General features: G+C 66.5%; 110 protein-coding genes and 1 tRNA gene (2 of these 111 running past the window's edge). 66 read left to right on the top strand and 45 right to left on the bottom strand.

From position 1 onward, the window contains the following. The 3 genes in view from HNE04_RS13035 to HNE04_RS13025 are tightly spaced (at most 7 nt apart) and all read left to right on the top strand, a layout consistent with a single transcriptional unit that may run on beyond the window. Positions 1–908 carry the 3' portion of an ExeA family protein gene (locus HNE04_RS13035; RefSeq protein ID WP_172219537.1) on the top strand. Its footprint begins 712 nt before the window's first position, so 908 of the gene's 1620 nt are visible here — the last part of the coding sequence; the start codon falls outside the window, past its left edge; its stop codon occupies positions 906–908. Positions 909–914: 6 nt separating this feature from the next. Continuing rightward, a complete protein-coding gene (locus HNE04_RS13030) occupies positions 915–1760 on the top strand; it encodes a general secretion pathway protein GspB (RefSeq protein WP_172219535.1) in 846 nt (281 codons plus the stop codon). Between the two features lie 7 nt (positions 1761–1767). Next, positions 1768–2337, top strand: coding sequence for a histidine phosphatase family protein (locus HNE04_RS13025; protein ID WP_172219533.1), 570 nt, complete (start codon positions 1768–1770; stop codon positions 2335–2337). 7 nt (positions 2338–2344) lie between these two features. Here HNE04_RS13025 and HNE04_RS13020 read toward each other — a convergent pair whose 3' ends face one another. Further along, positions 2345–3046, bottom strand: coding sequence for a hypothetical protein (locus HNE04_RS13020; RefSeq protein ID WP_172219531.1), 702 nt, complete (start codon positions 3044–3046; stop codon positions 2345–2347). 216 nt (positions 3047–3262) lie between these two features. Here HNE04_RS13020 and HNE04_RS13015 point away from each other — a divergent pair, with 216 nt between their 5' ends. After that, positions 3263–3784 (top strand): bactofilin family protein, encoded by a 522-nt coding sequence (locus tag HNE04_RS13015; protein ID WP_172219529.1) that lies wholly within the window; start codon positions 3263–3265, stop codon positions 3782–3784. Between the two features lie 7 nt (positions 3785–3791). On the opposite strand, the gene HNE04_RS13010 is transcribed toward HNE04_RS13015, so the two are convergent. The 5 genes from HNE04_RS13010 to HNE04_RS12990 form a co-directional block, all read right to left on the bottom strand. After that, the gene (locus tag HNE04_RS13010; protein WP_172219526.1) at positions 3792–4670 is read right to left on the bottom strand and encodes a sugar phosphate isomerase/epimerase family protein; all 879 of its coding nucleotides are present in this window, start codon (positions 4668–4670) and stop codon (positions 3792–3794) included. 1 nt (position 4671) lies between these two features. Continuing rightward, positions 4672–5859 (bottom strand): dihydrodipicolinate synthase family protein, encoded by a 1188-nt coding sequence (locus HNE04_RS13005; protein ID WP_172219524.1) that lies wholly within the window; start codon positions 5857–5859, stop codon positions 4672–4674. 8 nt (positions 5860–5867) lie between these two features. Further along, complete coding sequence (locus tag HNE04_RS13000; protein WP_172219522.1) at positions 5868–7031, bottom strand: Gfo/Idh/MocA family protein; 1164 nt, start codon at positions 7029–7031, stop codon at positions 5868–5870. A 9-nt stretch (positions 7032–7040) separates the two neighbouring features. Next, positions 7041–8024, bottom strand: coding sequence for a tripartite tricarboxylate transporter substrate binding protein (locus tag HNE04_RS12995; protein WP_172219520.1), 984 nt, complete (start codon positions 8022–8024; stop codon positions 7041–7043). Between the two features lie 94 nt (positions 8025–8118). After that, on the bottom strand, positions 8119–8769 hold the full coding sequence (locus HNE04_RS12990) for a TetR/AcrR family transcriptional regulator (protein WP_172219518.1): 651 nt from the start codon (positions 8767–8769) through the stop codon (positions 8119–8121). A gap of 40 nt (positions 8770–8809) precedes the next feature. Between HNE04_RS12990 and HNE04_RS12985 the strand changes: the two genes are divergently transcribed. Then, the gene (locus HNE04_RS12985; protein WP_172219516.1) at positions 8810–10510 is read left to right on the top strand and encodes a thiamine pyrophosphate-binding protein; all 1701 of its coding nucleotides are present in this window, start codon (positions 8810–8812) and stop codon (positions 10508–10510) included. 631 nt (positions 10511–11141) lie between these two features. Here the strand turns inward: HNE04_RS12985 and HNE04_RS12980 are convergent. Together HNE04_RS12980 and yedA are read right to left on the bottom strand one after the other, a co-directional pair. Continuing rightward, positions 11142–11585, bottom strand: coding sequence for an SWIB/MDM2 domain-containing protein (locus HNE04_RS12980; RefSeq protein ID WP_172219514.1), 444 nt, complete (start codon positions 11583–11585; stop codon positions 11142–11144). Positions 11586–11718: 133 nt separating this feature from the next. Next, complete coding sequence (yedA, locus tag HNE04_RS12975) at positions 11719–12645, bottom strand: drug/metabolite exporter YedA (RefSeq protein ID WP_172219512.1); 927 nt, start codon at positions 12643–12645, stop codon at positions 11719–11721. Between the two features lie 89 nt (positions 12646–12734). On the opposite strand from yedA, the gene HNE04_RS12970 reads away from it, so the two are divergent. Beyond that, positions 12735–13229, top strand: a complete 495-nt coding sequence (locus tag HNE04_RS12970; RefSeq protein ID WP_172219510.1) for an Lrp/AsnC family transcriptional regulator — start codon at positions 12735–12737, stop codon at positions 13227–13229. Here the strand turns inward: HNE04_RS12970 and HNE04_RS12965 are convergent, their stop codons facing one another. Continuing rightward, positions 13230–14141 (bottom strand): DMT family transporter, encoded by a 912-nt coding sequence (locus tag HNE04_RS12965; protein WP_172219509.1) that lies wholly within the window; start codon positions 14139–14141, stop codon positions 13230–13232. Positions 14142–14457: 316 nt separating this feature from the next. Between HNE04_RS12965 and aceA the strand changes: the two genes are divergently transcribed. The 13 genes from aceA to HNE04_RS12900 all read left to right on the top strand — a co-directional run bounded on the left by aceA (position 14458) and on the right by HNE04_RS12900 (position 27146). Then, complete coding sequence (gene aceA, locus HNE04_RS12960; protein WP_172219709.1) at positions 14458–15765, top strand: isocitrate lyase; 1308 nt, start codon at positions 14458–14460, stop codon at positions 15763–15765. A 106-nt stretch (positions 15766–15871) separates the two neighbouring features. Beyond that, a complete protein-coding gene (locus HNE04_RS12955; protein ID WP_172219508.1) occupies positions 15872–16066 on the top strand; it encodes a hypothetical protein in 195 nt (64 codons plus the stop codon). Between the two features lie 175 nt (positions 16067–16241). Continuing rightward, complete coding sequence (gene thrS, locus HNE04_RS12950) at positions 16242–18149, top strand: threonine--tRNA ligase (protein WP_172219507.1); 1908 nt, start codon at positions 16242–16244, stop codon at positions 18147–18149. 78 nt (positions 18150–18227) lie between these two features. After that, on the top strand, positions 18228–18830 hold the full coding sequence (gene infC / locus HNE04_RS12945; RefSeq protein ID WP_172219707.1) for a translation initiation factor IF-3: 603 nt from the start codon (positions 18228–18230) through the stop codon (positions 18828–18830). A 154-nt stretch (positions 18831–18984) separates the two neighbouring features. Next, positions 18985–19188 (top strand): 50S ribosomal protein L35, encoded by a 204-nt coding sequence (rpmI, locus tag HNE04_RS12940; protein WP_172219506.1) that lies wholly within the window; start codon positions 18985–18987, stop codon positions 19186–19188. A gap of 24 nt (positions 19189–19212) precedes the next feature. Continuing rightward, positions 19213–19572, top strand: a complete 360-nt coding sequence (gene rplT, locus HNE04_RS12935) for a 50S ribosomal protein L20 (protein ID WP_172219505.1) — start codon at positions 19213–19215, stop codon at positions 19570–19572. Between the two features lie 92 nt (positions 19573–19664). Further along, the gene (gene pheS / locus HNE04_RS12930; protein WP_172219504.1) at positions 19665–20708 is read left to right on the top strand and encodes a phenylalanine--tRNA ligase subunit alpha; all 1044 of its coding nucleotides are present in this window, start codon (positions 19665–19667) and stop codon (positions 20706–20708) included. A gap of 22 nt (positions 20709–20730) precedes the next feature. Further along, a complete protein-coding gene (pheT, locus tag HNE04_RS12925; RefSeq protein ID WP_172219503.1) occupies positions 20731–23148 on the top strand; it encodes a phenylalanine--tRNA ligase subunit beta in 2418 nt (805 codons plus the stop codon). Between the two features lie 43 nt (positions 23149–23191). Further along, entirely contained in the window at positions 23192–23521 is a 330-nt protein-coding gene (locus tag HNE04_RS12920) for an integration host factor subunit alpha (RefSeq protein ID WP_172219502.1), read from the top strand. 97 nt (positions 23522–23618) lie between these two features. After that, positions 23619–24068 (top strand): MerR family transcriptional regulator, encoded by a 450-nt coding sequence (locus HNE04_RS12915; RefSeq protein ID WP_172219501.1) that lies wholly within the window; start codon positions 23619–23621, stop codon positions 24066–24068. A gap of 50 nt (positions 24069–24118) precedes the next feature. Next, positions 24119–24195 (top strand) — tRNA-Pro (locus tag HNE04_RS12910). Between the two features lie 147 nt (positions 24196–24342). Then, entirely contained in the window at positions 24343–25233 is an 891-nt protein-coding gene (locus HNE04_RS28400; RefSeq protein ID WP_172219500.1) for an adenylate/guanylate cyclase domain-containing protein, read from the top strand. 59 nt (positions 25234–25292) lie between these two features. Continuing rightward, on the top strand, positions 25293–27146 hold the full coding sequence (locus HNE04_RS12900; protein ID WP_172219498.1) for a serine/threonine-protein kinase: 1854 nt from the start codon (positions 25293–25295) through the stop codon (positions 27144–27146). Here HNE04_RS12900 and HNE04_RS12895 read toward each other — a convergent pair. From HNE04_RS12895 to HNE04_RS12860, 8 genes are all read right to left on the bottom strand, one after another. After that, complete coding sequence (locus HNE04_RS12895) at positions 27143–27688, bottom strand: NUDIX hydrolase (protein ID WP_172219496.1); 546 nt, start codon at positions 27686–27688, stop codon at positions 27143–27145. The two genes, HNE04_RS12900 and HNE04_RS12895, sit on opposite strands and share 4 nt — an antisense overlap. Before the next feature lie 24 nt (positions 27689–27712). Further along, positions 27713–28777: a TRAP transporter substrate-binding protein gene (locus HNE04_RS12890; RefSeq protein ID WP_172219494.1), complete on the bottom strand. Its 1065-nt coding sequence runs from the start codon at positions 28775–28777 to the stop codon at positions 27713–27715. A gap of 65 nt (positions 28778–28842) precedes the next feature. After that, positions 28843–30162, bottom strand: a complete 1320-nt coding sequence (locus HNE04_RS12885; protein WP_172219492.1) for a TRAP transporter large permease — start codon at positions 30160–30162, stop codon at positions 28843–28845. Further along, complete coding sequence (locus tag HNE04_RS12880) at positions 30159–30635, bottom strand: TRAP transporter small permease (RefSeq protein WP_172219490.1); 477 nt, start codon at positions 30633–30635, stop codon at positions 30159–30161. Before HNE04_RS12880 ends, HNE04_RS12885 begins: the two co-directional genes overlap by 4 nt. 121 nt (positions 30636–30756) lie before the next feature. Then, a complete protein-coding gene (locus HNE04_RS12875; protein WP_172219488.1) occupies positions 30757–31452 on the bottom strand; it encodes a fumarylacetoacetate hydrolase family protein in 696 nt (231 codons plus the stop codon). Then, positions 31449–32504, bottom strand: a complete 1056-nt coding sequence (gtdA, locus tag HNE04_RS12870; RefSeq protein WP_172219486.1) for a gentisate 1,2-dioxygenase — start codon at positions 32502–32504, stop codon at positions 31449–31451. Before gtdA ends, HNE04_RS12875 begins: the two co-directional genes overlap by 4 nt. A 25-nt stretch (positions 32505–32529) precedes the next feature. Continuing rightward, positions 32530–33864 carry an FAD-dependent oxidoreductase gene (locus HNE04_RS12865; RefSeq protein WP_328700325.1) on the bottom strand — a complete coding sequence of 445 codons (1335 nt, stop codon included), beginning with the start codon at positions 33862–33864 and terminating at the stop codon, positions 32530–32532. Positions 33865–33875: 11 nt separating this feature from the next. After that, on the bottom strand, positions 33876–35069 hold the full coding sequence (locus HNE04_RS12860; RefSeq protein ID WP_172219482.1) for a 3-hydroxybenzoate 6-monooxygenase: 1194 nt from the start codon (positions 35067–35069) through the stop codon (positions 33876–33878). 96 nt (positions 35070–35165) lie between these two features. Here HNE04_RS12860 and HNE04_RS12855 point away from each other — a divergent pair, with 96 nt between their 5' ends. Together HNE04_RS12855 and HNE04_RS12850 are read left to right on the top strand one after the other, a co-directional pair. Then, entirely contained in the window at positions 35166–35603 is a 438-nt protein-coding gene (locus HNE04_RS12855) for a MarR family winged helix-turn-helix transcriptional regulator (protein ID WP_172219480.1), read from the top strand. 110 nt (positions 35604–35713) lie between these two features. Beyond that, a complete protein-coding gene (locus HNE04_RS12850) occupies positions 35714–36388 on the top strand; it encodes an OmpA family protein (RefSeq protein WP_172219478.1) in 675 nt (224 codons plus the stop codon). Positions 36389–36429: 41 nt separating this feature from the next. Here HNE04_RS12850 and HNE04_RS12845 read toward each other — a convergent pair whose 3' ends face one another. The 4 genes from HNE04_RS12845 to HNE04_RS12830 are packed head-to-tail and all read right to left on the bottom strand — an operon-like array spanning position 36430 to position 39930. Beyond that, positions 36430–36735: an antibiotic biosynthesis monooxygenase family protein gene (locus HNE04_RS12845; protein ID WP_172219476.1), complete on the bottom strand. Its 306-nt coding sequence runs from the start codon at positions 36733–36735 to the stop codon at positions 36430–36432. Positions 36736–36746: 11 nt separating this feature from the next. Further along, a complete protein-coding gene (locus tag HNE04_RS12840; RefSeq protein WP_172219474.1) occupies positions 36747–37070 on the bottom strand; it encodes a 2Fe-2S iron-sulfur cluster-binding protein in 324 nt (107 codons plus the stop codon). After that, the gene (locus tag HNE04_RS12835; protein ID WP_172219472.1) at positions 37070–38545 is read right to left on the bottom strand and encodes a glutamine synthetase family protein; all 1476 of its coding nucleotides are present in this window, start codon (positions 38543–38545) and stop codon (positions 37070–37072) included. Before HNE04_RS12835 ends, HNE04_RS12840 begins: the two co-directional genes overlap by 1 nt. Then, positions 38542–39930: a Rieske 2Fe-2S domain-containing protein gene (locus tag HNE04_RS12830; RefSeq protein ID WP_172219470.1), complete on the bottom strand. Its 1389-nt coding sequence runs from the start codon at positions 39928–39930 to the stop codon at positions 38542–38544. The genes HNE04_RS12835 and HNE04_RS12830 overlap by 4 nt, the downstream gene beginning before the upstream one ends. A 51-nt stretch (positions 39931–39981) precedes the next feature. On the opposite strand from HNE04_RS12830, the gene HNE04_RS12825 reads away from it, so the two are divergent. From HNE04_RS12825 to pgeF, 5 genes are read left to right on the top strand one after another with little or no spacing between them, the layout of a single operon-like run. Next, positions 39982–40704, top strand: coding sequence for a GntR family transcriptional regulator (locus tag HNE04_RS12825; protein ID WP_172219468.1), 723 nt, complete (start codon positions 39982–39984; stop codon positions 40702–40704). After that, positions 40701–41399, top strand: a complete 699-nt coding sequence (locus HNE04_RS12820) for an AzlC family ABC transporter permease (RefSeq protein WP_235964968.1) — start codon at positions 40701–40703, stop codon at positions 41397–41399. The genes HNE04_RS12825 and HNE04_RS12820 overlap by 4 nt, the downstream gene beginning before the upstream one ends. Further along, complete coding sequence (locus HNE04_RS12815; RefSeq protein ID WP_172219466.1) at positions 41389–41697, top strand: AzlD family protein; 309 nt, start codon at positions 41389–41391, stop codon at positions 41695–41697. Before HNE04_RS12820 ends, HNE04_RS12815 begins: the two co-directional genes overlap by 11 nt. A 13-nt stretch (positions 41698–41710) precedes the next feature. After that, positions 41711–42352 (top strand): maleylacetoacetate isomerase, encoded by a 642-nt coding sequence (gene maiA, locus HNE04_RS12810; RefSeq protein ID WP_172219464.1) that lies wholly within the window; start codon positions 41711–41713, stop codon positions 42350–42352. Beyond that, complete coding sequence (gene pgeF, locus HNE04_RS12805; RefSeq protein ID WP_172219462.1) at positions 42353–43123, top strand: peptidoglycan editing factor PgeF; 771 nt, start codon at positions 42353–42355, stop codon at positions 43121–43123. Here pgeF and HNE04_RS28050 read toward each other — a convergent pair. Beyond that, entirely contained in the window at positions 43055–43342 is a 288-nt protein-coding gene (locus HNE04_RS28050) for a hypothetical protein (RefSeq protein ID WP_235964967.1), read from the bottom strand. The genes pgeF and HNE04_RS28050 overlap by 69 nt on opposite strands. An 88-nt stretch (positions 43343–43430) precedes the next feature. Between HNE04_RS28050 and HNE04_RS12800 the strand changes: the two genes are divergently transcribed. From HNE04_RS12800 to phbB, 3 genes are read left to right on the top strand one after another with little or no spacing between them, the layout of a single operon-like run. Continuing rightward, positions 43431–45125 carry a PHA/PHB synthase family protein gene (locus HNE04_RS12800; RefSeq protein ID WP_172219460.1) on the top strand — a complete coding sequence of 565 codons (1695 nt, stop codon included), beginning with the start codon at positions 43431–43433 and terminating at the stop codon, positions 45123–45125. A gap of 36 nt (positions 45126–45161) precedes the next feature. Further along, positions 45162–46343 (top strand): acetyl-CoA C-acetyltransferase, encoded by a 1182-nt coding sequence (locus HNE04_RS12795; protein ID WP_172219458.1) that lies wholly within the window; start codon positions 45162–45164, stop codon positions 46341–46343. 36 nt (positions 46344–46379) lie between these two features. Beyond that, positions 46380–47117, top strand: a complete 738-nt coding sequence (phbB, locus tag HNE04_RS12790; protein WP_172219456.1) for an acetoacetyl-CoA reductase — start codon at positions 46380–46382, stop codon at positions 47115–47117. A gap of 69 nt (positions 47118–47186) precedes the next feature. Here phbB and HNE04_RS12785 read toward each other — a convergent pair whose 3' ends face one another. Next, a complete protein-coding gene (locus HNE04_RS12785) occupies positions 47187–47594 on the bottom strand; it encodes an RNA-binding protein (protein ID WP_172219454.1) in 408 nt (135 codons plus the stop codon). A 258-nt stretch (positions 47595–47852) separates the two neighbouring features. Here HNE04_RS12785 and HNE04_RS12780 point away from each other — a divergent pair, with 258 nt between their 5' ends. The 5 genes from HNE04_RS12780 (at position 47853) to HNE04_RS12760 (ending at position 53262) form a co-directional block, all read left to right on the top strand. Then, a complete protein-coding gene (locus HNE04_RS12780) occupies positions 47853–48809 on the top strand; it encodes a FecR domain-containing protein (RefSeq protein WP_172219452.1) in 957 nt (318 codons plus the stop codon). Positions 48810–48872: 63 nt separating this feature from the next. Then, entirely contained in the window at positions 48873–49745 is an 873-nt protein-coding gene (locus HNE04_RS12775; protein WP_172219450.1) for a Tll0287-like domain-containing protein, read from the top strand. Positions 49746–49755: 10 nt separating this feature from the next. Further along, a complete protein-coding gene (locus HNE04_RS12770) occupies positions 49756–51231 on the top strand; it encodes a serine/threonine-protein kinase (protein WP_172219448.1) in 1476 nt (491 codons plus the stop codon). After that, positions 51224–52540, top strand: a complete 1317-nt coding sequence (tagH, locus tag HNE04_RS12765; RefSeq protein ID WP_172219446.1) for a type VI secretion system-associated FHA domain protein TagH — start codon at positions 51224–51226, stop codon at positions 52538–52540. Before HNE04_RS12770 ends, tagH begins: the two co-directional genes overlap by 8 nt. Further along, the gene (locus tag HNE04_RS12760; RefSeq protein WP_172219444.1) at positions 52522–53262 is read left to right on the top strand and encodes a PP2C family protein-serine/threonine phosphatase; all 741 of its coding nucleotides are present in this window, start codon (positions 52522–52524) and stop codon (positions 53260–53262) included. The genes tagH and HNE04_RS12760 overlap by 19 nt, the downstream gene beginning before the upstream one ends. Here the strand turns inward: HNE04_RS12760 and tagF are convergent. The 11 genes from tagF to HNE04_RS12705 all read right to left on the bottom strand — a co-directional run bounded on the left by tagF (position 53226) and on the right by HNE04_RS12705 (position 65045). Then, positions 53226–53804 (bottom strand): type VI secretion system-associated protein TagF, encoded by a 579-nt coding sequence (gene tagF, locus HNE04_RS12755; protein WP_172219442.1) that lies wholly within the window; start codon positions 53802–53804, stop codon positions 53226–53228. The genes HNE04_RS12760 and tagF overlap by 37 nt on opposite strands. 2 nt (positions 53805–53806) lie before the next feature. Then, positions 53807–57130 carry a type VI secretion system membrane subunit TssM gene (tssM, locus tag HNE04_RS12750; protein WP_172219440.1) on the bottom strand — a complete coding sequence of 1108 codons (3324 nt, stop codon included), beginning with the start codon at positions 57128–57130 and terminating at the stop codon, positions 53807–53809. After that, positions 57127–58257 carry a type IVB secretion system protein IcmH/DotU gene (gene icmH / locus HNE04_RS12745; protein ID WP_172219437.1) on the bottom strand — a complete coding sequence of 377 codons (1131 nt, stop codon included), beginning with the start codon at positions 58255–58257 and terminating at the stop codon, positions 57127–57129. Before icmH ends, tssM begins: the two co-directional genes overlap by 4 nt. After that, positions 58245–59438, bottom strand: coding sequence for a type VI secretion system lipoprotein TssJ (gene tssJ, locus HNE04_RS12740; RefSeq protein WP_172219435.1), 1194 nt, complete (start codon positions 59436–59438; stop codon positions 58245–58247). The genes icmH and tssJ overlap by 13 nt, the downstream gene beginning before the upstream one ends. Positions 59439–59628: 190 nt before the next feature. Further along, positions 59629–60168 carry an OmpA family protein gene (locus HNE04_RS12735; protein WP_172219433.1) on the bottom strand — a complete coding sequence of 180 codons (540 nt, stop codon included), beginning with the start codon at positions 60166–60168 and terminating at the stop codon, positions 59629–59631. A 79-nt stretch (positions 60169–60247) separates the two neighbouring features. Continuing rightward, positions 60248–61210, bottom strand: a complete 963-nt coding sequence (locus tag HNE04_RS12730; protein WP_172219431.1) for an alkaline phosphatase D family protein — start codon at positions 61208–61210, stop codon at positions 60248–60250. A gap of 7 nt (positions 61211–61217) precedes the next feature. Then, entirely contained in the window at positions 61218–63557 is a 2340-nt protein-coding gene (locus HNE04_RS12725) for a GMC family oxidoreductase (protein ID WP_172219429.1), read from the bottom strand. A 98-nt stretch (positions 63558–63655) separates the two neighbouring features. Then, on the bottom strand, positions 63656–63952 hold the full coding sequence (locus HNE04_RS12720; RefSeq protein ID WP_172219427.1) for a hypothetical protein: 297 nt from the start codon (positions 63950–63952) through the stop codon (positions 63656–63658). An 85-nt stretch (positions 63953–64037) separates the two neighbouring features. After that, complete coding sequence (locus HNE04_RS12715; protein WP_172219425.1) at positions 64038–64322, bottom strand: hypothetical protein; 285 nt, start codon at positions 64320–64322, stop codon at positions 64038–64040. Positions 64323–64373: 51 nt separating this feature from the next. Next, positions 64374–64655: a hypothetical protein gene (locus HNE04_RS12710; RefSeq protein WP_172219423.1), complete on the bottom strand. Its 282-nt coding sequence runs from the start codon at positions 64653–64655 to the stop codon at positions 64374–64376. Between the two features lie 111 nt (positions 64656–64766). Continuing rightward, a complete protein-coding gene (locus HNE04_RS12705) occupies positions 64767–65045 on the bottom strand; it encodes a hypothetical protein (protein ID WP_172219144.1) in 279 nt (92 codons plus the stop codon). 289 nt (positions 65046–65334) lie between these two features. Between HNE04_RS12705 and HNE04_RS12700 the strand changes: the two genes are divergently transcribed. Continuing rightward, positions 65335–65529, top strand: a complete 195-nt coding sequence (locus HNE04_RS12700; RefSeq protein ID WP_172219421.1) for a hypothetical protein — start codon at positions 65335–65337, stop codon at positions 65527–65529. Here HNE04_RS12700 and HNE04_RS12695 read toward each other — a convergent pair. Next, positions 65522–67225 (bottom strand): serine/threonine-protein kinase, encoded by a 1704-nt coding sequence (locus HNE04_RS12695; protein ID WP_172219419.1) that lies wholly within the window; start codon positions 67223–67225, stop codon positions 65522–65524. The genes HNE04_RS12700 and HNE04_RS12695 overlap by 8 nt on opposite strands. A 360-nt stretch (positions 67226–67585) precedes the next feature. On the opposite strand from HNE04_RS12695, the gene HNE04_RS12690 reads away from it, so the two are divergent. From HNE04_RS12690 to HNE04_RS12665, 6 genes are read left to right on the top strand one after another with little or no spacing between them, the layout of a single operon-like run. Beyond that, on the top strand, positions 67586–68983 hold the full coding sequence (locus HNE04_RS12690) for an efflux transporter outer membrane subunit (RefSeq protein ID WP_172219417.1): 1398 nt from the start codon (positions 67586–67588) through the stop codon (positions 68981–68983). Next, a complete protein-coding gene (locus HNE04_RS12685) occupies positions 68970–71486 on the top strand; it encodes an FHA domain-containing protein (protein WP_172219415.1) in 2517 nt (838 codons plus the stop codon). Before HNE04_RS12690 ends, HNE04_RS12685 begins: the two co-directional genes overlap by 14 nt. Next, positions 71464–72837 (top strand): HlyD family efflux transporter periplasmic adaptor subunit, encoded by a 1374-nt coding sequence (locus HNE04_RS12680; RefSeq protein WP_172219413.1) that lies wholly within the window; start codon positions 71464–71466, stop codon positions 72835–72837. The genes HNE04_RS12685 and HNE04_RS12680 overlap by 23 nt, the downstream gene beginning before the upstream one ends. A gap of 28 nt (positions 72838–72865) precedes the next feature. Continuing rightward, the gene (locus tag HNE04_RS12675; protein ID WP_172219411.1) at positions 72866–73618 is read left to right on the top strand and encodes a peptidylprolyl isomerase; all 753 of its coding nucleotides are present in this window, start codon (positions 72866–72868) and stop codon (positions 73616–73618) included. Positions 73619–73637: 19 nt separating this feature from the next. After that, positions 73638–76700 (top strand): peptidase domain-containing ABC transporter, encoded by a 3063-nt coding sequence (locus tag HNE04_RS12670; protein WP_172219409.1) that lies wholly within the window; start codon positions 73638–73640, stop codon positions 76698–76700. After that, positions 76697–77983, top strand: coding sequence for a sigma-54 interaction domain-containing protein (locus HNE04_RS12665; protein WP_172219406.1), 1287 nt, complete (start codon positions 76697–76699; stop codon positions 77981–77983). The genes HNE04_RS12670 and HNE04_RS12665 overlap by 4 nt, the downstream gene beginning before the upstream one ends. A 32-nt stretch (positions 77984–78015) precedes the next feature. Here the strand turns inward: HNE04_RS12665 and HNE04_RS12660 are convergent, their stop codons facing one another. From HNE04_RS12660 to HNE04_RS12640, 5 genes are all read right to left on the bottom strand, one after another. Then, positions 78016–78783: a PP2C family protein-serine/threonine phosphatase gene (locus HNE04_RS12660; RefSeq protein ID WP_172219403.1), complete on the bottom strand. Its 768-nt coding sequence runs from the start codon at positions 78781–78783 to the stop codon at positions 78016–78018. 51 nt (positions 78784–78834) lie between these two features. Next, positions 78835–79116: a hypothetical protein gene (locus HNE04_RS12655; protein ID WP_172219400.1), complete on the bottom strand. Its 282-nt coding sequence runs from the start codon at positions 79114–79116 to the stop codon at positions 78835–78837. 56 nt (positions 79117–79172) lie between these two features. Continuing rightward, positions 79173–79448 (bottom strand): hypothetical protein, encoded by a 276-nt coding sequence (locus HNE04_RS12650; RefSeq protein ID WP_172219398.1) that lies wholly within the window; start codon positions 79446–79448, stop codon positions 79173–79175. 51 nt (positions 79449–79499) lie between these two features. Then, on the bottom strand, positions 79500–79781 hold the full coding sequence (locus HNE04_RS12645) for a hypothetical protein (protein ID WP_172219396.1): 282 nt from the start codon (positions 79779–79781) through the stop codon (positions 79500–79502). A 132-nt stretch (positions 79782–79913) separates the two neighbouring features. Further along, positions 79914–80201 (bottom strand): hypothetical protein, encoded by a 288-nt coding sequence (locus HNE04_RS12640; protein ID WP_172219142.1) that lies wholly within the window; start codon positions 80199–80201, stop codon positions 79914–79916. A 298-nt stretch (positions 80202–80499) separates the two neighbouring features. Between HNE04_RS12640 and HNE04_RS12635 the strand changes: the two genes are divergently transcribed. Continuing rightward, positions 80500–81459 carry an alpha/beta fold hydrolase gene (locus HNE04_RS12635; protein ID WP_172219394.1) on the top strand — a complete coding sequence of 320 codons (960 nt, stop codon included), beginning with the start codon at positions 80500–80502 and terminating at the stop codon, positions 81457–81459. Positions 81460–81467: 8 nt separating this feature from the next. Here the strand turns inward: HNE04_RS12635 and HNE04_RS12630 are convergent, their stop codons facing one another. The 4 genes from HNE04_RS12630 to HNE04_RS12615 all read right to left on the bottom strand — a co-directional run bounded on the left by HNE04_RS12630 (position 81468) and on the right by HNE04_RS12615 (position 83842). Beyond that, positions 81468–82307 (bottom strand): caspase family protein, encoded by an 840-nt coding sequence (locus tag HNE04_RS12630; RefSeq protein WP_172219392.1) that lies wholly within the window; start codon positions 82305–82307, stop codon positions 81468–81470. Between the two features lie 5 nt (positions 82308–82312). After that, positions 82313–82930, bottom strand: coding sequence for an anti-sigma factor family protein (locus tag HNE04_RS12625; RefSeq protein ID WP_172219390.1), 618 nt, complete (start codon positions 82928–82930; stop codon positions 82313–82315). Beyond that, positions 82927–83151, bottom strand: coding sequence for a hypothetical protein (locus HNE04_RS12620; protein WP_172219388.1), 225 nt, complete (start codon positions 83149–83151; stop codon positions 82927–82929). Before HNE04_RS12620 ends, HNE04_RS12625 begins: the two co-directional genes overlap by 4 nt. Before the next feature lie 94 nt (positions 83152–83245). Continuing rightward, a complete protein-coding gene (locus HNE04_RS12615) occupies positions 83246–83842 on the bottom strand; it encodes an RNA polymerase sigma factor (RefSeq protein ID WP_172219386.1) in 597 nt (198 codons plus the stop codon). Between the two features lie 116 nt (positions 83843–83958). On the opposite strand from HNE04_RS12615, the gene dusA reads away from it, so the two are divergent. The 4 genes from dusA to HNE04_RS12595 all read left to right on the top strand — a co-directional run bounded on the left by dusA (position 83959) and on the right by HNE04_RS12595 (position 88454). Next, positions 83959–84978 (top strand): tRNA dihydrouridine(20/20a) synthase DusA, encoded by a 1020-nt coding sequence (gene dusA, locus HNE04_RS12610; protein ID WP_172219385.1) that lies wholly within the window; start codon positions 83959–83961, stop codon positions 84976–84978. 65 nt (positions 84979–85043) lie between these two features. Beyond that, positions 85044–86117 (top strand): NAD/NADP-dependent octopine/nopaline dehydrogenase family protein, encoded by a 1074-nt coding sequence (locus tag HNE04_RS12605; RefSeq protein WP_172219703.1) that lies wholly within the window; start codon positions 85044–85046, stop codon positions 86115–86117. A gap of 4 nt (positions 86118–86121) precedes the next feature. After that, complete coding sequence (locus tag HNE04_RS12600; protein WP_172219384.1) at positions 86122–87123, top strand: 3-hydroxybutyryl-CoA dehydrogenase; 1002 nt, start codon at positions 86122–86124, stop codon at positions 87121–87123. Beyond that, positions 87120–88454: a M20/M25/M40 family metallo-hydrolase gene (locus HNE04_RS12595; protein ID WP_172219383.1), complete on the top strand. Its 1335-nt coding sequence runs from the start codon at positions 87120–87122 to the stop codon at positions 88452–88454. Before HNE04_RS12600 ends, HNE04_RS12595 begins: the two co-directional genes overlap by 4 nt. 56 nt (positions 88455–88510) lie before the next feature. Here the strand turns inward: HNE04_RS12595 and HNE04_RS12590 are convergent, their stop codons facing one another. Further along, a complete protein-coding gene (locus HNE04_RS12590; RefSeq protein WP_235964965.1) occupies positions 88511–88990 on the bottom strand; it encodes a MarR family winged helix-turn-helix transcriptional regulator in 480 nt (159 codons plus the stop codon). Positions 88991–89130: 140 nt separating this feature from the next. On the opposite strand from HNE04_RS12590, the gene HNE04_RS12585 reads away from it, so the two are divergent. From HNE04_RS12585 to HNE04_RS12490, 20 genes are all read left to right on the top strand, one after another. After that, positions 89131–91359 carry a thiamine pyrophosphate-dependent enzyme gene (locus tag HNE04_RS12585; RefSeq protein WP_172219382.1) on the top strand — a complete coding sequence of 743 codons (2229 nt, stop codon included), beginning with the start codon at positions 89131–89133 and terminating at the stop codon, positions 91357–91359. A gap of 13 nt (positions 91360–91372) precedes the next feature. Further along, positions 91373–92881 carry an indolepyruvate oxidoreductase subunit beta family protein gene (locus HNE04_RS12580; protein WP_172219381.1) on the top strand — a complete coding sequence of 503 codons (1509 nt, stop codon included), beginning with the start codon at positions 91373–91375 and terminating at the stop codon, positions 92879–92881. Beyond that, the gene (locus HNE04_RS12575) at positions 92881–93873 is read left to right on the top strand and encodes a PDR/VanB family oxidoreductase (RefSeq protein ID WP_172219380.1); all 993 of its coding nucleotides are present in this window, start codon (positions 92881–92883) and stop codon (positions 93871–93873) included. The genes HNE04_RS12580 and HNE04_RS12575 overlap by 1 nt, the downstream gene beginning before the upstream one ends. Positions 93874–93886: 13 nt before the next feature. Continuing rightward, a complete protein-coding gene (locus tag HNE04_RS12570; protein ID WP_172219379.1) occupies positions 93887–95203 on the top strand; it encodes an aromatic ring-hydroxylating dioxygenase subunit alpha in 1317 nt (438 codons plus the stop codon). Between the two features lie 7 nt (positions 95204–95210). Further along, positions 95211–95687 carry an aromatic-ring-hydroxylating dioxygenase subunit beta gene (locus HNE04_RS12565; RefSeq protein ID WP_172219378.1) on the top strand — a complete coding sequence of 159 codons (477 nt, stop codon included), beginning with the start codon at positions 95211–95213 and terminating at the stop codon, positions 95685–95687. Positions 95688–95692: 5 nt separating this feature from the next. Next, positions 95693–97321 carry an AMP-binding protein gene (locus HNE04_RS12560; protein ID WP_172219376.1) on the top strand — a complete coding sequence of 543 codons (1629 nt, stop codon included), beginning with the start codon at positions 95693–95695 and terminating at the stop codon, positions 97319–97321. Next, the gene (locus HNE04_RS12555) at positions 97318–98487 is read left to right on the top strand and encodes a thiolase family protein (protein ID WP_172219374.1); all 1170 of its coding nucleotides are present in this window, start codon (positions 97318–97320) and stop codon (positions 98485–98487) included. The genes HNE04_RS12560 and HNE04_RS12555 overlap by 4 nt, the downstream gene beginning before the upstream one ends. After that, entirely contained in the window at positions 98484–99734 is a 1251-nt protein-coding gene (locus HNE04_RS12550) for an SDR family NAD(P)-dependent oxidoreductase (RefSeq protein WP_172219372.1), read from the top strand. The genes HNE04_RS12555 and HNE04_RS12550 overlap by 4 nt, the downstream gene beginning before the upstream one ends. 1 nt (position 99735) lies before the next feature. Beyond that, positions 99736–100527 (top strand): cyclase family protein, encoded by a 792-nt coding sequence (locus HNE04_RS12545; RefSeq protein ID WP_172219370.1) that lies wholly within the window; start codon positions 99736–99738, stop codon positions 100525–100527. Further along, positions 100524–101246, top strand: coding sequence for an SDR family oxidoreductase (locus tag HNE04_RS12540; protein WP_172219368.1), 723 nt, complete (start codon positions 100524–100526; stop codon positions 101244–101246). Before HNE04_RS12545 ends, HNE04_RS12540 begins: the two co-directional genes overlap by 4 nt. A gap of 10 nt (positions 101247–101256) precedes the next feature. Next, a complete protein-coding gene (locus HNE04_RS12535; protein ID WP_172219366.1) occupies positions 101257–102411 on the top strand; it encodes an ABC transporter substrate-binding protein in 1155 nt (384 codons plus the stop codon). A gap of 27 nt (positions 102412–102438) precedes the next feature. Beyond that, positions 102439–103743, top strand: a complete 1305-nt coding sequence (locus tag HNE04_RS12530) for an aromatic ring-hydroxylating dioxygenase subunit alpha (protein ID WP_172219364.1) — start codon at positions 102439–102441, stop codon at positions 103741–103743. 14 nt (positions 103744–103757) lie between these two features. After that, positions 103758–104909: an ABC transporter substrate-binding protein gene (locus tag HNE04_RS12525; protein WP_172219362.1), complete on the top strand. Its 1152-nt coding sequence runs from the start codon at positions 103758–103760 to the stop codon at positions 104907–104909. Between the two features lie 13 nt (positions 104910–104922). After that, the gene (locus tag HNE04_RS12520) at positions 104923–105978 is read left to right on the top strand and encodes a branched-chain amino acid ABC transporter permease (RefSeq protein ID WP_172219360.1); all 1056 of its coding nucleotides are present in this window, start codon (positions 104923–104925) and stop codon (positions 105976–105978) included. Further along, positions 105975–107822 carry a branched-chain amino acid ABC transporter ATP-binding protein/permease gene (locus HNE04_RS12515; protein ID WP_172219358.1) on the top strand — a complete coding sequence of 616 codons (1848 nt, stop codon included), beginning with the start codon at positions 105975–105977 and terminating at the stop codon, positions 107820–107822. Before HNE04_RS12520 ends, HNE04_RS12515 begins: the two co-directional genes overlap by 4 nt. Further along, complete coding sequence (locus HNE04_RS12510; protein WP_235964964.1) at positions 107819–108550, top strand: ABC transporter ATP-binding protein; 732 nt, start codon at positions 107819–107821, stop codon at positions 108548–108550. The genes HNE04_RS12515 and HNE04_RS12510 overlap by 4 nt, the downstream gene beginning before the upstream one ends. Then, entirely contained in the window at positions 108540–110105 is a 1566-nt protein-coding gene (locus HNE04_RS12505; protein ID WP_172219356.1) for an ATP-dependent acyl-CoA ligase, read from the top strand. Before HNE04_RS12510 ends, HNE04_RS12505 begins: the two co-directional genes overlap by 11 nt. Positions 110106–110107: 2 nt before the next feature. Next, complete coding sequence (locus HNE04_RS12500) at positions 110108–110857, top strand: SDR family NAD(P)-dependent oxidoreductase (RefSeq protein WP_172219354.1); 750 nt, start codon at positions 110108–110110, stop codon at positions 110855–110857. 95 nt (positions 110858–110952) lie between these two features. Next, the gene (locus tag HNE04_RS12495) at positions 110953–113319 is read left to right on the top strand and encodes a bifunctional salicylyl-CoA 5-hydroxylase/oxidoreductase (RefSeq protein ID WP_172219352.1); all 2367 of its coding nucleotides are present in this window, start codon (positions 110953–110955) and stop codon (positions 113317–113319) included. Continuing rightward, a protein-coding gene (locus HNE04_RS12490) for an SDR family NAD(P)-dependent oxidoreductase (RefSeq protein WP_172219350.1) crosses the window boundary here: on the top strand, positions 113319–113472 show its start. It continues 617 nt past the right edge of the window; the window shows 154 of its 771 coding nt (coding positions 1–154); its start codon is at positions 113319–113321; its stop codon lies off the right edge, out of view. The genes HNE04_RS12495 and HNE04_RS12490 overlap by 1 nt, the downstream gene beginning before the upstream one ends.

Below are 113472 nucleotides of genomic sequence, written 5' to 3'. Positions count from 1 at the left end.
GCATCAACCTGCTGTGCGACCGCGCGCTGTTGGGCGCTTTCGCCAATTCACAGGCCTCGGTCAATCGTGGCACGGTGGAAAAGGCTGCGGTGGAGGTGTTCGGCTCGCCGGTGGCCGTTCCGCCGGCGCGGCGCCGAACCGCCGCGGTGCTGGGTTTGGGCCTGGCGGCAGGGGCGGGCCTGTTTGCTGCGGTCAATCACGTGGTGCAACTGGACGCTGTGCCTGCGCTCGGCGCCAAGCCGGCAACGGTGGCCGTGGACAGGCGAGAAGCGCCGCCCCCGGTGGCAGCCCCGCCCGCGCCCGCGCAGAGCGTTACTGCTGCGCCAACCCTGCTGCGCGACCCCGAAAAAGCGTGGCGCGAATTGGCACAAAGCTGGCAGGCCGAGCCTGGCGAAGGCGAGGCGGCTTGCAAGGCCTTGCCGAAACAGCAGTTGCACTGCTTCAGCAAGAATCTCAGCCTGGCCTTGATCCGGGAACTGGGCCGCCCCGGGATCGTCACGCTCGACGCCGATACCGGGTCCCCGAGTTACGCAATTTTGACGGGGCTGACGCGCGACAGCGCCACCCTGCGTGCTGCCGGCACCGAGCAGACCGTGACGCTGGCGGCACTGGCGGCGCGCTGGCAGGGCGATTTCGCAACGCTCTGGCGGGCGCCGCCGGGCTATTCCGGCCGCATTGCCGATGGGCGCAATGAAACCGTGGGCTGGATCGCAACCCGCCTGGCCGCGGCGAATGGCTCGGTGGCCGCCGAAGGCCCGAGGGCCCTGGATGCGCCGTTGCGCTCGCAGCTGCGGACTTTCCAGCTGTCGCAGGGCCTGCCCGCCGACGGCATGCCGGGGCCCTTGACCTTCATGCAACTCAATCGTGCAGCCGGCGTCGATGAGCCGCGGCTGCGCACCGAACCTTGAACCCCCATGTCCTATATCCTCGACGCCCTCAGAAAAGCCGACGCGCAGCGCGAACGTGACCCTGCGCGCGGCATCCACGCACAGCCTTTGCACATGGCCGGCGAGCGCCACCGGCCCGGTGGATATGCCCCCTGGGTCTGGGGCGCCAGCGTGTTGGGTGCCGCCGCCGTGGCCGTGGCCGGGTGGCTCGTCTTCCAGGACAAGCCAGCGGTCGCCGTAGCGCCGGCTCGAGTCGAAGTGGCCGTGCAGAACCGCCCCGTGACATTGGCCGCCGCCCCAACGCCCGCTCCCGTGGTGGGGACAACGGTGCAGCCACCTCCGCCGGCGCCTGCAGCGGTGCCGGTGCCGCCGCGAGATCTGCGGATGACATCCCAGCCGACCATGCGGGGCACTCCCCAGTCGGGTCCCCCAGGTCCGCCGGCTGCTCCAGCGCCGGCCTTTCCGTCCGCGCTCGGGCCGCCACCGCCAGCCCCGCCCGCTTCGGCCGCCGTGCCCGCCCCGGGCGCGGAGCCGACCGCAGCAGCCTCGGCTGCGCAGCCCGCAACCCCAATGGGACCGATGGGGTCGATATCGCCAACCGCGCGCCCCCCCGCGCCGCCTGGGATAAGCGCATCGGCCGCCGCGGCGGCGCTGCCGCCCGCTCCTCCGGTCGCCGGGTTGCCGCCGGACGCGCCCAAGTTGTCGATCAGCGGCGGCGTTTACTCCACCAATCCGGCGCAGCGCATGCTCATCGTCAACGGGCAGGTGTTCAATGAGGGCAGCGAGATCGGCCCGGGCGTGGTGCTGGAGCAGATCAAGCCCAAGGGCGCGGTGCTCAAATTCCGCAATTCTCGCTATACGGTTTCCTATTGAACCAGCCATGCGACTCCGTTCGCTACTGCCCTTGTTGCTGCTGCTGGCAGCTCCGATCCAGGTGCGCGCCGACGAGGCTCTGTGGCGCGTACTCAAGGAGGGCGGCCAGGTCGTCCTGATGCGCCATGCGGTAACGACGCCAGGCGTGGGCGATCCGGAAGGCATGACGCTGGACGATTGCCGCACCCAGCGCAACCTCAGTGACGAAGGGCGCGCCCATGCCAGGCAGGTTGGCGAAGCGTTTCGGGCGCGCGGCGTGCCCGTCGCGCAAGTTCTTTCCAGCCCGTGGTGCCGCTGCCTGGAGACGGCGCGGCTGGCTTTCGGCGTGGATGGGGAAGTCTCGACGGCCTTGAACAATCTCTTCGGCCGCAGCGACCCGCAGGGCCAGCAAGTGGGCCGCCTGAGAGTGCTGGTGTCGCGCAAGCCGGGCGCAGGCAATGCGGTGATGGTCTCCCACGGCTCCACCATCATGGCGCTGACGGGCGTGTCGCCGGCGCCGACGGAAATGGTGATCGTCACGCCCCAGGGCGGTGGCAAATTCTCCGTCGCGGGCCGAATGGAAGTCCCGGCGCGCTAGAACGCCATCAAAAGGCCTGAGGTGGCTGGAATACCGACCATTGCCCATCCTTGAAGAGGTAGAGCGCAGACGACAGGGGCGCGCCGGGGCCGCCCGCATACAGCGCCGCAGCGCTGAAACGCAAGCTGCTGACCGCCGCCTCGTCCGAGATGGGTGCGTAGACCAGCCCACCGCGCCGCGGCACCGCCACGACCAAGCCCTCCGGATGGCGGCCTTGCAAGCCCTGCCAGAAGTCGCGGTCCAGGAAGTAACTGCTGGTGAGGTCGGCGGAGGCGGCCTGCACCTGCATCAGCCCGCCACTCCAGGGAACGACGGCAGGCTGTCCGTAAACGCGCCTCAGGTTGCGGATCGCCAGGTTCAGCGCCTCTTCCGGGCTCAGCCGCAGCCGCGTCAGGTCTTCAGGCGCCGCGCTTTGCATGCTTTGCGGCCCGTCGAAGACCAGGCGGATATGCATGTCGCCCAGGTAGCGGTACCAGCTGGTGTCGAACTCGATGTTGCTGCCGTCGGGCATCCGGGCACGCACCTTTCCGAAAGGCTCCAGCGACTCGTCCTGCTTGTTCTCGCCGCGCGATTCGCGCAGGACCACCAGCAGATTGCGCGCACTGATGTCGAATGACTCCGCCTCTTGCGCCGCGGCAGGCAGTGCGCCGAGCAGCCCACAGGTGAGCGCCAGGCAAAGTTTCAGAACGTGGATGCGGCTGCTGGCCATGATTTCCCCTCGTTATGGGTTCCATGGTGGCGGCCGGAACGGAGCATGGCAACGGCTCTTTACGCCCAAGCGAGAAATAAGTCGCACTCGCAGAAAGTTCCCGTCGGTAAGCGGCAACGTATTTGGTTACCGAACTTGCTCAACAGGATGAACTTGTAATGCATGTCATCCGTAGCATCGGCAGCTCTTTCAACGCCAACTCAGAGGAAGCAAATCATGGCCCTGCAATCCCCTTTCTTCAACAAGCGCGAACCCGACGCTTACAACCAGCGCACTACCAGCCCGAACGCTGCCGCTGCTTCCGGCGCACCCGTTGCTACCACCACCGCTGCTGCGCCCACGACGCCGGCCGCCAATGCGCCGGCCAAGGAAGGCGAGAGCAAGCTGACCGTTGGACCGAATATCAAGCTGAAGGGCGTTGAGATCACCGATTGCGATACGCTGGTGGTCGAGGGCTCCGTGGAAGCCACGATGGATTCCCGCGTGATCCAGATCTCCGAGCGCGGCTCTTTCAAGGGCTCGGCCGAGATCGACATCGCGGAAATCCGCGGCCAGTTCGAAGGCAACCTCACGGTGCGCCAGAAGCTGGTGATCTACGCAACCGGCAAAGTGACCGGCAAAGTGCGTTACGGCAAGGTGGTGATCGAGGAGGGTGGCCAGCTGTCCGGTGAAGTCGAGTCCGGCACCTCTGCCACCAGCCGCCCGGCCGTTGCCGCCGTGCGCTCCGTCGCCGGCTGATAGGCGTTCAGACCGCGCTGCGGTGCCGCTGGATGCAGATATCCAGCACCTCGGCGCAGTCCCGCTGCCACCAGTTGCCGGTCGAGAAGATCTCGACCTCGCTGTAGCCCGCGAAGCCGCATACCTCCATCCAACCGCGGATCTGGGGTATGTCGATCACGCCGTCGCCCATCATTCCTCTGTCGTTGAGCATGTCGACGGTGGGCGTGAGCCAGTCGCAGACATGGAGCGCCAGCAGGCGCTTCCTGCCTGCGCGCTCGATCTGGGCTTTCAGCTTCGGGTCCCACCACACGTGATACACGTCGACCGCTACCCCGAGCGCGCCTGAGCGCGCGGGATCGAGTTCGTCACAAATATCCAGCGCCTGCTCCATCGTGTTGATGCAGGCGCGGTCGGCTGCGTACATCGGGTGCAGCGGTTCGATCGCCAGCGGCATGTTGGCCGACCGCGCGTACTCGAGCAATTCCCCGATACCATCCCGCACCTGGCCGCGCGCCAGGGCGATGTCCTTGTGCGCCGGCTTGCCCGCCAGAGCGCCCGGCAGTCCCCCTACCACCAGCACCAGGCAGGCGGCGTTGAGTTCGCGGGCCTCGTCGACGGCACGTCGGTTGTCGTTGCGCGCGGCGCGCAGGCCCTGTGTGTCGGCGGCCGGAAACATGCCGCCTCTGCAGTAACCCGAGAGTTCCAGGCCGTGTGCCTTCACCAGCCTGGAAATTGTTTCTAATCCTGCGGCCGCGACTTGGTCGCGCCAAGGGGAAATAGCGCGGATATCCCGGCGTGCACAGGCTTCGATGATCTCGGGCAACGGCAATTCCGCACCACGCGACTTGCGAACGGTTGCAGTGTTGATGGAGAGCCAGCGATGGTCGGCGGAGAAATCGCGCATTTCAGTTCTCGACGCCGTACATCGCCAGCAGGCTCTTCATGCGGCGCACCGCCAGGTCGGGCTCCTCCAGCAGGTTGGCCGCGTCGGCCAGGCGGAAGAGTTCTGACAGGTGCGGCAGCGAGCGCGTGCTCTGCTGGCCGCCCACCATGGTGAAGTGGCTCTGGTGGCCGTTGAGCCAGGCCATGAACACGACCCCGGTCTTGTAGAAACGGGTGGGCGCGGCAAAGATATGGCGCGACAGCGGCACCGTGGGGCCCAGGATCGCGTGGAACCGCTCCGGGTTGCCCTGCGCCAGCTCGCCCAGGGCCGCGCTGGCGGCGGGCGCGATCGCGTCGAAGATGCCCAGCAGCGCATCGCTCTTGCCGTGTGTCGGCTCGCTACCGTAGCCGTCGCCGGCGATCAGCTCCGCATAGTTGAAATCATCGCCCGTGTACATGCGCACGCCCGGCGGCAGGCGGCGGCGCATGGCGATCTCCTTGTCCTTGTCCAGCAACGAGATCTTGATGCCGTCCACCTTGCTTGCGTGGGCGGCGATGATGCCCAGCGCCGTGTCCATCGCGGCGTCCACGTCCTGGCTTCCCCAATAGCCTGCCAGCGCCGGATCGAACATCTCGCCGAGCCAGTGAAGAACGACCGGCTGCTTCGCCTGGCGCAGGATGCGGTCGTAGACACGTTCATAGTCGGCCGGGCTCGTCGCCACGCGGGCGAGGGCCCGGCTGGCCATGACGATCAGCTTGCCCCCCAGCTTCTCGATGGCGGCCATCTGCTCTTCGTAGCCGGCGATGACCTGGTCGACCGTCTTGACGCTCTCGAGCACCAGATGGTCGGTGCCGCAGCCGGAGGCCACCAGCGCACCCGGCGCGTCCTTGGCCGCGTCCAGCGAGCGCCTTATCAGCTCCAGCGAGGTCGGCCAGTCCAGTCCCATGCCGCGTTGCGCCGTGTCCATGGCCTCGGCCACGCCCAGGCCGAGCGACCAGAGGTGGCGGCGGTAAGCGATAGTTGCGTCCCAGTCGACCGCGCACTGCAGCCAGGGATCGATGGCCGCAAGCGGATCCGCCACCACGTGTGCGGCGGAATAGGCGATGCGGTTGAACCTGACGCCCTTGGCCGGCTTCACCGGCATCGTGCCGCGCAATTTGTAAGTACTGAGCTTGCCGTCCATCGACGGCAGTTGCAATGACAGGGCCATGGTCCGCCTCAGATTTGCAGTGCCGGCACGTCGATCCAGCGCCGCTCTTTCCAGCTTTGCAGCGCGGCTTCGACGAGCTGCACGCCCTTGGCGCCCTCGGGCAGCGTCCAGCGATAGGGCTCGTTCTCCACCACGTGGCGAATGAAATGCTCCCACTGGATCTTGAAGCCGTTGTCGTACACCTGCGTGTCCGGCACTTCCTGCCACTGGTCGAAGAAATTCATCATCTGCTTCTCGTCCGGGTTCCACACCGGGCGCGGCGTGGTGACGCGGCTCTGTGCCCGGCACGAGGAGAGCCCCGCCACGGCGGAGCCATGGGTGCCGTCGACGTGGAAGGTGACCAGGTCGTCGCGCCGCACCCGGGTAGCCCACGACATGTTCATCTGAGCGACCACCGGCTCGCCGTTGTGGCCGACCAGTTCGGCCGTTGCGTAGGCCGCGTCGTCCGCCGTCGCGGTGTAGGGCTTGCCGGCTTCGTCCCAGCGCTGGGGGATGTGGGTGGCGCCTATGCAGGACACGGATTTGACTTCGCCGAACAGGTTGTCCAGCACATAGCGCCAGTGGCACATCATGTCCAGGATCATTCCGCCGCCGTCTTCCTTGCGGTAGTTCCAGCTGGGACGCTGGATCGGCTGCAGGTCGCCTTCGAACACCCAGTAGCCGAACTCCAGCCGCACGGACAGCATGCGCCCGAAGAAGTCGGCGCGCCGCAGCATGTCGAGCTTGCGCAGGCCGGGCAGGAACAGCTTGTCCTGCACGGCGCCGTGCTTCAGGCCCGATTTCTCCGCCAGGCGGGCAATCTCCACTGCCTCGTTGAGGTTGGTGGCGATCGGCTTTTCGCAATACACATGCTTGCCGGCGCGAATCGCCTTGGCCAGCAGGGTGGGGCGCATCTGCGTGGTGCCCGCATCGAAGAAGATCGTGTCGTCCTTGTTGGCCAGTGCCTTGTCCAGGTCGGTGCCCCAGCGCTCGATCTTCCAGGTCTTGGCCAGCGCTTCCATCTTCTCGGCGTTGCGGCCGATGAGGATGGGGTCGGGCATGACCTTGTCGCCATTGCTGAGGGTGACGCCGCCCTGGTTGCGGATCGCAACGATGGAGCGGATCAGGTGCTGGTTCATGCCCATGCGTCCGGTGACGCCGTGCATGATGATTCCGAGTCTTTGGGTTGGCATGGCCTGGCCTTACTGCTTTTGAACTTCGAGGCCGGCGGCTTTCACCAGCACGGCGTTGGATTTGATTTCGTCCTTGATGTAGGCGTCGAACTGATCGGGCGGGAGCGTCCATGCGTCGGCCCCCAGCGCGGCGAAACGTTCCTTCACCTCGGGCGTGTTGAGCGCCTTCACAACTTCATCGTGCAGGCGATTGACGATCTCGCGCGGTGTCTTGGCCGGCACCATCATGCCGATCCAGAAGTTGAATTCCGAACCCGGCACGCCGGCTTCCGCCGTGGTGGGCACCTGCGGCAAGGCGCTGGCCCGCTTGGGGGACCCGACGGCAAGCGGCACGAGCTGGCCATTCTTGATCTGCCCGATCACGGGAGCGATGGGCGAGAAGTAATAGTCGACACGGCCGGCCATCACTTCGGTCACTGCTTCGGCCGAGCCCTTGAACGGGATGTTGGTGGCTTCTATCTTCGCGGCGAGCTTGAATTTCTCGGCGTTGAGGTGGGTGGCGCTGCCCTGGCCCGCGGACGCGAAGTTCATGCTGCCGGGTTTGGCGCGCGCCGATGCCAGCAACTCCTGCAAGGTCTTGATGTTCTTGGCCGGCGAGATCACCAGCACATTGGGCGTGCTCGAGATCGGCGTCACGCCCGCGAAATCAGCGACGGTGTCGAAGGGCAGCTTGGCGAAAGTCGAAGGGCTGACCGTGTGGGACGACGAGTGGATCATGATCGTGTAGCCATCCGGCGCGGACTGCGCCACGGCCGCCTGGCCGATGGTGCCGCTGGCGCCGCCGCGGTTGTCGATCACCAGCTGCTGGCCCATGCTTTGGCTCATCTTGTCGGCGATGGCGCGGGCAATGATGTCCGTCGTGCTTCCGGCGGCGAAGGGCACGATCACCCGGATCGGCTTGTTCGGATAGCCAGCCTGGGCGAGGCTGGGCAAGGGGGAAAGGAAGGCAAGGCTGGCAATCGAGGCGGCAAGGACGCGGCGGTTGAGTTTCATGTTGTCTCCAGAAAAATCCGACGATTTAATTAACTAAACGGTGAATTATAGAAAAGAGCTGGGGAAGTGCAAGCCCCGGAGGCGGAAAGGGATTTCAGTTCCTCAGCACATAGCCGAGGATCACGTCGCACATGTGGGTCAGGCGCTCGTTCTTGGCCTTGGCGGACAGCAGGTCGCGGCCAAAGATCGCCGAAAGCGTGTGGCTGTTGGACAGGTAGAAGTACGACAGGCCGGCAATGGACACATACAGCTGCAGCGGATCCACGCCACCCCGGAAGCTGCCGTCCTTGCGGCCGCGCTCCAGAATCTCGGCAAGCATCTCGATGAGCGGCGAATTCATTTCGCGCGCCCGCTTCGACTCCTGCAGATGGCGGGCCCGGTGCAGATTGGCGCTGTTGAGCAGGGTGAGGAACTCGGGGTGGGCGAGGTAGTAGTTCCAGGTGAATTCGACCAATCGCCGCAGGGCGTCGGCGGGCTTGAGATCCAGCAGGCGCAGCTTGTGTTCCTCTTCGCGGATGTCCCGGTAGGCTTGCTCCAGGACGGCCTGGAACAGCTTCTCCTTGTCCTCGAAGTAGTAGTAGATCAGCCGCTTGTTCAGGCCGGCCCGCTCGGCGATGCGGTCCATGCGCGCGCCGCCCAGGCCATGCTCGGCAAATTCGTCGCGTGCCGCCGCTAAGATGGTGCCTTGGGAGCGGTCAGCGTCCCGCTGGCGCTCTTCCGTGGCAGGGGCCGTGTCTCTTGTCATGCCGCAATAATTCACCGATTGGTTAATAAAGTCAAGCCCTATGCCGAATGCCAACTCCCAGATCGCGGGTCACCTGCTGGTCGAATGCCTGCTCGCCCAGGGCGTCACCCACGCCTTCGGGGTGCCGGGCGAAAGCTACTTGGCCGTGCTCGACGGGTTTCATGCCCATGAAGGCAAGATCCGTTTCATCATCAACCGGCAGGAGGGCGGGGCGGCCTACATGGCTGAGGCGCATGGAAAGCTCACGGGGCGGCCCGGCGTGTGCTTCGTCACTCGCGGACCGGGAGCCACCAATGCCTCCATTGGAGTGCACACGGCGTTCCAGGATTCCGCGCCTATGGTGCTCTTCGTCGGCGACGTGGCCAGCGACCAGCGCGACCGCGAAGCCTTCCAGGAAGTCGAGTACACCAGCTTCTTCGGCCCCAGCACCAAGGGCATGGCCAAGCGTGTCGAGCGTATCGACGAGCCCGACCGCATCCCCGAATACGTGGCGCGTGCCTTTGCTACCGCGATGAACGGCCGGCCCGGGCCGGTCGTGCTGGTCTTGCCGGAGGACATGCTGACGCGCTTGACCGGCGCCCGGCCCTTGCCGCGGGTGGAACCGGTGCAGGCCTGGAGCGACCCCGGGTCGCTGCGTGAGCTGCGCGAACTGCTGCTGCAATCGAAAAAGCCTTTCGTCATCGCCGGCGGCGGCGGCTGGACGCAGCAAGCGGCGCAGGCGCTGCAGCGCTTTGCCGAGAACTGGAAGCTGCCGGTGGGCAACGCCTTCCGCTTCCAGGACACTTTCGACAACCACCATCCGCTCTATGCGGGCGACGTGGGCATTGGCCTGAACCCCAAGCTGGCCGCGCGCATCAAGGACAGCGACCTGATCATCGCCATCGGCCCGCGTCTGGGCGAGATGACCACCGGGGGTTACACCTTGCTGCAGGCGCCCAAGCCCAAGCAGAAGCTGGTGCATATCCATTCGAGCGCCGAAGAGCTGAACCGGGTTTACCAGGCCGACCTGGCGATCAACGCGACGATGAACGCGGCCGCCCGTTCGCTGGAAGTGCTCACCGCGCCGCCCGAGGTGCCGTGGAGCGAGTGGACGGAAGCGGCCCACGCGGACTACGAGGCGAACCTGGTGCCGCAAGCCTTGCCCGGAGACATCGACATGCCGGCCATCGTCGGCCTGCTGAAGAAGCACCTGCCCGACGACGCCGTGCTCACCAACGGCGCCGGCAACTTCGCGAGCTGGGTGCATCGCTTCTTCAAGCACCATGGCCTCGTGAAGGGCCACAAGACGCAGCTGGCGCCCACGGTGGGCTCCATGGGCTACGGGGTGCCCGCCGGCATCGCGGCCAACATCGTGACCGGCCGGACGGTGCTGACGATGGCGGGCGACGGCGACTTTCTGATGAACGGCCAGGAGCTGGCGACGGCTGCGCAATACGGCGCCAAGACCATCATCGTGCTGCTGAACAACGGCATGTTCGGAACCATCCGCATGCACCAGGAGCGCGACTATCCGCGGCACGTGAGCGGCACGCAACTGGTCAACCCGGATTTCGTGGCACTCGCGAAGGCTTACGGCTATGCGGGGGCGCGCATCACACGCACGTCTGAGTTCGAGCCGGAGTTGCTGGCTGCGCTGGAGCGCAAGCAGGGCACCCTCATCGAAGTCATGCTCGACCCTGAGGTGATCACCACCCGCGGCACGCTCAGCGCGATCACCGAGAGCGCACTGAAGAAGAAGTGACTGTCATCCCGGACTCGATCCGGGATCCATGACTGCCGGGCTCCTGGATGCGACCCGCAATCCACCTGTTGCGCGCCAACACCTCGCGGCAAGGCTGTGCGCCGGTCGGCTGCGGCGCGCGGACCAGCCGTTCGGCGCTGGGAGCGTCGAAACGATGCGGAGGTCGAGTTTGCGGCCTTCGGACTAATCGTGGTCTGTCCCCGCGCTCCGGAGACGTCCTGCGCACAGCCTTGCACAAGCGTGGTTGGAGTGCGGAAGCCCTCGGCGCGCCAACCAAGTCCGAGCGAGGCCGTGTGTGGGCGGGCTGGGGCGCGCAGTCAGGGCTGCCCGAGGCGTCGGGGAATGGACTTGCGGGCGTTGCTCGCGATCAGCGCGCGGGCCTCTCCGGGGTGCGAGGACAGTCCACGATGAGTCCGAAGCCCGCAAGTCCGTTCCCCGGCGCCGCTTGCGCGCCTTGAAAAGGCGCGGAACGGGCTGACCGCGCGTCACAGCCCGCCCGCACGCGGCTTCGCCGCCCACACCCAGGCCTGCAACAACAGCGAACGGCTCGCGACCATGGATCATGCCCGCAATGACGGGCCCAATAAGAAAGGGCCGCACGAGGCGGCCCTTGCAGATCAGGCGAAGCCGATTACTTGACGTGCTTGCCGATCAGGCCGGCCATCTCGAACATGGAGACCTGGGCCTTGCCGAAGATGTCCTTCAGCTTGGCATCGGCGTTGACCATGCGCTTGTTGACGGCGTCTTGCAGCTTGTTCTTCTTGATGTAAGCCCACAGCTTGCTGACCACCTCGGTGCGGGGCAGCGGAGCCGAACCGACCACGGCCGCGAGTTGCGGGCTGGGGGTCAGGGCCTTCATGAACGCGGCGTTGGGCGTGCGCTTCTTGGCCGGAGCCTTTTTCGCAGCTGCCTTCTTCGCCGGTGCTGCCTTCTTCGCAGCAACAGCCTTCTTGGCCGGAGCGGCCTTCTTCGCGGGGGCCTTCTTTGCTACGGCCTTCTTCGCGGGTGCTGCCTTCTTTGCAGCAGCTTTCTTTGCGGGTGCTTTTTTCGCCGCAGCTTTTTTCGCAGTTGCCATGATTATTTCCTTCTAGAAGTTGATTAATCACCACTGGGAAATCTGCATTCCCCTCTGGCACTGCGGATGCTACTGGAGAAAAAACGCGTTTCCAAGCGAAAAATGGGATTTTTCACTCTGGCGTGTCATTTTTTCACTCGTGTTTTGGCTGTGTTTTCCCTCTGAAGATCAGAAAAACGCCCGCAAGGACGACGCCGCAGGCGATCCATTCGCCGCTGGTGACCGCCTCTCCGGCGAACGCAACGCCCAAAAACAGCGCGATCAAGGGGTTCACGAAGGCGTAGCTGGTGGCCGTTGCGGGGGACGCATTGGCCAGCAGATAGAGGTAGGCGCTGAAGGCGATCAGCGAGCCGAACACCACCAGGTAGAGCCAGGCGGCGAGGGCCAGCGGCTGCGCCGGCCAGGCGGGCTGCTCACCCAGTGCAAGAGAAACCAGCATCAACACCGCGCCGCCACACAACATTTCACTGGCGAATCCCATCGGTCCCTGGGCCAGCGGCAGCCTGGTGGTGGAGAGGACGGAGCCGAGCGACCAGGCCAGCGTCGCAGCGGCGATGCAGGCTATGCCCACGGGCGAGGCCGAGAAACTGGCGCCGCGCACCAGCAGGAACACGCCCGCGACGCCGACGGCCATCCCCACGAACTCGAGCCGGCTGGGACGCTGGCCGAACAGGAAACCCCAACCGCAGACCAGCATCGGCACCACCGCGATGAAGGCGGCGATCAGCCCCGAGCCGATGTGTTGCTCGGCGCTGGCGGTCAGGCCCATGCCGCCGCCCAGCATCAGGGTGCCGACGACGAGGGCGTTGCGCCACTGCTCCCGATTGGGCACCGGCCAGCGTCCCGGAGCGTTCGCGCCGCGCCACAGCAGCCAGCCCATGAGCAGCACGCCCGCCGCCAGAAATCGGGTTCCCATCTGGAAGAACGGAGGAAAGCTGACCAATGCGAAGCGGATCGCCAGGTAGGTCGAGCCCCAGATCAGGTAGCAGGCCAGCAGGGCGGGAATGAGGAGCGCGGCCTTCCTCGCGAGGCCTTTTGAAGAGAGTACGGCGGTGTTCATTGGCTGATCGTAGATTGGCGCGGACGTGTTTTCCATGGATGATTAACGGTCTTCAGCGTGCTGCACCTTGATTTTGAAAGTGAAAAGCGATGGCCACCGAAGTTTCCGATCTCGATGTCTACGACGGCCGAATCCTGGCCGAACTGCAGCGCGACGCGCGCATCACCATGGCCGAACTCGGCCGCCGCGTGCACCTGAGCCAGCCGGCCGTGACGGAGCGGGTGCGCAAGCTGGAACTCAATGGGGTGATCAAGGGCTACCGCGCCGTGGTGGACTACCAGCGCCTGGGTTACGGCATCCGCGCCGTCGTCCGCGTCGGCCGGGCGGAATACGCGCGTGTGGTCAAGCTGATCGAGCAGACCCCCGAGGTGGTCAATGCCTGGAACGTCACCGGCGAGGACAGCTGGATCCTGGAGATCGCGGTGATCGACGTGGAACACCTGGACGCCGTGGTCACCAAGTTTTGTATCCTTACCGAAACGTCCACCTCGATCGTGCTCAACGTCGCGCGCGAACATGCAGAGGTGCTGCCCGCGCGGCGGGAGAACATCAAGCCCGCCATCAAGAAAGTCACCGGAAGATGATCAGCGCAATGCCCTGGTCTTGACGGGAAGGGTGGCCAGCACCACGCCGGCCAGGGCCAGCACGAAGGCCAGCAGCTGCACCGTAGCTAGATGCTCGCCCAGTGCAAACACGCCGACAAGGGCGGCGGAGACGGGAAGCATGACCGTGAAGACACCGCCTTGCGCCGCCGGAACTCCCTTCAGGCCCGTCATCCAGAGCCACACGGTCCAGACGCTGGCGGCGAGCGAGTAGAAAACCAGCAGCACCCAGATGCCTGGCTGCACGCTGCCGAAGTCGAAATCCCGGGCCATGTAGAGGCCGAAAGGGGAGACCAGGGCAAAGCCCCAGAGGTTGATCAGCGACGTGATGCGCTTGGGGCCGAGGGCCCCCGTGAGCTTCTTGCCGATCACCGCATAAGAAGCTTCGCACAGCACGGCGCCGAACACCAGCAGGTTGCCCAGCCAGCTGGAGGCGGCGTTGGAGGCTTCGCCTTCGGGCTTGGCCAGGCCCAAGAGCGCGATACCCAATGCGGCGCAGGCGACGGCGCCCCAGATGCGCAAACCGATGCGCTCACGCAGGAAGGCCCAGCTCATGAGGGCCACCACGGCCGGGATCGAGGCCATGATCACCCCCGCGGACACCGCGCTGGTCATGCTCACGCCGAACAGCATGCAAACCGAGAACAGGAAGTTGCCAAGGAAGGACTCGAGGAACAGCAGCTTCTTGGTCTGCGGCGTCATGGGGAGCTCGCCGTGGGGCTTGCGCAGCCAATGCACCATGGCCAGCCCGCCGATGCCAAAGCGCAACCAGGCAAGCAGAAATACGGGAATGGCGGCAGCCAGCGGTTTGGACAGCGCGACGTAGCTGCCGACGAGCGACATGCTCAAGGCCAGGCAGGCATAGGCGAACAGGCGATGCGTGCCCGGGCTCATTCGTTATGGATTTTTTTCAAACGGGGGATCATGCATCAACCCGGCTGCGGCCTGGCAACCGAGCTCGTTTCATCCAACGTGGGTCTGTTACCGCATTGTGAAATGACGTCATGTTGCGGCGCGCAAAAATTTCTCAATACAAGAAATTATTTTCCACATTGAGAAATTTAAATGGCAAGTCGTTGATTTTGAACGATATAAAAATATGTCTTGTATAAGACATAAGAGCTTCACAAAGTCTTCTACAAGACTTAAAGTTCAGCCATCGACCTTTCTCTTTTCAACTCGGAGCGACGACATGACATCCTGGACCCACCTGACCCGCGAGCAGCAGATTGCACAACTCGAAAAAGACTGGGCTGAAAATCCCCGCTGGAAGGGTATCAAGCGCGGCTACAGCGCCGCCGACGTGGTCAAGCTGCGCGGTTCGCTCCAGGTCGAGCACACGCTGGCCAAGCGCGGCGCCGAAAAGCTTTGGAACCTGATCAACACCGAGCCCTTCGTCAACTCGCTGGGCGCGCTGACGGGCAACCAGGCCATGCAGCAGGTCAAGGCCGGCCTCAAGGCCATCTACCTGTCCGGCTGGCAAGTAGCCGGCGACGCCAACAGCAACGGCGAGATGTACCCCGACCAGTCGTTGTACTCGGTGGACTCGGTGCCGAAGGTCGTCAAGCGGATCAACGCCACCTTCACCCGCGCCGACCAGATCCAGTGGAGCGAAGGCAAGGGCCCCGGCGACGCCGGCTATGTCGACTACTTCGCTCCCATCGTTGCCGATGCGGAAGCCGGCTTCGGCGGCGTGCTGAACGCGTTCGAACTGATGAAGTCCATGATCGAAGCGGGCGCCGCCGGCGTGCACTTCGAAGACCAGCTGGCCGCCGCCAAGAAGTGCGGCCACATGGGCGGCAAGGTCCTGGTGCCTACCCGTGAAGCCGTTTCCAAGCTCATCGCCGCCCGCCTGGCTGCCGACGTGATGGGCACGCCCACCATCCTCCTGGCTCGCACCGACGCCGAGGCCGCCGATCTGGTGACCACTGACGTGGACGAGAACGACAAGCCGTTCTTCACGGGCGAGCGCACCGTGGAAGGCTTCTACCGCAGCAAGAACGGCGTCGAGCAAGCCATCAGCCGCGGCCTGGCCTATGCCGAATACGCCGACCTGATCTGGTGCGAAACCGGCACGCCCGACCTGGCCTTCGCCAAGCAATTCGCCGACGCGATCCATGCCAAGTTCCCGGGCAAGCTGCTGGCCTACAACTGCTCGCCGTCCTTCAACTGGAAGAAGAACCTGGACGATGCCACCATCGCCAAGTTCCAGAAGGAACTGGGCGCGATGGGCTACAAGTTCCAGTTCATCACGCTGGCCGGCTTCCACAGCCTGAACTACTCCATGTTCGAGCTCGCCTACGGCTACGCCCGCAGCAACATGAGCGCGTTCGTCGAACTGCAGCAGAAGGAGTTCGCCGCCGCCGACCGTGGCTTCACGGCTGTCAAGCACCAGCGCGAAGTGGGCACGGGTTACTTCGACTCCGTCACCACGACGATCGAAGCCAATGCCTCCACGGCCGCGCTCAAGGGCTCGACCGAAGACGAACAGTTCTTCGACGAGAAGAAAGCCGCCTGACGGGCTGGTCCCTGGACCCCGTTCCGGTTTCTATCGGGGCGGGGTTTGTCGTTTCAGCCTTTCGTCGTAGAGTACGGGCCTGTAACGACAAGACAGGACGGGGGCCATGGGTACATCCGAAGAAAAGACCGGCGTCTTCGACGCCAGCCAGCTCAACCAGGCCAAGTGCCCGGACTGCAGCGGCACCGGTGAGCTACGTATCGACAGCGAAAACATCAACGAGCACTTCGAGGTCGAGAAGCAGACCGTCATCACGCCTTGCCCGCGCTGCAGCGGAGCGGGGTTTGTTCCCGCCGGTTAGAATCGAGGCTACATTGGCAAAAAAGAGCGAGAAAGGCACCCTGGTTATGACACCGCGAACTACACCGGAAGGGTTTACGGCCTCCTGAGGCCGAGTAGTCGCGTGCGTTGAGTCCTTTCAGCATCCACAAAAGCGCGGCTACCGGTCGCGCTTTTTTGTTTTTCAGACGCTCCAAATGATCCAGATCACGCTTCCCGACGGTTCCAAACGCGAATATCCCGGCCCGGTGACGGTGGCCGACGTGGCCGCTTCGATCGGCCCCGGCCTGGCCAAGGCGGCGCTCGCCGGCAAGGTGGACGGCAAGGTCGTCGACACCAGCTACACGATCGACAAGGACAGCCCGCTTTCCATCATCACCGCCAAGGACCCGGACGGCCTGGAGGTCATCCGCCATTCGACGGCGCATTTGCTGGCGTACGCGGTCAAAGAGCTGTTCCCCGAGGCACAGGTAACGATCGGCCCGGTGATCGAGAACGGCTTTTATTACGACTTCGCCTACAAGCGCCCGTTCACGCCAGAGGATCTGGTGGCCATCGAAAAGCGCATGTCGGAGCTGGCGGCCAAGGACGAGCCGGTGACCCGACGGGTGCTCCCCCGCGACGAGGCCGTCGCGCATTTCAACGGCATCGGCGAGCATTACAAGGCGGAGATCATCGCCAGCATCCCCGCCAACGAGGACGTGTCGCTCTATCGCGAAGGCAAGTTCGAGGACCTGTGCCGCGGCCCGCACGTGCCGAGCACCGGCAAGCTGAAGTTCTTCAAGCTCATGAAGGTGGCAGGCGCCTACTGGCGCGGCGACCACCGCAACGAGATGCTGCAACGCATCTACGGCACGGCTTGGGCGACCAAGGACGAACTGCAGCAGTACCTGACGATGCTCGAGGAGGCCGAAAAGCGCGATCACCGCAAGCTGGGCCGCGAACTCGACCTGTTCCACATCGACGAGCACGCGCCCGGCGTCGTGTTCTGGCATCCCAAGGGCTGGACGATCTGGCAGGGCGTGGAGCAGTACATGCGGCAGGTCTACCGCGACAACGGCTACCTGGAGGTCAAGGGGCCGCAGCTGCTGGACAAGACGCTCTGGGAGAAGACCGGCCACTGGGACAAGTACCGCGAAAACATGTTCACGACGGAATCGGAGAAGCGCGACTACGCGCTCAAGCCGATGAACTGCCCCGGCCACATCCTGATCTACAAGCAGGGCGTGAAAAGTTATCGCGACCTGCCGCTGCGTTACGGCGAGTTCGGCCAGTGCCACCGCAACGAGCCCACGGGTGGCCTGCACGGCATCATGCGGGTGCGCGGCTTCACCCAGGACGACGGACATATCTTCTGCACCGAGGACCATATCCTGGGCGAATGCACGGCCTATACGACGCTGCTGCAGAAGGTCTACAAGGATTTCGGCTTCGACCACATCATCTACAAGATCGCGACGCGGCCTGACAAGCGCATCGGCTCCGAGGAAAGCTGGGACAAGGCCGAGCATGCGCTGATGGCAAGCCTGCGTGCATCGGGCTGCGAGTTCGAGGTCGCCCCCGGCGAGGGCGCCTTCTACGGCCCCAAGATCGAGTACACGCTGAAGGATGCGATCGGCCGCCAGTGGCAGTGCGGCACCATGCAGGTCGATTTTTCGATGCCCGAGCGGCTGGACGCCGAGTACGTCGGCGAGGATGGGGCGCGCCACCGCCCGGTGATGCTGCACCGGGCGATCGTCGGCAGCCTGGAGCGTTTCATCGGAATCCTGATCGAACAGCACGCCGGAGCCCTGCCGGCCTGGCTGGCTCCGGTGCAAGCGGTTGTGCTCAATATCACGGATTCGCAGGGTGATTACGCTCGTCGAGTAGCCAAAACGCTGCAAAATCAAGGGCTTAGGGTAGAGCTCGATCTGCGCAACGAGAAAATAACGTATAAAATACGCGAGCATTCGATGCAGAAGCTGCCGTACATCCTTGTCGTGGGCGACAAGGAGATGGCTGCTGGTGCTGCCTCCGTGCGCGCCCGGGGCAACCAGGACCTCGGCGCGATGACCCTCGAAGCGTTCTCTCAAAGGATCGCCCAGGACATCGCCAACAAGCTCTGATCCTCAAAGGAAAACAGTCGCTTGACCGCGCGGATGGAGGCAGTTTCGCTATCATATTGGTAGCAACGTTTTAGAAGGATTTGGACCATCGCTACTGAATTTCGCGACCGCCGCCAACGCGAGGAACGCAAGCACCGCCTGAACCGGGAAATCATGGCCCCGGAAGTACGCCTCTCGGGGCCCGAAAACGAGCCGTTGGGGATTGTCAGTCTCAGCGAAGCACTGCGGATGGCGGGCGAGCTGGATGTCGATCTGGTCGAAATCGCCGCCACGGCGAACCCGCCGGTGTGCCGCTTGATGGACTACGGCAAATTCAAGTACCAGGAACAGAAGAAGGCGGCGGAAGCGAAAGCCAAGCAGACGGTCATCGAGATCAAGGAAGTCAAATTCCGGCCGGGCACCGACGACGGTGACTACAACATCAAGATGCGCAATATCAGGCGCTTCCTGGCTGAAGGCGACAAGTGCAAGATCACGCTGCGCTTCAGGGGCCGCGAGATCACGCACCAGGAAATTGGCATGGCGCTGTTGAACCGGATTCGCGACGAGCTGGCGGACATCATCATCGTCGAGCAGTTTCCCAAGCTGGAAGGCCGCCAGATGATCATGATGATCGCGCCCGGCAAGAAGAAAGTGGCTGTAAAGCCCGCAGCTGAAGCCCCGCAAGCGGCTTCGGCGTAAAGATCAGAGCCTCCTTGGAGGCGATGACCGGCGAGTTCTTTTGAAACTCGCCAACAAGTGGTGAGTTCGAAACTCGCCAACAAGTGGCTCGGGGCCTACAAGACGCGGAAAGTTTCCGCGGCGCCTCACGAGCACAAGTAATAGGAGCATTCACATGCCCAAGATGAAGACCAAGAGCGGCGCGAAAAAGCGTTTCCGCGTTCGTCCCGGTGGTACCGTCAAGCGCGGCCAAGCCTTCAAGCGTCACATCCTGACCAAGAAGACCACCAAGAACAAGCGCCACCTTCGCGGTGCGGTGACGGTTCACGAAACCAACATGGTTTCGATGGCCGCCATGCTGCCCGGCCGTGGCATCTAACACCGACGAACAAGGAGTAATCACATGCCTCGCGTCAAACGTGGTGTAACGGCTCGCGCCCGCCACAAGAAAGTTCTCGCCCTCGCCAAGGGTTTCCGCGGCCGCCGCGGCAATGTATTCCGCGTCGCCAAAGAAGCGGTGATGAAGGCGGGGCAATACGCCTACCGCGATCGCCGTGCCAAGAAGCGCGTGTTCCGCCAACTCTGGATTGCCCGTATCAACGCGGCCGCCCGTGAACTGGGCATGACCTACAGCCAGTTCGCCAACGGCATCCGCAAGGCCGGCATCGAGATCGACCGCAAGGTCCTGGCGGACATCGCCGTGCACGACAAGGCCGCTTTTGCAGGTATCGTGGAGCAAGTCAAGGCCAAGCTGGCTGCTTGAGTTCACGGTTGGCACCGCGTGAGCGGTGCCTGGTGCAACCTACAAGGACAGGGCTAGGGCCGAAGGCTCTAGCCCTGTTTTCATCTGTGACTATGACGATTGAACTTGAATCCATTGTCGACTCGGCGCGCACCGCTTTCGCGGACGCGGCAACGCCCGCCGACCTGGAAAATGCCAAGGCGCAATTCATCGGCAAGGCCGGCCGCATCACCGAGCTGATGAAGGGCATGGCCGCGCTGAGCGTCGAAGAGAAGAAGACCCGTGGCGCCGCGATCAACACGGCCAAGCAGGCCATCGAGGCTGCACTCAATGCCCGCCGGCAGGCGCTGGCGGACGCGGAACTCGATATCCAGCTCAAGGCCGAGGCGCTGGACGTTTCGCTGCCCGGACGCCTGCGCGAGCCTGGCAGCCTGCACCCGGTGAGCCTGACGATGGAGCGCATCGAGCAGATTTTCGCCAGCATGGGCTTCGACGTGGCCGACGGGCCCGAGATCGAGAGCGACTGGCACAGCTTCACCTCGCTGAACAATCCGCCCAACCACCCGGCGCGCTCGATGCAGGACACGTTCTACGTCGACATCAACGGCGACGATGGCATCCCCTACAACCTGCGTCCGCACACCAGCCCGATGCAGGTGCGCTATGCGCACGCCCACATCAAGAAGTACGCGGGCCGCGAGATGCCCGAGATCCGCGTCATCGCCCCCGGCCGCACCTACCGAGTGGACAGCGACGCCACCCATTCGCCGATGTTTCACCAGTGCGAAGGCTTGTGGCTGGGCGAGAACGTGAGCTTCAAGGACCTGAAGGTCGTGTTCACGGATTTCTGCCGCACCTTCTTCGAGAGCGAAGACCTGGCGCTGCGCTTTCGCCCCAGCTTCTTCCCGTTCACCGAGCCCAGCGCCGAGATCGACATCCAGTTCCAGAGCGGCCCGCTGGCCGGCCGCTGGCTCGAAGTCGCCGGGTCCGGCCAGGTGCACCCGGCCGTGGTCCGCAACATGGGCCTGGATCCCGAGAAGTACATCGGCTTCGCCTTCGGCATGGGGCCGGACCGCCTGACGATGCTGCGCTACGGCGTCAACGACCTGCGCCTGTTCTTCGACGGCGACATCAGGTTCCTCCGCCAATTCCGCTAACCGCCTTCGCGACTAGAACAACATGCAATTCCCCGAGTCCTGGCTGCGCGAATTCTGCAATCCGCCGTTGACCACCCAACAGGTCGCCGACACGCTCACCATGGGTGGGCTGGAGGTGGAAGAACTGCGCCCCGCCGCGCCGCCATTCACCAAGATCGTGGTTGGTGAAATCAAGGAAGCCGTCCAGCACCCCGACGCCGACCGCCTGCGCGTGTGCCAGGTCGACGTGGGGCAGGGCAGCCTGCTCAACATCGTTTGCGGCGCACCGAACGCACGCGTCGGCATCAAGGTGCCTTGCGCCCTGGTCGGCGCGGAGTTGCCTCCCGGCGAGGACGGCAAGCCGTTCCTGATCAAGCTGGGCAAGCTGCGCGGCGTCGAGAGCCAGGGCATGCTCTGCTCGGCGCGCGAGCTCAAGCTCAGCGAAGACCACGGCGGCCTGCTCGAACTGGCGGCCGACGCGCCGGTGGGCGCGGATGTGCGCGAAGTGCTGAAGCTGGACGACACGCTTTTCACGCTCAAGCTCACGCCCAATCTCGCCCACGCCTTGAGCGTCTTCGGCGTGGCGCGCGAGTTGTCGGCGCTCACCGGCGCTCCGCTCAAGCAGCCCGAATTTGCACCCGTGCAGCCGGCCCACGATGCCAGGCTGAAGGTCAAGGTTCTGGCGCCGGATCTGTGCGGGCGTTTCTCCGGGCGCATCGTGCGCAACGTCAATACCAAGGCCAAGACGCCGCAGTGGATGGTCGATCGCCTCGAGCGCTGCGGCCAGCGCAGCGTCACGGCGCTGGTCGATATCTCGAACTACGTGATGTTCGAGTTCGGCCGGCCTTCGCACATCTTCGACTACGACAAGATCCACGGTGCGCTCGAAGTTCGCTGGGGCAAGCCCGGCGAGCAGCTCAAGCTGCTGAACGGCAATACCGTGACTGTCGATGAGGCCGTGGGCGTCATCGCCGGCGACCGTGAGGTCGAGTCGCTGGCCGGCATCATGGGTGGCGACGCGACCGCGGTGTCCGACGACACCCGCAATGTGTACGTCGAGGCCGCTTTCTGGTGGCCGCTCGCCATCCAGGGGCGCTCGCGCCGATTCAACTTCTCGACCGATGCCGGCCACCGCTTCGAGCGCGGCGTGGACCCGAGCCAGACGGTTCAGCACATCGAGCACATCACTCGCCTGATCCAGGAGATCTGCGGCGGCGAAGCCGGTCCCATGGACGACCAGATCATCAAGCTGCCGGAGCAAAAGCCCGTCAGCCTGCGCGTGGCGCGCGCCGCCAAAGTCATCGGCATGCCGGTGACCGAGGAGCAGTGCACCAACGCCTTGTCGCGCCTGGGCCTGGTGGCGAGCGCAGCGAACGGCGTGCTGACCGTGAAGCCGCCCGCCTGGCGATTCGACCTCACGATCGAAGAGGACCTGATCGAGGAAGTCGTCCGCATCATTGGCTACAACCAGTTGCCGACCACGCCGCCGCTCGCGCCGATCATCGCCAAACTGCCGCCGGAGGCCAGGCGCAGCCGGTTCGCCATACGCAGGCTGCTCGCCGCCCTGGGCTACCAGGAAACCATCAACATGAGCTTCGTTGAGGAAAGCTGGGAGCGCGACCTGGCCGGCAATGCCGACCCGATCCGCCTGCTCAACCCGATCGCCAGCCAGATGAGTGTCATGCGCTCGTCGCTGCTGGGGTCCTTGCTGCACGCGCTCAAGTTCAATCTGGATCGCAAGGCGGAGCGGGTGCGGGTGTTCGAGCTGGGCCGCGTGTTCCTGCGCGATGCCGCTGTGACCACCACCGACACCACCGTGCGAGGCATCCACCAGCCTATGCGGGTGGCCGGCCTGGCCTACGGCGACGCCGATGGCCTGCAGTGGGCACGCAAGAGCACCGGCGCCGATTTCTATGACGTCAAAGGCGACGTCGAAGCCTTGCTGTCGCCGCTGAAGGCCCAGTTCAAGCCCGCCGATCATCCTGCGCTGCATCCTGGGCGCTGCGCCGGCATCTGGCTGGACGGCCGTCAGGTTGGCGTGGTCGGCGAACTGCACCCGCGTTGGCGCCAGGCCTGGGAACTGGCCCATGCGCCGCTGTTGTTCGAACTCGACCTGGACGCGGTCGTGAACCGCCAGGTCGCCGTCTTCGAGCCGGTGCCCAAGTTCCAGCCCGCCCAGCGCGACATCGCCGTGATCGTGGCCGATAACGTCACCCATGACGCAGTCCTTGCTGCGGTGCACGCGGCCGCCACGGGGGGCCTTCTGCGCGAGGCCTCGCTGTTCGATGTCTACAAGCCCAAGCAGTCCGTCCCCGGCCTGGCGGCCCACGAAAAAAGCCTGGCCGTGCGCTTGACGCTGGCCAGCGGCGAAGCCACACTGACCGACGAACAGATCGACGCGGCCGTGAGAGCCATCGTGGACAGCATTGCCGGCCAGCTCGGCGGGCGCCTGAGGGGATAGCCATTTGGACGCGCTCACAACAACAATGAAGCAAGAAGACATCATGGATTTCGCGGTTGAAAGCCTTGAAACGCCCGCACTGACCAAGGCCCAACTCGCAGAATTGCTGTTCGAGCAGATCGGCTTGAACAAGCGCGAGTCCAAGGACATGATCGACGCGTTCTTCGACCTGATCGCAGGCAGCCTGGTCGAAGGCAAGGACGTGAAGATCTCCGGCTTCGGCAATTTCCAGATCCGCACCAAGGCGCCCCGGCCCGGGCGCAATCCGCGCACCGGCGAGGCCATCCCGATCCAGGCGCGCCGGGTGGTGACGTTCCACGCCAGCCACAAGCTGAAAGAGCAGATTCAAGGCGAGGGCGCGCTGGAGGAGTGAGCCGAAACAACAATTCGCGGACCGCCCGCGAACGGGCTTTGCAAGCGCGCTGTCTTAGAGTAACCTAGCAGCTTTCTCGCGTACCACATTGATTTCAATGGAGAAAGCTCTCCCATCCATACCGGCCAAGCGCTACTTCACCATCGGTGAGGTCAGCGACCTATGCGGCGTCAAGCCTCACGTGCTACGGTATTGGGAGCAGGAATTCACGCAGCTGCGGCCCATGAAGCGGCGCGGCAACCGCCGCTACTACCAGCACCACGAGGTGCTCATGATCCGCCGCATCCGCGATCTGCTGTATGACCAGGGCTTCACGATCAGCGGTGCGCGCAACAAGCTGCAGGAACTGGTCCAGGTGGAGCGCGATAAGCGCCGGGCCGGCGAGGTCATGCTCGATGGGGTCGAGGTCATCGAAGTCGAGGATTCGACCTTCGCCGATTTCGAAGACAGCGCGCCGCCCGAGGAGCGCGATCTGTTCTCACAGAAGATGTCGCAGGTGCGCCGCGAACTGTTCGAGATCCGCGACCTGCTTTCATCCACACATTGATGTGCTCATGAGCCGAACCGGCGCGCGCGGCGGGTTATAATCCGTGGCTTCGGCGTGTAGCGCAGCCTGGTAGCGCACTTGCATGGGGTGCAAGGGGTCGCGAGTTCGAATCCCGCCACGCCGACCAATTGTCAAAATAAACGGGTTACTGCTCCAAGGCAGTAACCCGTTTTTCTTTCCGGGTCGCCCACCGTTGTGCTGGACACCCCGGCGCATAGAATCGCCGGGAATGGTCTTTATTCCCATAACAACCAACCCGGGACACTGACTCATCGTGGCTACAGTTGTCTTTGCGGATTTGGTCGGAAGCACCGGCATCTTCGAGCGACTGGGCGACGAGACCGCCGGCCGCTTCGTGACCCAACTCACGGCTGCGCTCAGCAAGACCTTCGAGGAACACAGCGGCCGGGTGGTCAAGCTGCTGGGTGACGGCCTCTTCGTGGTGTTTCCCCGCGAGAGCGAGGCCCTGGCCGCCTGCGTCGCGATCCAGAAGCGGTTGCAGGACAAGCCGGTGGTCGCGGGCGGAGTAGGCGCACCGATCCAGATGCAGATGGGCGTGGAGGCCGGCGAGGTGGTGGAGATCGACGGCGATTGCTACGGCGACGCGGTCAACAGCGCCGCCCGACTGGCCGACCTCGCGGGCGCCGAGCAGATCCTCACGACACAGCGGGTGCGCGATGCGCTCGGGCCGCTGCAGCAGGCGCAGCTGCGCAGCCTGGGCCCCATGTACTTGCGCGGCAAGTCCGAGGTGACAGAAATCTTCCGCGTCGACTGGCAGGTCGATCGCGACGCGGACGCCACCGTGATGGGCGTCTCCCTGTTCAGGGCGGCGAAGGATGGCCTGCTGGAAATCTCCGCCCTGGGCCGCACGCTGCGGCTGGGGCCCCGCGACGACAAGCTGACCCTGGGGCGCGCGACCACGGCGACGCTCTCCATCAACGACTCGCGGGTATCCCGGGTGCACGCCACCGTGGAGTGGCGTGGCGGCCACTTCATCCTGAGCGACGCGTCGAGCTTCGGCACCTGGGTCTACGTGGGCAACCAGAGTGAGCCCGTGGTGTTGCGACGCACCGAGTGCTACCTGGTGGGGCAGGGCGAGATCACCCTGGGTTGCGAGCGGGAGGCCGAAGGCGCCCCGGTGTTGCAGTTTTCGGTGACGGCCTGATTCGCCGCTATGGGGCGCAGGCTAGAATCGGCTCCTCCCCGCTACAAGACGCAGTTGTTGTGAGTCTAAAAAAGCTTGGCCGCTATGACCTGGTCCGCGTCCTCGGCAAGGGGGCGATGGGGATCGTGTATGAGGGCCGCGACCCCAACCTGGAGCGGCGGGTCGCGATCAAGACCGTCAAGGTGGAGAACCTCTCGGAAGAAGCCGCGGCCGAATACGAGTCTCGCTTCCGTACCGAGGCCAGGTCGGCGGCACGGCTGCAGCACCCCAACATCGTCAGCGTCTACGACTCCGACCGCGACGGCGACATGGCCTACCTGGTGATGGAGTACATCCAGGGCGACGACCTCAAGCACCATCTCGACAAAGGCCACCGCTACTCCCTCGAGCAGTCGCTCAAGATGATCCGCGACTTGCTGTCGGCCCTGGACTATGCGCACAAGCAGGGCGTTGTGCACCGCGACATCAAGCCCGCCAACCTGCTGATCGAGCCGGGTGGCCGCGTCAAGCTCACCGATTTCGGCGTGGCCCGCATGCAGGACTCCGGCGAGGCCACGCGCACGCAGGGCAGCATGGTCGGCACCCTCAAGTACATGTCGCCCGAGCAGGTGCAGGGCCAGAAGATCGACTCGCGGGCCGATCTCTTCTCCGTGGGCGTCGTGCTCTACCAGCTGCTCACGGACAAGCGGCCGTTCGACGGCGACAACGACTTTTCCATCATCCACCAGATCATCGGCCACACGCCGCCGCCGCCAAGCTCCTTCAATACGCGGCTGCCCTCGGCCATCGATGCAGTCGTGGCCCGCGCCCTGGCCAAGGACCGCGAGCAGCGGTTTGCGACGGCGCGCGATTTCGCTTCCGCCCTGCAATCGGCGATCCGGCGGGCGGAGGACGCCACCATTGTTCCGCCTGCCAATCCCTCCAGGAAGCCCGACTCGCCGGCCGCCGGAGAAAACTCCATGACGGGTGGCTCCACGGTGACACAGGAGCTGGAGCTGGTTTACTGGAAGGACATCAAGGATTCGACGGATCCCGAGGAACTGCTTGGCTTCCTGGACAAGTTTCCGGCGGGCATCTACGCCGACCTGGCTCGCCGGCGCATACGCAAGCTCGCCGGCGCCGGCAGCTCGCCGGACCAGACCGTCCTCAGCGGCCGCAGCATCCCCGCCGTTCCCGGCGGCCAGGACCTCGAGACCACCCGTGCCTACACCGCCACGACGCCGCTGGTGGCTGCGCAGCCGGCGCAGTCCGGCGAAGATTCGGCTCCCACGGTCACGGAGCCGACGGGGACGCCTACTCCGCCCGAGAATTCGGTGGCCTCAGCCGCGCCGACCGAGCCACCGCCATCGCCGCCCTCAGTGGAGCCAGCTGCGCCGACGCGCAGGAAGACGTCTCCCGCCGTGTTTGCGGCGCTGGGCGCGGTGGCGTTGGGCGGCATCGCGGCCCTGTTCCTGATGGGGAAACCCGGTCCTGGGCAAACCGCAGCCGGGCCCGCCAGTTCCGCTTCGTCCCCACGCAATGCAGCGGTGGTGGCGCCGGTCGTCGTGGCTGCGGCTCCTGGTGTTATGGACGCAGCCCAGACACCCACCGCCATTCCGGCGCCCGCCGGCGCCGCCCGCCGGCCGGCCAGCGCGGCCAAGGCCAAGGGAGTCGCGTCCGCGCCTGCGCCGGAAACCTCACGCCCCGTCGTCCTGTCAGAGCCTGCGCCCCAGCGGAACGAGCCGCGGCCTGTGTCCACACACCTCGCAGCCGCTGCGCACAGCGCAGTGGAGGCCTGCAAGGACAAGCTCTTCCTGTCCAAGGAATTCTGCCTGTCCGAGCAGTGCGAGAAAGCGGGCACGCGAAATCACCCGCTGTGCGCCAAGCGGCGCGAGGAAGCCAGGCTGCGCGAAGACAGCAGACTCCGTAACTAGGCGATGTCGATGTTGTGCACTTCGTACCGGCCGCGCCGCCGGTCCTCGAAGTAGCAAAGCAGCGTTTCCTTCACCGTCTTGAACGCGATCTCCTCCCAGGGGATTTCCTGCTCCGAGAACAGGCGCGCTTCGAGCGTTTCATGGCCCGGGTCGAAGCGATCGCTCAGCAGGCGGGCGCGGTAGAACATGTGGACCTGGTTGACGCGCGGCACGCTGAGCACGCTGAACAAGCCTTCCATCTCGATCTGCGCACCGGCCTCCTCGTCGGTCTCGCGCGCCGCGCCCTGCGCCGTGGTTTCTCCCAGCTCCATGAAGCCGGCAGGCAGGGTCCACTTGCCCCAGCGAGGCTCGATGTTGCGCTTGCATAAAAGCACCTGCTCGCCCCAGTAGGGCACGGTGCCGACCACGTTCAGGGGGTTCTCGTAGTGGATGGTGTCGCAGGAAGGGCAGACGGCGCGCTGGCGGGTGTCCCCGTCGTCGGGCACCCGGTACACCACTGCCGTGCCGCAGTTCCTGCAATGTTTGATGGGGGTGCGAAGCATCCCCCAAGTGTAGTGGTGGCGCGGTCAGGCCTTCTTGGCCGGCGCCGCACCCTTTCCGTGCTTGTCGATCAAGGCGCGGGCGGTTTCCAGCAGCTTCTTGCCGTCGAAGCCGCGCTTGTTCATGTCTTCCACCCATTCCACCTCGACCAGGCGCGCCTTGCGCTTGAATTCCTGCGCGTCGGCAGGGGTGATCCTGTAGATCGTGTTCTTGCGATCTTCGGCCGCCTTGCGCCCGATCGGGTCGTTGCCCTGTTGCACCTGGCCCAGCCAGCCGGAGGTGGCCATGCCCGAGTTGTTGTCGATGACCTTTTTCAGGTCGGGCGCGAGCGAGTTGTATTTGGCCTTGTTCATTCCCATCACGAAGGTGGTGGTGTAGAGCGCGCCGCCGGAGTTGTCGAACTCGCTGTGGAACTTGGTGAGCTCGTGGACCTTGACCGAGGGCACGACCTCCCAGGGGATCACGCAGCCGTCGATCGTGCCCTTCGACAGCGCATCCGGAATGGCCGGCAGCGGCATGCCTACGGGCGTGGCGCCGACAAAGCCCAGCATCTTGGTGATCTGGCGGGTGGGTCCGCGGACCTTCATGCCTTTCAGGTCGTCAACCGTCTTGATGAGTTTGTCCTTGGTGTGGAACATGCCCGGGCCGTGCACATGCAAGGCCAGCACCTGCACGTCCTTGAATTCGTCGGGTGCGACGGTCTGCACGTATTCCCAATAAGCCTTGGAGGTGGCCTCGGCGTTGTTCATCATGAACGGGAGCTCGAACACCTCGATGCGCGGGAAACGGCCCGCCGTGTTGCCGGGGAGGGTCCAGACGATGTCGACCACTCCGTCCTTGGCCTGGTCATAGAGCTGCACCGGCGTGCCGCCCAGCTGCATGGCGGGGTAGCCCTCGAACTTGATCCGGCCGCCCGACTCCTTCTCGACCTTTTCCATCCAGGGCTTGTGCATGGTCAGCCAGACGTTGGACTGCGGCGCCATGAAGGTATGGAACTTGAGGGTGACGGCTTGTTGCGCCAGCCCGCTCAGGCCCGGCGTCCCCAGCGCGACGGCGGCCGTGGACTTCAGCAGTGTGCGACGTTGGATCATGTAGTTCTCCAGTGGTGGACGGTAAGTTAACGCACGGCCGGGCCGGCCGACTCGGGGGCTTTCCCTCAGCTGATGTACTTCACCAGCCAGAGCGAGATCGCGGGAAAGAACAGCAGCAGCAGGGTGCGCAGCGTGTCGCTGATGAGGAAGGGCATGACTCCGCGGTAACTCTCGCTGATGGGGACATCCCTGGCCATGCCGTTGACGATGTAGACATTCAGGCCTACAGGCGGCGCCAGCAATCCGAAGCCCACGGTCATCAGCACCATGATGCCGAACCAGATCGCCACGGACTCTTTCGGCATGCCGAAGTCCAGGCCCATGACCATCGGAAAGAAGATCGGGATGGTGAGCAGGATCATCGACAGCTCGTCCATGACCGCACCCAGCACCACGTAGAACAGCAGTATGGCGCCGACCACGGCGACCGGCGAGAGGCCCCAGCTGCCGACCACGGCGGCCAACTGGTTGGGCACCTGTGTCAGGGCCAGCGCGGAGTTCATCAGGTCCGCGCCGATGAAGATCAGGAAGATCATGGCCGAACTTTCGGCCGTGGCGTAGAAGCAATGCTTGAACTTCCGCCAGGTCATCTCGCGCCGCAGCAAGGCCGCGCCAAAGGTCGCGGCGGCCCCGACGGCGGCGCCCTCGGTGGGGGTGAACAGGCCGCCGTAGATCCCGCCGAACACGATCAGGAAGATGATCGCGATCGGCAGCACCCCCGCTAACGCGGCCAGGGTCAGCTTGGGCGCATCGTCCTCATGCTCCGGCGCATGTCCCGGGACGACCCGCACGTAAACGGCGATTGCGATCATGTAGCCCACCATGGCGATCAGGCCCGGGATCATCGCCGCGGCGAACAGCTTGGCGATGTTCTGCTCCGCCAGGATCGCATAGACGACGAGCGGAACGGAAGGAGGGATCAGGATGCCCAAAGTGCCGCCGGCGGCAAGCGCCCCGGTCGACAGGCGCCCCGAATAGCCGTGCCGTTTCATCTCCGGCAGGGCGACGGACGTGATCGTGGCGGCCGTGGCCACCGAGGAGCCGCAGATCGCGCCGAAGGCGGCGCAGGCCATCACCGCCGCCATGGCCAACCCGCCCTTGAAGCGGGACATGATGGAACTGGCCACCTCGAACAGCGCCTTGGAGATGCCGCCCTGGGTGGCGAAGTTTCCCATCAGGATGAACAGGGGTATGACCGACAGGTCGTAGCTGGCAAAGCGGGCGAATGCCTGGGTGTTAAGGAAGCTCGCCAGCGGCGCCCAGCCTGCCTGCAGCACATAGCCCACGCAGCCCGCCACGAACATCGAAATGGCGATGGGGACCCGTACGGCCATCAGCAGCAGCATGATGGCGAAGATCAGCAATGTGAGGGCAAGCGGGCTCATTCGGTCACCTCGACGTCGAAGCCACGCAGGGCCTGGGCCAGGCCGATCAGGGCCGTCAGCGCCAGCGGCGGCACCATGGCCGCGTAGACGATCCATTCCGGAAAACCGATCATCATGGTGCCGGAGTGCGTGTTGTAGGCGTTAAGGCCCCCCAAGGCGGCGCGCCAAGCGAGCAGGGCCATCGAGCCGCCCAGCAAGAGCGCGCCGAAACGGTCCAGCGCCGCGTTGGTCGCGTCGCTCGCCTTGGCGGTGAAGAAGTCGACGATGATGTTGCCCCGCCGTAGTTGGCACCAGGGCATGAAAAGCGCGACCGCGGCGCCGGCGGCGACGCCGGTCAGCTCGAAGTCTCCGACCAGCGTGATGCCGACTGTGTTGCGCCCGATCAGGCTGACGCAAGTCATCAGCGTGATCGTCGTCAGCAGGACGCCGGCAAGGATGGCGCAGAGTTTCGCCAGGTTTTCCAATAGGCGCAATCCGTTCTCCTCGTTATTCTTGGGATTGTCGAACCCGCGCCTTCCGGCGGACCGGCGGCGCGCGGGCGCTGCGCGATTATCGAACAACCCGTTCGATCAGCGCGCAAGCCCGCGCCCGGCCTCAGGCGATCTTGACCGACAAGGTACCGAGGCCGGCGACGCTGCCCACCAGGGTGTCGCCCGAAACCACCGCAGCCACGCCCTCGGGCGTCCCTGTGAAAATCAGGTCGCCCGGCTGCAATTCCCAGGCGGCCGACAGATGTTCGATGGTTTCACCGATGTTCCAGATCAGCTTGGACACATTGCTGCGCTGGCGGTCTTTGCCGTTCACCTGCACGTAGATCACGGCCTTGGTGACGTCGCCGGCCTTGTCGGCGGGCGTGATCGGGCCGATCGGTGCGGACTGGTCGAAGGCCTTGCCGATGCACCACGGCCGGCCTTGCTTCTTCATCTCGCCCTGCAGGTCGCGCCGCGTCATGTCCAGCCCGACCGCGTAACCGTAGATGTGCTTTTTCGCGTCGGCGGCCTTGATGTTCTTGCCGCCGGTGCCGATGGCCACCACCAGCTCGATCTCATGGTGGAGGTCCTTGGTGAGGCTGGGATAAGGGATAGTGCCGGTTTCGCCGGCGTTCACCGGAACCACGGCATCGGCGGGCTTGAGGAAGAAGAACGGCGGCTCGCGGCCGGTGAAGCCCATTTCCTTGGCGTGCTCTTCGTAGTTGCGGCCGACGCAGTAGATGCGGTGCACCGGGAAGCGCTCGGTGCGGCCCTGAACGGGTACCGAAGCTGGGGGCGCGGGAGTGAAAACGTAGCTCATGACAACCTTTCTTCCTGGTGAATTCCCAGTGCCTGGTGCACCGGGCGATCGGAGTAGCTGAACAGCACACAACCACGCTCCGACGAGAAGCGCGCAGTGTGCCATGACGGAACGACAAAATGATCGCGTGGCGAAAATGCGAAGCGCCAGCTCTGGCCGCCGCTTTCGATGACCGCTTCGCCGTTGCCTTCGACGACGCTGTACACCGCCCCGTCGGTCTGGCGCCAGGGCTTGCCGCTGAAACCAGCCGGCAGTTTCTGCATGAAGGTCGCCATGGTCGGCATCGGCGAGCCGCCGGTAAGCGGGTTGATGTAGCGCAGCTTGACCCCGTCCCAGGCATCGACCGGCGCGTCGCGCTCCAGCCGGTCCAGGGCCTCGCGGCTTCGCTCGTAGGGGTAGCTGAAGATCGGCGAGGCGAGGCCGAACGGTGCGTCGTGCCGGACCGGCGCCATGTTGTGGCCGTAGCGGGCGAAGCTGCTGCCTTCGGCGCGGGCAACGGCCTGCGACTTGCTGGAGGCGCTCTCGGCAAAACCGGCGTCGAAGAAACGGATCATGGGGATGTCCAGGCCATCCAGCCAGACGACGGGCCCGGTTTCGTCGTGCCCGTGGTCATGCCAGGTCCAGCTGGGCGTGATGATGAAGTCGCCCGGCCGCATGGTGGTGCGCTCGCCATCGACGGCCGTGTAGGCGCCCGATCCCTCGACGATGAAGCGCAGGGCGCTCTGCGTGTGCCGGTGGCTGGGCGCCACTTCACCGGGCAGGATCAGCTGCAAGCCCGCATAGAGGGACTGCGTGATCGCCGATTGCCCGCGCAAGGCCGGGTTCTCCAGGATCAGCACCCGGCGCACCGCTTCTTCCGCGGTGATGGCTTCGCCGGCCCGCATCAGGAAGGGCCGCACCTCTTCGTATTTCCACAGTGCGGGCACGCAGGGGGACGCAGGCTGCGGCGGGACCAGCGCATGCAGCACCTCCCACAGCGGGGTCAGGTTGAGCGGGTCCATGTCGCGATACAGCTGCTCGCGCAGCGGGGCGGTCGGATGGGGGGCGTTCATGAGGGAATTTCCTTCGGTGGGCCTACTAGCTTCGGCCCAGGTAGGCGCCATCGCGTTCAAGGCGGGCTTGCAGGGCGGCGATATCCACATCGGCAGCATGCGAGCCGGCGCCCAGTGCGAGATGTGCGGCAGTGCCGGCGGCCTGGCCCATCACGAAGCAGGCGCCGGTGACCCGGGCTGCCGATTGCGCCTCGTGGCTCATGGAAGCGCAGCGGCCGGCGACCCACAGGTTGTCCGTTTCCACGGGCACGGTCATGCGGTAGGGAAGGTGATTGAATCCGCGGCTCTCCGGGATCTTCGGCCAGCGGAATTCGACGTCGCCCTTCAGGTGCAGTTCCAGGGGCCAGCCGTTGACGCCCACGGTGTCCTCGAAGCTCGCGCATTCGAGCACGTCCGCTTCGGTCAAGAGGTAGCGCCCCTGCACGCGCCGCGTCTCGCGGATGCCGACCTGCGGCGCGATGTCGACGATGTACGAATTCTCGAACCCCGGCACTTCCTTCAGGAAGTTGGCGACGCTGGCGATCTGCCGCCGGCCCAGCATCTCGGCTTCGCTCAGTTCGTCCGCATCGGTGCCGTCCATCGCATTGCCCTCGGCATTGGCCAGCTGGGTGAGGTTGACGCGCCACTCGATGCCGCTTTTCTGCGGCCGCACGATGGGCGTCTTTCGCGGAAACTTGTAGCGGCCCGCCGCTTCCGCTTCCAGCATCAGCTGCGGAATGACCTCCCAGGCCTTGCCCGCACGATCAGGATCGATGCCGTTGAGGCGGAACATGGTCGAGGGGTAGAGGAAGTTGCCCGCGCCATCGCCGTTCTCGTACGGCACACCGGCCCAGGCGGCAAGGTCGCCGTCACCCGAGCAGTCGATGAAACAGCGGCCGAGCACGGCGCCGCGGCCGGACTTGGTCTCGATCAACAGCGCCTTGATGCGGCCGGCCGATTCCATGAGCACGCCCGCGGCCAGCGCATGAAACAGCACCTTCACCCGGGCGGAAAGCATCAGGTCGTCGGCGGCGATCTTGTAGGCGGCAGTGTCGTACGCCTGCGCCACCGTCTTGCCGAACAGGTTGTGCGGCGTGTTCAGCCCGCCAAGCCGATCGATGCGCGAGAGCAGGTCGTCGGCGACGCCGTGCACGACCTGGCGAATCTCGCCGTGCACATTCGCATGCAGCCCGCAGAAGTTCGTCACGCCCGCCGCCGTGCCCATGCCGCCGAGAAAGCCGTAGCGCTCGATGAGCAGCGTCGAGCGGCCGGCGCGGGCTGCGGCCACTGAAGCGGCTATCCCGGCGGGGCCGCCGCCGAGGACGACTACGTCGTATTCCCCCAGCACCGGTGTCTGGCGGCTGGGTTCTGTCAGTGTTATCTGCATGGGCCTCAACTGAAAAGGTTCTTGGGATCGATCCCGTCGTACATCCACTTCAGGCCGGCGAAGCCCGCGGACTCCTTGCCGCTCTGGAACATCTGGTTGCGCAGTTCTCGCTGGACGCCTGCCGCATGGTAGATGTCGCCGTAAAAGCGCGCTGTGAGCTGCACCCGCCCGGTGCGCAGGTAACGCGCCTGCTGGTACTTCTGGAACGCCTGCGCCACGTCGCCCCGGGTCAAGCGCAAGGCCTCGCCCAGCACGACCGCATCCTCGATGGCCTGCCCCGCGCCCTGTGCCAGGTACTGCAGCATAGGGTGGGCCGCGTCGCCCAGCAAGGTGACGCGGCGGTCGGTCCAGTTCTTCACCGGCTCGCGGTCGCACAACACCCACATCTTCCAGGTTTCTATCTTGTCCAGCAGTTCACGCACCTGCGGCACGGCATGGGCGAAGCGCTCGTTCAATTCCGCGGTGTCGCCGAAAGTGTTCCAGCCTTCGTCGTACTTGTTGCTGTGAAAGACGGCCACCAGGTTGAACAGCTCGCCCCGGCGCAGCGGGTAGTGCACGAGGTGGGTTTTTTCGCCGCCCCAGAGCAGCACGTCGTCGCTCCACAGGTGAGCCGGCACGTCTTCGCGCTTGAGTACGGCGCGATAGGCGATATGGCCGGAAACGCGGGGCTTGCCGTCGCCGACGACGGCTTCGCGGATGCGGCTCCACAAGCCGTCGGCGCCAAGGAGGGCATCTCCCGGCACGACTTCACCACCAGCTAGCTTCACGCGCACGCCCGAGGCGTCCTGCCCGAACGATTCGACCTTGCTGCCGGTGCGAAGCATGATATTGGGCAGGGCCTTGCAGGCTTCCAGGAAGACCTGGTGGAGGTCGGCTCGATAGATGACGCCGTACGGAAACCCGTAAGCGGCGCGGGCAGTGTCGCCCAATGGGACGCGCACGACCCTCTCGCCGGTGCGCACGTCGTTCATGCCCAGGCCCGGGGGGAAGAAAGCCACATGGTTGACGGCATCGGTCAGGCCCAGGTACTCGAACATCTTGAAGATGTTGGGGCCGAGCTGGATGCCCGCTCCGATTTCGCCGAACGCGGCGGACTGTTCCAGCACGGTGACCGCATGCCCGTCCCTGGCGAGCACGAACGCCGCAGCCAACCCGCCGATACCCCCGCCGGCAACGATCAATTGAAGAGGCCGCGTCATGAATGATCCCGATACGCTGGACAAATGATAAGCATACATATTAATAATCGACCTGGCAAGTGCAGGAGCCGCCCCGGCCGTGGCTACACTCGCCGCATGTCCAAGAGCTTCGATTTCCAGCACGCACCCGGGCACCTGATCCGCCGGGCGCACCAGCTCGCAGTGGCGATCTTCATGGAAGAGACGGGCGATTTCGACATCACGCCGGTGCAATTCGCCATCCTCAATGCCCTCATCGACGACCCGGGCGAAGACCAGGTGACGCTGGCCGCCAAGGTCGCGTTCGACGCCGCCACGTCCGGCTCGGTGATAGGCCGGCTGGAAGCCAAGGGTTGGGTGCGCAGGAAAGCCGACGCGCAGGATCGCCGGCGCAAGCTGTTGTGGGTGACGCCTGAAGGCCAGGAGGCGGCGCAGGCCATGAAGCGGGCCGTGGCCAAAGTGCAGACCCGGCTGCTGGAGCCGCTCGACACGGCGGAGCGCCGGCAGCTGACAACACTGCTGGGCAAACTCGTGAGCGGCCACGAAGAGGCTTGAACTCAACAGTCAGGTCCTTGTCCTACAGCGATGTGAGGCCATGGATGTGCACAATCCGGCCGGCGCCGCAGTCCAATGCGTGAGTGCTTTACTGTCGAAAGGAAACACATATGATTAACAAACAATTCAAGGGGCGGACCCTGTTCGTGGCCGTCAGTGCGGCCGCCATGCTCATGGCCGGCTGTGCCGACATGAACCTGGGCAACATGTCCCAGACCCAGAAGGGCACGGCCGTAGGCGCCGGTGTCGGCGCACTGGCCGGTGCCGCGATCGGGCGTGATGCCAAGGGTGCCGTGATCGGCGCCGGCGTGGGCGCGCTGGGCGGCTATGTCTGGTCCAAGCACATGCAGGACAAGAAGCTGGCCATGGAACGCGCCACCCAGGGCTCGGGCGTGCAGGTCACCCAGACGCCGGACAATCAGCTCAAGCTGAACATTCCCAGCGACATCTCCTTCGATTCCGGCCGCGCCGACATCAAGCCCAACCTGCGACCCATCCTGGATCAGTTCGCGAGCGGCCTGTCCTCGCAGCCCAACACCGAAGTGCGCATCATTGGCCACACCGACAGCCAGGGCTCGGATGCCGTGAACGACCCGTTGTCGCTGAACCGCGCCCAAGCGGCCAAGCAGTACCTGGCGGCACGCGGCGTGGACCCAAATCGCGTGGTGGTCGCCGGTCGTGGCGAACACGAGCCGGTCGCCGACAACTCCACCGATGCCGGCCGCGCGCGCAATCGCCGGGTCGAGATCTTCCTGGGCGAGCGTTCGAACGTCGCGACGCGATAAGCATCGCCGGCTAGGAGAAAAGGGCCCTTGCGGGCCCTTTTTCATTCCGGCGATTTCACCAGGAGATCGAAATGCTCCACCAGCGGCGGGGCGGCGAAGAAGGGCCCGACGATGGCGCGCCATTGCGCGAACAGCGGGCCTTCACGGAAGCCCACCGTATGGTCTTCCAGCGTGTCCCAGAAGATCTGCAGCACGTAGCGCTCGGGTGACTCGATGCATTTGTTGACCTTGTAGCCGCGCATGCCCTTGGCCTGCGCAATCACGGTGGCCAGGCCGCGCTGGATAGCCTCGTCGAACGCGGCCTGCCGGCCGGGGGCGATGCGGATGTCGGCGAGCTCGAGGATCATGGTGTGGCTTTCTAGTGTTGGCTTTCTGGCAAGTCTACCGTGAGGCCGTCCAGCACCTCGGTCAGCTCGATCTGGCATGACAGGCGGCTGTTGGGGTTCCTGGGCGATGCGGTGAACTCGAGCATGCCGAGTTCTTCGTCGCCGGGTGGCGGCAATTGGCTGGCATATGGCTCGCGCACGTAAACGTGGCAGGTGGCGCAGGTCATCAGCCCGCCGCAGTCGGCCTCGATGCCGTCCACGTTGGCCGCGACGGCTGCCTGCATCAGGCTTTGCCCGGTTTTGCATTGAACCTCAAGAGCGGCGTCGCCTGCCTCCACAAAATGGATGGTGATCATCAGAACCGGCTGAAATATTCGCGCCGCTGGAACTCGTCCCTGTCCTCGGCCTGCTCGAAGCGCAGCAGTTCCGCCTGCTTGATGCGCACGAAGTAATTGACGAAGGCCTGGCCGAAACCAGCGGTGAGCGCCGTGTCCATGCGCAGGGCGTGCAGTGCCTCGCCCAGGCTCGTCGGCAGTTTGGCGGCTGTCGATGCATAGGGCGCGTCGGTTGCGGCGGGAGCCTTCAGCTTGCGCGCGATGCCGTCGAGCCCCGCGTGGATCTGCGATGCCAGATAGAGATAGGGGTTGGCCGCCGGCTCGCCGATGCGGTTTTCGATGCGCGTCGCGCCGTCGCCGCACTCGCCGATCACACGCAGCATGGCGCCGCGGTTGTCACGCCCCCACAGCACCGATTGCGGCGCCAGTGCATTGGGCCGGAAGCGGCCGAAGCCGTTCGCCGTGGGCGTGCAGAACACGGCCATGGCGCGCGCGTGTTCCAGCAGCCCGGCCAGGTAATGCTCGCCCAGCTCAGACAGCGTGTACTGCGCGTCCGCGGGGGTCGACGCCGGTATCGGCGTCTCGCGGCGAAATGCGTTGCCTCCCTGCGCGTCCACCAGCGACTGGTGCAAATGCCAGCCACTGGACATGATGTTGGGGAAGGGCGGGCGGCACATGAAACTGGCGTGATAGCCGGCGCGCCGCAAGGCCTGCTTGACCGCGTTGCGGAACAACACCATGTTGTCGGCGGCCGTCAGGGCATCGGTGGCTTCGAACACGGCTTCCACCTGGCTGGGGCCCAGTTCGATTTCCAGCGACAGCAGCGGCAACCCCAAGGCCTGGGCTGTGTGCTGGACGATGCGCAGCGGCTCCTCGGCCATGTCGAACCAGGACTCCGTGAGCAGGTTATAGCCCGGATGGATCATGCTCACGGCGGGCGGCGGGCCGGGCCAAGCCGCCTGCTCGGGATCGAGCTGGGCGTGCGTGTCCTCGATGCGGTAGATGTGGAACTCGATCTCCAGCCCGCACTTCATGGCCAGCCCCACCTCGGCGAGGCGCGCCAGCGCGCGTTGCAGCACCCGGCGCGTGTCCAGCTCCACTGGCTGGCCGTTCTGGAACCAGGGCTGGCCGCGCACCCAGCCCGTGCCGGTGGTCCAGGGCAATTGCTTGAAGCTCGCCGGGTCGGCCAGCAGCAGCAGGTTGCTGGCGAATTCGAAGCCCGGGAGTTCGGCGGCGCCGCCGGGCTCGAACACCTTGAAGGCGGTGCGGTCAGAGCTGTCCTTGAGCATCAGCGTGCTGACCATTCCCACGCCTTCCTGCATGGCGTGGGCCGCAGCCGACGCGACCAGCGTCTTGCCCCGCGTCACGCCATGAAGGTCGCACCAAACAAAGCGTACCAGTTCCAGGCCTGCTGCGTCTATCAGCCGGGCGGTTTGCCGCAGCGCCAGTTCGCGCTGCGCGTCGTGGATACCGCAGCGCTGGGCGAAACTGCTCATTCGATGAGCTCAGGCCGGACGGCGCTGCCAGCGATCCACGGCGCGCCATCGCGCTTGGCTTGCACCTGTTGCTTCCACCAGGTCGGCCAGGTGCCCGCCGGGGCGATGCCGTCGACGGTGTCCGGACCTGCCATCGCCGGAGCCTGCGACGCATCGGCCACCCCGGGCGCGACGCCTCCAGCCTGCACGGTTTCGATCGCCTTGAGCAGCGTCCGGCGGTTGGCCATGATCACCTTGTCGCTGGTTCCCAGGTGCTCGCGGGTGCGGTCCTGGATGGGGCCCATGCTTTCGACGGCCCACTGGTCATGCACGTTGATATCGTCCTCGCCCATGCCCAGGTAGGTCTTCGTCAATTGCTCTTCGGGGTTGAAGCCCCAGCGGTTGTGGCGCCCGGACTTGGGGATGTAGTCGGGCAGGGAGATGTACTGCAGCCGCTGGTTGCGCATCGCCTCCTTGTCGACCGGCCCCGCGAAGCTGGTGAAGACCGAATACCAGTACGTGTGGGTGTCGTCCACGGGCAGATGCATCTGCGTGATGGTGAGCGTTTCCGATAGCGGGATGACAAACGTATGGGGGAAGATGGCATGTGTGATCCGCACATGGGTGAGTTCGTCCGTCATTGGCCGCAGGGCAGTCAGTTGCATACCCCAGGGCGTGGGCTCGAAGCTGATCTCGGGCTGGTGGAACTCGCGCATGATGCGCGTCATCGGCCAGCGCTCGCCGCCGAACTCTCCCGCGCTGGCGCTGCGAAACTGTTTACCTGCCGCGTTGTCGCCGACCCCTTCCAGCGCCTCGTCGTTCAGGAACCGGTGCAGGAACGAGGGATGGGCCGGATCGATGCCCACCTCGAACGCCTGCAGCCAGTTGGCGTTCCACAAACCCTTGAACGCGAAGGTATGGGAGGAGGGCGCGGCGAAGCAGTCGAAGTTGGGGAAGGGCGGCGGCGCGGCGCCTTCCTCGCCCAGCCACGCGAACAGGATGCCGCTCCTTTCCAGCACCGGGTAGCTGCGCTGGCGCACCCGTTCGCATAGCTTGCTGCCCGTGGGTTCGGCGGGCGTTTGCAGGCACTTGCCGTTGACATCGAACTTCCAGCCATGGAAGGGGCAGCGCAAACCGTCGCCTTCATTGCGGCCGAAGGACAAGTCGGCTCCGCGGTGCGGGCAATCGCGATCCAGCAATCCCCAGGCTCCCTGGGCATTCCTGAACAGCACGAGATCCTGTCCCAGCGCGCGCACCGCCTTGACCGGGCGCGAGGCCATGCGCGGGTCGAGCACCGGGTCGAATTCATCCACTAGCGCCACGGGCTGCCAGTACCTGCGCAGCAGCGCCCCGCAAGGCGTTCCTGGCCCCACGCGCGTGAGCAACTCGTTCTGGTCGGCTTTCATGGGGCTCCTAGACGGTATACCGAAATTGCAATTCAGTGTACAGTTGCCTTCATGAACTTGCAAGAAACCGTGCTGATACAGCTGCGCGATTTGATCCTGCGCGGCGAGTTCGAGCCCGGGCAGCGATTGGCCGAGCAGCAGCTGGCGGAGCGGCTGGGTGCATCGCGCACGCCGGTGCGCGCAGCGCTGGTCACGCTGGAACAGGAGGGCCTGGTCGAGGCCAACGACACCGGTAAGTACCTGGTGCGTCGGTTCACGCCGCGCGAGGTGGCCGACGCCATCGCCGTGCGGGGCCACCTGGAAGGCATGGCCGCCCGGCTGGTCGCGGAGCACGGCGTTTCGCGGCAATTGCAGCTGGACCTGCAGGCTTGCCTGGATGAAGGCGATCGGCTGCTGGCCGCAGATCCCCTCACCTATGAAAGCTATGCGACCTACGCCGTGATGAACGATCGTTTCCACGCCCTGGTCCTCGAGGCCAGCGGCAACCGCGCCTTGCAGCGCGCCGTAGCGCTGAACGACAAGCTGCCTTTCGCGCCGGCTTCGGCCATGTTGCCCATGCAATCCACGCTGCAGCAGGACCGCGAGTGGATGCAATACGCGCATCGCCAGCATCACATGCTGTTCGACGCGATGAAACGCGGCGAAGGCGCGCGCGCCCAGGCGCTGGCGGTCGAGCACACCGAAGTGGCGCAGATGAACATGCGGCTGGCGCTGGAGCGCCGGGCCGAGACCGAGCGCCTGATACCGGCCATGCGGCTGGTCGTGGGCCTTTGAGCTCGACAGCGCCGGCCGCCTTCAGCGCCGCCGGCGTGCGCCATGGCTTCATAGTCGGCCAGCCGCTGGCTCCCGGTGCTTTCGTCTACGGCATGGTGTTCGGCGTCCTGGCCAGCGAACGCGGCCTCGCCTGGTTCGAAGCACTGCTGATGAGCGTGTTCGTCTATTCCGGCAGCGCCCAGCTCGCGGTGCTGCAGGGCTGGAGCAACCCGCCAGTGATCGCATCCCTGGTCGCGACCGTCCTCGTGATCAATGCACGCTACCTGCTCTTCGGCGCCTCGATCCAGCCATGGCTTTCGGGCGCCACGCGGCCGCAGGCGCTGGGCACGTTGTTCGTGCTGGGCGACGGCAACTGGGCGCTGTCCATGCGTGAATATCACGCCGGGTATCGGGACGCCGGGTTCATCCTGGGCTCGGGCCTGGCGATGTTCACACCCTGGGTGGTCGGCACGCTCACGGGCCACTTGCTGGGCCGCAGCGTTCCCAATCCGGCGATCTTCGGGCTGGACTTCATGCTGGTCGCCTTCGCCGCGGCCATCGGCATCGGCGTGTGGCGCGGCAGGGCCGATCTGTGGCCGGGCATCGCAGCCGCCGCGGTGGCCTTGGCCCTGCATCGTTGGTTGCCCGGCGGCTGGTACATCGTCGGGGCGGGGCTTGCGGCAGGTTGCGTGGGGGCGGCTCGCCATGGGCGTTGAAACCAGCTTCCTGATGGCGCTCGCCGCGATGGCCTGCACCGCATATGCCTCTCGCGTGGCGGGCTTCCTGCTGATGGGCTATGTCCCCATCACGCCGCGCGTCGAAGCGGCCTTGAAGGCCATGCCGCTGGGCGTGATGATCGGCCTGGTGATGCCGGCGGTGTCGGCCGGCAAGCTGCCCGAACTCATCGCGCTGGCCGTGGTGGGCATCGTGATGAAGCTGGTGCGCAACGACCTCGTGGCGGCCCTCGCCGGCGCCGCCACCGTCGCACTGTGCCGATGGCTTCTGCCGGCGTGATAACGTTTATCCCATGAAGCTGTACAACTACTTCCGCTCTTCCTCGTCGTTTCGCGTCCGCATCGCGCTGCAACTCAAGGGCCTCGGCTACGACTATCTTCCCGTGCACTTGGTCAAAGGAGAGCACAGGAAGGATGCTTACGCTGCGGTATCGCCTTCGCTGCTGGTGCCCACCCTGGAACTTGACACCGGCGAGCGCCTGGGCCAATCGATGGCCATCATCGAATACCTGGACGAGACCCATCCCGAACCGCCACTGCTGCCGCGCGACGCCTTGGGCCGCGCACGCGTGCGCGCACTCGCCCAGTTGATCTCCTGCGAGATCCACCCCCTGAACAACCTGCGCGTCCTCAAGTACCTGGTGCACGAACTCAAGGTCGAAGACGAGGCCAAGAACAATTGGTACCGGCATTGGGTGCGCGAAGGCCTGGAGGCGTTCGAGCGCGAACTTGCGCAGCTGCCTCCCTCCACCTACTGCTACGGCGAGACGCCGACCCTCGCCGACTGTTGCCTGGTGCCGCAGATATTCAACGCCAAGCGCTTCAACACGAGCTTCGACGGCTTGTCCCGCACCATGGCGGCGTTCGATGCCTGCATGGCGCATCCGGCCTTCCAGAAGGCGCAGCCTTCGAGCTGCCCGGACAACGAGGCCTGAATGGACACCCCCGCCGGTTGGATCACGCCCGACTGGCCGGCGCCGACCAACGTGCGCGCGGTCTGCACCACGCGTGCGGGCGGCTCGTCTGCCGCGCCCTATGACACGCTGAACCTGGGCGACCACGTCGGCGACATGCCGCAAGCGGTGGCCACGAACCGGAAGATTCTCCATGAGGCGATCGCGGCGCGGCCGCTCTTCCTCAAGCAGGTGCACGGCCGCTACACGGTGACCTTGGACGCGGACACACCCGACGGCACCGAAGCCGACGGCTGTGTCACGACTGCGTCACACGTGGCCTGCACGATGATGGTGGCGGACTGCCTGCCGGTGTTGTTCGCCGCCGAAGACGGACTCGCCGTAGGCGCTGCCCATGCAGGCTGGCGCGGGCTCGCGGGCGAAGGGGGGCAGGGCATTCTCGAATCCACCGCCGAATGCCTGCGGCGCGAAGGTGCGCGCGAGACCGGGCTTCTTGCCTGGCTCGGGCCGTGCATCGGGCGCGAGGCCTTCGAGGTGGGCCCCGAAGTCAAGGCGGCCTTCCTGGCACATGACTCCGGTGCGCGGGATCTCTTCGAGCCGCATGGCAACGGCAAATGGCTGGCCGATCTTCAGGGATTGGCGCGCCGCCGGCTGCAAGCTCTCGGCATCACGCGGATCTACGGCAACGATGGCAGCCGGGAATGGTGCACCGTGAGCAACCCGTCAAGATTCTTTTCGCACCGGCGGGACCGCGTCAGCGGACGCTTCGCCGCCAGTGTCTGGCGCGTTTGACGCAGACGCGGCGCGCGCTGCCAGCTCAGCCGCTTCGCGCGCCTTGATCGCTCTTTTCCTGCCCGGCGTTCCCATCAGGTAAAGCACTAACGACACAGGCGCCGCGCCATAGAGTACAAAGGTGAAGAATGCACCCAGCACCGTTCCGGTGGTGCTGGTGGCTTCGGCGACGGCCATCATGAGTGCGACGTAGAGCCAACCGATAGCGACGAGATGCATCTGTAGCGTTGCGTTATTTGTTGCAGTGCAACATGATTAATGGGATACTTCGGGTTAACCCGATAAACAGGGTATCAGGAGACAAGAGATGAATTCTGAACCAGACTGGGCTGCGCAAGCCCAGCAGTTCCAGCAAAGCCTCAGCCAGAACTGGGCCAGCGCGTTGAGCTCTTTCCAGGGACTGGACGCAACTCCCGGCATGCCGGCATTGCCCCAGCTGAGCTTCTCGCCCGAGAAGCTGCAGGCCCTGCAGCAGGCGTACCTCACGGAAGCCGCCGAGCTGTGGAACCAGGGCCTGAAGGCCAATCCGGCCGCGGCGGACAAGCGCTTCGCCTCGGATGCCTGGACGGCCAACCCGTTCGCTGCCTACTCCGCCGCCCTTTATCTGCTCAACGCCCGCACGCTGCTGGGCCTGGCCGAAGCCGCCGACACCGATGCCAAGACCAAGGCCAGGCTGCGTTTTGCCGTCGAGCAGTTCATGGCGGCTTCGGCGCCCAGCAACTTCATGTGCCTCAACGCCGAGGCGCAGAAGAAAGCCATCGAAACCAACGGCGAAAGCATCGCCCGGGGCATGCAGAACCTGCTCAAGGACATCCAGCAGGGTCATGTGTCGATGACCGACGAGAGCGTGTTCGAAGTCGGCAAGAACGTCGCCACGACCGAAGGCGCCGTGGTGTTCGAGAACGAGCTGTTCCAGCTGATCGAATACAAGCCGCTCACGGCCAAGGTATACGAGCGGCCGTACCTCGTGGTGCCGCCTTGCATCAACAAGTTTTACATCCTCGACCTGCAGCCCGAGAACTCGCTGGTGCGCTATCTGTCGGAGCAAGGGCATCGCACCTTCGTCGTGAGCTGGCGCAATCCGGACGAGGAGCTCAAGGACAAGGGCTGGGACGACTACATCGGCGACGGCTGCATCAAGGCCATCGAAGTGGTGCAGGAGATCGCGGCAGCTAAACAGATCAATGCGCTGGGCTTCTGCGTCGGCGGAACGATCCTCGGCACGTCGCTTGCGGTCCTCGCCGCGCGCGGCGAAAAGCCGGTCGCCTCGGCCACGTTGTTGACCACGTTCCTGGATTTCTCCGATACCGGAGTGCTCGATCTCTTCATCGACGACGCCTTCGTCAAGTTCCGCGAGATGCAGCTGGGCCGCGGCGGCCTCCTCAAGGGCCAGGAACTCGCTTCCACATTCAGCTTCCTGCGCCCGAACGACCTGGTGTGGAACTACGTGGTGGGCAACTACCTCAAGGGCGAAACCCCGCCGCCGTTCGACCTGCTGTACTGGAACAGCGACTCCACCAACCTGCCGGGCCCCATGTACGCCTGGTACCTGCGCAACACCTACTTCGAGAACAACCTGGTCAAGCCGGGCAAGTGCACGGTCTGCGGCGAAAAGGTGGACCTGCGCAAGCTCGACATACCGGTCTACCTTTACGGCTCGCGCGAGGATCACATCGTCCCCATCGCGGGCGCCTATGCCTCCACGCAGCATCTGCCGGGCAAGAAGCGCTTCGTCATGGGCGCCTCCGGCCATATCGCCGGCGTGATCAACCCGCCGTCCAAGAACAAGCGGTCCTACTGGACCAACGACAAACTGCCCAAGACCCACGAAGAATGGTTGAAGGGATCCAAGGAGCATCCTGGCAGCTGGTGGACCGACTGGGCCGCCTGGCTGAAGCCTCACGCGGGCAAGCAGATCGCTGCGCCCAAGAGCTACGGCAAAGGCAAGTACAAGGTCATCGAGCCCGCGCCCGGCCGCTATGTCAAGGCCAAGGCGGCCTGATCCCGTTTTCATCCCGACGCATCATTGGAGACCCTCATGGAAGACATCGTCATCGTTTCGGCCGTCCGCACCGCTGTGGGCAAGTTCGGCGGCTCGCTCGCCAAGATTCCGGCGCCCGAACTCGGCGCCATCGTGATCAAGGAAGCGCTAGCCCGCGCGAAGGTCGATCCCTCGCAGGTCAGCGAAGTCATCATGGGCCAGGTGCTGACCGCCGGCTCCGGGCAGAACCCGGCGCGCCAGGCGCTGCTCAAGGCCGGCCTGCCCAAGGAAGTGCCGGGCCTGACCATCAACGCCGTGTGCGGCTCGGGCTTGAAGGCCGTGATGCTGGCGGCGCAGGCCATCGCCTGGGGCGATGCCGAAATCGTGGTGGCCGGCGGCCAGGAGAACATGAGCGCCGCGCCGCACGTGCTGCCCAATTCGCGCGATGGCCAGCGCATGGGCGAGTGGAAGCTGCAGGACACGATGATCGTGGACGGCCTGTGGGACGTCTACAACCAGTACCACATGGGCGTGACGGCGGAGAACGTCGCCAAGCAGCACGGCATCGACCGCGCCGCCCAGGATGCGCTGGCGCTGGGCAGCCAGCAAAAGGCCTCGGCCGCGCAGGAAGCCGGCAAATTCAAGGATGAAATCGTTGCGGTGACGATTCCCCAGAAAAAGGGTGACCCGGTGGTGTTCGCCACCGATGAATTCATCAACAAGAAAACCAATGCCGAAGCGCTGGCCGGCTTGCGCCCCGCCTTCGACAAGGCCGGTTCCGTTACGGCCGGGAACGCCTCCGGCCTCAACGACGGCGCCGCCGCCGTGGTGGTGATGAGCGCCAAGAAGGCCGCGCAGCTCGGTTTGAAGCCGCTGGCTCGCATCGTCGCCTTCGGCACAAGCGGGCTGGATCCTGCAACGATGGGCATGGGCCCGGTGCCGGCCACGCGCAAGGCCCTGGAGCGCGCCGGCTGGAAGGCCAGCGACGTCAATCTGTTCGAGCTCAATGAAGCTTTTGCCGCGCAGGCTTGCGCGGTCAACAAGGAACTGGGCATCGACGCGTCCAAGGTCAACGTCAACGGAGGTGCCATCGCCATCGGGCACCCTATCGGTGCATCCGGCTGCCGCATCCTGGTGACGCTGCTGCATGAAATGCAGCGCCGCGAAGCCAAGAAGGGCGTCGCCGCACTGTGCATCGGGGGCGGCATGGGGGTTTCCCTCGCCGTCGAACGCGCTTAAACGGTTAAAACGACAGCACTTCAAGGAGAGACAACCATGAGCCAGAAAATCGCTTACGTGACCGGTGGCATGGGCGGCATAGGTACCGCCATTTGCCAGCGCATGCACAAGGAGGGATTCAAGGTCATTGCCGGCTGCGGGCCGACACGCGACCACGCCAAATGGCTGGGTGAGCAAAAGGCGCTGGGCTACGACTTCTACGCCTCCGTCGGCAATGTCGGCGCCTGGGATTCCACCGTCGAGGCCTTCACCAAGGCCAAGTCCGAACACGGCACCATCGATGTGCTGGTGAACAACGCCGGCATCACGCGCGACCGCATGTTCCTGAAGATGACGCGCGAAGACTGGGACGCGGTGATCGAGACCAACCTCAACTCCATGTTCAACGTCACCAAACAGGTGGTGGGCGACATGGTCGAAAAGGGTTGGGGCCGCATCATCAACATCAGCTCGGTCAACGGCGAGAAGGGCCAGGCCGGGCAGACCAACTATTCGGCGGCAAAAGCCGGCATGCACGGCTTCACGATGGCGCTGGCCCAGGAACTCGCCAACAAGGGTGTGACCGTCAACACCGTGAGCCCTGGCTACATCGGCACCGACATGGTCAAGTCCATCCGCCCCGACGTGCTGGACAAGATCGTGGCGACCATCCCGGTCAAGCGCCTCGGCAAGCCCGAGGAGATCGCCTCCATCATTGCCTGGCTGGCTTCCGAAGAAGGCGGCTATTCCACCGGCGCGGACTTCTCCGTGAACGGTGGTCTGCATATGGGCTGACCGTCTGCTAGCCCGAAAAAAGCCCGCTCTGCGGGCTTTTTCTTTGGCTGCGTTCTTTGGTGCGCCACCTCATTCCACCAGGTCTTCGATGATCAGGTGCCGGTATTTCTGGCCGTAGGAAATAGGGGCATCCTTGAGCACATCCATGACGTGCTCGGTCTGCTTGCCTGAGGGCGCGTGGATCATCAGGGCGTGGTGCCCCTGGCTCGCGAGATCGACATAGCGGCGGACCGTGTCGGCCTCGGTGCCTGCGGAGGGCATTGGGATGTCCGCGCCGCCCACTGTCCGGGCGACCTTCTCATGGATGTCCCGAGGGGTGAGCAACGAGATGCATTCGCCGGGATAGCCGTCATCCTCGAGTGCAAGCTCTGCGTCCCGGGCTTCCTTTTCCGACGGAAACATGATGAACATGTACCCGGTGGGGTAGAACACGCCGCTCATTGTCAGCATATTGGATTTAAGTTCAAAAGGCTTCATGCGAAGGTTCCTTCCATTTGTGTTCTGGTTGTAATAATGCGCGAAATTTCTCGCTCCTCTGTCATCTGTCGTTTGCAGCCCGTGTAGGACACGCTGCCACGCCGAGAAAAGCGGCTCGGAAAGGCGCAACGGATGGGCTGATTGCGGCGCTCATCAGCTCAGAAAAAGACAAACGCACCGGAGGGACTTGAGTACCATTGAGGCTGCCATCCGGCTGACAACCAGTTCAATGATGCCCTCTGTAGCGGAGGTAAGTCCGTGCGGCTCGCAAGGATATCGTTCAGGTCGCTCGTGCTGTGCGTCGCCAGCCTGCTTTCGTCGTCGCTGGCCTGCGCGCAAGCTACCAGTGTGGTCGGCATCGTTGAAGGCGGCGCCACGCTGATCCGACAGACCACGCGGTACGCGCTCGCCGAGGGCGTGGCGTTGAACGATCAGGACATCATCGAGACAGCACCCGGTGCTTTCGCCCAGATCGAACTTCCCGGAGGCGTCCTTGTCGGTGTCGGTGAATCGACGAGGCTGATGTTGCGGCCTCGCGTCGGCAAGGGGCTGACGCCGCCGCCGCTGTATCTGCTCCAGGGCTGGCTCAAGACCAGCACCAGCGGGGCCTTCGGCTATGCAAGCCCCACCTTTGAGATCGCGACGCAAGCCGGCACCATCGTCGTCTACACCACAGGCGCGCAGTACGAGGTGTTTCTCGAAAGCGGCGCCGCCAGGCTGAAGCTGCGCGATGGCGCGCAGACCACCGCGCAACTGGCCAGCGGTGACTTCGCACAAAAGCGTGAAGGCGCCACGCTGACGGTCGCGCGGCGCGCCACGCCCGAGTTCCTGGCCAAGGTGCCGCGCCAGTTCCGCGACCGGCTGCCCGCGCGCGGCGAGCAGTTCGCCAAGCGCAACGTCGCACCTAAGGCGCTCGGCGAGGTTGCCTACACCGATGTGGCTGCCTGGCTGCGCACCGAGCCGGCGCTGCGTCTGCCGCTGCTGCCGTTATGGCGGTCGCGCGCAGCCGACCTGACCTTCCGCGCGGCGGCCAAGGCCGAGCTGGCGCAGCACCCCGAATGGGAACCCTACGCAGACCCGGAGGGTTATGCGCGCCGCATGGCCGAAGAGGCTGAGCGTCGGCGCGCGCGGGAGGCCGCACGCCAGGCCGCCCGCCAAGCCGCCCGCGCCGCCGCCCCGGCGTCGGGCACAGGCGCCGGCTGGGGTAAACCATAGTGAACCGCCGCGCGTCTTGCCGCAACTAAGCGACTGCTAACAGCCAAGACTGGAGAGCCTCTCATGCGACTTCTACTTAAGTTCAATCTGATCTTTCTGATTGTCTTCGTCGCCGGTGTGCTCGGCGCCGGCAAGGTTTCTTATGACCTGCTGCAGAGCAACGCCAAGCAGGAGGTGCTCGACCATGCGCGCCTGACAATGGAAAAGGCGGTGGCGATACGCAGCTACACCAACGAGCAGATCCGCCCGCTGCTTGAAACGCAGATGAAGTACACCTTCCTGCCCCAGACGGTACCGGCCTATTCCGCCACCGAAGTGCTGGCGACGCTGGCCAAGAGCTTCCCCGACTACACGTACAAGGAAGCGACCCTGAATCCGACCAACCCGCGCGATCGGGCGGTCGACTGGGAAGCCGACATCGTGAATCGTTTCCGCACCCAGACCGACCAGAAGGAGTTCGTCGGCGAGCGCGACTCGGGTACGGGGCGGGCGCTCTATATCGCGCGCCCGTTGCGCATCACCAGCGCAGCCTGCCTGCAATGCCACAGCACGGTCGCGGCGGCGCCGCGTACGTTGATCGACAAGTACGGTGAGGCCAACGGTTTCGGCTGGAAGATGAATGAAGTGATAGGCGCGCAGGTGGTGTCGGTCCCGATGTCGGTGCCGCTGGCGCGCGCCGGGCAGGCTTTCAAGGTCTTCATGGTTTCGCTCGTCGGCATTTTCGTGGCCATCGGCATCGCGCTGAACCTGATGCTCTACCTGCTCGTGATCCGGCCGGTGACGGCGCTGTCGGAGCTGGCCAACCGCGTCAGCCTGGGTGAGCTCGATGCACCGGAATTTGCGACGCATGGGCGTGACGAAATCGGGACGCTGGCGCAATCGTTTGCGCGCATGCGTCACAGCCTCGATCAGGCCATGAAGATGCTCGACACCTGAGCATCCGCATATGGGCGCAGCCACCCCGTCCAGCATTGGTCCTTACCAGGTCCGCGGCGTGATCGGCTCGGGCGCCATGGGCGTGGTGTACCTGGCGTACGACCCGGCCATCGACCGCCCGGTGGCGATCAAGACGATCCACCGGCGCCTGCTCGAATCGAGCGAGGACGAACCGAACTTGGCGGCGCGCTTTCGTGTGGAAGCCAAGGCGGCAGGGCGCCTCACGCACCGCAACATCGTCCCGGTCTACCAGTTCGGCGAAGAAAAGGACTGCGCCTACATCGTCATGGAGTACGTCGCGGGGCGAAACCTGCGCGACTACATCCAGGCGCCGCGCAAGCTCGAGGTGCCGCACGTGCTGTGCCTGATGCTGCAACTGCTCGACGGCTTGCATTACGCCCACGAGCGCGGCATCGTGCACCGCGATATCAAGCCGGCGAATCTGCTGATCGCCGATGACGGGCGCCTGAAGATCACCGATTTCGGCATCGCGCGAACCGAATCGTCGAACCTGACCCGCGGCAGTTCCGTCATCGGGTCGCCCGGCTACATCGCCCCGGAGCAGTACACCGACCGGGAGGTCGACCGGCGCGTCGACGTGTTCTCGTCGGGCGTGCTGCTCTATCAGATGCTGAGCGGGACGACGCCATTTGCCGGCACGGACGAGGCGATCATGTACAAGATCGTCTACGAGCCGCACAAGCCGCTTAGTAAAGTGATGAACGACAGCGCGCTCGAGCCCTTTGATGCGGTGCTCGACCGGGCGCTGGCCAAGGATCCGGCGCAGCGCTATCCGAGCGCCATGGCGATGCGCACGGCACTGGCGGCGCTTGCCACGCAGCCGCTGCCGGACCTGCTTCCGGCCGACATCGTGCTCGCTCCGCGGCACGAAGGCCTTGAAGCGAAACCGGCCGTCGCCAAGGAGCCTGACTCGCACGCTTCCACCCAAGCGGAATCGCCCCCCCCGACGCCTTCGAAGCCACGCCCCGTCACCGGCCCGCCTTCGGTCCCCGTGCCCACCGGATGGGACACCGCAGCGCTGGCGGAGGTCGAACGCGACCTGGCCCAGCACATAGGGCCGGTGGCGCGCGTGCTGGTCCGCCGCGCCGCCCGCGGCTTGACTTCGCTGGCGGCAGTACGCCAGGCCGTGGCCGCATCGATCACCGATTTCGAGGCGCGCGAGCGCTTCCTGGCCAAGGCCGGCGTGCCGCGCACCAATGGCGCTGTACCGCCCGCTGCCAGCCTTTTCGAAGTCACGCGGGCCGATGGCGAAGTGCCGAGCGGCGCGCCGATGCGCGAGGGTGACGTCGACAAGGCGGCCGCCGCCCTCCTGTCCTCGCTCGGGCCGATTGCCCGGGTCGTCGCGAAGCGCTGCGCCGCGACCTCGGATACGCGCGAACAGTTCGTCGCCCGCGTGCTTGACCAGCTCACGCCGGGCATCGATGCCCGCCGTGTGCAGGCCGACCTGTGGCGTGCGCTTGGCTGAAAGCGGACGCGTCGTGATCGCGCTGCGTGTCACACGCCGTCCCGGTGCCACCGAACCCGATGCCACCGCGTTGGTGTTGCCGGCCGAGGGCCTCATCATCGGCCGCTCCGACGATTGCGGCCTGGTGCTGGCGGACCCGCTGCGCCTGGTGTCGCGCCAGCATGCGCAAGTGCTGGTGAACGGGCAGAGCGCGCGCGTGCGCTGCGTGAGCAGCAAGCCTTTGTGGGTGAACGACGTGCAGCTCGACCCGGGTGGCGAACAGGCCCTGGTCGCGGGCGACCGCCTGCGCATCGGAAGGTTCGAGCTCGCCGTGGAGCCCGCCGAGGAACCCGCGGCGGCCACTGCCGCGCAGCGCCCGCGTCTGGATCGCTGGTTCGATCTGGACGGAGCGCCCGACCCGCTCGCGGCCGAATCGCCGCTGCCGGCCCTGGCTGCTTCGCCCGAGGCGCCGGCGACCAGCGCGGTGGTGTCCTGGCAGACGAGCGGCCATCTCGTGCGTGGCGGCGCGCCGATAGCCTCGAGCGCGGCCGCGATGCCGCCGGCGCCGCCGCCCCCGCAGGCGGCGCCGGTTCCGGCAGAGACTCCCCGGCCATCGCCCGCGTCGCGGCCAGCCCCCGCAGAGAACCCTCCGGCTCAGAGAGCCACGCGGCGATCGACAAAGGCGTCGCCGGAACTGACCGAGCTTGCGGCCGCTTTCGCTCGCGGCGCCGGCCTTGGCGCCGAGGCGGCGCCGCTCACGCCGGAGTGGATGGAACACCTCGGCGCCCTGCTGCGGGCGACGGCGGAAGGCACGCTGGCCCTGCTGCAAAGCCGCGCGGTCGCGAAACGCCACATGCGGGCCGAGGGCACGCACATCACGCCGCGCGAGAACAATCCACTGAAGTTCTCGCCGGACGCGAACGAGGCCCTGACTCGAATGCTGCAGCGTGACGCGAGCCCGGGCTTCCTCGACCCCGTGGCGGCGTTGCGCGACGCGCATCACGACCTGCTGGTGCACCAGGTGGCGATGGTGGCCGGCATGCGCGCGGCGGTGTTCGAGCTCTTCTCCCGGTTGGGCCCCGAGGCTGCCGAGAACGCGCAAGGCCCGGCGCAGGGCATGGCACGCCTGCCCCTGCTGCGCGCTGCGGCGCTCTGGAAGCGTCACTGCATGCAGCACGCCCAGTTGCTTGAGCACCTGGATGACGACTTCGAAACCATCTTCGGACGCGAATTCCTGCGCGCGTATGAAGCGCAGTCGCGCGCCGACGCCAAGGCGGACGCCGCCGCGGACCCCACACCGCCGGAGGCCCCATGGCCGGGCGCGCATTGACCGTTTCGCTCGCCTCGCTCTCGCAGACGGGGCGGCGCGAGTGCAACGAAGATGCCTTCGGGTATTGGGAGGGCGCGGGTTCCCTCGTCGCCGTTCTGTGCGACGGCGCCGGCGGGCATGGCGGCGGCCAGGCGGCATCGCGCGCCGCCGTGACGCACGTGCTCGAAGCCTTCGCGCAGCGTCCCGAGATCAGCACCGATGCGCTGCAGTGGCTGGTCCGGGGGGCCAACGACGCGGTCGTCGCAGCGCAGGTTGCCGGCACCCTGACCGCCGACATGCGCACCACCATCGTGGTGCTGCTGCTCGACCTTTTTAGCGGCGCGGCGCTCTGGGCCCATGCCGGGGACTCGCGCCTGTACCGCTGGCACGACGCCCGATTGCTCGGCCGCACGCGCGATCAAAGCCTCGAACAGCGTTTGCGCGACGCCGGCCTGGATGCGCGGGCCGCCACCGCCGGGCAGCTGACCTCGGCGCTTGGGTCACCCGAAGGCTTCGAACTCGAGGTGCTGGACACGCCGCAAATGCTCGCCTCCGGCGATGCGCTGCTGCTGTGCAGCGACGGCCTGTGGTCGGCCTTCGACGAAGTGGCGCTGGCGCGCAGCGTGGCCGGATGCGGCAGCGTGCAGACCTGGCTCGATCGCCTGGAAGCCGGTGTGCAGCGGGCCCGCCGCAGCGACCAGGACAACTATTCCGCGCTCGCGATTTGGTGCACGGCGGGTTGAATGTCGAGCAGTTCCAGCAGCAGCGCCGGCTCCGGTGGCCAGCTCGCGACAAGGGGCATGGCATCGTGCGCATCCGCGAGCGGCCACCAGAGGCTGGCCGGCTGCGGCGGCCAGGCCTGCGCCGGCTGCAAGTCCTGCTCGGCAGGCGGCGGCAAAGCGGCGATGGCCGCCTCGAGCGCTTCGGGTCCTTCTGCCGCCGCGCCCCGCAGCGACGCGAGCCGTGCAGCGATGTCATGCGGTGAGGCCGGTGCGGCAAGGCGTTCGGCCAGCGTCAGCGGAAAAGCGCGACCGACACGATCGTGCGAAGGCGCGATGATGCCGCACCAGGCCTCGCCGGGCCCAGGCAGCGCCAGATAGCGCCACGGCGCGAAGCTGCCCAGGCGTTCGCGCAGCGCGGCGCCGTCCAGCCTCGTGGCGGCAAGGGCCAGGCCACCCTGCAGCCACGCGTCCCAGTCGCGGCGCCAGCGGGGCGGCAGGCCGCGGCCAACGAAGTCGCCGCGCGCGGGCAGCTTGCCCCACCAGGACACGCGGCGGGAAGGCAACTTCACCATCGTGCCGGCGGGCAACGAAAACGTGCCAGCTCCCGGAGAGTCCAGATATCGGCGTCGGGGGCGCCGGATGCGCTCGCCTCGACCTCGAGGGTGCGTGTGTCCACGGCGAAGGCCAGCCGCGCTGTCGCGCCCCGCTCGCCCTGCCAGTCGCCGCGCAGCAGCACCCGAAGCCAGGCGAAGGGGCCTTCATGGACTTCGGCGCCGACCCCGGCGGGGCCGGGCGGCAGGATGCGCATCAGCACTTTCTGCGTCGCGGCCGGTCCGGGCCAGACCAGCTCCTTCGCACGCGGTGGGCCGTTTTCGAAGCGCAGCAGCTGGCCATCGACATCGATGCTGAACTGCAGCAACTGGGCATCCATGCGCTGGGGCTTGAGGCGCAGCCTGAGCTCGGGCATCGGTGCGCCGCCGGGGAAGAACAAGGCGCCGATCGCCGCCGCCTGCTCGAATGCCCCCGGCACGCCTGCATCCGCGGGCGCACTGCGCGCTTTCCAGGGATGGCTCGAGGTGTCCACGCGCTCGCTCAACTGGTTGCGCCGGAATTCGTCGAACATGCCGCCGGGTCCGAACAGGCGCGCGAAATCGGAGGGCGCCATGTCGCGCGACGTGGTGGTGCCGAACGGGAAGCGATCGCGCGTCAAGGCGCTGCAGGCCTGCGCGAGTTCGGTCAGCGCGGCATCGAAGCTCGGCTTGGCGCCGCCGCGCGAGCGAATCAATGTGCCGAGGTCGATGTAGACCTTGCGCAGCGCGGCCGGCGCGCGCGCGGCCTCGGCGCGCAAGCTCGCGTCGAGCTCGTTGTTGGCGGCCTCGCCGCGCTTGCCGGCGGCCAGGGCGTGAAGGCGGTCCAGCGCTTGCGGGCCGGGGCCGGCCGCGTAGTCGCCGAGGGTGCCGAACCGTGCGCGCAGCAGCCCATCGAAGGCGGCCTCGGCCGCGCTGCCGCCCTGGGAGGTCGCGCTGAACTCATCGGCCAGGCGCGTCAGCAGGCGGCGCAGCGGCGAATCCGGCGCCGTGAGTTCGCTTGCCAGACGGGCGGCGCTATTCGGATCGGCGCCGGGCGCCAACGCCAGCGCGTCGAGCTGGCGCGACCAGGCGGCGATCACGCGCTGGGCCTGGCGCTTGCCGACTTGAGCGCCGATCTCGTCGCGCCAGGCGCGGTCCTTCTGCAGACGCCGCACGTCGCCGGCCGTGTCGCCCAGCACCCAATCCGCCTCGTTCGCGAGCTCATCGAACGTCGCTTCGAGCGCGGGCACGAGTCTGCGCCGCCAGTCGCCGGCGCTTGAATGCGCCGGCATGGTCCCGGCGCCCGACGCCGCGAACAGAAGGGAGCCGGCCGGGCCCAGGCGCGTCGGCAGATCCCGGGGCGGCTCGGGGTCGTCCACACGCCGCAGCAGCCGCTCGTGCACGCGCTGGGCCAGGGGCAGCGCCGCAAGCGCGCTGCGCGCCGCGCGCACCCCTTCGTCGTCGGCGCGCATCGCTTCGGGCAGTCCGCTGCGCTCGAGCAGGGCCTCGACATGGCGCGCCCATTCGGCGCGTTCGCCGGCGCCGCTGGCCTGTCCCAGCGCCTGCTCGGCCCAGCGCCGCAGCTCGCCGCGCGCCAGCCGCGACGGGTTGGAAAGCATCAATGAAGCGCGCAGCGCCTCGTAACGCGTCGCGCTGTCGTCGGCCTCGCGCAGGTCGCGGCGCAGTCGCTTGATGAGCAGCGGCGCCAGACTGCGGTCGAGCATCTCACGCCAGGCCTGCTCCGCCGAGCGCGCCAGGCGCGGCCCCTGGAACAGCCCGAAGCCGAAGCCGGCCGGCGCCACGTTGGGATCGATGCCGTCGTTCGCGGCCAGGCGCTCGAGCAGTGAGTAAAGGGGCAACACCTGCTCCAGCCCTGCCGACTCCAGCGAGCCTATGCGGCCGGTCAATTGCTCGACGCGTGTGCGCACGGTGTCCACATAGTCGAGGTTGCGCCGCAAGCTCTGCCACCACAGGGCCGAGGCGGCGAGCAGCGCGGCGCCGGCAAGGCCGGCGCCGACCATGGCGGCCCGCCGGCGCAAACGCAGCCGGTGCAGCCGCTGGCCTGCCAGCGGTGCTTCGGCGATTACCAGGCTCTGCAGCAGCGATCTCAGGAAGAACGATTTGCCGCCGGCATCGGGTCGCGCCAGCGGCTTCAGCGCCAACCCGTGGCTGCGTGCGAGTTCGCCGATTACCCGGTCGATCGGATTGCCCTCCTGGGTCCCGCTCGTCAGCGCGATCGAACGCAGGCGTTGCGGCGGTTCGGCGGCAATGGCGTCGAAGGCGGCGCGCACGAACTCTTCGAGGGGCGCCAGCAGGGCTTTGAACTGTGCCGCGAAGGCGTAGATCGCAAGGCGGCGCTGCGGCGTGCGCTCGCGCTGCAGCGCATCGGGGCTGCGCCGCGCCAGGCGCTGCGCGAGGTCGGCCAGGCGCGGCCCCAGATCGGCCGGGATGCCGCCTGCATCGGCATCGAACACCAGGCCCCAGAGCTGCTCGCGTTGCGCGGTGTCGAGGTCGCCGAAGGTTTCGATGAAGCCGGCGAGCAGGTCGGCCTTGGTCACCAGCAGATAGATCGGAAACGCGAGATCGAGCTCGCGGCGAAGTTCGTCCAGACGTGCCGCGATCGCAGCCGATTGGCGCGCGAGTTCTGCGCCGCCGTGCAGCAGGTCGGGCACGCTGACGCTGACGATCACGCCATTGATCGGCTGCAATGGCCGGTGCCGGCGCAGCAGCGCGAGGAACTGCTGCCATTCCTGGGCGTCGGCCGCGGCGTCGCTGTCCTGTGTCGTATAGCGTCCCGCCGTGTCGATGAACACCGCGTCCTGGCTGAACCACCAGTCGCACTGGCGCGTGCCGCCGCACCCCGCGAGCGGGTCGCGCCCGAGACGTTCGGCGAGCGGAAAGCGCAGGCCCGAATGCAGCAGCGCCGTGGTCTTGCCGCCCCCGGGCGCGCCGATGATCAGGTACCAGGGCAACTGCTGCACCTGTTGCCGGCGCTGCCACCAGGAGCGGGCGCCCTGCGTCTCGATGCCCTGGCGCAGTATCGCGAGCGCCTGGCGGAAACGCTGGCTCAGTTCAGGGCCGCCATCGTCGGCTTCCAGGCTGTTCAGCAGGCGCTCGTTGCGCCGCCGGGCCAGCAGCAACTGCAGCCCCCGCAAGCCCAGCAGGAGGAGCGTGACCCCCGCCAGCAAGGCGAGGCGTGCGCGCGCATCGTCGAAAGGGTGCCAGGCGCCGACGGCGATCAGCGGCGCGGCGAACCACAGCAAGGCGCCTGCCGCGCCGACGTTGACGGCGCGTTGCGCGAAGCGGAGGGACGCCTTCATTGCGGAAACAGGATGATCTCGACACGGCGCTGCGCCTTTCCGGCCGTCGCGTCGACGCGGGCCTCGACCGCGAGCCGCGCATCGCCGATGTGGGGCCGCAAGACGTCGGCGGTGCCGTGCGCCCATTCCATCGCCTGATGCCAGGCCGAGGGCGTGCGCGCCGTCGGGGGATCGCTGCCATCGGTGTAGCCCACGACAAGGACCTTGCCCTGCTGCTTGGCCAGCGCCGAGCCCAGGCGTGCCAATGGCCCGCTGGCGCCTTGCAGCGCGTCGGCGCCGACCACGACCACGCTGCGCAGCGCCTCGTCGCGCACCGACAGGCGCCCGGCGGCGACGTCCTCCTGTAGCCGCGAGGCCAGCCGCGGCGGCGCTGTCGCCGCGCCCGTTGCGGCCGTGGCAGTGCGTGCCGGCATGAGCTGCTGCAACGACACCAGCACGCCGTCGACGCGCGCCGCCAGTTGAAGCTGGCTGGCACTGTAGACGCTCAGGGCCAGCACGCCGAGCAGCAGGACCGCCGGCAGCGCGACGCGTGGCGCCCGCGGCGGGCTGGCGGCCGCCGCCGCGCAGTGCCAGGGGGCCACCAGCGCCGGAGCTGGCGCCACCTGTTGCAGCAGCTGGTGCACGCGCGAGCGCAGGCTTTCATGGTCGCGGCTGCCCGGCTCGGTGCGCGCGCGCAGCCCGAGACTCAGGCAGGTGTGGAAGAGCTCGAGCAAGGCGCGGTGCTCGCGCGGCTTTTCGGCCAGCCGCGCCAGGAGGCGCAGCAGCTTGTCGCCGCCCTCGGCCTCGCCGTGAAAGTGCTGCAGCAGCCCCGCGCCTCCCGCACCCCAGGGCGCCGCGCCGAACTGCTCGTCGCCCCAGGCACACAGCAGGTAGCTCGCGGCCGCGATGCCGGACTCGGCGACGCCCGCGACGCGCGCGTCGGCTTCGAACCGGTTCACTGCCGCGGCCAGGCTGCGACGCAATGCGGCGGGGTCGGCGGGCGTCGCGTCCCGCAAGCGGGCTATCAGTGCAACCAGCGGGAGCGCCTGGGCGCGCAGCGCACGCGCGGCGGCCGGCTCGCCTTCGCCGTCCGGCTCTGCAAGAGCCTGCGGAGCGGACGCGGCGCCGGGCCGCTTCACTTGGCCCACCCCAATTGCAGTTGCCGCGCCTGGGCGTCGACGCGTGCGCGCGGCGCCAGCGTCCCGACCGGCAAGGGCAGGGTGGCGCGCCATTGCGAGTGCTCGATTTCCCGGAACGCACCGAAGACGGCGACGGCACGCGCGTCACCGCTGAGCTCCAGCGCCAGCTCGCGCGCTTCGCCCGGGCGCAAGTGCAGGTTCTCGCGCACCAGCACGTTCGAGCCGAGGGTTGCCTCGTCATCGTCGTAGAGGCTGTCGAAACTCGCCTTCTCGAATCCGCTCGCATCGCGCAGCACATAAACCCGCAGCGCCAACGAGGCCGACACGTTGCGTGCATCGGTGTTCAAGCTGCGCTGCGCTTGCACGAGCAACTGCAGGGTGCGTTTCGGCCCGGCCAGCACCGGCGCCGCGCCGGGGTTGAACATGAAATTCACGACCATCGAGGTGTTGACCCAGGGAATCTGGCGCTGTCCGGTATCGCGCAGCACTTTGATGCGCACGGCCTTCATCATTTCCTCGACCTCGATGCCGGCGGTACGCAACTCGGCGGCAAGGTGACGGGTGTAGATGCTGTTGCCGCCCACCGGGCCGTCCTCGGCCACCCCTCCGGGCGCCGCGGAGAAAGCGATGAGCGCACCCGGCGCCGCCATCTCGGCCAGGCCATTGACGTTGCGCGATGCCCTGCGCGCAGCGAAGGGGTCGTTGCGGCAGGCGTCGATGATGAAGATGCGGGCGCGTGGACGCACCCGGTCGACATGGGCGAGCAAGGCTTCCTGCATGTCGATGGCCTCGTCGCGCACTTCGGCCTCGTCGCGCAGCGCGATGTCGACCGGCAGCAAATAGTTGCGCCCCCCGATCTGTACGCCGTGCCCGGCGTAATAGAAGACCGAAGCGACCTGGTCGTCGTCCATGCGGCGTGCGAATTCACGCAGCACGCGCTTGAAGTCGCGGGCGTTGAGATTGAGGTGCTCGCCCACTTCGAAGTCGAGGCTGCGCAAGGTCCGCGCGACGAGGCGGGCGTCGTGCTCGGGATTGTTCAGCGGAATTTCAGGGTAGCGCGCGTTGCCGATCACGAGTGCGACGCGGCGTTGCCTGGAAGCCTGGACCTTGGCCTGCGGTTGAGCATGGCCCAGCTCGTTCCACAACAGCGGCGCGAGGGCAAGGCTGGCGATCAGTCGACGGCGACTCATCCGGGCCAGGACGGTACGGCGCAAGGATGGGATGCTGCGGACCGGCGAGGCGGATGATGCGGTGTACCACACAGTGTGAAGCCCTTCACTGGCGATTCGCACCCGATTGTCGGCGCTGTGCCACGGCGGCACAAGGGGCTCGCGGCCGCTGCAGCGCGGCATGGCACAGCTTGAGGATTGGCGAGCGCGTTCAGGCGCCGCGGAACTGCACGCGGCGGTTCACGCCGGCGTTCGGATCGGAGCCGTTGATCGGCCGGCTTTCGCCGTAGGCGACGGTCTTCAGCCGCGCGGCCGCTATGCCGTGACGCTGCACCAGGTAGTCGCGCACCGCGTGGGCGCGCACTCGCGACAGTTCGAGATTGTAAGCATCGCTGCCCTTGGCGTCGGTGTGGCCTTCGATCGTGACGATGCGTTGCGGCGCCAGCAGCTTGATGCCTTCGGCCAGGGCGTCGAGCTGGGACCGAGCGGACGGAACGATGTCGGCGGAATTGAAAGCGAAGCGTACCGGCAGGGACAGCGCGTCGGCGTGCGAGTCCGTGCTCGGCTTCGCACGGCCTGCGGGAGCATCGTCGAGCAGGCTGATCGACCGGGTCTTGCCCAGCACGGCCGCCACGTCCTGCGGGCTCACCACCTGGCCTTCGCGATAGACGACGACCTTCTCGGCCTTCAACCCGGGGGTGAACAGCGCGGCGGCGATGGCGATGGCCAGGGTGACGAAGTAGCGGGTCATTGGGGGCTCCAGGGGCGGTGGATTCTTCACTCCCATGGGTTGCGCGGGCCACCCCGGCCGGTTCAATCTTTTTCGACGCTCACGGCAGCCAGGTCTGGCGGAAGATCGTGCGCGAGAGCTCCAGCCGATTCCGGTTGAACAGGCTGATGTCTATTTGCTGCGGTCCGACGTCGACGATGCCGAAGTTCTGCCGCACGGCGCCGGCCACCACCGCATCCTTGATCGCGGCACCGGACGACGTGGCCTCGTGCAGCGGAAACCGGTTTGGCCCGTTCGTGAAGGCGTCGAGCGCATTGCGGTGGATGTCGCCGCTGAGCATCAGCACGCGCTGTTGCGACGCCAGCCCCATCAGCCACGCCACGTCCTTCATGTAGTGCTGGTAGCCGGCCATCGTCGAGCCGCTGGCCCACAGGTGCACGGCCTGTGGCGCATTGGCGAAAGCCTGGGCGAACGCGGTCTTTTGCGCGTCGCCGAAGATCGTCCGCTTGGACTCGGCCACGAGGAAAGTGCTCGTGCGGTGCGTGCGGCCGTCGCTCAGGTGCAGCCACAGGCCGGGCTCCAGCTGCAGGCTCGGCGTGTTCAGCGGCGGCTGGTTCATGTTCCAGAACGATGGATCGCCCGCGTCGGGCGGAAAGCTGCCTGCGGCGAGCTGCTGCTGCAGAGCCGTCCTGAAGGCTTCGAGACCTGCGGTCGCAAGACGCATCTTGCCGCCGTGCACGACGCGCATGTTCTGGTCGCCGCCGGTTGCGTCGTTCCAGAGGAAATCGTGGTCGTCCCAGATCGCGTCGACCGTGCCGGGCGGCATCGCCCCCACCAGACCAGCGAACTGCGGTTGAGCGATCAGCTCGGCATAGCGCTGGTGGATGTGCTGCGCAAAGGCCCAGTCGGGCATGTCGCGCGGGTGCGGTGCGCTGTCGATGTCGAAGTACGTCAAATCGCCGAGCAGCAACAGGCGGTCCGGCTGCTGCGCCGCGATCCAGTCCCATACCGGCTGCTGGGGATACAACGCGGTGAACACGCACGATGCAAATGCGATTCGCATGGGCATCTCAAGCCACGCGGCCTTGGGCACATTGCAGCGCACTCGGCACCGGCGCCCGAGCCGGCGCGATCTGGTCCCACTCGGCGAAAACCTTCTCCGCCACCCGCAGTGCGATGGCCGAGATCGTCAGCGCCGGGTTGACGCCGAGGGCCGTCGGCAGAATCGAGCCGTCCGCAATGTAGAGGCCGGGATGGAAGCCGCCGCCCGCGCCGGCTTGGCGGAACACGCGGCCCCATTCGTCGACGACACCGGTCTGCACCGACTCGCCCATCGGACAGCCGCCGAGCGGATGCGAAGTCAGCACCGTGCGACTGGTGAGCGGGATTTTCACATCCGACAGCGGGCTGAGAAACTTCGCCGTGCTCCCCGGCGGCCGCAGCTTTTCAGCGAGCCGGTCGAGCGTTGCCCTGATCTCGCCATAGATCGGGTCGTCGTGGTAGCGCTTGCCGTCGGCGCGTTCGAGCCGCAGACGGTCGTCTTCGAGGCGAAAGCGCCCATTCGCATCGTCCTTGCCCTGCGCCACGATGCACATGATGTGCGCCGTCAATTCGTCCTCGGCCTCACCGCGGTCGGTGCTCATGTCGCCGGCGCCGCTCTTCGGGTAGCTGCGCGTGGGCCGGCGCGCGAAGATCTTGCGGGCCGCCCCTAGCGCATCGCCGAGCGCTGCCAGGTAGCGATCGGTGCCGTCGCCGTCGGCGAGTTTCTGGATCACCGGCACGCCGTAGCCTGTCAGCGCCCCGAGCGCGCGGGGCACGCCCTGGTCCTCGATCTGGTGGAACCCGGCGGCCTTCGGCGCGTCGGCCTTGAACTGGCCATAGGACGTCGTCACCGGCCCGAACGTGAGGTTGATGCGCTCCTTCGTATCGGGCAGGAAGGCGATGTGGTCGCCGTTCGGCGAGAAGCCGTCGCCCACGCGGGCGCTGAGCCCGCGCAGGCCCCCGGCGCCGCCGGTCTCGGCGGCGAGCCGCATCGAGCGCAGCATCAGCTCCACGGTGCCCAGACTGCCGGCCGCAACAACCAGGCGATCGGCGGCGATCACGATCGAGTCGGCAGCTCCGGCCGGATCGCCCGGCCGGCGCTGGCGGTAGTGGACGAGGTAGCCGCCGCCCTCGCGCTCGGAGATGTGATCGACCTGCGTCAACGGCGCGAGCTGCAACGCGACCTGACGCACCTGGCAATCGCCGTTGGCCGGGAGCTTGCGATCGATGGTGCGCGTGTCGACAGCGCCGTAGATCGCCCGCATCAGCTGCTTGTTCAGCGTCTGGCTGGCGCCAGGCAGGCAGCCGATATTGCAGCGCCCGTGGCGTTCGCAGTAGTTGGTGCCGGGCAGGCGCAGCGCCTTCTGCCGCTCCGCGGTGCCCTGTTCCGCCCTGCTCAAGAGGCCGGGCGGAGGCGCGAAGTCCATGTCGTTGATCGCCAGATCGACCGTGCCGTAGGTCTGGGTCATCGTCGACATCGCGGTCTGGAAAATCCGCGCGCGGTCGATCAGCTCGCCTTCGCGATCCGTCAACCGGGTCTTTTCGGGTGCGATGCGGATCTGCCATATCGCCCGCCTCGGGTCCACGCGAGCCATTGTGACGGGGGCCACCCGGATCGAGGCCGGCGTGATGCCGGGGCTGCGCATGAGGATCTGGCTCGGCCCGGTGAGGCCTGTTGCGGCCTCGGGCTTGTTGACGAGCAGGTTCTCGATGCCCACGGTCACCCCGCGCAGTGCCTGCTCAAAGAGACGGTTGCGCAACGCGGCGCCGCCGGCTCCGCGCCAGGCGCCGGGCCAGCGCGGGTCGTCGAACAGCGTCTCGGGCGGGCGCAGCATGATCTTCGAATAGATCAGCGAGCCGCCGCCAACGCCGCTGGCGCGCAGCACGGAGACGCCGTCGTTCTGGAGATTGAAGAGACCTCGCTTGCCGATTGGCACGAAGTCGTAGAGGCCTTGAGGCCGTTGCTCGGTGTAGCGGCATCGCTCCAGCAGATCGGTCATGCCGCGGAAGTCGTTCATCGAACTCCACTCCTGCACCGGCTGGCCTTTGGCAATCAGGAAGTCGCGCGTCTTGACTTGCTTGTCCTGCACCGTCTCGGTGGGCGTGGTCCACCAGGTTCCGCGCTCGAGCATCAAGATTCGCAGCGGCGTGGCCGTCGACTTGTTGCCGCCGCGCTCATTCAACTTGTGGGTGACCCACAGTGCGGTCATCGCGCCGCCGAAGCCGCTGCCGATCACGACCATGTCGTAGCGCTCGGACGGCGGCGGTGGCGCCTTGGGCGCGGTGCTGCAGCCCGGCAGCAAGGGCGCCATCGCACCGGCGAGTCCGAAACGCCCCAGAGAGTCGATGAACGTTCGCCGCGTCTTCATGCTACCTCCCAGATGCATGCAAGGCATGCGGGGGATGATGTCGCCAAGCCCGCGCCGCGTCAACATCCGGCCGAGCACGCAGAGTGCGGCGATGCCGGCTACGGCTTCGACAGGGCGAAGTTGAAGTTCATTGCGTTCTGGTTCGCGTTGACGTTGATCACCGCGTTGGCGGCGTTGCTCTCGACGGCTATCGTCTGGAACTGAACGTTGATCTGGTCGGCAATGAAGTTGGTCTGGTAGAAGTTGACGATGGGCGCGATCCGGGCACTGTCGGGCAGGAAGGCGCGAAAGGCTCCGAAGACCCAGGGCGCGCCGCCTGCGCCCTTGATGGACGACATCGCCTTGAAATCCAGCGCGCGGCTCATGGGCAGGTCGGTGATGGTCATGGTGCTCATGGTGTCCCTTTCGAAATCCTGGGCCTGCGGTCGGGTGAGGGTCGCGGGCGACCCCCACCTTGCCGGGATTGCTCTTGGCGCAGGCTCAGCAGCCGCGGACCACGCCGAGGCGGCCGAGCAGCAGGAACGCGTCGACGTTCGTGGCCGTGTTGGTGTTGGACGCGGTCTGCGTGAAGGTGTTGTCCGACTGGATGGTCGCCGGGCCGGAAAACAGGGAGCCGTTGCCGATGTTGGCGACGGCGGCCATGCCCTGGACGTTCGATTGGCTCGTGCCGATGGCTTGGTCGTCGACGCCGCCGCGCACGGCCGTCATGGCCTTGCCGTCGAGTTCTTCTTTGATGGACAGGTCGCTGATGTGGAGGTGGGTCATGTCAGTTCTCGCTTGAAAAAAAGTTGGGGGTTGAGTGGGGAGGGATGGAAATCAGCCGCGGACCAGGCCCAGGCGGCCGAGCAGCAGGAACGCGTCGACGTTGGTCGCGGTGTTGCTGTTGGACGCGGTCTGCGTGAAGGTGTTGTCCGACTGGATGGTCGCCGGGCCGGCGAACAGGGAGCCGTTGCCGACGTTCGCGGCAGCGACCATGCCCTGGACGTTCGATTGGCTCGTGCCGATGGCCTGGTCGTCGACGCCGCCGCGCACGGCCGCCATGGCCTTGCCGTCGAGTTCTTTGTTGATGGACAGGTCGCTGATGTGGAGGGATTTCATGTCATTTCTCGCTTGAAAAAAAAGTTGAGGGGTTGAATCACTGTTTCCTTGGTAAAGGAGTCAATGAGTTGAGAAGAATGGGTTTTCGGTTCAAAACAATTGAGCGGGATTTCAGCCGCGGCCGAAGAGGGCCGCGAGCAGCAGGCTCTTGTTGGACGCGTGGTTGCTGTTGTCCGCGTCCTGGCTGAAGGTGTTGTCGGACTGGATGATCACCGGGGAATTCGCCCCGACGACCAGGCCGTTGCCGACGTTGGCCGCGGCCATCATGGCCTGCATATTGAGCTGGCTCGTGCCGATCGCCTGGTCGTCAACGCCGCCGCGCACGGCGGCCATCGCCTTGCGATCGAGTTCCAGGCTGGCCGGCAAGTCTTTGATCATCAGGGTGTGCATTTCAAAATCTCCTTAAGTCAATGAGTCGAATGGGTTGAGAGGGATCACGAAATGAGCAACTGCTCGGAGCTTTATTTGCACGGGCCGTGCCAGCTTTCATCCGCCACCGAGACAATTGCGCAAGTGCTTGCCAGGCAATGGAAAAGTGCTGGGTGGCGATGTGCGCGAGCACGGCAGCGAGCCGCTGAAATGATGGGTGCACGCCAACACGCAGGTTTCGACTGTTGGTGGCGATACGGCACTTCCGTTGATGGCCGCGCGAGACTATATTTGGGTTCAGGAGACTGCCATGGCACTCATCAACGTCAAGGACTTGCCGCAAAGCGTCGATCTCGATCGCAAGGCGATGCAAGCGATCGTGGGGGGCGCGCGCACTGGCGTGCGACCCGTCGATCTTTCAGGCACGAAGACCCGCAGCGGCCGTATCGTCGACTATCCGCCTGGGTTCGGCCGCGACAGGCCGACGGACAAGCGGACTACTTGAACTGAACCAGGAAGCTGGCTTCGGCGGGCTTGTCGGCGTCCACGCGCGAAAAGGCGCTTCGCAACTGATCGAGCGAGGTGAGCGGCAGTCTCGCGAAGTCGGTGCCGACCACCTCTGGCGGCAACTGATCCATGAGGTCGCGCTCGCTCGCGAAGCAGGCGATCGTCTCCGTTACGTTGCGCGTGTTCGCCAGGATCTCGAAGCGCATCGGGCCCGGGATCTCCAGCGGCGCCGCCGCAGTCACCAGGGCGCTCTTGCGGAAGCGGTTCGGATAGAAGCGCACGATGCGCTGTGTCTCGTCCTGCAGATAACAGTAAACGTGCGCATCGTGGCTTGCGATGACCTGCAGTCGAATGCGCTCGCCGGGCTTGAAGTGGCCGTCCGAGCCGAGAGGAACGATGGCCAAGGTGCGCGGTACCGCCGTTTCGGCCTGCGCCGGCGGCTGAGTCAGCTGCACGAGCGCCACGGGTTCGAGCGGGGCTGCCGCCTGCGTGGCTAACTGCTGCGGTGCGGCGGGCTGCGGCGGCGCGACGGGGGGCGCCGCGAGTTGCACGGTGCGCGGCATCAGGATGAGCGCGCCGGACGCCAGTGTGGAAAGCGCCAACGCGATCACCGCGGCGCGGCGATGGAGCCGCGGCAGCATGCGCCGCGCAGCCGCCGCAGGCACGGGCCGCACCGCGGTGGCCGCGAGCGCGGGATTCACGGCCGTTCTCGACATCGTTGGCGCGCCCAGCGGCGCGCGCGATGGCCGTGGCATCGCCGCCGTCGCGTCGGTTTCAGAGCTGCTGGCATCGAGCGCACGCGCAAAGTCGCCCACGGTCTGGAAGCGGGCGGACGGGTCCTTCTGCAGCGCCCGCATCACCGCGGCCTCCACCTCGGAGGGCACGTCTCCAGCGAGCGCACGCAGCGGTGGCGGTGCCTGTTCCAGCTGGGCCTTCATCAACGCGAGGTCGTTGTCGGCGTCGAACGGCGCGCGGCCGGCGAGCAAGGTGTACAGCACGATGCCCAGCGAATAGATGTCGGAACGGACGTCGGCCTCGCCACCGCGGATCTGCTCGGGCGACATGGCCTTGGCCGTGCCCGCGACCTGCCCGTGGCGCGTGAGGTGTTCCTGACTGTCCAGCGCGCGGGCGATGCCGAAGTCCATGACCTTCACCGCGCCGCTGTCGGCCACCATGATGTTCGCCGGCTTGATGTCCCGGTGCACGATGCCGTTGCGGTGCGCATGCTCGATGCCGTCAAGCGCCCGCCGGAAGATGCCGAGTGCCCGCCTGAGCGGCACCGGGCCGCCGGAGCGGACGAACTCGTCCAGCGATATCCCGGCCACGTATTCCATGACCATGAACTGATCGTCGCCTTCGTGCAGAAAGGCATGGACGGTGGCGATGTTGGGGTGGCTGAGCTTCGCGTGCAGCTGCGCTTCGCGGCTGAAGCGCTCGACGAAGAGCGGATCGGACGCGAACTCGGGGTGCAGCACCTTGATCGCGACCTCGCGCTTGAGCATCACATCGACGCCCTTGAACACCTGCCCGACGCCGCCCTCTCCGAGCCGCTTGCTGATGAGGTAGGCGCCCACGCGGCTGCCGACCAGCGAGCGCGATGCGGCGCGTTGTGCCGGCGGTTGCCCGTCGGGCTGCTTGTCGCTGTTCTGGGCATTTCCCACCCGAAACCGCGTCGTCCAGTTCGCCAGATTCATGATCGCTCCTGCTGCAAGAAAGAGCCATGCCGTGCATGGTCGTGTTCGCACCAGACAATGGGTTGCCGCGTTCGGCAAGCCGGTTCAATTTCTCTCGCGATCTGCTCAACGGGGAGACTTCGAGCAGCGGTTCAAAGCGCCTTGACAGTGCCTCACGTCCTGCCTAAGGTTTCCAATGGCCCCGAGAGTCGACGCTCACCGTTCGCGCCCACGATGGCACACAGTGACGGCGCCGAAAAAGTATGAACCGTTCCGGAACCCGTCGCAACTCAGGATGGCGACAAGCTCCGGCGATGCAAAGCTGCGACACCCGCTTCAGGAGCTCCCGTCTGCAAGTCCAACTCTTGAGCAAAGGGCGCAATGAAGCAAACCATTCTTCTCTCCGGCCTCTGTGCGGCACTGCTGTGCGGTTGCGCGGATGTCAAGATTTCCGAATACAAGCGGCCGGAGGCCCCCACGAAGTCCTCGTGGTCTCGGCCTTCCGATAGCGCCGTGTCCGCTTCCGGCACGATTTCAATGCAGTGGTGGACAGAGTTCCGGGACCCCTACCTGGACTCGCTCGTGGCCAAGGCGATTGCGGGCAACTTCGACCTGAAGATTCTGGCAGCGCGCATCGACGTGGCCAACCTGCAGATCGCCGAGGCCCGCGCGGGCGGGCAGCCGACGGTGGACATCGGCGCAGGCGCCAGCCTGGAGAAGAGCACCGGGCAACGCTTGAGCAAACAGTTCAGCGTGGGCAGCCAGGTGAACTGGGACATCGACGTCTGGGGCAAGGTCAGCAAGGGCGTGCAGGCGCAGACCGCCGAGTTCAAGGCGACCGAGGCGGACTGGCGCGCGGGCTACCTGACCCTGGTGTCCGGCGTCTCGATCACGTACTTCCAGATCCTTCAACTTGACGAGCAGGTCGACCACCAGCAACGCGCGCTGGCCAAGAACCAGCAGATCCTGGGCATCTTCGAGACGATGCGCAACAACGGCCTCGTGCCCGCCACGCAGGTGCTGCGCCAACGTGCGGAAACCGCCCGGCTGACCAAGGAGCTGCTGGAGCTGCGGCGCTTTCGCAACGTGTCCGAGAACGCGCTGGCCACCCTGCTCGGCGTGCCGGCCGGGGAGCTCAAGGTGCCTGCGAGCCGCCTCCAGGACCGGGTGCAGATTCCCGGCGTGCCCACCGGCTTGCCTTCGCAGTTGCTGGCGCGCCGGCCCGACGTCATCGCGGCCGAGTTCCGCGTGCTCGTGGCCCATGACCTGATGGGGCAGGCCAAGCTCGCACAGCTGCCGTCCATCAGCCTGACCGGCCGCGGCGGCTCGGCCAGCTTCGCACTCGGCGATCTGCTCAAGTCCTTCACGTTCGGGCTCCTGCCCAGCATCAATATTCCCGCACTCAATCCCGCCATCAAGGCGCGCGCCAAGACCAGCGAGGCCCAGGTGAAGGTCGCCGAGCAGGAATACCGCCGCACCGTGGTCGCCGCGTTCGAGGATGCCGAGAACGCGCTCGTGAACCTCGACGCTCACCGGCAGCAGCGAGAGCAGCTGCAGCTGCAGGTTAATGAGCTGCGGCAAGTGGCTGCCGGGAGCACAGCGCAGCTCGCGAACGGCCTCATTTCGCAGCTCGAGGTGTTCGAGAACGAGCGCTCGCTGCTCGCGGCCCAGCTGGCGCTGCTCGCGAGCCACCAGCAGGTCCTCGCCGACACGGTCACGCTCTACAAGGCGCTGGGCGGCGGCTGGGCCGCCGTGGAGGTCGCAAATGCCCGCGACTGAGTTTGCGGTGCGTGGAGAGGCGCCCCTGGGCGCCTCGCAGGCGGCGGCGGGGAGCGACCTCGACATCGTGCTCAAGCCGCTGTCCCGGCCCGAGCTGGGCGACATCCGCATCGACGGCATGCTCGCCGTGGGCCGCGCCGAGCAGCCTTTCGCGACTTACAAGGATGACATCGTCGTGATGCTGTCGCGCCGGCACGCCAGGATCTTCTGCGAGGCCGGCATCGTCTACGTGGTCGACCTGGGGAGCAGCAACGGCACGACGGTCAATCGCGCGGCGGTCGGGCAGTCGCCGAGCCCGCTGCGCGACGGCGACGATATCTGCTTCGGCGGCGTGCTGTCGTACCGGGTGGAGATCACGCAGCGCTCGAAGGCGCGGCCGGACGCGTTCACCCTGACCCTTTCACCTGCTTCCCAGGGCACGGGCCTGGAAACGCTCGTCATTACGCGCTTTCCTTTCCTCGTCAGCAAGACCGAAGGGGTGCTCGCCCGCCAGCGCGGCGAGCATGCCGCGCAGTTGAGCTACCTGTCGCGGCGGCACGCGCACATCTTCCTCAAGGGCGGCGGCGCGTACATCGAGGACCTGGGCAGCACCAACGGCACCTTCCTCGACGGGCTGCGCCTGCAGGAGTGCGCGGTGCCTCTGCAAGACGGAGCTCTGCTCGCGTTCGGCGGCGATCACTTCACCTACCGGGTCGGCATCACGCAGGGCGCCGAGCCCGACCTGCCCAAGCCGTGCGAGCCGGCCCGGCCAGCGGCCGAAGTGCGCCCCGCGGACAACCGCTCTGCCGCTGCCGGCAAGACCACGTTCGTGGCGGCTCCGACCTCGTTCCTCGAGATCTTCTGTGTCGAGAACGCGCTTCATGAGAATGCCGACGGCAGCGGCTCCACGGTGCCCGCCCTCGCCGAGCAGGCGCCCGCAGGGCGCCGCTCGCGCGGGCGCGCGGTGGCGCTGTGGTCCGAGCTCGCGTCGGTGTTCCAGGGCCACGATAGCGAGGGCGCGAAGCGCGGCGCCTGGCGCGCCGCGGCGGTGGTGGCCGTGCTGGCTCTGGCGGTCGTGGCCCTGTACTGGTGGGGCGCCTCCGATCGCAAGCTCAAGGAGCTGGTCGCCGAGGGCGACTACGCGCAGGCCGCCCTGCTGGCCGACCGGTCGCTGGAGCAGCGGCCGGACGATCTGGAGCTCAAGGGGCTTGCCACCGAAGCCGCGCTCAAGGCGAACGTTCCTGCATGGCTGGCCAAGGTGGCGGCGCGCGATTTCGACGGCGCCGACGCCGTGATCACCGGCATGTCGAAGCTCGCCCTGCGCAATCCCGAGCTGCGGCCGCTGGCGGCCGAGCTGGAATGGCTGGGCCAGCTCGAGCGGCTGGTCAGCCAGCGCGGCGGGCCCGACAAGCCGATACGCATCTACGCCGACGAGGACAGCATCGCCGGCGTGATCGACCGCTGGAACAACGACACGCGCGAGCACCAGCGCGCCCTGGCCCGCATCGCATCGTACGTGCCGCAGTTCGCCGCGCCCTACGCCGAAGCGCTCACGCACGTGCGCAAGCTGCAGAGCGAAGCCACCGTGCACCTGGCGGCCATCGAGCGCCTGAAGGCCACCATCGCCGCCGAGCTGAAGCGGGACCGGCCGGAAGCGCTGGACCCCGTGTTGAAGGAGGTTGCCGAGAAGTATCCGGCTCTGGGCGGGCTGGACAGAGTGCGCCAGGATCTGGACCGGTACACCGAAATCAGAGCCGAAGCGCGCGCGGCCAAGTCCGGACGGCCTTTCTCCCTGATGCTCAAGGCGCGCTTCGCGACGCCGCCGTTCCAGGAGAGCTTTCGGGCCCTGGCCGCGAGCGGGCAGCTGCCGCCGGCTGACCTGGTGCAGAAGTACGAAGCTGCCACCAAGACGTGGAAAGAGGGGCAGGGCGACGCGTCGCGGACGGCCCTGCAGCAGATGGCCACCGGTCCCTGGGCCGCAGCGGTATCGAGGGAGCTGGAGCGCCGGCAAGCCGTCATCACGCAGTTCGCGGCCCTTCAGCAATCGCGCGGCGCGAGCGCTTACGCGGAGCAGCTGCTGGCGTTTCGCCTCGCGCTCGATCCGGAGGAAGACGTTCACTTCGTGCGCGCCACCCAGGCCGACCTGGACCAGCAGAAGGACAAGGTGCTCGAGCGCGCGCAGGACGCCATGAACCGGGCGCGCGTTCTGTGGCAGGACTATCGCAACCGGGGCGCGATCGAAGCCGCGCAGCGCGGCGAGACCACGATATCGGACCTGTTCCGCGCCCGGGCCCGCTTGCTGTCGGAGGCGAGCAGCCACGCGCACCAGGCCATGCAGATATATGCGCAGGTGGGCGCCGCCGCGCCGGAGCAGTCGGCCGCCATTTACGGCGAGATCAAGGCCGAAACGCAGCAGCAACGCAGCGCCTTGCGCGAGTTGCGCAATGTGCTCGATGCGGAACTCCTGAAGAGCAAGCTTGCACTGCTTGGAGACACGAGCGATGACACACGCAAATCGCCTTAAGCCCCTGACCCAGGCGCTCGCGGACCACAGCAGCGAGGGCATCGCGATCCTGACCGCCGAGCCTTCGCGGTGGCTGCATGCAGTCGTCATGGCGATGATCGGTCTGGTGCTGTGCGCGCTGGCCTGGTCGTTCTTCGGAAAGGCCAATGTGATCGTCGCCGCGCAAGGCGTGGTGGTGCCCGACTCGGAGGTCCGGCGCATCTACGCCCCGGTCGATGGCGAGCTGGCCAATCTCTACATCGCCGCGGGCCAGCCGGTGTCCAAGGGCGACGTGCTGGCAAGGCTCAACGCGCGAGGCGCGATCGAGGTCGCGAGCAACGCGCTTCAGGCCCAGCTGAAGCTCGAGGAGGCGGAGCGGGAAGTCAAGCAGTTTCCCGAGAAGAAGGCCCTGCTCGAGCGCAAGGCCGCCACGCTGCGGCAGGCGATGGAGCTCGAGCAGCAGCAGCACGAGAAGCGCACCGCCCTTGGAACCTCGAAGGTGGAGGACGTGCAGAGGGCGCAGGTGAACGAGGCCCGCACGAATGTCGAGGAAGCCCGCAGGGCCCGCGACGCGGCCAAGTCCGAAGCGGAGAAGTTCGAGCGCGTGTTCGCGCAGACGGGCGGGGGCGGGGTGTCGCAGTTGCAGGTCGAGAGCAAGAAGAACGCATTGCTTGCGGCCGAAAACGCCTACCGCGTCGCCCAGTCGAGGGTGGGCGAAGTGAGCGCCCGGCACGGCCAGGAGATTGCGCAGGCCCGCGCCCAGGTCGAGGCCAGCGGCCAGGAGCTCAACAGGCTGCGGCTGCAGTACGAGGCGGCCACGAACGAGCTCACCAATGCCGAAGAAAAGCTGCGGCTGCAGCTGCAGACGGCGCGGCTCGTCGCCGACGCCGCGGCACGCGTGCGCTTCGAAAACATCGACAAGGACAACTTCCTTCTCATCGTCGCGCCGGTGTCCGGCGTTATCACCGAAGTGACGTCCACGCAGCCGGGGGACAAGGTCCAGGCCAACATGCCGCTGGGCGGCATCGCGCCGAGCAATGCGCGCGCCGTACTTCAGGTCGAGATCCCCGAGCAGGACCGCGCCTTCCTGCGCGAGGGCCTGCCGGTCAAGCTCAAGTTCAGCGCATTCCCGTACCAGCGCTACGGCCTCATCAACGGCACGCTGGAATCCATCTCGCCCGCCACGAAGCCGTCGCCGCAGACCAAGCAACTGGTCTACGAGGCGCGCGTGACGCTGGAGCGCGACCACTTCCTCGTCGCCGACAAGAAGTACCCGCTGCGCTACGGCATGACGGGCACGGCCGAAGTCGTCGTGCGCGAGCGGCGCCTGATCGATCTGGCGCTGGATCCGTTCCGGCAGATCGCCGGCTGAGATTTGCCAACTTCGAAGGAGCCATCAGATGACTACCATCCTGAAAATCGACGGCGAAGCGATCAGCGTCGCCGAGCTGTTGCAGACCTTGAAGCTGACGGGGCAGTTCGAGGGTCTGATCGAGCAGCTTGTCAGAGACCGCATCACGGTCAGTGGCGCCAAGAAGCAGGGCGTGCAGGTCTCCGACGAAGAGATTCAGGAGCGTGCCGACCAGTTCCGCCGCGTGCGCGGCCTGCACCGGGCGTCGGACACCAACAAGTACCTCGACGCGCTGGGGGTGGGCCTGGACGAGCTCGAGGCCTTCCTCACCGACGGCCTCTACCAGGAAAAGATGATGCAGCGCGTCTGCAGCGACGAGGCCGTGCGCGCGTTCTTCAAGCTGAACTCGCCGCGCTTCGACAGCATCGAGGTGAGCCACATCGTGCTCGACTCCGAAGGCAAGGCCAAGGAGATGATCTCCGTGCTGCGCGACGACCCGGACAGCTTCGGCGAGATGGCGCGCGAGCATTCGATCGCCGACACCCGCGAGCACGGCGGCCTGATCGGCAAGGTGCTGCGCGGCTCGCTGCGCGGCGACGTCGAGGCCAAGGTGTTCAACGCTGCCGCGGGCGAGCTGCTCGGGCCTTTTGCGTCCTCGGACCGCACGACGTTCGAGATCTTCCGGGTCAACGCCAAGCATCCGGCCCGGCTCGACGACGACACCGCCACCGAGGTGCGCCGGCTGCTGCGCGAGGATTGGCTGCGTGCCCGGGCTCAGGAACACGTCATCGAGGCCTGCTAGGCCGGGGACTCGCAACACCATGGACGCACGCGCCGCCGACCAGCCTCTCGCCGACTTCCTGGCGACGATCGACCTGTTTTCCACGTTCACGCGAGCCGACATCGATCGGATCGCCGAGAGCGCGCAGCCTCGCTTCTTCGCGTTCGGCGACACCGTGTGCACCGCCGGCGAGATGGCCGATGGCCTGTTCGTCGTCAAGTCGGGCTCGATACGCGTGTTTGCCGAGGAAGACGGCAAGGAGGTCAGCCTCGGGGTGCGCAAGGCCGGCGACGTGCTGGCCGAGATGGCCATGCTGCGCGATTACCGGCATGAGGTGTCGGCGCGCGCGTCGGCCAAGGCCGAGCTGCTGTTCATTCCGCGCAGCTGCGTCGGCCCCACCGTGGCGGCCAACCCCGCCGCGCGTGCGTTCGTCGCGAGCCGTGTCGCGATCAGTTCCGCAGGCGGGCTGATCAGCCAGTTGTTCGACCTGCGCGGCAAGGTCGACAAGAACGAGCTCGAAGAGCTGATCCGCAGCGTGGGCGTGAAGCAGATCGCCGCCGGCAAGGAGATCCTGAAGCAGGACTCGCGGGACGATCGCAGGCTGTACGTCGTGCGTCACGGCGAAGTGCGCCTCGTGCGCCACGAAGAAGGCACCGACTACGCGTTGGCCACGCTGGGGCAGGGCGACACCTTCGGCGAGAAGGCCTGCCTGATGCGCCAGGAGCAGTTCGCTGGGGTGGTGGCCGCCACAGACGTCGCCTTGCTCGTGATTCCGGAGAAGACGGTTCAGTTCCTGCTCGGGCGCAACCCGAAGCTGCGTGAGGCGCTGGAAGAGCGGGTGAAGCTCCTGGACCGGGAGCTGCAGCGGCAGAAGAAGCTGGCCGAGCGGCGCAAGCTTCCGGCCATGATCGACCTGGAGTCGAAGGCGGAGTTCGGCGAGAAGCTCATTCCGCGCTTTGCCTGCGTTCAGCAGGCCGAGGAGATGGATTGCGGGGCGGCCTGCCTCGCGATGATCTGCAAGCACTACGGCATCGGCATGACGCTGGGCAAGCTGCGCGAACTCGCGAACGTCACGACGCAGGGCGCCACGCTCGAAAGCCTGGCCCGCACCGGCGAATCGCTCGGCTTCACGACGCGGGGCGTGCAATGCAGCGTCGATACGCTGCGCGGCTTCGAGCTTCCGCTGGTCGCGCACTGGATGGGCTACCACTACGTGGTGGTGTACGGGGTCTCGAAGCGGCACGTGTGGGTGGCCGACCCCGCGACCGGCTTCAAGAAGATGACCATCGAGGAGTTCGAGCGCGGCTGGAGCGGCACCTGCCTGGTGTTCACGCCCGGCGAGGACATGGCGCAGGTGGCTGCGACCCGGTCGCCCTGGGTGCGGTTTGCGAGATACCTCGTCCCCCACAAGAAGATCCTGCTGCACCTGTTCCTGGCGACCTTCGTGATCCAGATCCTGGGGATCGTTCCGCCGGTGATCATCCAGAACATCCTGGACGGAGTGATCGTGCACCAGGACGTGAGCCTGCTGCACCTGCTGATCGTCGGCTTGATTGTCTCGCACGTGTTCACCCAGCTCATGGCGACGATCCGCGCGAGCCTGGCGAACTTCATGGTCCGGAAGCTCGACTTCGACATGATGTCGCAGTTCTTCAAGCACACGCTCTCGCTGCCGTACTCGTTCTTCGCCAAGCGCAAGACGGGCGACATCTTCGCGCGATTCCAGGAGAACCAGACGATACGGGCCTTCCTGACGGAGTCCACCGTCACCACGGTGCTCAACCTGCTGATGATCTTCATCTACTTCACGGTCATGTTTCTCTACAACGTGAAGCTGACGCTGCTGCTGATCGCGTTCGTCTTGCCCATCCTGGCGTTGACGGTGCTCGTGACGCCGAAGGTCAAGGCCTTTGCGCGCGAGTCGTTCTCGGCGGGCACGGACGCGAAGTCGTTCCTGATGGAAGCGCTCGGCGGGGTGGAAACCGTCAAGGGCATGGGCATCGAGCGGCCCGTGCGCCTCAAGTGGGAGAAGAAGTACGCCAAGGCGCTCGAGGTGGCGTACCGCTCGCAATCGTTTTCCATCGGCATCGGGCTGGCGGGGCAGCTGCTGAATGCCGCCACCACGGTGGCGATCCTGTGGGCCGGCGCCAACCTGGTGCTGGCGCGCGAGCTCACCATTGGCCAGCTGATTGCCTTCAACGCGCTGATGGGCAGCGTGCTCGCGCCCCTGATGGGTCTGGTGGGACTGTGGAGCATGCTGAACGACGCCGCGGTGGCGATGGAGCGCCTGGGCGACGTGCTCGACCTCGAGCCCGAACAGAAGCCCGAGGACATGGCGTCGCGCGTCGCGCTCCCCGAGCTTCAGGGTGACATCCGCCTGGACGGCGTCTACTTCCGCTACGGCGGCAACGAGACGGCATACGTGCTGGAGAACATCAGCCTGGACATCAAGCCCGGCGAGCTGATCGCCATCGTGGGCCGCAGCGGATCGGGCAAGACGACGCTGGCCAAGCTGCTCGTGGGCTTCTACCCGCCCACCGAGGGCAAGCTCACCGTGGACGGCTACGACATGAACGTGATCGACAAGGAGTACTACCGGGCGCAGGTCGGCTACGTGATGCAGACCAACCTGCTGTTCTCGGGAACCATCGCCGAGAACATCGCCAGCGGCGACGCCAGCCCCGACCGCCGCCGCATCGAGGAGGTCGCGAAGAAGGCCGATGCGCATGCCTTCATCAGCAAGATGCCGCTCGGCTACGAACAGGTGGTCGGCGAGCGCGGCATGGGCCTGTCCGGCGGGCAGATCCAGCGGCTGTGCATCGCCAGGGCGCTGTACCACGATCCGCGCCTGCTGGTGTTCGACGAGGCGACTTCGGCGCTGGACACGCAGTCAGAGAGCAACATCATCGCCGCCATGAGCGATATCCTGAAGGGCCGCACCGCGGTGATCATCGCGCACCGCCTGAGCACCATCATGCGGGCCGACAAGATCCTCGTTCTCTACGAGGGCGCCATCGTCGAGCAAGGCAAGCACGAAGAGCTGGTCGAACGCCGCGGTATGTACTACGAGCTCGTGCAGAAGCAGCTGAGCGCCGCCACATGAAGATCGTCGACCACGATCCGGACACGGGCACCACGCAATCGTATGCGGGGTTGATCGAGCGCATCGAGATCCTTCGCTCCACGCTGCACTGGGCGACCAGCCTGCAGAGGCCGGACATCGAAAAGCTGTTCCGGCAGGCCGGCGCCTTGCGCGACGAGGTGATGCAGCTGTCGCACAGGGAGCGGTTCGTGAAGGCGGCCGCTGCCGAGCCGACCCGTACCGAGCGGTCCCGGCGCGATCGTCGCCAGGGCCTGATCGAGCGCAGCTTCATCTTCGAGGGCACGTTCGGCGAGAACCCCAGGCTGCTCGAGTCGCTGGAGATCGCCGAGAAGGCGGCGCCCACTGGCCTGCCCGTGCTCATCGATGGCGAGAGCGGCACCGGCAAGGAACTGATGGCCAAGGTGATCCACGCCAACGGCGACCGCGCCGACCGGCCCTTCGTCTCCGTCAACTGCGGCGCCATTCCCGAGAACCTGCTGGAGTCCGAGCTCTTCGGCCATCGCAAGGGCTCGTTCACGGGCGCCTCGGGCGACCGCAAGGGCAAGTTCGAGGCCGCGCATACGGGGACCATCTTTCTTGACGAGATTGGCGAGCTGCCGCTTGCCGGGCAAGTGAAGCTGCTGCGCGTGCTGGAGGCGCACGAGATCCAGCGCGTCGGGTCCGACGAGCCGATCGCCGTGGACGCGCGCGTGGTGGCGGCCACCAACCGCGACCTGCGCAAGCTCAGCCAGGAAGGCAGGTTCCGCGAAGACCTGTTCTACCGGCTCAGCGTCATTCACGTCACGCTGCCGCCGCTGCGCGAGCGCAAGGACGAGATCCCGCTGCTGTTCGAATTCTTCTGCGACGAGGCGGCCGAAGCGCTGAAGCGGCGGCCGATCGAGATGAGCCCGCCGCTGCGCCGATTCCTGCTCGGCTACTCCTACCCGGGCAACATCCGGGAGCTGCGCAACATCATCTATCGTCTCTCGTGTCTGGCCGGGCGCATGGCCGATCTGGAGCACCTACCCGCGGACATCCGGCCCACGCCGCCGGTTCGCGACGCGATCGCCGCGCCGGCCGGCGAGGCCCACGCGGCGGGACCGGCAGCGCTCGGCGAGGCCAAACGCGCCGCCAGCGACCAGGCCGAACGCGAGTTCCTGGAGCGCGCCTTGCTCGAGGTCGGCGGCGTGGTGACCGAGCTGGCCAGACGCTACGACCTGAACCGGTCCCACGTGCAGACGCTGCTGAAGAAGCACGGCATCCGCTCCAAGGACTGCCGCAACGGAAACACGCCGCACCACTAGCGGCTGCCATGCGGGGCTCGAACTGGGCGAGCTCACAGCACGGGGTGGATCACGGTCCGGTCGGGGCTGTACAGGTCTTCGGCGCGGACCACCACGGCCGTGATGTTGTCGCGTCCGCCGTGTTCGAGCGCGAGCTCGAGCAGCTCTTGCGACGCCTGCCGGCAATTGCCGGGCAGCAGCGTGTGCTCGATGGCCGCATCGGCGACCTCGTTGCTCAAGCCGTCGCTGCAGAGCAGAAAGACGTCACCGTCGAGGACTTCGATCGTCTCGCAATCGATCGCTATCGTGTCCTCGGCGCCGAGCGCACGTGTGATCACATTCGAAGGCGGCAGGTGCAGCGTGTCGTCGGCCTTGCGAGCGCGCCGGGATCGAACTGCTTCGACCTCGCTGTGATCCCGCGTCAACTGCCGGAGCCGGCCGTTCCGGTAGAGGTAGATGCGGCTGTCGCCGGCCCACAGGCACGCGCATTCGCGCTGCGACACCAGCAGCGCCGCGATGGTGGTGCCGATGACCTGCACGTCGCGCCGCGCCGCCTCCTCGCGAAGCCGGCGGTTCGCACCCTGCAGCCGTTCTTGCGCCAGGGCGACGTAGTGCTTCAGGTTGTGCGGTGTCGGGAGATCGGCGAGGGAGCGGATCGCCAGCCGGCTCGCGAACTCGCCGAGCGAATGACCCCCCATGCCGTCGGCGACGGCCCAGAGTCCCTGCCCGGGTTGCTCGAGGCATGCGTCCTCATTGACCTCGCGCACCCGGCCCGCATGGGAACAGGCTGCCGATGTCCAGCGAAACGGATTGGATTCCATGCTCGCGCCCGGGTGGGGGTCGGTGCGACCCCCACCTTGCCGGGATTGCTCTTAGCGCAGGTGCGGCATGCCCAGGCCGACCAGCAGGGCGAAGTCGACGTTCGTCGCCGTGTTCGTGTTGCTGGCGTCCTGGTGGAACGTGTTGTCCGACTGGATGGTCGCGGGGCCGCAGAAGAGGGAGCCGTTGCCGACGTTCGCCGCGGCGACCATGCCTTGCAGGTTCGATTGGCTCGTGCCGATGGCTTGGTTGTCTTGGCCGCCGTGCACGGCGCTCATCGCCTTGCGGTCGAGTTCCTTGTCGATGGACAGGTCGCTGATGTGAAGGGATTTCATGTCAGTGCTCGCTTTAAAAAAATAGGTGGATCAGGATGGTTCGGTGGTGGGACTTCTCAGCGGCCGAACAGGGCCGCCAGCAGCAGGCTCTTGTTGGACGCGTGGTTGCTGTTGTCGGCGTCCTGGCTGAAGGTGTTGTCCGACTGGATGATCACCGGGGAGTTCGCCCCGACGACCAGGCCGTTGCCGACGTTCGCCGCGGCCAGCATGGACTGCATGTTGAGCTGGCTCGTGCCGATGGCTTGGTCGTCGGTGCCGCCGCGCACGGCCGTCATGGCCTTGCCGTCGAGTTCCTTGCTGGTGGACAGGTCGCTGATGTGGAGGTGGGTCATGTCAGTTCTCGCTTGAGAAAAAATTGAGGGTTGAGTGGGGAGGGATGGAAATCAGCCGCGGACCAGGCCCAGGCGGCCGAGCAGCAGGAACGCGTCGACGTTGGTCGCGGTGTTGCTGTTGGACGCGGTCTGCGTGAAGGTGTTGTCCGACTGGATGGTCGCCGGGCCGCCGAAGACGGAGCCGTTGCCGATGTTGGCGACGGCGGCCATGCCCTGGACGTTCGATTGGCTCGTGGCGATGGCCTGGTCGTCGACGCCGCCGCGCACGGCCGTCATGGCCTTGCCGTCGAGTTCTTTGTTGATGGACAGGTCGCTGATGTGGAGGGATTTCATGTCAGTTCTCGCTTGAAAAAAAGTTGAGGGGTTGAATCACTGTTTCCTTGGTAAAGGAGTCAATGAGTTGAGAAGAATGGGTTTTCGGTTCAAAACAATTGAGCGGATTTCAGCCACGGCCGAAGAGGACCATCAGCAAGCGCGCCACAGGCCGCCCAGGCGGGCGAGCAACAGGAACGCATCGACGTTGGTCGCGGTGTTGCTGTTGGACGCGGTCTGCGTGAAGGTGTTGTCCGACTGGATGATCGTCGGGCCGTTGAAGACCGAGCCGTTGCCGACGTTCGCGGCAGCGCTCATGTTCTGGCTGTTCGATTGGTTCGTGGCGATGGCTTGGTCGTCGGCGCCGCCGCGCACGGCGGCCATCGCCTTGCGATCGAGTTCCAGGCTGGCCGGCAGGTCTTTGATCATCAGGGTGTGCATTTCAGAATCTCCTTAAGTCAATGAGTCGAATGGGTTGAGAGGGATCACGAATCGAGCAACTGCTCGAAGCTTTCTTTGCACGGGCCGTGCCAGCTTTCATCCAACACCGAGACGATTGCGCAAGTGCTTGCCAGGCAATGGAAAATTGCTGTGTGGCGATGTGCGCGAGCACGGCAGCGAGCCCTTGAAATGACGGGTGCGCGCCAACACGCAGGTTTCGACTGTTGGTGGCGATACGGCACTTCCGATTTGCACGAGATTTGTCCTCGGGTGCATAGTGGAGGTTGTAGACGCCGCCATGCTCGACCGTGCTCCGCCCGATCCTTCTGCGCCGCCGCCACACTTGACGGGTTTGCGAGGCGCCTTGCGCGCGCTGCGCAATTTCGGATTTGTGGGCGTCGGTGCGCCCACCGCCGGCGACTACGACAGCTTCACGGCCAGCGATGGACAGGTGGTTCCCGTGTGCGTGCTCGGCGACGGCCCGCCGCTGGTGCTGGTGCATGGGGTCGGGTGCTCGCATCGCGACTGGCTGCCTGTGGCGCGGCGGTTGGCGCGGTGCCATTGCGTGCTCGCATGGGACGCGCGCGGCCATGGCAGGTGCCGGCCGGTGCGCGGGAGCATCACGCTGGCGCGGATGGCTTGCGACCTGGCCGAGATGCTCGACCACTTCGGGCTGGAGCGTCCGGTGCTGGTCGGGCACTCCATGGGCGCGCTGACACTGATGCAGTACTTGCACTCGTATGGCACGCAACGGGTCGGGGCGGTGGCGCTCATCGACCAATCGCCGCGCATCGTGACGGACGACAACTGGCGCCTCGGGCTCTTCGGCGGGTGCAGCGCGGCGATGCTGTCTGGGCTGATCGCGGGCGCGCGCCGGGATCTGGCCGAGACGCTGTTGAATGAGGTCGGCGCGCTGGGCGGCCCTTGGCTGAAGCGCCACCTGGTTGCCGACGCACCGCTTGGCAGAATGCTGCGACAGCGCCTGGGACGCGTCGATATCCGGCCGCTGCTCGATCTCGCCGAGTCGATGGCGCAGGCCGATTTCCGCGCTTCGCTGTTACGCATGGACGCTCCGCTGCTCGTCGTGCTCGGCGCGCGCAGCCCGCATTACGCCGGCGTGCCGCTCGATGCCTGGTACCGCGACACGGTGAAACACGCGCAGATCTCGATCTACCCGCATGCCGGCCATTCGCCGCATATCAGCGAGCCGCTGCGCTTCGCGCGCGAACTCGAGCGCTTCATCAGCGATCACGCGTGAGCGGGTCACTACCCGCAGCGACCCTTGTCGTCCGACTTGAAGCAGAAGTCGGCTGTGAGGCTGGACGATTCCCAGGGCACCTGCACGCGGTCCGTGTCCTGGGCTACACCGATGCGCACCCGCTTGAACAGCTGCTCAATCTGTAGCCCAGGCGTCGGCAGGTTGGCAAGCAGGTGGCGTGCATAGACGCTGTGCTCGCCTTTGGCGCCGTCCAGCGCCACGCCGTTCGGCGCGGTCGAGAAGGCCACCAGGGTCCCCACCGGCGCATCGAGTGTCGCCAGGCCCCCCGGCGTCGCGCCGCGGAACTTCAGGCGCCGTCCATCGGGACCGACGATGACGCCCCCGGCGAACGGGTTCACACGGCAGGCGTCGAGCACCACGATGTTGGCGCCGGTGCGAATGGCGCTGAGCCGGTCGATGAACTCGCCGACGTCCGCACTTTGACGCGGGATGTCTTCTTCGGACTTCGGGTCGGCGTCGATCGGCACCAGGTAGTTGCGTCCCTTCACCTGAACGCCGTGGCCGGCATAGAAGAGCATGCGCACCGATGCCTTCGGAGCGCGCAGCGAGAACTCGCGCAGCGACTCGATCAGCTCCCGCAGCCGCGTGTTCTGCCGCAGGGTCACGTCGTAGCCCAGTCCGCGCAGCGCCGCCGCGATGGCGTTGGCGTCGCCGGGCGGGTTCTTCAGCGGTGCTGAGCGGTACGCACCGTTGCCGATGACCAGGGCGATGCGCGACTGGGCGCTGTTGACGGTGGCGGGCGCGCTCATGGCGGGAGCGAAAGGCAGCAGCGCTGCGGCGCCCAAGGCGCGGCCGAGCAGCATCCGGCGGGTCAGTACCGTGGCCATGGCGGCTACTCCCGTGGCGGCACACCGGGTGCCAGCGCGGCGGCCTGAACGATGGGGGAAGCCTGCACGCTGGCGAGCGCCGCGGCCTCGCTGCCGGCCGGCACACGCAGGTAGTAGTCGCCGAGCTGGCCGGGGCCGCCGGCCAGCTCGCCGTGAACCTGGATCACCAGCATGCGTATGTCGGTCTCCTTGGCGTCGGGTGCGAAGCTGATCTTCAGCATGGGGCCCTCCTGGACGCGGACTGCTTGCAGTGCACGGATTTCGTCGGCGTTCTCGCGGACGTCACCGAGCAGGTTCAGGATCACGCCGCCCTGCACGGCGACGACCGCCAGCGCGGCCATGGCATAGCTCGGACGCATGCCAAAGTTGCCGAAGAAGGCGCCGATGCGCTCGGCGAAGGTCGGACGGTCGCCCTGGATCAGACGCATGGCGCGTGCCAGGCCGATGGTTGCCGGCACCGCCGGGGCGTTTTCCTGTACGCGCTGCTGCAGGGAGCGAAACCACTCCAGCTCGCTGCGGGCCTCGGGATGCTGTTCCAGGTAGGCATCGACGAAAGCCCGGTCTTCGGCGCCCAGCGAGCCGTTGACGTACCAGGGGAGCAGCTCTTCAAAGCGTTCGTTCATGATGCGTGTTCTCCCGTGGCAGCGGCCGCAGCCCTGTGGTTCGGCTGGAATGGCCTGTTGCTCGCGCGATGGCGGCGAGTGTGAAAGTGCATATCAAAAACCTTTTCTTGCGCCATGCCGTGAACCTCATCACCAGGGTCAAGGGCAGCGATGCGCGTATTGAACAGGACTGGAGTGGGCCTACCCGTGCGGGTTTGTTCCAAGGCTTGGCGCAGCAGCATGGCGACTCTCCTTTCGGGACATGCCCGTGTCGCCTCTGGGTTGCGCGAGGTTGGCTGAGGGTTCAATCTATTTGCGCGCATGGCGTCGGCGGCCTCAGGATGCGAGCGCGCCTTTGGCGTCCGGGGCACCGCCCTCTCTGCGCAGCAAGGACTCCAGGCACTTCTTGATCTTCTGGCGGGCGTGGAACAGGCGCGTTTTGACGGTGCCCTCGGGACAGTTCTGTACCTCAGCCACTTCCGCCAGGCCCATGCCCTCGAAGAACACCAAATGCAGGCATTCGCGGTGCTCATCCGACAGCTTGCCCATGCAGTGGGCAACACCTTCGCGCCGCTGCTTGCCCGCCAGCTCGGCAAAGCCGTCAGGCGTGTCGGAGGCAGTGGTCTCGGCAATGTCGTCGAGATCTCCATGCACCTCGTCAGGCCGGCGCGCACGATAGACCATCAGCGCCTTTCTGCGCGCGATCCCGATGAGCCACGTGGAAAACTTCGAATCGCCGCGAAAGCGCTGAGGGTGGCGCCAGACCTCGTAAAGCGTGTCCACCACGACCTCCTCGGCCCGCGCGTGGTCGTTCAGCATGTTGAGGACGTAGGCGAATACCTTGCGGCTGAACGCCTTGTACAGTTGGCGAAACGCTGCCTGGTCCTCGTGGCCGATGCGTACGAGCAGCTGGTTGACCTCGTCGTTGTCCATACGGTCGGAGGGGTGGCGATGCCGATCACGCAATATAACGTTTCTGTCGGATTTATACCGGGGTTCATGGCTGGGCACACCAAGGGTCCGAGGCATGCCTAGGCGACAATTGCCATATGGAAGTCAAGCGAAATCAACAACTTAGCATTCCATCCACTGGGTGGAGGATGAGCGTTGCCCCGATGATGGATTGGACGGACAGGCACTGCCGCTTTTTCCACCGACTGCTCAGCCGCCGCGCTCTGCTCTATTCCGAAATGGTGACGACCGGCGCGCTGATCCATGGCGACATCCCGCGGCACCTGGTTTTCAATCTGGAGGAGCAGCCCGTCGCGCTCCAAATCGGGGGCAGCGAGCCGGCCGAGTTGGCGCAATGTGCCCGGCTGGGTGAGGAGTGGGGTTATCGCGAGATCAACCTCAACTGCGGATGCCCCAGCGAGCGGGTGCAGCGCGGCTCCTTCGGCGCCTGCCTGATGGCCGAGCCACAGCTGGTGGCTGACTGCATCAAGGCCATGCGCGATGCCGTCGCGGTTCCGGTCACGGTGAAGCACCGGATCGGCATCGACAAGACGGAGAGCTACGAATTCGTGCGCGACTTCGTGGGCATGGTGAGCGAGGCCGGCTGCAAGGTTTTCCTGGTCCATGCGCGCAACGCCTGGCTCAAGGGCCTGTCGCCCAAGGAAAACCGCGAGGTGCCACCACTGCGCTATGAGTTCGTGCACCGGCTCAAGCGTGATTTCCCCGCGCTGACCTTTGCTGTGAACGGGGGCATCACCACGAGCGAGCAAACCGCCACGCAGCTCGAACACGTCGATGGCGTGATGGTTGGCCGCGAGGCCTATCACAACCCCTGGTGGCTCGCGCAGTGGGACGCTGACTTCTTCGGAGAACCGCCCAACGGCCTCAGCCGCGAATCGGTGGAAGAGCTGATGTGCGACTACATGGCGCGCGAAGCCACCGCGCACGGAACGCCCTGGAGCGCCATCGCCCGGCATATGCTGGGTTTGCGCAACGGCCTGCCTGGCGCCAGGCGCTGGCGCCAGGTGTGGAGCGACCACCGGCTGAAGGACCGCGCACCGCACGAGGTGATGGCGCTCGCGCATCGGGTAGTTGACACAAGAATATATGAAATGTAATGTATATCCTTGCCGCTGTACCGGCGGCCCGTGCCGCCGGCGGCACCACAAGGACTGCATTCATCATGAAGATCGCCATCCTGGGCGGCGGGCACGGCTGCTACGCCGCCGCCGCCGATTTGTCGGAACAGGGCCACGAGGTCCGGTTGTGGCGCCGCGACGCGCCGGCCCTGCAGCCGGTCATTGACCGCGGCAGCATCGTCCTGAAGGATGGTGACGGCACGCGCGAGGTGCCCATCGCCCGCGCCACCGGCGAGATCGGCGAGGCGCTGGCGGGCGCGCAGCTGATCCTGATCCCGTCGCCCGCCATCGCGCAGGCCGACATCGCGCGCCGGATGGCGCCGCACCTGGTGGAGGGCCAGGTCGTATTCCTGAGCCCCGGCACCTTCGGTAGCTACGTGATGGCCCGCGCGGTGCGCGAAGCGGGCAGCCGCGCCGATGTCGCCTGGGCCGAAACCGGCACCTTGCCTTATCTGGCCCGCAAACACGGCGACCGCGAAGTCAACGTGACGATCCGCGCGGTGCGGCTGCCCACGGGTGTCTACCCGGAGCGCCAGGCCGCGCACGCGCTGGCCGTGATCCGCCGGGCCTATCCCAGCGTGCACGGCTGCGGCGACGGGTTGTCGGGCGCGCTGATGAACGCCGGCCCCATCATCCATCCGCCCCTGATCGTGATGAATGCGGCGCCGTTGCAGCATTTCGACCGCTGGGACATCCACAACGAGGGCACGCAGCCCGCGGTGCGTGCGGTGACCGATCGGCTCGACGGCGAGCGCATTGCCGTGCGCGAGGCGCTGGGGTACGGCGCCCCTCACTATCCGCTGGCCGACCACTACAACAACGACCGCTGGATGTACGGTGACGCGCACAAGAAGCTGGTGAAGTCGGGCGACTGGCGCGAGCACATCGATCTCCACACGCATCGTTACGTCACGGAAGACAGCGAGCTCGGCCTGGCCTTCCTGGCCTCGGCGGCGCGCTACGCCGGCGTCGATGCGCCGCTGGCACATGGCCTGCTGGCCGTGGTGGGCGGCTTTCTCGGGCGCGACCTGCGGCAGGGCCCGCGCAGCTTCGAAGCGCTCGGGCTGGCAGGTCTGGACCGGCAAGCCTTGAAACAGCGCCTGCAGGACGGCGAGTAATCAGATGAAAAACTTCGTTGCTGTCGGCGCCGGCCGCATGGGACGCGGCATCGCGATCGCGTTCGCCTATGCGGGCCACCGCATCGCGCTGGTGGACCTCAGGCCGCGCACGCTGCAAGCCTGGCAGAAGCTGTGCGACGAGGCGCGCGCCGAGATCACCGGCAGTCTCCAGGGCCTGGCGCAGCTGGGCGTTCTGCGCGCCGACCAGGTCGACGCCATCGCCGCGCGCGTGGACTTGGTCGATGCCGCCAATGCTCCACAAGCCCTGGCCGCGGCGGACCTGGTGTTCGAGGGCGTCCCCGAGACCATGGGGGCCAAGCGCGAGGCCTTCGAGCAGCTCAACCGCCATTGCCGCGACGACGCCGTCCTCACGTCCACCACCAGCAGCATCCTGGTGACGCAGCTGGCCGGGCTGGTGCGCCGCCCGGAGCGTTTCTTCAACATGCATTGGCTCAACCCCGCCTACCTCATTCCCGTGGTCGAGCTGAGCACGCATCCGGCCACCGACCCGCAGGCGGTGGCGCGCACGCGCGAAGTGATGGAGGCCATCGGCAAGCTGCCGGTCGTGTGCGGTGTGGCGCCCGGGTATATCGTGCCGCGCCTGCAGGCCCTGATCATGAACGAGGCCGCGCGCATGGTGGAAGAGGGCGTGGCCAGCGCCGAGGAGATCGACAAGGCGACGCGCTATGGCCTGGGCCTGCGCTTCGCGGCGCTGGGCGTGGTGGAGTTCATCGATTTCGGCGGCGCCGACATCCTGCACCACGCCAGCCGCGAGATGTCGGGTTCCATCGACGCTGCCCGCTATACCGCGCCGGCGGTGATCGGCAAGATGGTCGCAGACAACCGGCTGGGACTGAAGACCGGCAGCGGCTTCTACGACTACAGCGGCCGCGACGTGGCCGCCTACCGGCGCGACGTGCTGGCGCGCACGCTCGGCATGCTCAAGCATGCGGGGCTGTGGCGGCCGCCCGGAGAGGTTCCGCACTTAACGGAGACCGTCGCATGACTACTGCTTCCCTTCCCGCGTTCGCGCGCGCCGCGGTCGCGGCCGCCGCCCTTTGCTGCGGCGCTGCCCAGTCGCAGCCTGTGCCCGCCAGCACGATCGAACCCGCCGTGGACCAGGCCATGGCGCGCTTTCTCGCCGCACCGCCGGTGCGGCGCACCCTGGACGCCGTCAAGGCGGACCACGAACGCACGCTGGCCGACCTGAAGCTGCTGACCGAAATTCCCGCGCCGCCCTTCAAGGAAAAGGCGCGCGCCGAGGCCTTCCTCGCCCGCGCCAGGGCGCTGGGCCTTCAGGCTTCCATCGACCGCGAGGGCAACGTCGTGGGCATCCGCAAGGGCACGGGCCAAGGCCCGAAGCTGGTGGTGTCGGCCCATCTCGACACCGTGTTCCCCGAAGGCACCGACGTCACCGTGAACATCCGCGACGGCAAGTGGTATGCCCCCGGCGTGGCGGACGACACGCGCGGCCTCACGGTGCTGCTTTCCTGGATCAAGGTGCTGAACGACCTGGACGTCAGGACCGTGGGCGACATCATGTTCGTGGCGAACGTGGGAGAGGAGGAACTGGGCGACCTGCGCGGCATGAAGGCGCTGTTTCGCGAACACACGGATATCGACGGCATGCTGGGCCTGGAGCCCGACCCGGGCGGCTCCATCACCACCAGCGGCGTGGGCAGCCATCGCCACGAGGTGGTGTTCAAGGGCCCGGGCGGCCACAGCTACCTGATGTTCGGCCTGGTGCCCAGTTCCATCCACGCCATGGGCCGCGCCGTGGCGAAGATCGGCGACGTCCGCACGCCCGCCAACCCCAAGACCACCTTCACCGTCGGCACGGTCGCAGGCGGCACGTCGGTCAATACCATCGCGCCCGAGGCGCGCATCGCCATCGACATCCGCTCCGTCGAGATGCCGACCATGCTGGAGGCCGAGCGCCAGATCATGGCGGCCATTGCCGAGGGTGTGGCCGAAGAGAACAAGCGCTGGAACACCAGCTCGATGGGCTTCACGACCCGGCTGATCGGCGACCGGCCCGCCGGCAGCACGCCGTCTGACGCGAGGATCGTGCAGGTGGCCGTGCGCGCCACCACGGCGCTCGGACGGCCGACGCCCCGGTTGATCCCCAACAGCAGCGACGCCAACGTGCCGATGTCGCTGGGCATCCCCGCGCTGATCATGACCAGCGGCGGCGAGGCGGGCGGCTGGCACACCCGCGGCGAATGGTGGAACCCCGACGGCGCGTGGCTGGACGCGCAGATCGGCCTGGCCACCGTCCTGTCGCTGGTGGGCGTGCAGGGCGTGAGCGAGCCCTTGCTGCCTAAGCGGGCGAAGTAGCCTCCAGCGCCGGCTGCGCGAGGCCGAATACGCGGCCACCGGGCGTGGGCATGGGGTTACTCCTCGTCCTCTTCCGCTTCCGCAAGATCCTTGTGGAGCTCGATCATTCGTTTCAGCGTGGCCTTGAGATCGGCCGCGCGCTGCAGGCCGAACGGCTCGAGCACCCGGTGCTCGTGCTCGCGCGCGAGCTTGATGAGTCCCGCCACCAGGCGGCTGCCGGCCGGCGTGATGCCGACGAGTGTGACCCGGCGGTCTTCGCCGTGCGGGATGCGCCTGACCTCGCCGCGCGCCTCCATGCGGTCGAGCACCCGGGTGAGCGTGGGCTGCTTGGTCACCGTGATCTGGGCAAGCGTGCCGATGCTCAGCGGTTCGCCGCCGGCCAGCGTCGCCAGCACGCGCCATTCGGAAACCGTGACGCCCTTGGACTTCACGACGCGATGGAACTCCCCCGAGATCAGCTGGGTGGCCTGCGCCAGCAGTGCGGGCAGGTAGTCGTCGACGAAATGGGCGGGCTCGGCCATGTTCTGCTTGGTCATGCGGCTATTTTGCATGGCACCGCTTGACAAGTCCTTTGCTCAGAAATATATTACTTTTCATAGGTTCTAGTTTAAAGCAATTGAAGGCGCGCGGGTTTGACCCTCGCTAGCTTTCGTCCCCCTTCTTTCTGGAGTGGTGAATGGCCGAGCGATCGTTCGTCGAGGAAGTCAAGAAGCTCAGGCTCGGCGCGGGTGAGGTATTCCGCGGCGAGGGCATCCTGGCGGTGACCAAGGCTTTGCTGGAGTCCGGCGTCGCCTACGTCGCCGGCTACCAGGGCGCGCCGATCTCCCATCTGATGGATGTGCTCGCCGACGCGCAGGACATCCTGGGCGAATACGGCATCCGCTTCGAGAACAGCGCCAGCGAGGCGACCGCGGCAGCCACGCTGGCCGCCTCCGTCAACTATCCGTTGCGCGGCGCGGTGACTTTCAAGTCGACCGTGGGCACCAACGTCGCGTCCGATGCGCTGGCCAACCTGGCCTCGGGCGGCGTCACCGGCGGAGCGCTGATCGTCGTCGGCGAAGACTACGGCGAGGGCTCCTCCATCATGCAGGAGCGCAGCCATGCCTTCGCGATGAAGTCCCAGATCTGGCTGCTCGACCCGCGGCCCAACCTGCCGAGCATCGTGGACGCGGTCAAGCACGGCTTCGCGCTGTCGGAGGCAAGCCATACGCCCGTGATGCTGCAGTTGCGCATTCGCGCCTGCCATGTGCACGGCGAGTTCGTGGCCGGCGACAACCGCGCTCCCGCCTTCACGCTGAAGGACGCGATGGAGAATCCGAAGCGCGACGTGAGCCGCATCGTCCTGCCGCCCGCGAGCTTCGTGCACGAGCAGGAAAAAGTGCGCGATCGCTGGCCCGCGGCGGTACGCTACATCGAAGAGCACGGCCTCAACGAGTTCTTCGGCGAAGGCACGAGCGACATCGGCATCATCGTCCAGGGCGGCAGCTACAACACGCTGGTGCGCGTACTGGAGCGGTTGGGTATGGCCGACGTGTACGGCAACAGCCGCGTCCCGCTGTATGTGATGAACGTGGCCTATCCCGTGGTGGATTCGGAAGTGCTGCGCTTCTGCGAGGGCAAGCGCGCCGTACTGATGGTGGAGGAGGGCCAGCCCAACTTCATTGAACAGAACATCGCGCTGCTGCTGCGCCAGGCGGGCCTGCCCGCTGCGTTGCACGGCAAGGACCTGCTGCCCATGGCCGGCGAGTACACGGCGGCCGAGCTGTTGAAGGGAGCGCGCGCCTTTCTCGAACGCTACGGCGAGCTGCAGCCCGTCACGCCGCCCCCCCTTGCGGTGCAGGCGCCCAAGGTGATCCCGCTGAAGGCGCTGAACGACAGCGTGCAGGGCCGCCCGCCGGGCTTTTGCACCGGCTGCCCCGAGCGGCCGATCTTCACCGCGATGAAGCTGGTGGAGCGGGAGCTCGGGCCACACCATGTCAGCGCCGACATCGGCTGCCACCTGTTCTCCATCTTGCCGCCGTTCAACCTCGGCAACACGACCATGGGCTACGGCCTGGGCGCCGCCGGTGCCGCCGCGTTCAATGTGCCGGCCCCGGCCGGCGACGGGCCGCTCCCTAGCAGGCCGGCGCCCCCTCGGGGGGCAGCGAGCGAAGCGAGCGTGGGGGCTGTCAGGTCCAAGCGGGCGATCAGTGTGATGGGCGACGGCGGTTTCTGGCACAACGGCCTGACCAGCGGCATCGCCAACGCGGTGTTCAACCGCAGCGACAACCTCACCATCGTGGTCGACAACAACTACACCTCGGCCACGGGCGGCCAGGACATCCTGTCATCCACCGCGAACAACCCGACGCGCAGCACCGGCCACGCCATCGAAGCCGCCGTGCGCGGCGTCGGTGTCAAGTGGGTGCGAACGATGCGCAACACCTACGACCTGGCCGGCATGCGCGATGCCTTGCGCGAAGCGCTGACGACCCAATCCAAGGGCCCCAAGGTCCTGATCGCGCAGTCCGAATGCATGCTGAACAAGCAGCGTCGCGAGAAGCCGTTGCAGCGCAAGGCCGTGGCGGAGGGCAAGCGCGTGGTGCGCGAGCGCTTCGGCATCGACTCCGATACCTGCACCGGCGACCATTCCTGCATCCGCCTGTCGGGCTGCCCGTCGTTGTCGATCAAGCCCAACCCCGACCCGCTGCGCACGGATCCGGTCGCCACCGTGCTCGACTCCTGCGTCGGTTGCGGCCTGTGCGGCGAGGTTGCGCACGCGGCCGTGCTGTGTCCCTCGTTCTACAGGGCGCAGATCGTCAGCAACCCCAGCCGCTGGGACCGGCTGCGCCAACGCCTGCGCAGCGCCGTGATCAGCCATTTGCAGCGGCGCGGAGCACGCGCACGTGAACGCTATGCATTCTGAAATACCGCGGCAAATGAGCGCCCAGCCGATCAAGATCGCGATCCTTGCCATGGGCGGCGAGGGTGGCGGTGTGCTGGCCGACTGGATCGTCGACCTGGGCGAGGTCAACGGATACATCGCCCAGACCACTTCGGTGCCTGGCGTGGCGCAACGCACCGGAGCGACCATCTACTACGTGGAGTTGTACCCGCGCGCGCAGGCCGAGCGCGACGGCGGCAAGCCGGTACTGGCGCTGATGCCGCTGCCAGGCGACGTCGATGTGGTGCTGGCTTCCGAGCTGATGGAGGCCGGCCGCGCGGTGCAGCGTGGTCTGGTGACGCCCGATCGCACGACGCTCATCGCATCGACCCATCGCGTGTACTCCATCTCCGAGAAGACGGCATTGGGCGATGGCCGCGCCGACAGTCGCAGCCTGCTGTCCCATGGCAAGGCGGCGGCCAAGCGCTTCGTCCGGTTCGACATGGCGCAGGTCGCGGAGGAGAGCGGCAGCGTGATCAGCGCGGTGCTGTTCGGCGCCCTGGCCGGCGCCGGCGTGCTGCCGTTCAGCCGGGCGCAATTCGAGGCAACGATTGAACGCGGCGGCGTCGGGGTGAAGGCGAGCCTGAGGGCTTTCGCAGCCGGCTTCAAGCGCACGACGATCGAGGAGCCGGTCCCGACCGTCTCGGCCCCGACGGCGGACGCGCCGCAGCCACCGCGCGACCCGCGGGTGCGCGCCCTGCTGGCCCGCATCCATGACGACTTCCCGCAAGCAGCGCGCACCGTCCTCATCGAGGGGTTGCGCCGCCTCATCGACTACCAGGACCTGGATTACGCCGCGCTCTACCTCGACCGGCTCGCGCGCCTGCATCAACGTTCCGCGGTAGACGATGTCCTGCTGACGGAGACAGCGCGCTATCTCGCGCTGTGGATGTCCTACGAGGACACGATTCGGGTGGCCGATTTGAAGACGCGCGCCAGCCGCTTCGATCGCGTGGTTGCGGAAGTGAAAGTCCAGGACGACCAGCTGCTGGCAATCAACGAATTCATGCACCCGCGGCTGGAGGAGATCTGCGACACGTTGCCGGCCGCGCTGGGCCGCTGGCTGGCAAACTCGGGCGCGCCCCGGCGCCTGGTCGAACGCTTCACGCGCAAGGGCCGCGTGGTCGCGACCAGTTCCCTCGGCGGCTTTCTGCTGTTGTACCTGCTGGCCGGTCTCAAGCGCTGGCGGCGCAGCACCTTGCGCTTTGCGGTGGAAGACGCGCGCATCGAGCAGTGGCTGGGACGCATCGAAGCCACTGCCAAGTTCAATCCGCAGCTCGCACTGGAAGTTGCGCAATGCCAGCGACTGGTCAAGGGCTATGGTGATACGCATGAGCGAGGCTGGGGCAATTTCGCAACCTTGATGGCGGCGGCCGACCAGGCCGGCGCGACGCTGGCGCCAGCCACATTGCGCGAGCTGCGCGAAGCGGCTCTGGCCGACGAGCATGGGGACAAGCTGCGCGCGCTGCTGGCGCGCCAGCCCGTGATGAAGGAGATGGCGTGATGGCTGCGGTGCCCCAACTGTTGACGCTGCGCGTAGCCGAGGCGCGCGCCCTGAACCCGTTGATCCGGCTGCTGCGGCTGGTGGCCGACGACGCTGGCGCACTGCCCGGCTTCACCGCCGGCGCTCATCTGCGCGTTCAGGTGACCCTGCCGGACGGAAAGACCGACTGGCGCCACTATTCCCTGATCGACTTCTCCACGCAACCCGGCGCAACCGAAGCACCACGCGAGTACGTGATTGCGGTGCGGCGAGAGGACGAAGGCCGCGGTGGCTCGCTTTTCATGCACGAGCGCGTGCAACCAGGCGACTTGCTCACCATCGAGGCGCCGAAAAACGAGTTCCCGCTGCGCGCGCTGGAGAGCTGTGCGGTGCTGATTGCCGGCGGCATCGGCATCACGCCGCTGACCAGCATGGCGGCGCAGCGCAAGGCCGAGGGCCGGGCGGTGCGGCTGCACTATGCCGGGCGCAGCCGCTCGCTGATGGCCTTCCTGCCGGAGTTGCAGCAACTGCTGGGCGACCAGCTCGAGCTGCACGCCGACGACGAAGCCGGCGCGCCGTTGGATGTCGAGGCATTGCTCGATAGCTGCTCCCCTGAGGACCAGCTCTATGTCTGCGGTCCCAAGGTGCTGCTGGACGCGGTGCTGGCGACGACGCAGGCGCGCGGCTGGACCCACGAGCGCGTGCACTTCGAGTTGTTCACCACGCCGGCCGTCGAAGCCGGTGACCGGGCGTTCGAGGTGGTGCTGGCGCAGAGCGGCAAGACCTTCAGCGTGCCGGCCGACCAGACGGTGCTGGACTGCCTGATCGAGCACGGTTGCGACCCGCTGTTCGACTGCAAGCGAGGCGAATGCGGCGTTTGTTCCACCGCCGTGATTGATGGCGAGATCGAGCACCGGGATTATTTCCTGAGCGACGCCGAGAAGGCCTCGGGCAAGGTGATGCAGATCTGCATCTCGCGCGCCCGCGGCGCCCGGCTGGTGCTAGACCTGTGAGCGAGGTGCAACGATGAATACCGCCTACCGCGGCAACCCCGAAGCAGTGCGTGCACTGGTCCAGCCGGACCGCGTGCACCGCGACCTGTACATCAACCCGGAAATCTTCGAGCTCGAACAGGAGCATTTCTTCGCCAACACCTGGAGCTATGTCGGCCACGACAGCCAGATCCCCAAGCCGGGCGACTACATCACGGTGGAGATCGCCGGCCGGCCGCTGATCGCCGTGCGCCATACCGATGGCAGCGTCAAGGTGCTGATGAACCGCTGCGCGCACAAAGGCTCGCGGCTGGCCAGCGAAGCCTGCGGCAACACCGGAAAGTTCTTCCGCTGTCCCTACCACGCCTGGACCTTCAAGACGGACGGCTCGCTGCTGTCCATTCCGCTGAAGAGCGGTTACGAAGGAACGCAGCTGCAGCAGTGCGAAAGCGCCAAGGGTGTGGCGACGGTGAAGAACGTCCGGCTGTACCGCGGCTTCATCTTCGCCCGGCTCAGCGAAACGGGACCCGATTTCGAGGCCTATTTCGGCGACTCCTTGAGCTCCATCGACAACATGGCCGACCGCTCGCCCGAGGGCGAACTCGAGGTCGCCGGCGGCTGCCTGCGCTACGTGCACCAGTGCAACTGGAAGATGTTCATCGAGAACCTGAACGACACCATGCACCCCATGGTCGCGCACGAGTCCTCGGCGGGCACTGCGAAGACCATGTGGTCCGGCCAACCGGCCGATTTGCCCAAGCCGATGGCGATCGAGCAGTTCGTTCCTTTCATGTCGGACTACAAGTTCTTCGAGGACATGGGCGTGCGGGTGTTCGACAACGGCCACAGCTTCACCGGCGTCAACTTCTCCATCCACAGCAAGTACGCGGCCATTCCGGCCTATGACGAGGCGATGAAGGCGGCCTACGGCGAGCAGCGGACGCAGGAGATCCTCGGCCTCGCGCGCCACAACACCGTGTATTACCCCACGCTCACGATCAAGGGTGCGATCCAGGCGATACGCGTCGTGCGGCCGATCGCCGTGGACAAGACGCTGGTGGAGAGCTGGACCTTCCGGCTCAAGGGCGCGCCGCCGGAGCTGCTGCAGCGCACCTGCATGTACACGCGGCTGATCAACTCGCCGTTCTCGGTGGTGGGCCATGACGACCTGCACGCCTACCGCGGCATCCAGGAGGGCTTGCGCGCCGGCGGCAATCCCTGGATCAGCCTGCACCGCGATTTCAACGAAGCCGAGATCGGCAAGCCCGACGTCACCACCAAGGGCACCAGCGAGATCTCGATGCGCAACCAGTACCGCGCCTGGGCGCGTTACATGACTCTGACGATGTGAGGCCGCCATGGTGAAACCCCAGGACCTGATCGATTTCGTCGTGCGCGAAGCGCGGCTGCTCGATGCGAAGCGCTTCGAGGAGTGGAACCAGCTTTTCACCGACGATGGCTACTACTGGATACCGCTGGCGCCCGGGCAGGAAGACGGCATCAACTACACCTCGCACATGTACGAGGACAAGCTCCTGCGCGAGCTGCGCATCGAGCGGCTCAAGAGCCCGCGCGCGTTCTCGCAGCAGCCGCCCAGCCGCTGCCACCACCTGCTGCAGACGCCGACGGTGGAGAGCTTCGATGAGGCGGCCAACCGCTTCGTGGTGTGCAGCGAGTTCCATTACACCGAGGCGCAGGGCGACGAGATGCAGTTCTACGTCGGCACCTGCTTCCATCACCTCACCGTGCAGGAGGGCGCGCTGAAAATGACGCTCAAGCGCGTGAACCTGCTCAACTGCGACGCTGCTCTGCCGGCCGTGCAGCTGTTCATTTGACGGCCATGATGAACACCGTCTATCAGCGCTTCATCGCGACGGCTACCCAGGCGCCGGGCGATGACTTCCTGTTCGTCGACGCGGTGACGGCCGATGCCTACGGTATCGCGGCGGGGCCGGTCAGCTGGGTGGCCGCCGCTGCCGAGGTCGAACGACTGCGTGCGGCCTATGCCCAGGCCGGCTATGGCCACGGCCAGCGCATCGGGCTGCTGCTGGAAAACCGGTCGGCCTTCCTGTTCCACTGGTTCGCGCTCAACGGTCTGGGCGTGAGCGTGGTGCCCATCAACGCCGAGATGCGCTCGGCCGAACTGGCATACCTGGTCGGGCATAGCGAGATCTGCCTGGCCGTCACCTTGCCGGGGCGCGAAGGTGATCTGCGTGCGGCGGCTGCCGCGGCCGGTGTGCGCTGTGAGGTGGCGACGCTCGATGCCCCCATCCCAGCCTTCCCCCGGAGGGGGAAGGAGCAGGAGGTTGGGGCACTCGCCGATGCCAAAACCGAATGCGCGCTGCTCTATACCTCCGGCACCACCGGCCGGCCCAAGGGCTGCAGTTTGTCCAATGAGTATTTCCTGCGCGCCGGCCAATGGTACGCAGATCTCGACGGTGTCTGTTCAGTGCGTCCAGGCCGCGAGCGGATCATCACGCCGCTGCCGCTGAACCACGTCAACGCCATGGCATTCTCCGCCATGGTCGTGCTAACGGCGGGGGGTTGCCTGGTGCAGCTCGACCGCTTCCATCCCAGGAGCTGGTGGCAGAGCGTGCGCGACAGCCGCGCAACCATCGTCCACTACCTCGGAGTCATGCCCGCAATGCTGCTCGCCGCACCCGCAGGCGGGGCGGATCGCGAACACGCTGTTCGCTGGGCGTTCGGCGCCGGCGTGGACCGCAAGAACCACGGAGCGTTCGAGGAGCGCTTCGGCTTTCCGCTGGTGGAGGCTTGGGCGATGACTGAAACCGGAGCCGCCGCCTGCGTGATGGCGAACCACGAGCCGCGCCACGTCGGCACCAGCTGCTTCGGCAAGCCCGAGGCTTTCGTGGAAGTGCGGCTGGTCGACGAACAAGGCGACGAAGTGCCGCCCGGCGTGCCGGGCGAGCTGCTGGTGCGTTCGGCCGGGGCCGATCCACGCCGCTATTTCTTCAGCGGCTACCTGAAGGACGAGGCGGCTACCGCCGAGGTATGGAAGGGCGGCTGGTTCCGCACCGGTGACATGGTGCGGCGTGACAGCGAAGGCCTGTTGTATTTCGTGGACCGCAAGAAGAACGTGATCCGCCGCAGCGGCGAAAACATCTCGGCGGTGGAGGTCGAGAGCGTGCTGAACCAGCATCCGGCGGTGAAGACTTCGGCCGTCGCCGCCACGCCGGACGAACTGCGTGGCGACGAGGTGCTGGCCTGCGTGATCGCTCGCGATCCGGTGCCGCCGGAACAACGTGCCGTGATTGCGCAGGGCATCGTCGAGCATGCGCTCGGCCAGCTTGCTTACTACAAGGCACCCGGCTATGTTGCGTTCGTGGACGAACTGCCGCTGACCACCTCGCAGAAGATCCAGCGCGGCGAGCTGCGCGAACTGGCACGCACGCTGCCGGGCCACGCAAATTGCATCGACCTGCGCGCGATGAAGAAGAGGCAAATATGAGCCGCCGCGCGTCTTACGAAGGCGTCGCCGTCGCCGTGCCGGTCACGGTGCCGTATGTGCGTTATTCGACGCACGGCGCGCATTGGTTCATCGGCCAGGCGCTGGAGGCGCTGGTGCGGGAATCGGGCATCCCCAAGGAGCAGATCGACGGTCTCACCGTGAGCAGCTTCTCGCTCGGGCCGGACACCGCTGTCGGCGTCACGCAGCACCTGGGGCTGTCGCCGCGCTGGCTGGATCACATCCCGAACGGCGGTGCTTCGGGCGTGATGGCGCTGCGCCGCGCCGCGCGGGCGGTGCAGGCGGGCGACGCCGACGTCATCGCCTGCGTTTCCGCCGACACCAACCATGTCGATTCCTTCCGGCTGATGCTGGGCGGCTTCAGCTACTTCGCGCGTGACGCCAGCTATCCCTACGGCTCGGGCGGCCCGAACTCGATCTTCGCCTTCATCACCGCCAACTACATGCGCACCTATGGCGCCACGCGCGAGGACTTCGGCCGCATCGCGGTGGCCCAGCGCGCGAACGCGCTGAAGAACCCGAACGCCATGTTCAAGAAGCCGTTGACGCTGGACGAGTACATGGCGGCCCGGCCGATTTCCGACCCCATCCACCTGTTCGACTGCGTGATGCCCTGCGCCGGCGGCGAAGCTTTCCTCGTCATGCGCGAGGAGCGCGCCCGCGAACTGGGCCTGCCGCATGCGCTGGTCCGCGGCGCGATCGAGCGCCACAACGCCTATTCCGACGATCCGGTGATGGTGCGGGGCGGCTGGCGCGTGGATCGCGACGACCTCTATGCGCAAGCCGGCTCCACGCCCGCCGACATCGACTTCGTCCAGACCTACGACGACTATCCCGTCATCGTGATGATGCAGTTCGAGGATCTCGGCTTTTGCGACAAGGGCGCCGGCCCGGCCTTCGTGCGCTCGCGAACGCTGACGCACGACGGCGACTTTCCCAACAACACCAGCGGCGGCCAGCTGTCGGCCGGCCAGGCCGGGGCGGCGGGCGGCTTCATCGGCATGACCGAGGCGATCCGGCAGCTGACCGGCACCGCCGGCGACAGAGGGGTGCCGGGCGCGAAACTCGGGCTGGTCACTGGTTTCGGCATGGTGACGTACGACCGCTGCCTGTGCACCGGCGCGGTGATCTTGGGGAAATCCTCATGACCATGCCTCTCATGAAGCCCAAGCGCAAGAACCCGGTCTTGCGCACGCGGCAGATGAACCTGCCGCCGTGGTCTCGCGGCCGGGTGGCGCTGGGGCTGACGGCCGCCGCGGCCGAGGGCCGCTTCGAGCTGCAGGTGTGCCAGCAATGCCACTCTGTGCAGTACCCGCCGCGCGAGGCCTGCCATCGCTGCCTTTCGCCACAGCTCAAGTGGCGCGCCCAGACTGGCGAGGGAACGCTGCTGGGCGAGACCCGCCTGCATCACAGCAACGACCTGTTCTTCCGCGAACGCCTGCCGTGGCGGCTGGGGCTGGTGCAGCTGGACGCAGGACCTACGGTGATCGTGCACCTGCACGGCGAGGTGCACACGGCGCCGATGCGGGTCAAGGTCGGTGCGCGGCTCGATCGCGCCGGCCAGGCGGTATTGATCGGATTTCCCAATGAGGGGAGTGAACACATGGCAGACGACAGCATGCTCAGAGAAATGACCAGTGATCCCAAGTTCCGCAAGGTGCTGGTGACCGACGGCAAGACCCCGGTGGGCCAGGCCGTCGTCAAGGCGATGGTGAAGGCGGGCGCCGACATCGTGTGGGTGGGCCACGCCGAGCCGTGGAAGAAGCTGCCGGGGCTGGACGACATCACCGCGCTGAAGCAGGTGACGCTGGTGCCGCTGGACCTCACTAACGAGCGCTCGGTCACCGAGCTGGCCGGCGAGATCGGCGGCAAGGTGGACATCGTCGTCAACACCGCCGAGCTGCATCGCGGTTTCGGCATCGCCGCGCGGCGGGGCACCGACGTGGCGCGCGCCGAGATGGACATCAACTACTTCGGGCTGTTGCGGCTGGCCCAGGGCTTCGGCCCTGCGCTCAAGGGCCGCTCGGCCGACGGCGTGGCGCACGCCGCGGCCTGGGTCAATCTGCTGTCGGTCTACGCGTTGTCCAACTATCCGCCGCACGGCACGTTCTCGGCATCGAAGGCGGCGGCGCTTTCGCTCTCGCAGTGCCTGCGCGCTGAGATGCGGCCGGCCGGCATCCGCGTGATCAACGTGTTCCCCGGCCCGATCGACGATGAGTGGAACCAGAACCTGCCGCCCCCGAAGCTGGCGCCACAGGCGCTCGCGAGTGCGATCGTCACCGCGCTGAAGGAAGGCATCGAGGACGTGTACCCGGGCGAGGTGGCGCAGGAATGGCTGGAGCGCTGGCGCGACAACCCCAAGGTGCTGGAACGCGAACTGGCGGGGGGCAACTGACATGCAAGACACATCCGTGCTGAATACGCTCGCGCTGGCCATGGCCACCGGTCGCATCCGCGTGGTCGATCTCACGCAGACGCTCACGCCCGACTTCCCACAGATCGCCCTGCCACCCGAAATGGGCCAGTGCTGGGGCTTCCGGATCGAGGAGATCTCGCAGTACGACGAGCGCGGTCCCGGCTGGTACTGGAACAATTTCTCCTGCGGCGAGCACACCGGCACGCACTTCGACGCGCCGATCCACTGGATTTCCGGGCGCGACCTGCCCAACAACTCGGTGGACACGATCCCGGTACAGAACTTCGTCGCGCCCGCCTGCGTGATCGACTGCTCGGAAAAGGTCAAGGCCGACCCCGACTATCTCTTGACGGTGGCCGACATCGAGCACTTCGAGACCCAGCATGGCCGGATCCCAGCCGGCGCCTGGGTGTTGATGCGCACGGACTGGTCCAAGCGCAGCGACCCCGAGGCCTACCAGAACTTCGACGAAACGGGCCAGCACACGCCCGGGCCCAGCAGCGAAGCCGTTCAATTCCTGGTCGAGCAGCGCGACGTGCTGGGTTTCGGTTCCGAATCGATCGGCACCGACGCCGGCCAGGGCTACCATCTCCGGCCGCCATATCCCTGCCACTACTTCATGCACGGCGCGGGACGCTATGGCCTGCAGTGCCTGGCCAACCTCGACCTGCTGCCGCCCACCGGCGCGGTGCTGATCTGCCCGCCGCTGAAGATCCAGAAGGGCAGCGGCAGCCCCTTGCGGGTGCTGGCGCTGGTGGAGGACAGGGCATGAGCAAAGTGGCCGTGGTCACCGGCGGCAGCGCCGGCATCGGCAGGGCGATCTGCGAACGCCTGTTGGCACAGGACTACGAAGTGGTTTCGCTCGCGCGCCGCCGCAGCGATATCGCGCATGCGAAGCTGCACAACATCGAAGTGGACCTCACCGATCGCCGTGCCACCGCCGAGGCTGTGCAGGACCTGGCGCGCCGCTTCGCCGTCACCACCGTCGTCCACAACGCCGGTGTGATCCGTCCCGCGCTGCTGCCCGATGCGAAGCTCGATGATCTGGACGCGCTGGTCGACCTGCACCTGGGCTGCGCTATCCAGCTGGTGCAGGCGGCGCTGCCCGCGATGAAGGAACACCGCTTCGGGCGCGTGGTATTGCTGTCCTCGCGAGCGGCGTTGGGCTTGCAGACGCGCACGGCCTATTCGGCGACCAAGGCCGGCATGCTGGGCATGGCGCGCACCTGGGCGCTGGAACTGGGCCCCGACGGCATCACCGTGAACGTGGTCGCGCCCGGCCCGATCCGCACCGACATGTTCTACGACGTGGTCGAGAAGGACAGCGAGCAGGAGCAGCGGCTCGCCGCGTCCATTCCCGTGCGCCGGCTCGGCCTGGCCGACGACGTGGCTCGCGCCGTGTCGTTCTTTGTGGATCCCGGCAATGGTTTCGTCACCGGCCAGGTTCTGTACGTCTGCGGCGGCACCAGTGTCGGCAGTCTCTCACTCTAGGAGTCATTAAATGAAAACAACGATCTGGCGCGTCGCCGCTGCTGTCCTCACCGCAGGCTTGAGCCTGGGCGCTACCGCCGCCGACCTGAAGGTGGGTGTCATCACCTCGCTGTCGGGCCCCGTGTCCGGGCTGGGCATTCCCTATCAGAAGGGCATCCAGGCGGCGCAGGCCTACAAGGGAACGATCGCCGGCCGCAAGGTCCAGGTGATCGTGCTCGATGACGCATCCGATCCCGCGGTCGCCGCACGCAATGCGCGCAAGCTGGTCATCGACGACAAGGTGGACGTGCTGATCGGCACATCCGGCGTGCCGGGCGCGCTGGCGATCGCCGCAGTAGCGCGCGAAACCAAGACGCCGCTGATCTCACCGACGCCGGTCACCGTGCCGGCCGACGACGGCGGCTGGACGGTCACGGTGTCGCAGCCGTTCCCGCTCATGGTGGCCGCGGTGGTCGACAAGATGAAGCAGAGCGGCGTCAAGACGGTGGCCTTCATCGGTTTCTCGGACGCGCTGGGCGATCTGGCCTATGACTCGCTGCTCAAGGCGGCGGCGCCGGCCGGCATCAACGTGATGGCCAACGAGCGTTATGCACGCGGCGATTCGTCGGTTGCGGGGCAAATCCTCAAGATCGTGGCGGCGCGTCCCGATGCGGTGTTCGCGGGCAACTCGGGCTCGCCGGGCGCCTTGCCGTATCTCGCGCTCGCCGACCGCGGCTACAAGGGCCAGATCTACGGCACGCATGGCCTGATCAATGCCGATTTCGTGCGCGTTGCCGGCGCATCGGTCGACGGCTTGATGGTGCCGAGCGGCCCGGTGATGGTTGCCGACCAACTGCCCGAAGGCAGCGCGGTGCGCAAGGTGGCACTCGATTTCCGCAAGGTCTACAGCCAAGTGCATGGCGCCGTGCCCACCGACGCGTTCTCCGCGTACACCTTCGATGCCTGGCTGTTGTTCGCCGATGCGGCGCAGCGCGCCTTCGCCACGAAGGCTGAGCCCGGAACGCCCGAGTTCCGCAAGGCGCTGCACGATGCCATAGGGACCACGCAGGAACTGGTGGGCACGCACGGCATATTCAGCTTCAAGCCCAATGAGCCGTACGGCCTCGACAAGCGTTCGGCTGTGGTCATCAAGCTGGACAAGGGCCAATGGAAGCTCGTTCCCTGATGGACGGGCATCGCGAAAGGTGAAGCCGTGAACAGCGCCGACATTGCCGCACTCGTCCAGGAAGACCGGGTCCACCGCGACCTGTACCTGAGCGAAGAGTTGTTCGCGTTGGAGCAGCGCCACTTCTTCGCGAACACATGGAACTATGCCGGCCATGCGAGCCAGGTGCCCCTTGTGGGCGACTACATGGCCGTCACCATCGCGGGCCAGCCGCTGCTGATGGTGCGCCAGGCCGACGGATCGATTCGTGTGCTGCACAACCGCTGCGCCCACAAGGGGACGCAGCTGGTTTCCGACGGCTGCGGCAACGCCGGCAAGTTCCTGCGCTGCCCGTATCACGCCTGGGCCTACAAGCTCGACGGCGCGCCGCTGGCCATTCCGATGAAGAGCGGGTACGAGGGCACGCGGCTGAAGGAATGCGAGTCGGGCCAGGGCATGGAGGCGGTGAAGAACACCGCCGTCTATCGCGACTTCGTGTTCGTGAAGCTGGGCGACGGCGGTCCCGATTTCGAGAGCTACTGTGGCGGCGCGCTGCGCGCCATCGACAACCTGGTCGAGCGCTCGCCCACGGGGCGGCTGCAAGTCGCGGGCGGCGTGCTGCGCAGCGTGGTGCGGTGCAACTGGAAGATGTACCTGGAGAACATCAACGACACCGTGCACCCGATGTCGACGCACGAATCCGCCACCAGCGCCGCCAATGCCGTGTGGAAGGGTCGCCCGGCCGATGCGCCGAAACCCATGGCCATGGAGCAGATCCTGCCTTTCGGTTCGGGCTACGACTTCTTCGACCGGATGGGCGGCCGCGTCTATCCCAACGGCCACAGCGTGCTGGGCATCAACTTCAGCATCCACTCGGCCTATGGGCAGCTGCCCGAGTACGAGGCTGCCATGCGCGAAGCCTACGGGTCCGAGCGCGCCGCTGAAATCCTGGAGCGTTCGCCGCAGAACGCGATCCTTTATCCCAGCCTGTCGGTGAAGAGCTCGCCGCAGGCCATCCGCGTGATCCGCCCGTTGGCGGCCGACCGCACCCTGGTCGAAGCCTGGAGCTTCCGGGTGGAAGGCGGGCCGGACGTGCTGCTGCAGCGCTCGCTGACGTACAACCGCCTCGTGTTCTCACCAATGTCCATGGTGGCGCACGACGACCTGCACCTGTTCGAGAGCATCCAGCGGGGCTTGGCCTCCGGGCGCAACGAGTGGGTCAGCCTGCATCGCAATTTCGACCGCGCCGAGCTCGAGCCGGGTCCGCGCGAGGTCAACGGCACCAGCGAACTGCTGATGCGCAACCAGTTCCGTGCCTGGGTCCACTTCATGACCCTCAACCTTTCCTCATGACTGGAGATACGCCCATGACTGCACTTGTTCGCGCCGCGATGGCTGCCGCTGTCGCGCTGAGTTTCACCACCGCCGCCCTGGCCGATCTCAAGGTTGGCCTCAGCGTGTCGCTGTCCGGAGCCAACGCCTCGCTGGGCGTGCCGTATGCCAAGGGCATGCAGGCCGCGGTAGCCTACAAGCCCGAGATCAACGGCCAGAAGGTGCAGTTGATCGTGCTGGACGACGGCTCCGACCCGACCAACGCCGGGCGCAACGCCCGCAAGCTGGTCGAGGAAGAGAAGGTCGACATCCTGCTGGGGTCGTCCGGCGTGCCGGCGACCATTGCCATCTCGCAGGTGGGCCGCGAAAGCAAGACGCCGATGATCGGCCTGTCGCCCATCTCGCTGCCGCCGGCAGAGAGCGACTGGACGGTGACCGTGGCGCAGCCGCCGCAGCTGATGATCGATGCGGTGGTCGAGCGCATGAAGCGCAACGGCGTGAAGACGGTGGGCTACATCGGCTTCTCCGACGCCTGGGGCGACCTGGTTTACAACGCTCTCCTGAAGGCCGCCGAGCCGGCCGGCATCAAGGTGGTCACCAACGAGCGTTATGCCCGCTCGGACCAGTCGGTAACGGGGCAGGTCCTGAAGATCGTCGCCGCCCGGCCCGACGCGGTGATGACCGGAGGCTCCGGCACGCCGGGCGCGCTGCCGTATCTCGCGCTGGCCGAACGCGGCTTCAAGGGCGGTGTGTATGGCCAGCACGGCCTCATCAACGCCGACTTCGTGCGCGTCGGCGGCGCCTCGACCAACGGCAGCTTCATGCCGACCGGGCCGGTGATCGTCGCCGAGCAGCTGCCGGCCGAGTACCCGACCAAGAAGATCGCGCTCGATTTCCGCAGTGTCTTCCAGAAGACCAATGGCGCACCGACCACCGATGCCTTCTCCGCCTATTCGTTCGACGGCTACCTGGTGTTCGCCGACGCCGCGGCCCGCGCCCTGGCAACCAAGGCGCAGCCCGGCACGCCGCAGTTTCGCGCGGCGCTGCGTGACGCGATCTTCAGCACCAAGGAAGTGGTGGGCACGCACGGCGTCTACAACTTCAAGCCGGGCAACCTGTACGGTGTGGACGAACGCGCTCGCGTGATCGTCAAGCTCGACAACGGCCAGTGGAAACTGGCGCCCTGAACGGGAGAACCGCATGACCTGGGACGTCGCCCTCATTCTCGGCATCGACGGCCTGGCCAACGGAGCGGTGTACCTGCTCGCCGGCCTGGGCCTGGTGCTGATCTTCTCCGTCACTCGAGTGGTATTCGTGCCGTTCGGCGACGTCGCAGCGTTCTCGGCCCTGAGCCTGGCCGCGTTCGAAACCGGCCGCCTGCCGCCAACGGTGGGCCTGGTGCTGACGCTCGCTGTGCTGGCCGTGGCCACGGAAGTTTGGAGCCTGGTGCGGCGCGGCGAAGCGTCGCGTATCCCGCGCGCCGTGCTGGGCTGGGGCGTGCTGCCCGCGCTGCCGTGCGTGCTGGCCTGGGCGGTGGCCGGCCAACAGGTGCCGCATGCGGTGTTTATCGTGGCGGCGATCCTGCTGGTCGTGCCGATCACGCCGCTGGTGGCGCGGCTGGCGTTGCAGCCCATCGCCGACGCCTCGGTGCTGGTGTTGCTGATCGCCTCGCTGGCCTTGCACTTCCTGCTGTCGGGCCTGGGGCTGCTGTTCTTCGGTCCCGAGGGCTTTCGCACCGCGCCACTGGCGAGCGGCGCGATCACCCTGCCGGGTGGCTTTCCCGTCAGCGGCCAGGTGATCCTGATGCTGGCCTCGGCCGTGGTGTTGAGCGGCCTGTTCTTCCTGGCGTTCGAACGCACGGTGGCCGGCAAGGCCCTGCGCGCCACCGCGGTCAATCGCATCGGTGCACGGCTGGTCGGTATCCGGCCGGCGCGCACCGCTCTGCTGGCCTATGGCTTCGCATCGCTGCTGGCCGGGCTGATCGGTGTGCTGATCGCGCCGGTGACCACCATGTACTACGACTCGGGCTTCCTGATCGGGTTGAAGGCGTTCGTGGCCGCCATCATCGGCGGGCTGGTGAGTTACCCGCTCACGGCCCTGGGCGCGCTGGCGGTCGGCGTCGTGGAAAGCTTCGGTTCCTTCTTCAGCGGCGCCCTCAAGGACGTGATCGTGTTCAGCCTGCTGATTCCCGTGTTGATGCTGCGCTCCGCGATGGCGAAGCACACCGAAGAAGAACAAGAGGAGATCGAGGCATGAAGCTGCGTTCCTTCGTCGTGCCGGCGGCAGTCGTTGCCATTGCGCTGGCACCGGTGGTCCTGGGCCGTTTCGGCGTCTCGCTGTTGAACGATATCGGCATTGGCGCATTGGTGGCGCTGGGCCTGGTAATGCTCACCGGCGTTGGCGGCACCACCTCGTTCGGCCAGGCCGCCTTCGTCGGCATCGCGGCCTATGCCACGGCGTGGCTGTGCACGGTGCACGGAGTCTCGCCGTGGATCGGGCTGTTGCTCGCGCTGCTGCTCACGGGCGGGGCGGCTTTCGCCATCGGCGCGCTCACGCTGCGCCTGGGTGGGCATTTTCTGTCGCTGTCCACCATCGCCTGGGGATTGTCGATCGCAATGCTGTTCGGCAATATCGAGGCGCTGGGCCGCCACACCGGCTTGTCGAACATTCCGGCGATCCGCATCGCCGGCTGGTCGCTGGCCGATCCGCGCGCCGTGTATTACCTGATCTGGGCGATGGTCGGCCTGGCCTGCCTGTTCTGCCGCAACGTGCTGCGTTCGCGGACCGGGCGTGCGATGCTCAGCCTGCGCGGCGGCGGCATCCTGCTGGCCAGCGTCGGCGCGGATGCGTTCCGCGTGAGGCTCACGCTGTTCGTGCTGGCGGCGCTGCTGGCGGGCCTGGCCGGCTGGCTCTATGCGCACGCCAACCGCTTTGTCAGCCCTTCGCCGTTCGACGTGCGGGCCAGCATCGAGTACCTGCTGATGGCGGTGGCCGGCGGCCTCGGCCACCTGGGCGGCGCCCTGGTGGGTGCGGCGGTGGTGCTGGTGATGAAGAACCTGGTGCAGGACGCGTTGCCCCTCATCTCGGCGAGCGGCGGCCAGTTCGAAGCCGTGGTGTTCGCGCTGCTGTTCATCCTGCTGCTGCATCACGCGCGCGGTGGCGTGATGGGTTTGCTGGCGCGCTGGACGCGCTCGCACTCCGCTGCACCTGTGGATACGCAGCTGCCCGCTGCCCACGAGCCGCTGCCGCGGCGCCAGCTGCCGGCACGCGGCGAGCGCATCCTCTCGGTGCACAAGGCCGTCAAGCGCTTCGGCGGGCTGGTCGCGGTCAACGAGGTCGGCTTCGACGTAGACGCCGGCGAGATTCTCGGCCTGATCGGACCCAATGGCGCCGGCAAGTCGACCATGTTCAACCTGCTGACGGGCACCTTGCCCATGACCAGTGGCCAGGTCGAATTCCTGGGCCACGACATCACGGGCCTGCCGCAGCGCGAGATCGCGCGGCGCGGCATGGCGCGCACCTTCCAGCACGTGAAGCTGAGGCCCCAGATGAGCCTGCTGGACAACGTCGCGCTCGGGGCCCACGCGCGGGCCCGCGCCGGCGTGCTGCGCGCCGGATTTCGCCTGGACCGGCGCGAGGAGGCACAGATCCTGGCCGATGCTCACTACCAGCTGGAACGCATCGGCCTGGGCGGCCGCTCGCACGAACTGGCGGGCAGCCTGCCACTGGGCACGCAGCGCCTCCTGGAGATCGCGCGGGCGCTGGCGGCCGATCCGGTGCTGCTGGTGCTGGACGAACCGGCCGCCGGCCTGCGCCGCAAGGAAAAGCAGGCGCTGGCCGAGTTGCTGCGCAAACTGCGCGGGGAGGGCGTGACCATCCTCATCGTGGAGCACGACATGGATTTCGTGATGAAACTGGTGGACCGGCTGGTGGTGATGAACTTCGGCTCCAAGCTGCTGGAGGGCTTGCCCGCCGAGGTACGAGCCGATGCGCGCGTGCAAGCGGCCTACCTGGGTGGCGAAGCGGCGACGGATGCGCCGGCGCAGACGCAGGCAGCTTCGGAGCCGGCCAAGAAAGTGGTGAACGAGGTGTCTGTATGAGCACGCCCATGCTGGAGATAGCCGACCTGCACGTGTCCTACGGCCAGGTCGATGCCGTGCGGGGTATTTCGCTCGCACTGATGCCGGGACAGATCGTTTCGGTGATCGGGCCCAATGGGGCCGGCAAGACCACGCTGCTCGGCGCTGCCATGGGGCTGCTGCCCTCCAAGGGCGGCCTGCGTTTCGAGGGCGAGGACCTGCACGCCATGGACGTCGAAGCGCGTGTCGAACGCGGCCTGTGCCTGGTGCCAGAGAAGCGCGAACTGTTCGGCGAGCTCTCGGTGCTGGACAACCTGATGCTCGGCGCCTATGCGCGCCGGCCGGGCCAATCCAGTCTGCAGCAAAGGCTGAATGCGGTCTACGAGCGCTTTCCGCGCCTGTTGGAACGCCGCGCGCAGCGTTCCGACACGCTGTCGGGCGGCGAGCGCCAGATGCTGGCCCTGGGCCGCGCCTTGATGTCGCAGCCGCGGCTGTTGATGCTGGACGAGCCCAGCCTCGGGTTGGCGCCGCTGGTTGTCCAGGAAATCCTCAAGATCGTGCGTGGCCTGCGCGACGACGGCGTGTCCATCCTGCTGGTCGAACAGAACGCGCGCGCGGCGCTGCAGAGTTCGGACCACGGCTACGTGATCGAAACCGGCGAGATCGCGCTGTCCGGCGCTTCCGACGCGTTGGCGAGCGATCCGCGGGTGCAGGCCACCTACCTGGGCGGAACCACTGATGAAGATTGAACTGGTGCCGCACGAGCGTACGCTGCCGGCACTGCTGAAGCGGCAAGCCGAAGTGTTCGGCGAGCGTCCGCTGATGGCGATCGCCGGCGGGGAATGGACGCATCGCGATACGCCCGGCACGGCGGCACGGCGCGCCGGGGCCTTGCGTGCGGCCGGCATCGGCCGGGGCGATCGGGTCGCGCTGTTGTGCTCCAACCGCGTCGAATTCCTCGAGGCCTTCCTCGGCTGCGGCTGGATCGGCGCCGTCTCGGTGCCGGTCAACAGCGCTTCCATGGGGCCGCAGATCGAGTACCTGCTGGCTAACAGCGGCACGCGGCTGCTCGTGATCGAGCAGGGATTCCTCGAGCGGCTGGCCACGGCAGACCTGTCGCGCACCGCGTTGCAGGCAATCTGGGTGGTGGGCGGCGCGGCACCCGATACCGTGGGCGGCGTCGCCTGCTCGCCTTGGCCTGAGGGAGGCGAGCCGGTCGAGGCGGAAGCCGTACAGCCCGGCGACACCCTGGCGATCCTCTATACCTCCGGCACCACGGGGCCCGCCAAGGGCGTGATGTGCCCGCATGCCCAGTACTACTGGTGGGGCGCCAACACGGCTCGTATCCTCGGCATAGGAGACAGCGACGTGCTGTGCACGACCTTGCCGTTGTTCCACATCAACGCGCTCAACACCTTCGCCCAGGCGGCGGTGACCGGGGCGCGCGTCGTCTTCGAAGCCAGGTTCTCGGCGTCCGGCTTCTGGCCCGCCATGCGCCGGCACGAGACCACCGTGGTCTACCTGCTGGGCGCGATGGTGCCCATCCTGCTGGCGCAGCCGCCGGGCGATGGGGAGCGGTCGCACCGGGTGCGGGCCGGCCTCGGCCCGGGTGTTCCGGCAGCCGCCGGCCAGGCGTTCCTCGAGCGCACGGGGGTCCGTTTGCTCGAGGGCTATGGCTCGACCGAAACCAACTTCGTGATCGCGACCAGGGCCGATGCCTCGCGCGGCGGTGTGATGGGCTGGTTGCAGCCGGGCTTCGACGCCCGTGTGGTCGATGAGAACGACGTCGAGCTGCCCGACGGCGTGGCCGGCGAGTTGGTGCTGCGTGCCGATGAACCCTTTGCTTTCGCCACCGGCTACTTTGGCATGCCGGACAAGACGGTCGAGGCATGGCGCAACCTGTGGTTCCACACCGGCGACCGTGTGGTTCGCGAAGCCGATGGTGCATTCCGCTTCATCGACCGCATCAAGGATGCGATCCGCCGACGCGGCGAGAACATCTCCTCCTACGAGGTCGAACAGGTTCTGCTGGCCCATCCGGCCGTGGCCGAGGCCGCGGTCTATCCGGTGCGCTCGGAGCTGGCCGAGGACGAGGTGATGGCGGCGCTGGTCCCCCGGCCGGGCGTTGCGCTCGATGCTCCGGAACTGTGGCGCTTCTGCGAGAGCCGCCTGCCATATTTCGCCGTGCCGCGCTACCTGGACATCGTCGCGGAGCTGCCCCGCACCGAAAACGGCAAAGTTCAGAAGTACAAGCTGCGCGAGCAGGGCGTCACCGCGACGGCGCGGGACCGGACCGGGAGCTGAAGATGTTCTCGCTATCCAACCGCAACGCCCTCATCACCGGCGCCGCCCGTGGCCTCGGCCTCGCGATCGCGCGCGGGCTGGCGCAGGGCGGCGCCCGCGTGGCGCTGACCGATATCGACGCCGACGGCGCGGAGGCTGCGGCGCGTACCTTGCGCGCGGAGGGCTGCGAAACGACGGCGCTGAAACTCGACGTGCGCGACGAGGCCGACTTCCAGCGCGGGTTCGACGCTGTGGCGGCGAGTTTCGGCGGCGTCGACATCCTGGTCAACAACGCCGCGGTGACCCCGCACCGCTCTCTCTGGGACATCACGACCGCCGAATGGGACGAAGTCATGGCCGTCAACCTGCGCGGCTGCTTCTTCGGCTGCCGCATCGCGGCGACACACATGCGCGAGCGCGGCTGGGGCCGGATCCTGAACCTGTCGTCGCTGGCCGGCCAGCAAGCCAGCAGCGTGACCGGCGCGCATTACGCGGCGTCCAAGGCCGGCTTGTTCGCCCTGACGCGCTGCTTCGCGCAGGAACTGGCGCCGCATGGCGTCACGGTCAATGCCATCTCTCCGGCTGCGATCCGCGGGCCCTCCCTGGATGAGCTCGACGAACCGTCGCAGCGGCGTTTCCTCGCCACGCTGCCGGTGGGCCGCTTCGGCGACGAAACCGAAGTGGCTGCGGCGGCGGTCTACCTTGCGTCCGATGCCGCCGGCTTCGTGACCGGCACCACGTTGGACCTCAACGGCGGGCGGCTGATGCGCTGAATCGGTGCTTGCACCGCCCGCGTGCACCCGTTAAAATAGTTTAGACATAAACAAATGAGAAATAAAGTAAATCGGGCGGGACCAGGAGAACGCGCATGAATATCGTTTGTATCGGCGGCGGCCCCGCCGGCCTCTATTTCGCGCTGCTGATGAAGCGGCAGGACCCGACGCACCAGATCACGGTGGTCGAGCGCAACCGTCCGTACGACACCTTCGGCTGGGGCGTGGTGTTTTCCGACCAGACGCTGGGCAACCTGCAGCAGGCCGACCCGCCGACAGCGGCGCTGATCCTCGACGCGTTCAGCCACTGGGACGACATCGAAGTCAACATCCGCGGCCACAAGATCCGCTCCGGTGGCCATGGCTTCTGCGGTATCGGCCGCAAGCGGCTGCTCAACATCTTGCAGCGGCGCTGCGAGGAACTGGACGTGAAGCTGGTGTTCGAGACCGACGCGCCCGGCGACGAAGCCTATCCCGAGGCCGACCTGATCATCGCCAGCGACGGCTTGAACAGCCGGGTCCGCACCAAACATGCAGACAGTTACCAACCCGATATCGACATGCGCAAGTGCCGTTTCGTCTGGCTCGGCACGCACAAGCTGTTCGAGGCGTTCACCTTCGCCTTCGAGGAAACCGAGCACGGCTGGTTCCAGGCGCATGCTTATCGCTTCGATGCCGAGACATCCACCTTCATCGTCGAAGCGCCGGAAGAGGTGTGGCTGAAAGCCGGCCTCGACAAGATGGAAAAGGAAGAGGCGATCGCGTTTTGCGAGCAACTGTTCGCCAGGTACCTGGACGGCCACAAGCTGATGTCCAACGCCTCTCACCTGCGAGGTTCGGCGCAATGGATCAAGTTCCCGCGCGTCGTTTGCGAGCGCTGGGTGCATCAGGGCGGCCCGCAGGGAAAGACGCCGGTGGTGCTGATGGGCGATGCGGCCCACACCGCGCATTTCTCGATCGGTTCGGGCACCAAGCTCGCGCTCGAAGACGCGATCGAACTGGCGCGCTGCATAGGGCGCAGGCCCGGCGAACTGGAGGCGGCGCTGCAGGATTACGAGGCCGTGCGCAGCATCGAGGTTCTGCGAATCCAGAATGCCGCGCGCAACTCGACCGAATGGTTCGAGAACGTCAAGCGCTACGTCAACCTGCCGCCCCAGCAGTTCGCCTATTCGCTGCTCACGCGCAGCCAGCGCATCAGCCACGAGAACCTGCGGTTGCGCGACAAGGGTTACGTGGAGCGTTACGAGGACTGGATCGCCGAGCGCGCGGGCGCCCAGCGAGCCCCGGCGCAGTCGCCGATCCCGCCGATGTTCACGCCATTCACGCTGCGCGGCATCACTTTGAAGAACCGTGTCGTGGTCTCCCCGATGGCGCAGTATTCCTGCGTCGACGGCTTGCCGGCCGACTACCACCTGGTGCACCTGGGGGCGCGGGCCATGGGCGGTGCAGGCATGGTGGTGGCGGAGATGACCTGCCCGACCCCCGATGCGCGCATCACGCCCGGCTGCCCGGGCCTGTGGAGCGAGCAGCAGCGGGACGGCTGGAAGCGAATCGTCGACTACGTGCACGCCAACAGCGACGCCCGCATCGCCATGCAGCTGGGTCATGCGGGTGCCAAGGGCTCGACTCGCGTACCTTGGGAAGGCGAGGACCAGCCGCTCGAACAGGGCAACTGGCCGCTGATCTCCGCCTCCCCACACCAGTTCATCGACGGCGTCAGCGACTGGGCGCGCGCGATGACGCACGCGGACTTGAAGCGCGTGCAGGATGATTTCGTGCACAGCACGCGGCTGGCGGCCGAGGCCGGCTTCGACTGGCTGGAGCTGCATTGCGCCCACGGTTACCTGCTGTCCAGCTTCATTTCGCCGCTGATGAATCAGCGCACTGACGAGTACGGAGGTTCCCTGCAGAACCGGCTGCGCTATCCGCTGGAGGTATTCCGCGCCATGCGCGCCGTGTGGCCGCAGCACCTGCCGATGTCGGTGCGCATCTCGGCGCATGACTGGGTCGAAGGCGGCATCACGCCCGATGACGCCGTGGAGATCGCGCGGGCTTTCAAGGAGAGCGGCGCCGACATGATCGACTGCTCCTCCGGCCAGGTGAGCAAGAAGCAGAAGCCGGTGTACGGCCGGATGTACCAGACGCCGTTCTCGGATCGCGTTCGCAACGAGGCCGGCATCGCCACCATCGCGGTGGGCGCCATTTCCGAGGCCGACCACGTCAACAGCATCATTGCCGCCGGCCGCGCCGACCTGTGCGCGATCGCCCGGCCGCATTTGGCCAATCCCTCCTGGACACTGCTCGAAGCCGCCAAGATCGGCTACCTCGATGTGGCATGGCCGCGGCAGTACCGATCGGCCAAGACGCAGCTGGAGCGCAACCTCGAGCGCGAACGGTCCATGGCCGCACAAGCCGGCGGCTTGTCGCCCATCGAGCAGGCCAACCGCGCTCTGGGGGTCTGATGAGCGGCTCACTGCGCGGACAGCATGCGGTGGTCACCGGCGCGGCGCGCGGCATCGGCGCGGCGATTGCCCGCACCCTGGCGGCGGAAGGCGCGATGCTGACACTGCTGGGGCGCCGACGCGACGCGCTGGAGCGGCTGGCGACCGAGCTGC

The sequence above is a fragment of the Caenimonas soli genome (assembly GCF_013155545.1).
GTDB lineage: Bacteria > Pseudomonadota > Gammaproteobacteria > Burkholderiales > Burkholderiaceae_C > Ramlibacter > Ramlibacter soli.
This window is presented reverse-complemented; position numbering and strand designations above follow the sequence as displayed.

Coding starts and splice junctions, on each gene's coding strand:
- yedA (WP_172219512.1), bottom strand. CDS start 12,645: ATGAACACCGCCGTACTCTCTTCAAAAGGCCTCGCGAGGAAGGCCGCG.
- HNE04_RS12660 (WP_172219403.1), bottom strand. CDS start 78,783: ATGGAATCCAATCCGTTTCGCTGGACATCGGCAGCCTGTTCCCATGCG.
- HNE04_RS12980 (WP_172219514.1), bottom strand. CDS start 11,585: ATGGCAACTGCGAAAAAAGCTGCGGCGAAAAAAGCACCCGCAAAGAAA.
- HNE04_RS13005 (WP_172219524.1), bottom strand. CDS start 5,859: ATGGCCCTGTCATTGCAACTGCCGTCGATGGACGGCAAGCTCAGTACT.
- HNE04_RS12720 (WP_172219427.1), bottom strand. CDS start 63,952: ATGAGCACCATGACCATCACCGACCTGCCCATGAGCCGCGCGCTGGAT.
- HNE04_RS12680 (WP_172219413.1), top strand. CDS start 71,464: ATGACACACGCAAATCGCCTTAAGCCCCTGACCCAGGCGCTCGCGGAC.
- HNE04_RS12735 (WP_172219433.1), bottom strand. CDS start 60,168: ATGACCCGCTACTTCGTCACCCTGGCCATCGCCATCGCCGCCGCGCTG.
- HNE04_RS12635 (WP_172219394.1), top strand. CDS start 80,500: ATGCTCGACCGTGCTCCGCCCGATCCTTCTGCGCCGCCGCCACACTTG.
- HNE04_RS12700 (WP_172219421.1), top strand. CDS start 65,335: ATGGCACTCATCAACGTCAAGGACTTGCCGCAAAGCGTCGATCTCGAT.
- HNE04_RS12520 (WP_172219360.1), top strand. CDS start 104,923: ATGACCTGGGACGTCGCCCTCATTCTCGGCATCGACGGCCTGGCCAAC.
- HNE04_RS13020 (WP_172219531.1), bottom strand. CDS start 3,046: ATGGCCAGCAGCCGCATCCACGTTCTGAAACTTTGCCTGGCGCTCACC.
- HNE04_RS12555 (WP_172219374.1), top strand. CDS start 97,318: ATGAGCCGCCGCGCGTCTTACGAAGGCGTCGCCGTCGCCGTGCCGGTC.
- HNE04_RS12725 (WP_172219429.1), bottom strand. CDS start 63,557: ATGAAGACGCGGCGAACGTTCATCGACTCTCTGGGGCGTTTCGGACTC.
- HNE04_RS12800 (WP_172219460.1), top strand. CDS start 43,431: ATGAATTCTGAACCAGACTGGGCTGCGCAAGCCCAGCAGTTCCAGCAA.
- HNE04_RS12990 (WP_172219518.1), bottom strand. CDS start 8,769: ATGACAAGAGACACGGCCCCTGCCACGGAAGAGCGCCAGCGGGACGCT.
- HNE04_RS12510 (WP_235964964.1), top strand. CDS start 107,819: ATGAGCACGCCCATGCTGGAGATAGCCGACCTGCACGTGTCCTACGGC.
- rplT (WP_172219505.1), top strand. CDS start 19,213: ATGCCTCGCGTCAAACGTGGTGTAACGGCTCGCGCCCGCCACAAGAAA.
- HNE04_RS12625 (WP_172219390.1), bottom strand. CDS start 82,930: ATGAACGAACGCTTTGAAGAGCTGCTCCCCTGGTACGTCAACGGCTCG.
- HNE04_RS12830 (WP_172219470.1), bottom strand. CDS start 39,930: ATGAAAGCCGACCAGAACGAGTTGCTCACGCGCGTGGGGCCAGGAACG.
- HNE04_RS12565 (WP_172219378.1), top strand. CDS start 95,211: ATGGTGAAACCCCAGGACCTGATCGATTTCGTCGTGCGCGAAGCGCGG.
- HNE04_RS12965 (WP_172219509.1), bottom strand. CDS start 14,141: ATGAGCCCGGGCACGCATCGCCTGTTCGCCTATGCCTGCCTGGCCTTG.
- HNE04_RS12785 (WP_172219454.1), bottom strand. CDS start 47,594: ATGAAGCCTTTTGAACTTAAATCCAATATGCTGACAATGAGCGGCGTG.
- HNE04_RS12835 (WP_172219472.1), bottom strand. CDS start 38,545: ATGAGCAGTTTCGCCCAGCGCTGCGGTATCCACGACGCGCAGCGCGAA.
- HNE04_RS12500 (WP_172219354.1), top strand. CDS start 110,108: ATGTTCTCGCTATCCAACCGCAACGCCCTCATCACCGGCGCCGCCCGT.
- HNE04_RS28050 (WP_235964967.1), bottom strand. CDS start 43,342: ATGCATCTCGTCGCTATCGGTTGGCTCTACGTCGCACTCATGATGGCC.
- tssM (WP_172219440.1), bottom strand. CDS start 57,130: ATGAAGGCGTCCCTCCGCTTCGCGCAACGCGCCGTCAACGTCGGCGCG.
- HNE04_RS13025 (WP_172219533.1), top strand. CDS start 1,768: ATGCGACTCCGTTCGCTACTGCCCTTGTTGCTGCTGCTGGCAGCTCCG.
- HNE04_RS12630 (WP_172219392.1), bottom strand. CDS start 82,307: ATGGCCACGGTACTGACCCGCCGGATGCTGCTCGGCCGCGCCTTGGGC.
- HNE04_RS12675 (WP_172219411.1), top strand. CDS start 72,866: ATGACTACCATCCTGAAAATCGACGGCGAAGCGATCAGCGTCGCCGAG.
- maiA (WP_172219464.1), top strand. CDS start 41,711: ATGAAGCTGTACAACTACTTCCGCTCTTCCTCGTCGTTTCGCGTCCGC.
- HNE04_RS12690 (WP_172219417.1), top strand. CDS start 67,586: ATGAAGCAAACCATTCTTCTCTCCGGCCTCTGTGCGGCACTGCTGTGC.
- HNE04_RS13000 (WP_172219522.1), bottom strand. CDS start 7,031: ATGCCAACCCAAAGACTCGGAATCATCATGCACGGCGTCACCGGACGC.
- HNE04_RS12840 (WP_172219474.1), bottom strand. CDS start 37,070: ATGATCACCATCCATTTTGTGGAGGCAGGCGACGCCGCTCTTGAGGTT.
- HNE04_RS13010 (WP_172219526.1), bottom strand. CDS start 4,670: ATGCGCGATTTCTCCGCCGACCATCGCTGGCTCTCCATCAACACTGCA.
- HNE04_RS12860 (WP_172219482.1), bottom strand. CDS start 35,069: ATGACGCGGCCTCTTCAATTGATCGTTGCCGGCGGGGGTATCGGCGGG.
- HNE04_RS12885 (WP_172219492.1), bottom strand. CDS start 30,162: ATGAGCCCGCTTGCCCTCACATTGCTGATCTTCGCCATCATGCTGCTG.
- HNE04_RS12590 (WP_235964965.1), bottom strand. CDS start 88,990: ATGACCAAGCAGAACATGGCCGAGCCCGCCCATTTCGTCGACGACTAC.
- HNE04_RS13015 (WP_172219529.1), top strand. CDS start 3,263: ATGGCCCTGCAATCCCCTTTCTTCAACAAGCGCGAACCCGACGCTTAC.
- HNE04_RS12560 (WP_172219376.1), top strand. CDS start 95,693: ATGATGAACACCGTCTATCAGCGCTTCATCGCGACGGCTACCCAGGCG.
- HNE04_RS12650 (WP_172219398.1), bottom strand. CDS start 79,448: ATGACCCACCTCCACATCAGCGACCTGTCCACCAGCAAGGAACTCGAC.
- HNE04_RS12845 (WP_172219476.1), bottom strand. CDS start 36,735: ATGATCCTCGAGCTCGCCGACATCCGCATCGCCCCCGGCCGGCAGGCC.
- HNE04_RS12575 (WP_172219380.1), top strand. CDS start 92,881: ATGGCTGCGGTGCCCCAACTGTTGACGCTGCGCGTAGCCGAGGCGCGC.
- HNE04_RS12665 (WP_172219406.1), top strand. CDS start 76,697: ATGAAGATCGTCGACCACGATCCGGACACGGGCACCACGCAATCGTAT.
- dusA (WP_172219385.1), top strand. CDS start 83,959: ATGGAAGTCAAGCGAAATCAACAACTTAGCATTCCATCCACTGGGTGG.
- HNE04_RS12615 (WP_172219386.1), bottom strand. CDS start 83,842: ATGGACAACGACGAGGTCAACCAGCTGCTCGTACGCATCGGCCACGAG.
- HNE04_RS12760 (WP_172219444.1), top strand. CDS start 52,522: ATGGCCGGGCGCGCATTGACCGTTTCGCTCGCCTCGCTCTCGCAGACG.
- HNE04_RS12515 (WP_172219358.1), top strand. CDS start 105,975: ATGAAGCTGCGTTCCTTCGTCGTGCCGGCGGCAGTCGTTGCCATTGCG.
- pgeF (WP_172219462.1), top strand. CDS start 42,353: ATGGACACCCCCGCCGGTTGGATCACGCCCGACTGGCCGGCGCCGACC.
- HNE04_RS12550 (WP_172219372.1), top strand. CDS start 98,484: ATGACCATGCCTCTCATGAAGCCCAAGCGCAAGAACCCGGTCTTGCGC.
- HNE04_RS12890 (WP_172219494.1), bottom strand. CDS start 28,777: ATGATCCAACGTCGCACACTGCTGAAGTCCACGGCCGCCGTCGCGCTG.
- thrS (WP_172219507.1), top strand. CDS start 16,242: ATGATCCAGATCACGCTTCCCGACGGTTCCAAACGCGAATATCCCGGC.
- HNE04_RS12715 (WP_172219425.1), bottom strand. CDS start 64,322: ATGACCCACCTCCACATCAGCGACCTGTCCATCAAAGAAGAACTCGAC.
- HNE04_RS12970 (WP_172219510.1), top strand. CDS start 12,735: ATGGCCACCGAAGTTTCCGATCTCGATGTCTACGACGGCCGAATCCTG.
- phbB (WP_172219456.1), top strand. CDS start 46,380: ATGAGCCAGAAAATCGCTTACGTGACCGGTGGCATGGGCGGCATAGGT.
- HNE04_RS12985 (WP_172219516.1), top strand. CDS start 8,810: ATGCCGAATGCCAACTCCCAGATCGCGGGTCACCTGCTGGTCGAATGC.
- HNE04_RS12710 (WP_172219423.1), bottom strand. CDS start 64,655: ATGAAATCCCTCCACATCAGCGACCTGTCCATCAACAAAGAACTCGAC.
- HNE04_RS13030 (WP_172219535.1), top strand. CDS start 915: ATGTCCTATATCCTCGACGCCCTCAGAAAAGCCGACGCGCAGCGCGAA.
- HNE04_RS12640 (WP_172219142.1), bottom strand. CDS start 80,201: ATGCACACCCTGATGATCAAAGACCTGCCGGCCAGCCTGGAACTCGAT.
- HNE04_RS12540 (WP_172219368.1), top strand. CDS start 100,524: ATGAGCAAAGTGGCCGTGGTCACCGGCGGCAGCGCCGGCATCGGCAGG.
- HNE04_RS12915 (WP_172219501.1), top strand. CDS start 23,619: ATGGAGAAAGCTCTCCCATCCATACCGGCCAAGCGCTACTTCACCATC.
- HNE04_RS12875 (WP_172219488.1), bottom strand. CDS start 31,452: ATGAGCTACGTTTTCACTCCCGCGCCCCCAGCTTCGGTACCCGTTCAG.
- HNE04_RS12595 (WP_172219383.1), top strand. CDS start 87,120: ATGACTACTGCTTCCCTTCCCGCGTTCGCGCGCGCCGCGGTCGCGGCC.
- HNE04_RS12655 (WP_172219400.1), bottom strand. CDS start 79,116: ATGAAATCCCTTCACATCAGCGACCTGTCCATCGACAAGGAACTCGAC.
- HNE04_RS12535 (WP_172219366.1), top strand. CDS start 101,257: ATGAAAACAACGATCTGGCGCGTCGCCGCTGCTGTCCTCACCGCAGGC.
- HNE04_RS12495 (WP_172219352.1), top strand. CDS start 110,953: ATGAATATCGTTTGTATCGGCGGCGGCCCCGCCGGCCTCTATTTCGCG.
- HNE04_RS12670 (WP_172219409.1), top strand. CDS start 73,638: ATGGACGCACGCGCCGCCGACCAGCCTCTCGCCGACTTCCTGGCGACG.
- HNE04_RS12685 (WP_172219415.1), top strand. CDS start 68,970: ATGCCCGCGACTGAGTTTGCGGTGCGTGGAGAGGCGCCCCTGGGCGCC.
- HNE04_RS12525 (WP_172219362.1), top strand. CDS start 103,758: ATGACTGCACTTGTTCGCGCCGCGATGGCTGCCGCTGTCGCGCTGAGT.
- HNE04_RS12705 (WP_172219144.1), bottom strand. CDS start 65,045: ATGCACACCCTGATGATCAAAGACTTGCCGGCCAGCCTGGAACTCGAT.
- rpmI (WP_172219506.1), top strand. CDS start 18,985: ATGCCCAAGATGAAGACCAAGAGCGGCGCGAAAAAGCGTTTCCGCGTT.
- HNE04_RS12695 (WP_172219419.1), bottom strand. CDS start 67,225: ATGAATCTGGCGAACTGGACGACGCGGTTTCGGGTGGGAAATGCCCAG.
- HNE04_RS12580 (WP_172219381.1), top strand. CDS start 91,373: ATGAGCGCCCAGCCGATCAAGATCGCGATCCTTGCCATGGGCGGCGAG.
- HNE04_RS12855 (WP_172219480.1), top strand. CDS start 35,166: ATGTCCAAGAGCTTCGATTTCCAGCACGCACCCGGGCACCTGATCCGC.
- HNE04_RS12620 (WP_172219388.1), bottom strand. CDS start 83,151: ATGCTGCTGCGCCAAGCCTTGGAACAAACCCGCACGGGTAGGCCCACT.
- HNE04_RS12815 (WP_172219466.1), top strand. CDS start 41,389: ATGGGCGTTGAAACCAGCTTCCTGATGGCGCTCGCCGCGATGGCCTGC.
- HNE04_RS12585 (WP_172219382.1), top strand. CDS start 89,131: ATGGCCGAGCGATCGTTCGTCGAGGAAGTCAAGAAGCTCAGGCTCGGC.
- tssJ (WP_172219435.1), bottom strand. CDS start 59,438: ATGAGTCGCCGTCGACTGATCGCCAGCCTTGCCCTCGCGCCGCTGTTG.
- HNE04_RS12570 (WP_172219379.1), top strand. CDS start 93,887: ATGAATACCGCCTACCGCGGCAACCCCGAAGCAGTGCGTGCACTGGTC.
- HNE04_RS12505 (WP_172219356.1), top strand. CDS start 108,540: ATGAAGATTGAACTGGTGCCGCACGAGCGTACGCTGCCGGCACTGCTG.
- HNE04_RS12825 (WP_172219468.1), top strand. CDS start 39,982: ATGAACTTGCAAGAAACCGTGCTGATACAGCTGCGCGATTTGATCCTG.
- HNE04_RS12795 (WP_172219458.1), top strand. CDS start 45,162: ATGGAAGACATCGTCATCGTTTCGGCCGTCCGCACCGCTGTGGGCAAG.
- HNE04_RS12600 (WP_172219384.1), top strand. CDS start 86,122: ATGAAAAACTTCGTTGCTGTCGGCGCCGGCCGCATGGGACGCGGCATC.
- HNE04_RS12995 (WP_172219520.1), bottom strand. CDS start 8,024: ATGAAACTCAACCGCCGCGTCCTTGCCGCCTCGATTGCCAGCCTTGCC.
- pheS (WP_172219504.1), top strand. CDS start 19,665: ATGACGATTGAACTTGAATCCATTGTCGACTCGGCGCGCACCGCTTTC.
- HNE04_RS12850 (WP_172219478.1), top strand. CDS start 35,714: ATGATTAACAAACAATTCAAGGGGCGGACCCTGTTCGTGGCCGTCAGT.
- HNE04_RS12645 (WP_172219396.1), bottom strand. CDS start 79,781: ATGAAATCCCTCCACATCAGCGACCTGTCCATCAACAAAGAACTCGAC.
- HNE04_RS12730 (WP_172219431.1), bottom strand. CDS start 61,210: ATGCGAATCGCATTTGCATCGTGCGTGTTCACCGCGTTGTATCCCCAG.
- pheT (WP_172219503.1), top strand. CDS start 20,731: ATGCAATTCCCCGAGTCCTGGCTGCGCGAATTCTGCAATCCGCCGTTG.
- HNE04_RS12895 (WP_172219496.1), bottom strand. CDS start 27,688: ATGCTTCGCACCCCCATCAAACATTGCAGGAACTGCGGCACGGCAGTG.
- HNE04_RS12955 (WP_172219508.1), top strand. CDS start 15,872: ATGGGTACATCCGAAGAAAAGACCGGCGTCTTCGACGCCAGCCAGCTC.
- HNE04_RS12770 (WP_172219448.1), top strand. CDS start 49,756: ATGGGCGCAGCCACCCCGTCCAGCATTGGTCCTTACCAGGTCCGCGGC.
- HNE04_RS12920 (WP_172219502.1), top strand. CDS start 23,192: ATGGATTTCGCGGTTGAAAGCCTTGAAACGCCCGCACTGACCAAGGCC.
- HNE04_RS12545 (WP_172219370.1), top strand. CDS start 99,736: ATGCAAGACACATCCGTGCTGAATACGCTCGCGCTGGCCATGGCCACC.
- HNE04_RS12775 (WP_172219450.1), top strand. CDS start 48,873: ATGCGACTTCTACTTAAGTTCAATCTGATCTTTCTGATTGTCTTCGTC.
- HNE04_RS12605 (WP_172219703.1), top strand. CDS start 85,044: ATGAAGATCGCCATCCTGGGCGGCGGGCACGGCTGCTACGCCGCCGCC.
- gtdA (WP_172219486.1), bottom strand. CDS start 32,504: ATGAACGCCCCCCATCCGACCGCCCCGCTGCGCGAGCAGCTGTATCGC.